The sequence below is a fragment of the Massilia sp. CCM 8734 genome, from assembly GCF_011682155.1.
Lineage (GTDB): Bacteria > Pseudomonadota > Gammaproteobacteria > Burkholderiales > Burkholderiaceae_D > Telluria_A > Telluria_A rubra.
Window position 1 is genome coordinate 1 of the sequence record NZ_WHJI01000025.1, and the last position, 110,418, is coordinate 110,418.

Sequence of the window (110,418 nt, forward strand, 5' to 3'; positions counted from 1 at the left end):
CGTCGCCGCCGGCCACCGCCGCCAGCAGCGGGCTGATGCCGGCGTGGCAGATGTTGGGGTCGTCGCCCGCATTGAGCAGTTTTTTCAGCAAGGCGTGGCGGTCCTTGCCCAAGGCCATGAAAATGCGCGGGGCGGCGCCGGGCCGGAAGTTGCGCGCGGTATCCTGGAAAGCGTCGCCGCTGGTCGGCGCGTCCGTGCAGCGCATGGCGGCGCTGGCTGGCTGGCGTACCGGGGCCTTGGCCTGGGCTGGGGCGATGGTGACGAGCATGGCGAGCAAGGCTGCTGCGGCCATCGGGCGCATCACCGCGCGCCTCCTTTGATGTAGTCGGCCTGTGCCTGGTTCAATAGGCGCTTGACCGAGTCGTACTTGGCCTGGCTGAGCAGATGCCGCGCCGTCTGCAGCTGGTCCAGCGACAGCACGCCGTTCGCGTACATCTTGTCCATTTCCGTGCGCAGCTTGATGATGGCGAACGAGGACATGACTTCCGGATTGAGCGCGGCGACCATCACATCAAGCACGGGGCCGACCGAGCGCACCACGGCGGTGCCTTTGGCGGCGCGCAACGCGGCCTGGCTGCCGGCCATGTCTTTGGCGGTCTTGGCCGATGCCGCGTCGACCAGGGCGCCTTCGGCCTGCATGTACTGGCCGAGCCGGGAGTTGGAGTAGGTCGGGGTCCTGGTGACCAGGGTGCTGGCCTTGTCGCCGAGCACGTCGGCGTACGGGCCGTAGCGGTCGCGCTTCATCAAGTCCTTGAGCGTGCTTTCCATCCACTTTTCCATGCTGCCGCCGAACTTGCCGTTGGCCATGCCGGCCGAGGCTCCCATGATGTTGGCGGCGGCTTTCAAGCCAATGCCGGTTTCGCGCAGCGGACGGAACTGGGCATGCTTTTGCAGCTTCATCCAGGCTTGCGGATCTTCTAGGCGCAGCTCGCTCATGACGCGGTCGAAGCGAACCGGGCTGTAGTGGCGCAGGTAGTCGATGTATTCGAGGTAGTCGTTCAGTTTCAGGCCGCGGATGCGCGCCTGTGCCAGCAGGAACTTGATGTGCCGGTTGTGCTCGTCGGCGGTACGCTCGCGCTCGCGCACCGTGGTGGTGGTGCCGTTGCGATTGACGGACGAGACTTTGCCCGCGCCTTGCGGCCTGTCGCTGTACTCAACGGTGCCATCGGGACGCTGTATTTTGTATACCGCCATGGACGTCCTTGACTGTCAGTTACAACATTAAAAGAATGCTATAAAAAAGCAATTGCTGTCATTTTAGCAAAATATTGCCCTCTCGAACTTACATTTGCAAAAATTTTAGGCAAATGCGCCACGGAATTGCCATTGTTCGTTGTATTTATGATATTAGCGTTTTGTGCTGTGGTGAATGACTTGTCGTTGCCGAGGAGGTGGGGCGGAGGGAGGGGCGGGCCGATGGAACATCTCCTGCGGCCGGCCGGGCGTAGCCGGTTTGCGCGCCCGCTTGCCGCCGGTAGAGGCGGCAAGCGGGCCTGTGCCGACGTTCAGCGTGCCTGGATGCCGCTATCAAGGCCGAGCGACAAGCCTTGCGGGCGTTTTGCCGGCGGCACTAAAACCAGGGGCCGTCATCGAACAGGCTATCGTCGACAAGGCGCAAGGTCTTCAACCAGCGTTTGAGCGCGGCGATGTCGGCGAGAGCGGCAATCTCGGCCTCGATTTGCCCGATCTGCGCGCGCATGGCGGCAATGTCGGCGTGCAGCGTCTTCAGCACCGTTTTGGGTGCAGGACGGCGGCTCGATTCCCAGCCGATATCGCGCGCCAGCGACATTTCCATGTCGAACAGTTCGCCGCTGACTTCATCCAACTGGCCGCTGAGGATACGGTTGTACTGTTTGATGCGCTCATCGCCCAGGTTGTCCAGGCCGGTCTGGTCGATCTGCTCGACTTCCAGTTGCAATTCCAGCAGGCCGAGCAGGTCGTTGGCCGCGTAGGCGCGGTTGGCGCGCTGCATCAATCCGGTCTTGCGCTCGCGCTCGGCCGGATCGGTTTCGCGGTCCGGATGCAGGGCGCTGGCGAGCTTGCGGAAAATATCGCGCACCGATTGCTTGAGTTTGTCCTGCTCGGCCTGGTGCTTTTCCTCGCGCTTGCTGAGCTTTGGCGGTTTGGCCGGCGCCGCTTGCTGGGCGTCGTGTTCGCGCTCGGCCATCTTTTCTTCGAGCGAGGCAAAGAACGCGTCGGGCGAATGGATGAAAGCGTCGGCATCGAGATCGAGGCCGGTGATGCTGCCGACCATCTTGAGCATGAGTGCTTTTTCCTCGTCCATTTCCTGATCGTAGTCGCGGCCGCTGTGCCTGTTGTAGATCTCTTTGATGAGTTCGTCGTCATCGGCTTCCATCAGTTCCCATGCCATCGGACAGATCAGGGCTTGCAGTTTATCCTTGTCCTTTTTGCCTATCGCTTTGTGGGTGTATGCCTGGTCGAATATCACCAGCAATTGTTTGCGACGAGCGTCGAATTGCGCCGCCAGGGGGCGATACTCGCGGTCAGCCAGGGCCTGAATTTTCGGCAATTCCTCGCGCCAGAGCGCCAGTTTGGCGCGTTCGGCTTCCAGCTTTTTGACGAGATTGTTGAATTGCTTGCGCGCGCGCGATGGCATTGCCGCGCTTGCGGGTGCGGCGATCCGAACCGGATAGGGGGAAGAACTGGTCATGGGACTTGGGTTAGCGACGATGGCGCAGGGGCTGTCATTGTAAGGGAAGCCCGATCGCCGGCATAGCGGGACACTGTTGGCCCGCATGGCCGGTGGGCGCGAGGCGCGCCTGGAATAACAAGGTGAAGGTGGGAGATGCCAGCGTGGGCAAGGCGCCCACGCGCTGTGGCGAACTAAGCGGACAGCTTGCTTACCACTTGAAAACCCGGGCCAGAGCCAGCCACCAGGTGATGAAAGTATCGATAAATCCGGTCAGGACCGGCACTGCCTGAATCATCATCTCGTCCATCGTCGCTCTCCACGGTACGTTGATGCGGCCCGGACGAGCCGCTCAGCGAGTGTAAGGGTGTTGATGTTTCGACATCTTGTGCGAGCCCAATACAGACCGGGTGTCGCACTCAAGCCGATCGTAAAAAAACCGGGCGTGCCCGTAATGGCGTTAACTTAGGCCCGTCATTCCTGCCACTGGCAGAAATGACTTCCCGCGCAGGCGGGAATCCAAGGCATCATAGCTGAGCGACGGTGCCTTGGGTTCCCGCCTGCGCGGGAATGACGACTTTTAGGTTAGTGGCCAAAAATCCGCTTAACTTAACGGCATTAGGGCACGCACCGGCTTTTTAGCGCAGCGCAACTCAGTGGAAGTGTTCCGTGCCCGCAGGCGCGTCTTCCGGCATTTCCGCATGCACCAGTTCGCCCGTTGGGTCGGCAAACAGCGGCGCGTCGCAGTCGTCGCAATACTCGGTTACAAAACGCTCGTTGTGGCGCTTCACGTGCGTCACGCCCGCTTCGTTCAGGTGCCCGATGATGTCGTCGAGCGGTGCTTTCGGCTCGAGGGCGCCGCCCAGGGCGGCCGCCGACAAGCCTTCGACCGGCGTGCCGTCTTCGTCTTCCTGCCCGTACAGCGGCCACACGATGCCGTAGATCACATCGGTGGTCTGGCGCATGGTAAAGCCCACGCGGTACTCGTCGATCTGCCCCTCAGCCGATTCGTCGCCGAAGCCGGCGATGACGGCGCGCAGGTCGGACGCTTCCACGCCCAGGGTATGGGTCAGGTAATGCACGGCGGCGCGCACCGATACCGGCCGGATCAGTTTGTCCGCTTCGCGGCACGCCACGTAATACGCTTCGGGCAGCAGCAGTTCGGTGCCGCAGCCCGGCAGCAGGCGCGAAATGCTCGGGCCGGCCTGCGCGCGCCACTGTTCCAGCGCGTTGGCGCGTTCGACCATGAAGCTCGACTGGAACTGCGATTCCTGCCAGCGGAACAGCGGCGCGCCCAGCGGCGCCACGATGGCGACCATCAGGTAGCGCGTATCGGCCAGGAACGGTGCGGTTTCGGCCGGCTTGGCCAGCGGCTTGACGCTCGTGCCCTTGTGCGCGGCCTGGGCCAGCTTGTGCGTGGCGGCATAGGTCTCGGCATGGGTGCGCGGCAACTGGTCGATCGAGAACAGGGTCGGCGCCATGGCCATCTGCACGCCGTCGGCCAGCAGGTGCGCCGAAAAATGGGCGGACAGGGTCTGCAGCAGCTCGGCCGGAATGGTGCCGGACGCGATCGAAAAACGCGTCCACGCAAGAATCGGCGCCGCCACCAGCAAGGCCTGGAAGGTCTTTTCGACCCCGTCGTGCTGCTCGACCATGGTCGACGATTCGCTGACCGCTTCCACGCCCTCCATCAGGGTGTCGTAGGCGTTCAGGTCTTCCTTGAACAGCACGTTGAGGGTGGTGTCGACGGTCTCCTGGTGGCCGGTCTTGAGCAGGCGCTGGAGGTGGGTGTCGAGCTGGCGCTCCCAGGCCCGTTCTTCAATGCGGCTGGCCGCCTGGACGATCGCCTGGCTGATGCTGACCAGGCGCTGGCTCTCGGCCGACAACTTATGGGATGGATCTTTGCTTGGACGACGCATGGGGATAAGAGTCTTTGTAAGTGAATGAACGGATCAATAATGTCGGAACAATGATCAACCCTTATCTGCCGTATTGTAGTTCATTCCCCCGCCCACCATGAAGACGGCGCAAGAAGCGTGCGGAAAAGTTGAAAGGAAGGGTGATAGTATGCGCTCACTTTGCCGCCGAGCCGCTCCTCGGGGCCAAAAAAAACGCCGGACGAATCCGGCGTTGGGCGATCGGCCCCGCGCTGGCGCGGGGCGTGGTCGTGAGGCTCTCTTGCTTTACGCGGCCAGCAGCTGGCGCAGCACGAATGGCAGAATGCCGCCATGCTTGTAGTAATCGACTTCGATCGGGGTGTCGATACGCAGCAGGACTTTGACTTCCTGTACGTCGCCGTTTTCGCGCGTGATGACCAGGGTTGCCAGTTGCTGCGGCTTGATCTCGCCTTCCAGGCCCTTCAGGTCGAACACTTCCTTGCCGGTGATGTTCAGGGTCTGCACGCTGTCGTCGCCGATGAATTGCAGCGGCAGCACGCCCATGCCCACCAGGTTCGAGCGGTGGATGCGCTCGAACGAACGGGTGATGACCGCTTTCACGCCCAGCAGCTGGGTGCCCTTGGCCGCCCAGTCGCGCGAGGAACCCGTGCCGTACTCTTCGCCGCCGAACACCATGGTCGGCACGTCGTCGGCCACGTACTTCATGGCCGCGTCGTAGATCGACAGCTGTTCGCCGCTCGGCTGGTGAATCGTGATGCCGCCTTCAACCGCGGAACCGTCGGCCTTGGCCGGAATCATGCGGTTCTTGATACGCACGTTGGCAAAGGTGCCGCGCATCATGATCTCGTGATTGCCGCGACGCGAGCCGTACGAGTTGAAGTCGGCCTTCATCACGCCGTTGGCCAGCAGCCATTTGCCCGCAGGGCCGCTTTCCTGGATCGAACCGGCCGGCGAAATGTGGTCGGTGGTGATCGAGTCGCCGAACACGCCCAGTGCGCGCGCGCCGGTGATGCCGGTCGCTGCCGCTTTCGGGATCATCTCGAAGCCGTCGAAGAACGGCGGCTCGGCGATGTAGGTCGACTTCGGCCAGTCGTAGACCTGGCCGGTGGTGGTGGTGACGTCTTCCCACAGCTTGCCCGGTGCGCCCTTGACGTCGGCGTAGTTGGCCTTGAAGACCTTGGAGTTCATCGCGAACTTCATCAGCTTGCCGATTTCTTTCGAGGTCGGCCAGATGTCGCCCAGGTACACGTCCTTGCCGTTGGTGCCCTTGCCGACCGGTTCGGTCATCAGGTCGCGCGTCATGTTGCCGGCGATGGCGTAGGCCACCACCAGCGGCGGCGAGGCCAGGAAGTTGGAACGGATGTTCGGGTGGATCCGCGCTTCGAAGTTGCGGTTGCCCGACAAGACGGCCGAGGCCACGATGTCGTTCTCGGCGATCGCCGCGTTCAGCTCAGGGGTCAGGTCGCCGGCGTTGCCGATGCAGGTGGTGCAGCCGTAGGCGGTCACGCCAAAGCCCAGTTGCTCCAGGTACGGCAGCAGGCCGGCGGCGGTCAGGTACTCGGTGACCACGCGCGAGCCGGGGGCCAGCGAGGTCTTGATGTGCGGCGCAACCGTCAGGCCCGCTTCAACGGCCTTCTTGGCCAGCAAGCCGGCGGCCAGCAGTACGCTCGGGTTCGAGGTGTTGGTGCACGAGGTAATCGCCGCGATCAGCACGTCGCCATTCTTGACGTGCACGCCGTTGGTGGTTTCGTAGTGGTTGGTCAGATCGGCCGGGTTCTTGTTGAAACCGTTTTCGGTAGTCGGCTTCGAGAACAGTTCGATGAAGTTGTTCTTGACGTTGCCGATTTCGATACGGTCCTGCGGACGCTTCGGGCCTGCCAGCGACGGGGTCACGGTGGCCAGGTCGAGCGAGACCACGCGGGTGTAGTCGATGTCGCCTTCCTGCGGCACGCCGTACAGGTTCTGGGCCTTGAAGTAGTTCTTGAACGCGGTGATTTCGTCGGTGGTGCGGCCGGTGCCTTCGAAGTATTCGATGGTGGCGTCGTCGACCGGGAAGAAGCCCATCGTCGCGCCGTATTCCGGGGCCATGTTGGCAATCGTCGCGCGGTCGGTCAGCGACAAGGTTTCGGTACCGGCGCCGAAGAATTCGACGAACTTGCCGACGACTTTTTCTTTACGCAGCATTTCGGTGATGGTCAGCACCAGGTCGGTCGCGGTGCAGCCTTCGCGCAGCGCGCCGGTCAGGTTCACGCCGATCACGTCAGGCGTGAGGAAGTAGACCGGCTGGCCCAGCATGCCCGCTTCGGCTTCGATCCCGCCCACGCCCCAGCCGACCACGCCGATGCCGTTGATCATGGTGGTGTGCGAGTCGGTGCCGACCAGGGTGTCGGGGTAGTAGGTGTCGCCAGCTTTATGCACGCCGCGCGCCAGGTACTCCAGGTTGACCTGGTGGACGATGCCGAAGCCCGGTGGCACCACGCCGAAGGTGTCGAACGCCTGCATGCCCCACTTCATGAACTGGTAGCGCTCGTTGTTGCGCGAGAATTCCAGCTTCATGTTCAGGTCGAGCGCGCCCTTTTCGCGGTAATGGTCGATGGTGACCGAGTGATCGACCACCAGGTCGACCGGTACCAGCGGCTCGATGTTTTTCGGGTTCATGCCCATCTTGTTGGCGACGTTGCGCATCGCGGCCAGGTCGGCCAGCAACGGCACGCCGGTGAAGTCTTGCAGCACGACGCGGGCCACGACGAAGGGAATCTCGTCGGTGCGTTCGCCGTTTGGCGCCCAGTTCGCCAATTGCTTGACGTGTTCTTCCGTGACCTTCTTGCCGTCGCAGTTACGCAGCACGGATTCGAGGACCAGGCGGATCGACACCGGCAGGCGCGAGACGTTCACCCCAAGGCTTTTCTGGAGCGCCGGCAGCGAGTAGAACTTGCCTTTCTTGCCGGCCGACAGTTTGAAATCCTTGAGCGTGTTCAGAGTGTTGCGGGACATGACCTCTCCTTCAGTGGGGTATTTTGTTAGGGAACGTCGATCAGCCTGTTGCGCGGCGCAATTGTCGCCCTGCGATGCTCACCGTACCTGCGTACGGCTGCGCTTCTCGGACGATACTTGCGCCGCTCGCTACAGCTGCCCGAAGTTCCCTTGTTTTTCGTTTTTCGATAAGCTTATTTTGCTGCAGGGGCGTCAAGCGCCGCCGGCGCCGCCACAGGCGGCACCGCTGGTACTGCAAGCTCGCCCGACGCCGGGGTCGCTGCCGGCATCGGCGGGGCGATCGGCTTCTCAACAACCGGCTTCATCTGCTCGGCGTTCTTGCATTCGTTGGCCAGCTGGCGGTTCAGGCGCGAATCGAGCAGCATGCCCTTGGCCGGAATACCGATCCAGACCAGGCCGAAGGTCGGGTTTTCGAAGCGCTTGGCGCCCGTGGTCGTGCCCACGCGGGTCAGGCGGTGCAGGCGCTTTTTCCAGCGCAGCGCGATGTGGCCGTCGTCGTTATCGTTGTGGTAGGTCGTGACCTTGTTGCCCAGCTCGCAGTCGAAGTCGGTGGTGGTAGTGTCGCTGATGTCCGGTTCCGGCTCGCTGGCGACGACGTCGACCGCTTTCGGGTGTGCGCGCGCTTTGGACTTGGCCGGCTTGGCCTTGGCCGCCGGTTTTGCTTCGGCCGCGTTGGCCGCCGGGGCCGCGCAAAGGGAGGCAGCCGCCATCGCCAGGGAGCAGGCGAGCAGGGTGTTCTTGATCAGGGTGGGCATCGGGACTTCCGTTCAGGTGGCTGGTTGTGGGTCGTTGACGAGGGCGGCGGCGGCGTCCGGCAGGGCCAGGCCCGCCAGTTTCGCGCGCTGCAGCACCGTCCAATAATAGCGATAGCTGGCGCGGTCGTGCAAGCGCCCGTTCTGCGAAATCGGTCCCCAGCTGGCGTTCTTGCCTTCGGTGAGGATGTTGGTCGCTTCGTTCACTTCCGACAGGCGCGGCGTGAAGGCCTTCAGGATCGGCTTGATCTGGTCGGGGTGGATGCTCCACATGCGCGTAAAGCCGAATTCGGCGGCGGCGCGCTGGGCATCGTTGGCGACCACGGCGCTGTCCTTGATGTCGGTGGTGACGTTGTGCGACGGCACCTTGCCGTGCGCGTGGCAGGCGGCCGCCATCTCGAGCTTGGCGCGCACCACCAGCGGGTGCGTGAACTGGCCCGGCGTGCGCATGGCCGCGCCCGGAATGGCGCCGTAGTGCGACGACACGAAGTCCATGATGCCGAACGACAGGCACTCGACCTGCGGCTGGGCGGCGATGGCGTCCGCTTCGCGCAGGGCGCCATGCGTTTCGACCAGCACGTGCACCGGCATCGGGGTGATCCGTCCACCCTTGGCGGCGTGCACGTTGATCGCTTCGATGGCGCGCGCGACGTCGTGCGCGCCATTCGCCTTGGGCAGCACCACATACGCCAGGCGCTGGGCCGCGCCGCCGACGATGACGGCCAGGTCGCCTTCGAAGAAGGGGCTGTCGACGTCGTGCACGCGCACGCCGATGCGGTTGTGGCGGTTGCCGTCGTCGCCCAGCAGACGCACGATCATTTGGGCGTGTTCGGGCTCGGCGCCGGCGGTGGCGCCGTCTTCACAGTCGAACGTGATGTCGAACAGGGGGCCAAGCTCTTGTTGCAGGGCCATCGACTTGAGCATCAGCTTTTCGGAGCCTGCATAGTGGTCGCAGGCGGGGAGCAGCAAAGGCTGGCGTTTGCCCTGGAATAAAACCTCGGAGGGATGCATGATCATTTTCTCAGGTACATCAGCGCCTGTGCCGCTCGGGGCGGCACAGGGCATGCGGCGAATCGGTGGTGTTACGGGGTCCACGAATCCGGCCGCGTTGAAACTCAGGCCAGCAGGTGGGCGACGCCTTCACGCTCTTCGGTCAGTTCCTTGAGCGTGAGGTTGATGCGTTCCTGCGAGAACTCGTCGATCGGCAAACCTTGCACGATCGTGTATTCGCCATTCTCGGTCGTGACCGGGAAGCCGAACATGGTGCCTTCAGGGATGCCGTACGAGCCATCCGAAGCAATGCCCATCGTGGTCCACTTGCCGTTGGTGCCGAGGTACCAGTCGTGCATGTGGTCGATGGCGGCGTTGGCGGCCGACGCGGCCGACGACAGGCCGCGCGCTTCGATGATCGCCGCGCCGCGCTTGCCGACGGTTGGCAGGAAGGTGTCGCGGTTCCAGGCGTCGTCGTTGATGGTTTCCTTGACCGAGGCGCCGTCGATTTGCGCGAAGCGGTAGTCGGCGTACATGGTTGGCGAGTGGTTGCCCCACACGCACAGTTTTTCGATCGACGCGACCGGCTTGCCGGTCTTGGAGGCGATCTGCGACAGGGCGCGGTTGTGGTCCAGGCGCAGCATGGCGGTGAAGTTCTTGGCCGGCAGCGACGGCGCCGATTTCATGGCGATGTAGGCGTTGGTGTTGGCCGGGTTGCCGACCACCAGTACTTTGACGTTGCGCGAAGCGACGGCGTCGAGCGCCTTGCCTTGCACCGTGAAGATCTGGGCATTCGCTTCGAGCAGGTCTTTACGCTCCATGCCGGGGCCGCGCGGACGGGCGCCGACCAGCAGGGCGAAATCGGCATCCTTGAAGGCGGTCATCGGGTCGGCGTGGGCGGTCATGCCGGCCAGCAGCGGAAATGCGCAGTCGTCGATTTCCATCATGACGCCCTTGAGCGCTTTCTGGGCTTTCTCGTCAGCGATTTCCAGCAATTGCAGGATGACTGGCTGGTCTTTGCCGAGCATGTCACCGTTCGCGATGCGGAACAGCAGGGAATAGCCGATCTGGCCGGCAGCGCCGGTGACAGCAACGCGCAGTGGGGTTTTAGCCATGATGAATCTCCAAAGTGGGAAAGAAAACGGTCGAAGCAACGGTCGAAGCTGAGGATACGCTTGTCCGGGAAAACCGTAATGATACCAAAATCGGATACCGACCTCGGACACCACCACCGGAACTTCCCGTCCCCGTCAAAAAAAGCGCGGGGCGATACGCGCGTATGCCGGATCGAACGCGAGTGTAGGCGCAGGTCGGCAATCTGTCAATTCGTATCATATATCTTATATAAGACACCTTATATAAAACACCTGCCTGCGGCGATTGCACTGGACTGGCAGGCCCGTTTGTGTTGAAATCCGGGTCTATGAATTCCCTTCCGACCCCTCCGATCCCGCATGGACCAGCTGCCAGCGGGAGCGGCGCTTCCGCCAGCACCCCGGGCGCCTCACCCACCTTCAGCCCCCTGTACCAGCAGATCAAGGCCCTGATCACCCAGGGCTTGCAGGCGGGCGAATGGAAACCCGGCGAGATGATTCCCAGCGAGGTCGAACTGGCCGGCCGCTTTAAAGTCAGCCAGGGCACGGTGCGCAAGGCGATCGACGAACTGGCCGCCGAAAACCTGCTGCTGCGGCGCCAGGGCAAGGGCACCTTTGTCGCCACCCACCACGAGGCGCGCGCGCATTTCCGCTTTTTGCGGCTGATGCCCGACGAAGGCGTGCCGCATCAGCCCGACAACAAGATCATCGAAGTCAAGCGCATGCGCGCGCCGGCCGAAGTGGCGCGCCTGCTGGACTTGAAATCGGGCGACTCCGTAGTGTATATCAAGCGCGTGATGTCGTTCGACGGCACGCCGACAATTCTTGAAGAAATGTGGCTTCCCGGCCTCCTGTTCAAAGGACTGACCGCGGAACGCCTGGTCGAGTACAAGGGGCCGATGTACGGCTTGTTCGAGTCTGAGTTCGGCACCCGCATGATCCGCGCCAGCGAAAAAATCCGCGCGCTCGGGGCCGACGCCGGCGCCGCCCAGTTCCTCGGGGTGGAGCAGGGCACGCCGCTGCTGTGCGCCGAGCGCGTTTCGTTCACCTACGGCGACAAGGCGGTCGAGCTGCGCCGCGGGCTGTACCTGACCTCGCATCATCATTACCAGAATGACTTGTCATAGCGGCCAGAATGACTTGTCGTAGTTTCAAGACCAGTGTTGCCGAACCGCGCTTGACCCTCGATTAAGGCGGGCGCAGTGTGACGGTGCAGTGCACAAAACGGCCGTTCCGTTTAAAATGCATTGATCATAAGAAAGTAGCGAGCGTCGTTCCATATTGTTGCCGAACTTGCAAAGCGCAAGAGGAATATTGGTGCATTTCGGCAAAATGGGCGAAAATTGCGGGTTATTTACAATTTAGTTAGTCAAAGGGGAGGTACTGCCATGTCCGAAGCCGTGAAGGAAGTTCCAAAAAAAGAACGGCCCGAGATCCGTAACATCCATGTTACCGATTTAATGAACTACATAATGACGCCAGGCGCCTGGGTCTCGATTCTGCACCGCGTCAGCGGCGCGGCGATCTTCCTGATGCTGCCGTTCCTGCTGTACCTGTTCCAGCATAGCGTGCAGTCGGAAATGTCGTTCGACTATTTCAAGGGCATCCTCGCGCATCCCCTGGCCAAGCTGGTCCTGCTGGGCCTGATCTGGGCCTATATGCACCATTTCTGCGCCGGCTTTCGCCACCTGTTCATGGATATGCACATTGGCATCGAGAAAGATTCCTCGCGCAATAGCGCTGTCAGCGTGCTCGTTGTCAGCCTGATCCTGACCGCACTGGCTGGTCTCAAACTGTTTGGAGTGTTTTGATGGCAAAGAATAACGTCGGACCCAAGCGCCTCGTCGTCGGCGCCCACTACGGCCTGCGGGATTGGATGGCCCAGCGCCTGACCGCGGTGGTGATGGCGGTGTACACCTTCACGCTGCTGATCTCTTTTTTGACCGGCAATAACTTCACCTACGAAGGCTGGTCCCACCTGTTCTCGCAACAGTGGTTCAAGTTGTTCAGCCTGGTGACCTTCGCCGGCCTGTACTACCACGCCTGGGTCGGCATGCGCGACATCTGGATGGATTACATCAAACCGGTCGGCGTGCGCCTGACCCTGCAAGCGCTCACCATCCTGTGGCTGATCGGCTGCGCAGCCTGGACCGTACAAATTCTCTGGAGCGTTTAATCGTGGCAGCAATCAAAAAAGCACTTCCTACCCGTCGCTTCGACGCGGTCATCGTTGGCGCGGGCGGTTCCGGCATGCGCGCTTCCCTGCAACTGGCTGAAGCCGGCCTGAACGTGGCCGTGCTGTCGAAAGTCTTCCCGACCCGCTCGCACACCGTGGCGGCCCAGGGCGGCATCGGCGCGTCCCTCGGCAATATGTCGGAAGACGACTGGTACTGGCATATGTTCGACACCGTCAAGGGTGGCGACTACCTGGGCGACCAGGATGCGATCGAATTCATGTGCCGCGAAGCACCGAAGGTCGTCTACGAGCTGGAACACTTCGGCATGCCGTTCGACCGTAATCCGGATGGCACGATTTACCAGCGTCCCTTCGGCGGCCACACCGCCAACTTCGGCGAAAAGCCGGTCCAGCGCGCTTGCGCCGCGGCCGACCGTACCGGCCACGCACTGCTGCACACCTTGTACCAGCGCAACGTCCGCGCGCGCACCCACTTTTTCGTCGAATGGATGGCGATCGACATCATCCGTGACGCCGACGGCGACTGCGTCGGCGTGGTGGCGCTCGAAATGGAAACCGGCGAATGCATGATCCTGGAAGCGAAGACCACCATCTTCGCCACCGGCGGGGCAGGGCGCATCTTCGCCGCCTCGACCAACGCCTTCATTAACACCGGCGACGGCATGGGCATGGCGGCGCGCGCCGGCCTGCCGCTGCAAGACATGGAATTCTGGCAGTTCCACCCGACCGGCGTGTCCGGCGCGGGCGTGCTGATCACCGAAGGCGTGCGCGGCGAAGGCGGCATCCTGATCAACAGCAATGGCGAACGCTTCATGGAGCGCTATGCGCCAACCCTGAAAGACCTGGCGCCGCGCGACTTCGTGTCGCGCTCGATGGACCAGGAAATCAAGGAAGGCCGCGGCTGCGGTCCGAACAAGGACCACGTGCTGCTCGACCTGCGCCACATCGGCGCCGACACCATCGCCAAGCGCCTGCCGTCGATTCTCGAAATCGGCCACAAGTTCGCCAACGTCGACGCCACCAAGGAACCGATCCCGGTGGTGCCGACCATTCACTACCAGATGGGCGGCATTCCGACCAACATCCACGGCCAGGTGGTCGCGCCAAAAGACGGCAATCCGGTGGCGGTGGTGGGCGGCCTGTACGCGATCGGCGAATGCGCCTGCGTCTCGGTGCACGGCGCCAACCGCCTTGGCACCAATTCGCTGCTCGACTTGCTGGTGTTCGGCCGCGCGGCCGGCAACCACGTGGTGGCATCGAACCTGAAGCAAAAGGAAAACAAGCCACTGCCGAAAGACGCGGCCGACTTCGCGCTCGAGCGCATGAACCGCCTGGAAACCTCGACCGGTTCCGAGCGTGTGCAGGGCGTGGCCAACGACATCCGTTCGACCATGCAGAAATACTGCGGCGTGTTCCGCACCGACGAGCTGCTCACCCAGGGCTACAAGGAAATCATGGTGCTCGACGAGCGTCGCAAGCATGTTTCGTTCAAAGACAAGTCGATGGTGTTCAACACCGCCCGGGTCGAAGCGCTGGAACTCGATAACCTCATTGAAACGGCCAAGGCGACCATCACATCGGCAGTGGCACGCAAGGAATCGCGCGGCGCGCACGCCCACAGCGACTACCCGGCGCGCGACGACGAGGTCTGGATGAAGCACACCTTGTTCTATTCCGAAGGCAACCGCCTCGACTACAAGCCTGTGATCACCAAGCCGCTGACGGTCGACACCTTCAAGCCGAAACCACGTACTTTCTAAGGTCAGAACATGACACGCACCGTAAAACTGAAAATCTACCGCTACGATCCCGACCAGGACGCCAAGCCGTACATGCAAGATGTGACAGTCGAACTGCAAGACACCGACAAGATGCTGCTCGACGCCCTGCAGCGCATCAAGTCCGATGTGGACGATACCCTGAGCCTTCGCCGCTCCTGCCGTGAAGGCGTGTGCGGTTCGGACGCGATGAACATCAACGGCAAGAACGGCCTGGCGTGCACCACCAACCTGAACGAGCTGACCCAGCCGATCGTGCTGCGTCCGCTGGCCGGCCTGCCCGTCATCCGCGACCTGATCGTCGACATGACGCAATTTTTCAAGCAGTACGATTCGATCAAGCCGTACCTGGTCAACGACTCGATCCCGCCTGAAAAAGAGCGCCTGCAGACGCCGACCGAACGCGAAGAACTCGACGGCCTGTACGAGTGCATCCTGTGCGCTTGCTGCTCGACCTCGTGCCCCTCGTTCTGGTGGAATCCGGACAAGTTCGTCGGTCCCGCCGGCCTGCTGCAAGCCTACCGCTTCATCGCCGACAGCCGCGACGAAGACACCGGCGCGCGCCTGGACAACCTGGAAGACCCGTACCGCCTGTTCCGTTGCCACTCGATCATGAACTGCGTCGACGTCTGCCCTAAAGGCTTGAACCCGAACAAGGCGATCGGCAAGATCAAGGAATTGATGGTTCGCCGCGCTGTGTAAACAGCGTTGCGGGAACAGCATGGCGGGCGCGGCGCGGGTAGGTTTTCCGGCGTCGCGCCCGCTTGCCATCGGGCATGCCTTGCATGCTGCCCGGTATGGTGGCGGTAAGTTAGCAATACAGTAAAAGTACCGTACTGCCGAAACCTGGCATGCGGAGTATAGTGTTGACCCAACGACGGACTCTAGAGTGAATACGCACCAATCCGACCCGGCCAACCGCTCGCGACTGCGCTGGCGCAGCCGCCGGGGTTTGCTCGAAAACGACCTGATCCTCACGCGCTTCCTTGACGCGCATGAAGACGGGTTGACCGATGAAGAAGTCGACGCGCTGACCCGGCTGCTCGATCTGGCGGACAATCCGCTGATGGACCTGATCCTGGGGCGCAAAGAGCCCGAAGGTGAAGTCGACTTGCCGCATGTGCGCGCCTTGCTGGAGCGCCTGCGACAAGCCTGAACGTGGCGACAGCCCGACGAGTTTAGTCATTTTATTTTGTAGACCTCACCTCCCAAGAAGGAAGTGCCATGAACATCTCTGATACCAAAGCCACCCTGTCGTTTTCCGATGGCAGTACTCCCATCGACATGCCGATTTACAAGGGCACCGTCGGCCCGGACGTCATCGACATCCGCAAGCTGTACGCCCAGACCGGCAAATTCACGTACGACCCGGGCTTCATGTCGACCGCCGCCTGCAACTCGAGCATCACCTACATCGATGGCGACAAGGGCGAACTGCTGTACCGCGGTTACCCGATCGAGCAACTGGCCGTCAATTGCGACTTCCTGGAAACCTGCTACCTGCTGCTGAACGGCGAACTGCCGAACAAAGAACAAAACCAGATCTTCAGCGACACCGTCACCAAGCACACCATGGTGCACGAGCAGATGCAATTCTTCTTCCGCGGCTTCCGCCGTGACGCGCACCCGATGTCGGTGCTGGTGGGGACTGTCGGCGCGCTGGCCTCGTTCTACCACGACTCGCTCGACATCAACGATCCGCATCACCGCGAAGTGTCGGCCATCCGCCTGATCGCCAAGATGCCGACCCTGGTCGCGATGTCGTACAAATACTCGATCGGCCAGCCGTTCGTGTACCCGCGCAACGACCTGTCGTACAGCGCCAACTTCATGCGCATGATGTTCGGCAATCCGTGCGAAGAGTACGTCGTCAACGAAGTGCTGGTGCGCGCGCTCGACCGCATCTTGATCCTGCACGCGGATCACGAGCAGAACGCGTCGACCTCGACCGTTCGCCTGGCCGGTTCCTCGGGCGCCAACCCGTTCGCCTGTATCGCCGCCGGCATTGCCTGCCTGTGGGGTCCTGCGCACGGTGGTGCGAACGAAGCCGCCCTGAACATGCTGAAAGAAATCGGCAGCGTCGAGAACATTCCTGCTTTCATCGAAAAAGTGAAAGACAAGAACTCCGGCGTCAAGCTGATGGGCTTTGGTCACCGCGTGTACAAGAACTTCGACCCGCGCGCCAAGCTGATGCGTGAAACCTGCCACGAAGTGCTGCAAGAACTCGGCCTGCAGGACGATCCGCTGTTCAAGCTGGCCATGGCGCTGGAAAAAATTGCGCTGGAAGACGAATACTTCGTATCGCGCAAGCTGTACCCGAACGTCGACTTCTACTCGGGCATCGTGCAATCGGCGCTGGGCATTCCGGTATCGCTGTTCACGGGTATTTTCGCGATGGCGCGCACGATCGGCTGGATCGCCCAGTGGAACGAGATGATTTCCGATCCAGAACAGAAGATCGGCCGTCCACGCCAGCTGTTCGTCGGCTCGCCGACCCGCGACGTGCAGGCAATCGACAAGCGCTGATCAACGCGTTTCTCCATTGAAAAAGCGAGCCTCGGGCTCGCTTTTTTATTGCCCTTCGGGGTGCATGCCCCCACCGGTCCCGCCGGTGTCCCGCCGGTGTCAGCACCGCCGGTGTCAGGTCTGACAAACGGACACGACCTCGACAGGCTGGTGCAACTGTCACCGCCGGTGTCAGGTCTGACAAACGGACACGACCTCGACAGGCTGGTGCAACAGATGATTGATCTGCCCGTGTCCGAATGTCAGGCCTGACACCCGGCCGGATGCATGATTGATCTGCTCGTGTCCGAATGTCAGACCTGACACCCGGCCGGATGGATGATTGATCTGCTCGTGTCCGAATGTCAGACCTGACACCCGGCCGGACGATTGCCCTTCGGGCTTCAACTGTCCGCCGGGGTCGCTGCCGACGCCCGGCGCAGTGCGATTACTCGCCCGCCGGCAGTTCGATCAGGCGCGCTTTCAGGCTCGCTGGTCCTCCCACCGGCTTTTTGGCGGTGAAGTAGGCCTTGGCCTGGTCGGGCCACACCACGGCCTGGCTCTGGCCATTGCCCAGCTGCGCAGTCTCGGTCTTCACGGTGCCCACTTGCATCGTCATGCTCATGGTGGTGCCGCCGGTCGATTCCACATACAGCTTGTAGCGCTTCGGCGCTTTCGGGAACTTGTTCGCGACCCGGCCCAGGCCCCAGTTCGAGTAGTTGATCTGGGTCATCGGCCGCGTGGTCGTCGTGCCCCACACCAGCGACTGGCTGAAGGTGTCGTACACGCCTTGCGAGCCGACCCCATCGATCAGGGTCCAGGCGCCCCGCAGCGACAGCAGGTTGACGCGCGTTTCCGGTACGCGCGGCTGGCCGTTGCCGTCGATGTGGCCGGACTGACCGAGCACCCTGCGCAGCGACTTGCGGACCAGGTTGAGCTGGTCCGGCGGCGAATTGCTCCACGGCGCGCCAATTTCCACATAGATCACGAACGGCGTATTGTCGTTACGGTCGACCACATACGCGCCGTATTTCATCAACGTCCTGGCAACCTTCAACAGGCGGGCGTCGGTGATCTTGCTCAGGTCGAAATTGGGCGGCAACATGACGCGCGCGCCCTCGGGGATGCGGCCGGTGTTCGGCTTGGTCGCAATCGGCGTGTCGGCCGCCGTGGCCGGATAGGTATAGCGATCTTCCCCGGCAAGCAATCCGGTGAAATCGAGCGACATCGACAGGGCGTGTTCGAACAGGGGCTTGCCGTCGTTGGCTTCGGCGATGCGGATCATGCCGCCGGTCGGCGCAGGGCCGGCCGCGCGCGCACCTTGGTAGTAGTGGGCCGGATCGCCCCAGCCGCTGCCGGTGAGCGGTGTCCACGAGACCCGCGTCGCGGTCCACTTGCCCTCGGCGTTTTTCTTCAGGTTGGAAAACGAATAGATCCGGTTCAGGCTCGCATCGATGATATCGGCATGGCCATCGCCTCCGGTCGCGGGCACGGTGGCAGGCGGCCAGTGTGGAATCGTGTAGGTCGGCGTGCGCATTTCGGTATCGGTATCGACCACGCCGGTCGCGCCAGCCACAGGGTAGATCAGCATCGGCCCGTCAGTGGCTTTCGCTTCGAAAATGCCGGACGAAAAAGCGCCACCCTGGATGGCCGGATTCCAGGTGGTGGCCGGGATTTCCCAGGTGTCGAATACCGGATTGACCGGATAGGAATTCCACAGCGAATCGGCGGCAAAAGGTTTTTGGTAGGTACCAAACGCCGGCGCCGGCGTGGTTTGTGCCTGGGCCTGCGACAGGGAAGCCAGCGCCAGTGTTCCAACAGCTAAAAGTTGTTTCATCTGCAAAGTCCTTGAATGGATACTGCCCTGTGTGCGGGCGGCAAATGGAGCGTTGATACTACAAAAGAAAGTCGTCGCTTGTGGCTGATATTGATATCAGCTGATAAACAGTACCACAGTATGTCGATTATGAAATCGATTGCACGGTCAGTTTTCATAAAAATAGAAAATATTCAAAATCTATCCAATATTCATATGGGCTATTAATCTATTGATTCTCTTTTGCTGACAGCGTAAGAAAATCTAATACAGATAGCGAACTCGCAATTTATAATGTTTCTGGTTAATAATAGATGTTATCCCGCCAAGCGACGAGGTGGGAACCCGGGTGGGGACCGGCCTGTGCCATCGCGGTCGCCGGCGTTGTGGTGGACGTGTACAATTGCATATCGTCCCGTCCACCATGTCCATGGAAAGTCAGAATGAAGAAAACCCTGCTGGCCTGCTTCTTGTTCATCGTCAGCCTGGGTGCGTGCGCGCAAGCGTCCGACCCGGCGGCGCCTTATACGAAGCAAATCAACGCCTTCATCGATGAATGGCACGACGATGCGGCGCACGCGCGGCCGGCCTATTTCGACAAGATGGCGAAACATGGCGTGTATATCGGGACGGACAAGACCGAACTGTGGAACCGCGACCAGTTCAAGGCGTGGGCCAGGCGTTTCTTCGACAAGGGCTCGGCCTGGTCGTTCAAGGCGACCAGGCGCAATGTGTATATGTCGGCGGACAAGAAGTTTATCTGGTTCGACGAACTGCTCGATACCCAGATGGGTGTCTGCCAGGCCAGCGGCGTGATGCACAAGACGGACAAGGGATTCGAGATCGCGCATTATCAGTTGTCGATCGCCGTTCCCAATCCGGTGGCCGGCCAGGTGACCAAAACGATCAAGGAGTTTGAAGCCGCTCCGGCTGCGAAATAAACGACTGCGAGCGAGAAACGCACGTGCCGAACCGAAGCAATTACATTGGCCGATTCGCGCCATCGCCGAGCGGGCCGCTGCACCAGGGATCGCTGGTGGCGGCCATGGCGAGCTACCTGGACGCCAGGGCGCATCACGGTAGCTGGCTGGTGCGCATCGAGGATGTGGACGAAGGCCGCAGCGTGCCGGGCGCTGCGGAGGGCATCCTGGCCTTGCTGCGCTCCCTGGGCATGGATTGGGATGGCGAGGTGGTCTGGCAAAGCCGGCGCAAGCAGTTGTACCAGGCCGCCGCCGAGCAACTCGGCGCGCATGTCTACCCCTGCGGCTGCAACCGCCGCGAAATCGCCGATTCCCGCCTCGGCACCGCGCCCGACGGCTCGGCCATCTATCCCGGCACCTGCCGGCACGGCCTCGCACCCGGCAAGACCATGCGCAGCCTGCGCGTGCGCGTGCCCGATCCCGCCGGCCACGCCGACCTGATCGCCTTTACCGACCGCGCCGCCGGCCCCGTGGCGCAACATCTGGCCAGCGAGTCGGGCGACTTCGTGCTCAAGCGCGCCGATGGCTTCTGGGCCTACCAGCTTGCGGTGGTGGTCGACGATGCGCAGCAGGGCGTCACCGACATCGTGCGCGGCGCCGACCTGATCGATTCAACCCCGCGCCAGATCTATCTGCAACACCTGCTGGACTTGCCTGTCCCGCGTTACCTGCATGTGCCGGTGGTGCGCAACGCGGATGGCGAAAAACTGTCCAAGCAGACCGGCGCGCTGGCGGTCGCCCCCGAGGACGAACGCCAGGCGCTCGGCGCCCTGCAGGCCAGCGCCGCCTTCCTGCAATTGCCACTGGCGCCGGCAAGTTCGGTCAGCGCCTTCTGGCAAGCCGCCATCCCCGCCTGGGGGAACCGGGTCAAGCCGCCTTTCGCCGCTGCCTGAGTTCGCGCGCGACGCGAATCACGCCCGGCACCGGCGGCAAGGAATCTACTTTCTCTGGATGGTGATCTGGCCGTCGGCTTCCAGGAAAGCGCAGCGCATGTCCTTGAGGTCGCAATCGGAGCAGCGCAGGGCCTGGTCGACCTCTTCGCGTGAAATGCGGCAGCGCTTCATCACCTTGTCGTACAGCTCGCCGTCGCGCCCGAGCAGCACTGCGCTGCCGTCGAGGATGTCCGACATTTTTTTGCTGTGCGACGACAGGAACGACATCGTCATGTTCAGCCCGACCAGCACCGCCGCCACGATGAAGCCGCCAAACAGCGATTGATCGCCGCCCGTGAGCGAGTTCGATACCGCTTCGCTGAGCAACATCACCACCAGCAGGTCGAACGGCGTGAACTGGCCGACCGTGCGCCGTCCCGACACGCGCACCATGAGCAGCAGGATCAGATACACGGCCGCCCCGCGCACGACGAATTCCCACCATGGATGGTCCATCTCGAACATGTGCAATTCCTTTCAGGATGAGCGTGGCGGATTGTGGATTGATCATATTGTAAAGAAACGGCGCCTGGCGTGGGTTGCGTCGTCGTGCGGGGCATGGCGCCCTGCGCTGGCGCCCCCGCCTCGGCTGGCGCATAATATGGCATGTTCACATTGACCTTTTTAGGCACGTCCTCGGGCGTCCCCACCAAAAACCGCAACGTCACTGCGCTGGCGCTGCAAACCACCCTGAACCGCGACTGGTGGCTGGTCGATTGCGGCGAGGGCACCCAGCACCGCCTGCAGCACATCGCGCTGAGCGTGCACGACCTGGCTGGCATTTGCATCACCCACATTCATGGCGACCACAGCTACGGCTTGCCGGGATTCCTGGCCAGCGCCGCCATGAACGGACGCAAGCGGGCGCTGATCCTGATCGCGCCGCTGGCCGTCAAGGCCTGGCTGGACGCGACCATGCTGCACACCGAGCTGTTCCTGCCGTTTCCGCTGATCCATGTGGATGTCGCCGGCGAACAACTGGTGCACCAGGAGGGCGGCTTGCGCATCGAGCGCCACCACCTGTCGCACCGCGCCCCGAGCGTGGGTTTTCGCTTCGCCATGGAAAGCTGTAAATGGAAGCTCGACAGCGCGGCCCTGCGCGCGCGCGGCGTGCCTTCCGGTCCGCTGTGGGGCAAATTGCAGTCCGGCGTCGACGTCGTGCTGGACGATGGCGGGGTGCTGGCCGCTGCCGATTTCCGCGTGGCCGATGTGCAACGCGCGGTGGCCGTGATTGGCGGCGACAACGATACCCCGGCGCTGCTCAGCGAGGCCTGCGCCGAGGCGCAGGTACTGGTGCACGAGGCCACCTACACCGAGGCCATCTTGCAAAAAGTCGGGCCGGGGCCGACCCACAGTTCGGTGCAGCGCGTGGCGCAGTTCGCCACGGAGCGAGGCTTGCCGAACCTGATCCTGACCCACTTCAGCGCGCGTTACGACAATCCGGAAGGCATGGCCGAACTCGACGCCGAGGCGCGCCTGCATTACGCGGGCAATCTGTTCCTGGCAGAGGACTTCGCCAGCTACGAGCTCGATGCGGCCGGGGTGGTGCGCAAGCTGCAGGCGGCATGAGCTGACATTCGATCAGGCATTCCCGCCCCATCCACGCGCGCTGTCGCGGATACCTCGCGCGTTGATGTGCTTCCAGTCTGCATTCGTGACATCCTGGGCGTCTTAACAGAATATGAGTCAACTCTAAAAAATGATAGGAGGGCGGGAAATGGATAATTTCGATGCTTCCGCTTACAGCATTTCAATTGTTCACCGTTCGGTAGACGGTCATCTCTATTTTGTTGGCACAGTCAGGGAGTTTCCTCATATTAAAGTGTACGAGGACAGCTGGGCCGCTTCCTATCAGGCTTCGCAGGCAATTATCGAAGACCTGTACGCCGAGTCGAGTGAACTCGGTGAGGCGTTTCCGGCTCCGTTCAGTGAGGATGCGAGCCATAGCGGCCGGGTGACGATCCAGTTGCCGAAGTGGTTACATGCACGATTGGACTCCCAGGCAAAAATCGAGGAGGTGAGTTTGAATTCTCACATTGTTACCCTTCTCACTATCGCATCGACAAATCGTGCTTATGCACTGCCCCCGCTGGATGCCCCGCTATCGGAAGCGGAGGCGTAAGCTGTGGACGCGGATCGCAACCGGCATGCACGCAACACCTCGTGCGTGACTCGTATCGCCGTGTGCCTCATTCGCCTGACGCACCAGCGCGATATTCTCCGATGACCTCAATCAGCCCGACGATCCGGTCGTTGAGCTCTTCAAGTTCCTCCGCCGGAACCCACCATTCGGTGTGAATATCGCCGCCGACTTGTTGAACCGGGTAGCTCTCCATGAACGACGCAAGCACGTGAAAGCGCGTCACGTAGCCAACGCCGCTGGCGCCGATGTTCCACTCGACGGCAATCTGTTTGGCATAGGCTTCATTGGTCACCGGATAAAAGATTGGCTGCTCCGGCAAGCGTGGCGGCCAGCGCTTGAAACCGCTCTGGCGCACCAGTTCAAGTTCTTCCGGTCCGGTAGGGCGGTAGAGGACAACTGTTTTATCTGTCATGTCTGGCTTTCAGTGGATTCGTCTGCGGCGGGCAAACGTGATTCGGCGCGGCGGTACATCACGTCGGTCCGCAGCACGTATTTGAGGCCGTCGATGACTTCCGTTCCCTGGTGCGGCAGCTTGTGCGGGAATACCAGCGCCGCGCCTTGCTGCGGTTTGATCAATTCGGTCTTGAATTCCGTATCGCCGCCCTCGAAGTCGCCGTTCAGGTAAATCATGAAGGTCAGGCGACTCGCTTCATCCGGCGACCTGGCATACACGCCGTCCGTATGCCACTTGAAATACTCCTTCGGGCCATACCGGTAAAAACGGAACCGTTCGTTAAAGCCGCTCAAGGCCCAGTCGCCGATGGTGGCGGGCAGCAGGGCGCGCGCCTGTTCGAACAGCGAAACGGCCAGCGCGGCATCGTCGAAAATGACGCGGTCGTTATTGCGGATCTCTTCCGCCCGCCGCGAGCCGTCACTGAAGTTCACTTCCGACGGTACGTAGCCGGCTTCTTCGCCGAGCGCGATGTAATGCTGGCACATGGCTGGGGTGAGGAAGTGTTCGATGACGAATGCTCCCGAATTTTTCTCGACGACGCGCATGCTGGTGTTCATATGGGTTCATTTTCTCTTGGAATGAACACATCATAATTGACTTAGTGTTTGCGAACAACTAACTTAGTATAAATTTCTCACTAAGATGGTTGGCAGCCGCTATCAGGCAATCGCCACGATCAGGCTTGCCCCCGCGCGCTTGGCTTCCTGGAGCGAAACGAGTACCCACAAGACGCCTGCCTGGTCGTCTTGCATTGCATCGAGTTCGCTCTCGAAGGGCTCCAGTTCGGCCAGCAATGCCACTACCTGGGCCGGCAAGAGCCAGGAGAGATGAAAGACGTCGTCTTGCGATTGGTAGACATGCCCGTCGCATTCGACCAGCGAACAGCCGCGAAACAGTGCGCGATAATAGTCGCAGGCGATGGCCGAGGCAGCCGGCAAGACATCGGATAGCTCGCTGGCGTAGCGATACCACTTGTGCATGGACGGCGTGATATCGATCGCCGGATGACGGTGGCTGTCGAAGCTGAAGTTCCAGTAGTATTCATCGACAATCAGGTCGATCAGCCTGGCTTCCTCGCGCGAGGCGGTAAGCAATGCGGCGTTGCCACGCCGCATGAAGTCGAGGATCTTTTCTCGCATGCCCGCAGGGAACTCATCGGGATACTCTGCAATGCGCGGGTCCAGCCACGCGAGAAAGACGCCGAGATCTGCAAGGAACGCGGTCTTGACACCATCGTCGTCGCCGAGCGAATAGTGCACGTAGGTGCCCATCGCATACTCCAGTTGGTTGATGAAGGGCGGTTTGCGCGCCCGAGGCATGAAGAGGGACTACTTTTGTTCCTGGTCCAGGATCGCCTGGATTTCCGCCCGTTCGCGCGCGCTCACGTGCCCGCGCAGGGCGGCGAGCACCAGTTCCTTGCCCGAGCCCGAAAACGCCTTGTGGATCAATTCTTTGATCAGGCTGGTCTGCAGCGAGTCCTGCGGCTGCGCCGGCGCGTACACATGCGCGCGGGCGCTTTCGTCACGCGTGAGCAAACCCTTGGTGTGCATTAACTGAAGCAGGCGTAGCACGGTCGCGTACGCCATGTCGGGACGGCTGGCCACGGCCGCCTGGTGCACCTGTTTGGCGCTGGCCGGCCCGAGTTGCCACAGCAGGCGCAGCATTTCCAGTTCCGCTGCGGTGGGCTTGGGGATGGCGGTCGGCTCTGGCATGGGGAGGGTAGCGGTGGGAATGCACCTAGAATAAATTATCTAGATGGAAAAGTCCAGTTCAGATCTCCGACCACATGCGCAGCAGGTTGTGATAATGCCCGGTCAGGCTGACGGTTTCCTCGCTGTCGCCCAGTTGGGCGCGCAGGCGCACGATAGTCTGGTCGAGTTCGAGCAGCATGGCGCGGCGGGCATCGTCGCGCACCATGCTCTGGACCCAGAAGAAAGAGCAGACGCGGCTGCCGCGCGTGACCGCTTCGACCTTGTGCACGCTCGACGAGGGATAGACGATCATGTCGCCCGCCGGCAGCTTGACTTCATGCACGCCGTAGGTGTCGTTGACGATCAGTTCGCCGCCGTCGTAGTCCTCGGGTTCGCACAGGAACAGGGTGCAGGAGACATCGGTACGCAGCGGCAAGGCGCTACCAGGCACGTTACGCACGGCACCGTCCACATGCGCGCCGTAGTGTCCGCCGCCGGTGTAGCGGTTGAACAGCGGCGGCACGGTGCGCAGGGGCAGGGCGGCGGCGAAGTAGAGCGGATTGGCGGCCAGGGCCGCGAGGATAATGCGGCCCAGTTCGGCGGCGAGGGGGCCGTCGGTGGGCAGTTGCTCGTTGTGCTTGACCTGGGCGCCTTGGGCGCCGACCGTGGCGCGGCCGTCGGTCCAGTCGGCCGCGTCGAGCGAGCGGCGCATGGCGGCGACCTGGTCGGGGGTGAGGACTTGGGGGATGTGGAGCATCATGGGGAAACCGTGGCTGAATGTAATGCGCCGTCGTTCCCGCGCAGGCGGGAACCCAATTCTGTCGAGCCGCCCATGGCTTTGGTTCGAACTTGGGTTCCCGCCTGCGCGGGAACGACGGGTCAAAAGCGATCGACTTAGAAGCGGAAGTTCGCGGTCAGGCTGGCCGAGCGTGGCGCGCCCGGCGTGTAGCGATAACCGCTCTTGTTAATCTGCGCAATGTATTCCTTGTCCGCCAGATTGTACAAGTTCAGCTGTACATCGACGTTCTTGCTCACGCTGTACGACGCCATCGCGTCGACCACCCAGTACGCATCGGCAAACGCCGGCGTGCCCACCGCGCCATCGGTGCCGCGCAGCAGCTTGCCGACATAGCGTGCGCCGCCGCCCACTTTCAGGCCCATCGGCAGGGTGTACGAGGTCCACGAGGTGAACGCATCCTTCGGCGTGTAGTTCAGGTTGTTGATCCCGCTGGCGGTGACGACCTTGCCATTGTTCACTTTCGTATCCATGCGGGCATACCCGGCACTGACCAGCCAGTTGCGCGCCACCTCACCCGTCACGCCCAGCTCGATCCCTTTGACCTGCTTGCGCCCGGTCTGGTAGTACAGCAAGTCCACCGGGTCCTGCTCCAGCTCGTTCTTGACGGTGGTCTTGTACACAGCCGCCGTCAGCGACAGCTTTTGCTTGAGGAAATCCCACTTGGTGCCGATTTCGGTGGTGGTCGATTGCTGCGGATCATATTTCGGGTTTGAGGCGCTGTTGGCGGACGTCGACAGCGAGAAATTGGTGCCCGGCGGCTGCTTGGACGTGGCGACCAGGGCGTACACGCTGCTGTCCTTGGTCGGCTTGTACAGGGCCGACACCTTGCCGTTGCCGACCGTGTCGCTCAGCTTCAGCTTGGTCGGCACCAGGGTACCCACCGGCAAGGTCGGATTGGCGGTCGCGGTCGACAGGCTGGTGGCGTTGTAGTTCACGTTGAAGTGGTCCATGCGGCCACCCACGTTGAAAATCCACTTCTCGCCCAGTTTGATCGTATCGAACAGGTACACGCTCTGGGTATCAACCTTGGCATTGGTGCCCACGCCGTTGCGCACCAGGTTCAGGCCGGCGATCGGCGAGGTCGGGTTCGGCGCGTACAGCGAGTCGACCGCCATCGTGCCGGCGCCCGTGTAGCTGTAATTGGTTTGCTCTTCGCTGGTCAGTTCCAGGCCGCCCACGAAAGTATGCTTCAGGCCGCCCAGGTCCAGGTTCACCGTGGCCACGCTCTGGTTGGTCAAAATGGTGTTGGACTGGTCCTTGACGGTGCGGTTGCCGCGCGTGATGGTCCAGGTCGACGGGTCGTTGACGTTCGGCGTTTTCAGGTTGGCGCTGTTGCCCATGAAGGCGGTCAACAGGTAATCCTGCGAGGTCTTGCCGTAGCGGGTGGTGTTTTGCAGCTTGACGGTCGGCGAAAAATCATGCTCGACCTTGACGGTGAACATGTCGGCCTTGACCTTGTCGTAGTCGCTGGCCGAACCGTAGAAATTCTCCGGGTTGACCGGCGCCGCCGTGCTCAGGAAGGTGCGCGCATCCGGGCTCTTGTAGCCGGGCAGGCCGATGGTCGGCACGCCGCCGCTCGGCACATTGTCCTGGTCCACGTGCAGGTAGTTCAGGTAAACACGGGTCGGGCTGTTCAGGCCGAAGGCGAGCGACGGCGCCAGCGCCCAGCGCTTGTTGTTGACCACATCGCGCCCCGGCGTGCCGCTGTCCTGCGCCAGCGCGTTGAGGCGAAAGGCGACGCCTTTTTCGGCGCTCATGACGCTCGCGTAGTCGAGCGTGGCGCGCTTTTGCTTGCCGCTGCCGGCCACCACCGTGCCGGTCGTGCCGGACTCCATCACCGCCTGCTTGGTCACCATGTTGACCGAGCCGGTCGGCGACGAGCGCCCGGTGTCGGTGCCGGCCGGGCCTTTGAGCACGTCGAGCTGTTCGACGTTGAAGACGTCGCGCGAAACCGAGCCGATGTCGCGCACGCCATCGACAAAAATGCTGGTCGACGAATCGAAGCCGCGCATGTAGATGGTGTCGCCAGTGGTCGTGTTGCCGTTCTCGCCGAGGAAGAAGGTGCCCACGCCGGGCGTGTTGCGCAGGGCCTCGGTCAGGGTCACCGCGCCTTGCTGCATGATCAGTTCTTTCTTGATGACGGTCACCGTTTGCGCGGTGTTGAGCAGGATTTCGGTGTATTTGGGCGAGGCGGCGCGTTCGGCCTTGAAGTCGTTGCCGGCTTCCTCGCCGGTTTTGCTGATGACCTGGACTTCCGGCAAGGTTTTGGCCTGCGGCGCGTCGGCGGCGGCATGCGCGGCCACCGGGACCAGCAGCGCGGCAAGCGCGGCGCTCATGTGTTGATTGAAACGGGATTGCGCGTGCTTGCGGCTTTTGATCGGGGCCATCTGTTTCTCTTCTTCGACGTGGGGTGGGTCGGACATACATTGCCAACAACCTAGTCATTGTAGGAGAAATGGTAAACCATGTAAATGAGAATCGTTATCAATACAATTCTCATTCGTATTTGGTAAAACGGGCAAGATTATGCTTTATGCATATTTTTTGATATCAATACACGTCGCGCCGGTAGCGGCCGCTCTCGTCGAGCATGGCGAGGGTGTCTCCGCCAAGCACGCTTTCCAGGGTTTCATGCACGGCGCCGGCCATGCCGTGCAGGCTGCCGCAGACATAAATCGCCGCGCCCTCGGCCACCCAAGTGCGCAGCTGCGCGGACTGCGCCGCCAGCGCGTGCTGCACATAGCGTTCGGCGGCGCCGTCGCGCGAAAACAACAGGCTGAGCGTGTCGATCATGCCGGCCTTGCGCCATGCCGCGATGTCGCCGGCGCAGAAGTGGTCGTGCGCTGCATTGCGCTCGCCGAATACCAGCCAGTTGCGCGCCTGGCCCGCGTCGGCGCGGCTTTTCAGGTGCGCGCGCAGGCCGGCGATGCCGGTGCCGTTGCCGATCAAAATCAAGGGCCTGCCGGCGTTCCCGCCAATCCGGAAGCGGCTGTGCTGGCGCACGCGCAGCAGCACCGGCGCGCTTTCCTGCGCCTCGCGGCACAGCCAGCCCGATGCCAGTCCGACGCTGCCATCGTCGCGCGTGTGCAGGCGCACCAGCAGCGACAGGCGGCCTTCGGACATGGTCGAGGCAATCGAATACTCGCGCGGATAATCCGGGTCGCCCGGCGCGCTCACTTGCACCAGGTCGCCCGCTTCCCACGCCGGCAGTTCGCCCTCGGCCGGCAGCAGGTCGATGCGGTACACCGGCGCGCCGGCGCTGCCGGGATTGAGCAGGCGGCGCGCCGCGATGTGCCAGTGGCCATAGCCTGGCGCGCTCCAGTCGGGGGCGTCGCTGGTGCCGGCCAAGTGGCTCAGGTGATGCTGCCAGGCCTCGATGGCGGCACTGCGGCCACGGTCCACCTCGACCCGCGCGAACAGCGCCTGGGCGCCGCGCGCTTGCAGGGCGGCGTCCAGGCGCCGCCCGAAGCCGCAGTAATTGGCGTAACTGCTGTCTCCCAGCGCCAGCAGCGCGTAATGCAGCTGGCCCAGTGCCATTTCCGGCTGGTCGAGCAGGCGCGCCAGGCGCGCCGCGCTGTCGGGCGCATCGCCCTCGCCGTAGGTACTGGCGATGAACAGGATGCGCGCCGCGCCGCGCAAGGTGGCTTCGTCAAGTTGCTCGACGCTGAGCGCGCGCGCCGACAGGCCGCCGGTGCGCAGGGTCGCCACGGTATGCTCGGCCAGCGCTTCGCCGGTGCCGGTCTGGCTGGCGTAGGCCACCAGCCAGTCGGCATGCGCGCCGCCGCTGTCCTGGTGCACTGCGCGGCGCGCACGCAGCAGGGCCAGGCACATGAGCGCGTAGGCCGCCATGGCGGCGGCCGCGCCACCCCAGCGGACCGGATCGACAGTCATCATTGCAGTAATTCCTGGTAGGCGCTGGAGACGACTTCACGCAGGCCGCCGTCATGGCGCAGCAAAAAGCGCGCGGCCAGCTTGCGGCGCTCGGCCAGCGCCAGTCCCTCCTCGGGACCCATCACCGACAGCGCCGTCGAGAGGGCGTCGGCCGCCATGCATTCGGCATGCAGCACGGTGACCGACGCCACGTCGTTGCGGATCGGCGCGCCGGTGCGCGGATCGAGCGTGTGCGAAGCGCGCCGGCCGCCGTGTTCGAAGTAGCGCCGGTAGTCGCCCGAGGTGGCGATCGCCAGTCCGTGCAGCGCCACCATGGTCGGCCCGGCGCCCTCGCCGGCGCCGGGCACGCCTTCGAGCGCGACCCACCACGGCTGGCCATCGGCCTTGGTGCCGGCGCCGCGCAGCTCGCCGCCGATTTCCACCAGATAGTGAAACAGCCCGTGCGCCTCAAGGCAGCGCGCCAGCAGGTCCACCGCGTAGCCCTTGGCCACCGACGACAGGTCGATCTGCACGCCGCCCGCTTGCAGCGCGCGCCGGCTGGCGCGGTCCAGTTGCAGGCGCTGGCGGTCGGCGCGCGCCACGATGGCTTGGGTAGCCGCCGGCAGCGGTGCGTAGAAATTGGCTTCGTTGTAGCGCTGGCGCGCGCCGAAACCCCAGGCGTTGACCAGGGCGCCGGCGCACGGGTCGTAGGCGCCGCCGCTGTCCTCTGCCACCTCGAGCGCGTAACTGAGCACCGTGAAAAATGCATCCGGCAGGCGGTGCCAGTTGCCGGCCGGGGCGCTGTTGAAACGGCTCAGGTTCGAGTCGCGTTCCCAGTGGCTCATTTGCGCCACCACCAGGTCGAGCTGGCGCTGCAAGGCTTCCAGCATGGCTGGCCTTGTGTCGGGCGGGGCCATCACCCGCGCCGACCAGGTGGTGCCCATGGTGGCGCCGCCCAGCTCATGGAGCATGCTGGTGCGCGGCGGCAGGGCCGGCGCGATGGCCAGCGGAACGAGAACGCGGCGTCGCATTGACTCTGGCTTACTCGGGCAGTACTTCGAGCGTGGCGGCGTAGCTGTAGCGACGCGTCACGGCCGGGGCGTCGGCGGCCGCCGGGCCTTTCGGCTGGGCTGCCGGAAAGCCGGCGTTGAGCCAGTACATGCCGGGCGCCGGCAAGGTCACCGCCACCTCGCCTTTAGCGTCGGTCTCCAGGCGCACTTCACCGAGCACGCCGCGATAGCGCACGCCGCCCGGAATCAGGCTGAAGGCGAACTTCGGCAGCGGCTTGCCATCGAGCTGGAAGCGCCACCTGGCCGTTTCGCCGGCGCGCAGGTCGGTCGGATTTGTCAGCGCGATCATCTCCAGCCCCACGCCGCTCGGTTTCAAGGCGCCGTCGCTGGTCTTGTTGGCGCTGACAAAAGTCTCGAGGCGCTGGTGGGCGTAGGTGGTTTTCAGTTCGGGCGCATCGGCCGGGACTTCCTTGGCGAAGGCCTCTTCGCTGCCACGGAAACGCTTGGTCTCGCCAGCCTTGTCCTTGTAGCTGGCTAACACGCTGCGGTTGACGATGCTGATCTTGTAGGTGCCGTTCTTGGCCATCTTCAGGTCGAAGGTGCTGCGCTGCTTGCCCATGTGGCCGGCCGGCGCCGGCGTGACCACGCCATCCGGATCGGTGACGGTGGCCGCGTCGAGCTTGAGGGCGACGTGGTCGACATCGAACAGGCCTTCCGAAATGGCGCCGTCGATGGTCACCCACGGCTCTTTTGACTCGACCATGGTCGACTGCGGATACAGCCAGCCACGGTGGGCGGAGGCGCTCAGGGAGACGGCGGCCAGGGTCAGCGCGAGCAGGGTCTTTTTCATCATGGTGTTGGTCATTGTCTTCACTTAAGGGGTGATCTGGAGGGAAACCGCGCCGAGTTCTTCCTTGCCGCGCGCGCTGAAGGTTTGCTTGCCCTTGAGCGGCAAGGTGAAGGGAACGCGCACCAGTTCGCGCCCGCCCGATTCGCGCGCCGCTTCGATCACCAGCTTGTAGTCGCCGGCCGGCAGCTTGTCGATGCCTGTCCTGGCCGGGCCGAAGCTGATGGTCTGCTCGCCGGCCGAGCGCGTGGCGCCGCTCACGCCGTCCATCGGCAATTCCACATCGCGCCCGGCCTTGCGCCACCAGGTGCGCAGGTCCTTGACCCACTTGGTGCCGGCGTTGTCTTTCTTCTTGACGTCGTACAGCACCGACAGGTTGGCCGCCACGCTCTGGTCGGCGCGCTCGAGCCACATGGCCACGTACGGGCGGTGGTATTCGGCCACGTTCAGTTGCGGGATCTCGAACTTGACGGCGAGATCGGCGCCGACGGCCCAGCTGCTCAGCATGGGGAGGGTAAGGGCAAGCGTGTGCTGTAGTTTCATGGGTGGCAGACGTAGTGGGTAGTTGGTAAGTGGATTAGTGGGTAAACAAAAGGGCCAGCAAGAGCGGCAGCAGGATGCCGGCGCCGATCACCGGCCAGGTGGACGGGCGGTTGGCGGCATGCAGTTTCATGATCAAAAAACCGGTCAGCGAAAACACCACGCAGGCCAGCGCGAAAATATCGATGAACCAGCCCCACACCGGACCGGCGTTGCGGCCCTTGTGCAGGTCGTTGAGCCAGGAAACCATGCCGCGATCGGTTTTTTCGAATTCGGCGGCGCCATCGACGGCGATGCGCAGCCAGGCGTCGCCGCCTGGTCGCGGCAGGGCCACATACGCGTCTTCCTCGGTCCATTCGGCGTCATTGGCGCCGAGGTCCAGGCCGAACTCGCGCTCGGCCCAACCGGCCACGCGCGGGGGCAGGGGGGCACGGGCGTCGGCGTGCCGGCTGGCCGCTTGCTCCAGGTCGCGCCGCAGCGGCGCCGGCAGGGTCGCCTTGCGCTTGCTGATGGCCGGCTTGGCTTCGATCTGGGTGGCGTGGTTGAGCGTGATGCCGGTGATGCTGAATAACAGCATGCCCATCAGGCACAAGGCCGAGCTGATCCAGTGCCAGCGGTGCAGGTTCTTGAGCCAGGCGGCGCGGCTGGCGCTGGGGAGCGTGGCGGGGGTGGACATCGGGTGCTTCCGTCAACTAAACGCAAATGATAACTATTATCATTTGCGGGGTCAATGACCACAATGGACATTTACAATACGCAACAATCGCTTGTTTTCAATCATATCGGACCGATATAGTCCCTGAGCTGGCGCAAGAAAGCGCGCGCTTAACGATCCATAAACTTGTGCAATGTCACTAATTTGCGACATTGCGGTGGTTTTGTTATCGCCCAAGACAAAAAGATGATTGGCAACTTTTTTCGCAAGGTGGAATGTTAGGCTACAATACGCGTGCTATTCTTCCGACGTCGTAAGAATGCTGCGAGCTTTACAAGTCCTTCCCCACAACTTGATGTGCAATCCGCTAACCGGTCAGGCCGTGTCGCGGAAGGTTAGATTAACCCGCCAAACTCGCGAAGCGCGAAGAAAGGTGAGCAAGATGATGCAAGACCAAACCGCGAACTCCTATTTGTTCGGTGGTAACGCGCCGTACGTTGAAGAGCTGTACGAGGCTTATCTCGACAACCCAGGCTCGGTGCCAGACAACTGGCGCGCCTATTTCGACTCCATGCAGAACGTCCCTGCGGTCGACGGCTCCAACAAACCCGACGTAGCCCACGCTTCCGTCATCGCCTCGTTCGCCGAGCGCGCCAAGGCAGGCCCGATCCGTGTCGTGACCGCGTCCACCGACGCCGAAATGGGGCGCAAGCGCGTCGCCGTCACCCAGCTGATCGCCGCTTACCGCTATCTCGGCTCGCAGTGGGCCAACCTGGACCCGCTGCAGCGCCAGGAACGCCCGACGATTCCGGAACTCGAGCCAAGCTTCTACGGTTTCACCGATGCCGACATGGACATCGTCTTCAACATCAGCAATACCTACTTCGGCCCTGAGACCGCATCCCTGCGCGACCTGCTGAACTTCCTGCGCGATACCTACTGCCGTTCGATCGGCGCCGAATTCATGTATATCGGCGATCCGGCGGAAAAACGCTGGCTGCAGGAGAAACTCGAAGCGATCCGCTCGACCCCGAACTTCACGGCCGAGAAAAAAGCCCACATCCTCGAACGCCTCACCGCCGCCGAAGGCCTGGAGCGCTACCTGCACACCAAGTACGTCGGCGCCAAGCGCTTCTCGCTGGAAGGCTCCGAGTCCTTCATCGCCTCGATCGACGAAACCATCCAGCGCGCCGGTGAAAAAGGCGTGCAGGAGATCGTCATCGGCATGGCCCACCGCGGCCGCCTGAACGTCCTGGTCAATACCCTGGGCAAGTCGCCGCAGGAACTGTTCGAAGAATTCGAAGGCAAGCACGGCGACGACCTGCCGTCGGGCGACGTCAAGTACCACCAGGGTTTTTCGAGCGATATCTCGACCGCCGGCGGTCCTGTCCACCTGTCGCTGGCCTTTAACCCGTCGCACCTGGAGATCGTCAACCCGGTCGTCGAAGGCTCGGTCAAGGCGCGCATGGAGCGTCGCGGCGACAAGGATGGCGCGCAAGTGCTGCCGATCCTGGTCCACGGCGACGCCGCGTTCGCCGGCCAGGGCGTGGTCATGGAAACGCTGAACCTTGCGCAAACCCGCGGCTACGGCACGGGCGGCACGGTGCACATCGTGATCAACAACCAGATCGGTTTCACCACGTCCGACCCGCGCGATGCGCGTTCGACCCTGTACTGCTCGGACGTGGTCAAGATGATCGAAGCGCCGGTCCTGCACGTGAACGGCGACGACCCTGAAGCGGTCGTGCTGGCGACGCAAATCGCGCTCGACTACCGCGTCCAGTTCAAGAAAGACGTCGTTGTCGACATCATCTGCTACCGTAAGCTCGGTCACAACGAACAAGACACCCCGGCGCTGACCCAGCCGCTGATGTACAAGAAAATCGGCCAGCATCCGGGCACCCGCAAGCTGTACGCGGACAAGCTGATCGCCCAGGGCACCCTGGCGGCCGACGGCGGCGACAAAATGGTCTCCGCTTACCGCGACGCCATGGACGCCGGCAAGCACACGATCGATCCGGTCATCTCGAACTTCAAGAACAAGTACGCAGTCGACTGGCTGCCGTTCCTGAACCGTAAATGGACCGACAGCGCCGACACCGCCGTGCCGATGACGGAACTCAAACGCCTGGCGACCCGCATCACCACCCTGCCAGAAAACTTCAAGGTCCACTCGCTGGTCGAAAAAGTGCTGGCCGACCGCGCCTCCATGGGCCGTGGCGAACTGAACCTGGACTGGGGCATGGGCGAGCATCTCGCGTACGCTTCGCTGGTTTCGTCCGGCTACGCCATCCGCCTGTCGGGCCAGGATGCCGGGCGCGGTACCTTTACCCACCGTCACGCCGTGCTGCACGACCAGAACCGCGAGCGTTGGGATGCGGGCACCTATGTCCCACTGTGCAATGTGTCGGAAGGCCAGGCGCCGTTCGTCGTCATCGACTCGGTGCTGTCGGAAGAAGCCGTTCTCGCCTTCGAATACGGTTACTCGACCGCAGAACCGAACACCCTGACCATCTGGGAAGCCCAGTTCGGCGACTTCGCCAACGGCGCCCAGGTCGTGATCGACCAGTTTATCGCCTCGGGTGAAGTCAAATGGGGCCGCGCGTCGGGCCTGGTGATGATGCTGCCGCACGGTTACGAAGGCCAGGGTCCGGAGCACTCGTCGGCGCGTCCTGAACGCTTCCTGCAACTGTGCGCGGACAACAATATGCAAGTCGTGCAGCCAACCACCGGCTCGCAGATTTTCCACCTGCTGCGTCGCCAGATGGTGCGCCAGTTCCGCAAACCGCTGGTCATCCTGACGCCGAAGTCGCTGCTGCGTAACAAGGACGCCAGCTCGCCGCTGACCGAATTGGCCAAGGGCGTCTTCCACACCGTGATCGGTGAAGTCGACGAGAAAATCGACGCCAAGAAGGTCAAGCGCGTGATCGCCTGCTCGGGCAAGGTCTACTACGACCTGGTCAACAGCCGCAAAACGCGCAACCAGCTCGATACCGCCATCATCCGTGTCGAACAGTTGTATCCGTTCCCGCACAAGTCGTTCGCGGCCGAACTCAAAAAGTTCCCGAACGCGACCGAAGTGGTGTGGACCCAGGATGAGCCGCAGAATCAGGGACCATGGTTCCAGATCCAGCACAACATTTTCGAAAGCCTCGAATCGGGCCAGCGCCTTGCGTACGCAGGTCGTCCGGCTTCGGCGTCGCCTGCCGTCGGTTATGGCGACAAGCACAATGCGCAGCAGAAGGAATTGCTGGAAACGGCATTCTCGAAGCTCAAGGGTTTCATCCTGACCAAATAACCACCACGCCCCGCCGCTTCGATCACCCCCCGGCGGGGCGCTGCTAAAAACAATACACGGAGTTTTACATGGCACAAATTGAAGTCAAAGTCCCAGTTCTGTCGGAATCGGTAGCGGAAGCGACCCTGCTGTCGTGGCACAAAAAAGTCGGCGAGCCAGTCGCGCGCGACGAAAACATGATCGATATCGAGACCGACAAGGTCGTCCTCGAGCTGCCTGCGCCGAACGCCGGCATCATCACCCAGATTCTCAAGGCCGACGGCGCGACCGTCGTCGCCGGCGAAATCATCGCCATCATCGACACCGAAGCGCCGGCCCAGGTAAGCCCGCTGCAAATCTCCAGCGCGCCGGTGCAGCTTGCCCAAGCCGCCGCCGATCCGGTGGCCGCTGCGATCAGCGCAATCGCGTCGAAATCGAACGTGGCCATGCCGGCCGCCGCCAAGCTGCTGGCCGATAACAAGCTGACCACCTCCGACGTTGCCGGCAGCGGCCGCGATGGCCGTGTCACCAAGGGCGACGTCCTTGGCGCGGTAGCTGGCGGCGTCAAGCCCGCTGCGCCAGCGCCGCTGGCCGCGCCAAGCGTGCCGCTCAAGGCCCCGCTGCAGCAGATCGCAGCGCCTGCCGCCGCCAACCTGGGCGAGCGTCCGGAAGAGCGCGTGCCGATGAGCCGCCTGCGCGCCCGTATCGCCGAGCGCCTGGTGATGTCGCAGTCGACCAACGCCATCCTGACCACGTTCAATGAAGTGAACATGCAGCCGGTGATCGACCTGCGCAACAAGTACAAGGACAAGTTCGAGAAAGAGCACGGCGTCAAGCTGGGCTTCATGTCCTTCTTCGTCAAGGCCGCTGTCGCCGCGCTGAAAAAGTACCCGATCATCAATGCCTCGGTCGACGGTAACGACATCGTCTACCACGGCTACTTCGACATCGGCATCGCGGTCGGTTCGCCACGCGGCCTGGTGGTGCCGATCCTGCGCAACGCCGACCAGATGTCGATCGCCGAAATCGAAAAGAAAATCGGTGAATTCGGCCAGAAAGCCAAGGAAGGCAAGCTGACCCTGGACGACCTGACCGGCGGTACCTTCTCGATCTCGAACGGCGGCACCTTCGGTTCGATGCTGTCGACCCCGATCATCAACCCGCCGCAGTCGGCCATCCTGGGCGTGCACGCGACCAAGGACCGCGCCGTCGTCGAAAACGGACTCGTTGTGGTGCGTCCGATGAACTACCTGGCGATGTCGTACGATCACCGCATCATCGACGGCCGCGAAGCCGTCCTGGGTCTGGTCACGATGAAGGAAACGCTGGAAGATCCGGCGCGTTTGCTGCTGGACCTGTAAGCACAAGGTGCATGCTGGCGCGCTGGTGGCAAGCGCGTGCATCGCCATTGTTTTGGATGGGTGGATAATTGAATATCTCCGACGAAATCAAGCGTTTGCACGAACTGCATCAAGCCGGCGCGCTTTCCGACGCCGAATTTTCACAGGCCAAGGCACGCCTGCTGGCCGAGCAAGAGCGGGCCAGCCTTGGCCCCGGTCCCGGCAACGGCGACCTCGCCAGCGAGTTCTCGCGCCTGCGCCGCACCCGCGGCGACCGCTGGATCTCGGGCGTGTGCGGCGGCCTGGCCAGGGTATCGGGCATGGATGCCTGGGTATGGCGGCTGGTGTTTACGGTCTTTACCCTGTACTTCCTGCTTGGCCTGCTGATCTACCTGCTGATGTGGGTATTCGTACCAGAAGAATAAATCAAGGGAATCAATAATGAGTGACGCAAAACAATTCGACGTGGTTGTCATCGGCGCCGGTCCTGGCGGCTACATCGCCGCCATCCGTGCCGCGCAACTGGGTTTCAAGGTGGCCTGTATCGATGAATGGTCCAACGCCAAGGGCGCTCCGGCGCCGGGCGGCACGTGCACCAACGTCGGCTGCATTCCATCGAAGGCGCTGCTGCAATCGTCCGAGCACTTCGAGCACGCCGGCCATGCTTTCGCCGAACACGGCATCGATGTCGCCGGCCTGTCGCTGAACCTGCCGCAAATGTTGAAGCGCAAGGACACCGTCGTCAAACAAAACAACGACGGCATCCTGTTCCTGTTCAAGAAAAACAAGATCGCCTTCTTCCACGGCCGCGGTGCGTTCTCCGGCGCCGCCGAAGGTGGCTACCAGGTCAGCGTCACCGGCGCGGCCGCCGACACGCTCGCGGCCAAGCATGTCATCATCGCCACGGGTTCGAACGCGCGTGAACTGCCGGGCGCGCCGTTCGACGAAAAACTGATTTTGTCGAACACCGGCGCACTGACCATCGACGCCGTGCCGGCCACCCTCGGCGTGATCGGCGCCGGCGTGATCGGCCTGGAAATGGGAAGCGTATGGCGCCGCCTGGGCGCCAAGGTCACCGTGCTGGAAGGCTTGCCTACGTTCCTGGGCGCGGTCGACGAGCAGATCGCCAAGGAAGCGCACAAGCTGTTCACCAAGCAGGGCCTGGCGATCAACCTGGGCGTCAAGATCAGCAAAGTCACCGCCGGCGCGAACAAGGTCACCGTGGACTATGCCAACGCCGCAGGCGAAGCGCAGAGCGCCGTGTTCGACAAGCTGATCATCTCGATCGGGCGCGTGCCGAACACCATCGGCCTGGGCGCGGACAGCGTCGGCCTGAAGCTCGATGAACGCGGCTTCATCGCCGTCGACGACGACTGCAAGACCAACCTGCCGAACGTGTGGGCGGTGGGCGACGTGGTGCGCGGCCCGATGCTGGCGCACAAAGCCGAAGAAGAAGGCGTTGCCGTGGCCGAGCGTATCGCCGGCCAGCATGGCCACACCAACTTCAACACGATTCCGTGGGTGATCTACACCTCGCCCGAAATCGCGTGGGTTGGCCAGACCGAGCAGCAGCTCAAAGCGGCCGGCGTGGCCTACAAGGCGGGCACCTTCCCGTTCATGGCCAACGGCCGTGCGCGCGCGCTGGGCGACACCTCGGGCATGGTCAAGTTTTTGGCCGATGCCACCACCGATGAAATCCTCGGCGTGCACATCGTCGGCCCGATGGCGTCCGAACTGATTTCGGAAGCGGTCGTCGCGATGGAATTCCGCGCATCGGCGGAAGACATTGCCCGCATCTGCCACGCCCACCCATCGCTGTCCGAAGCGACCAAGGAAGCCGCGCTCGCCGTCGACAAGCGTACCTTGAACTTCTAAATAAGTACCCCGCCGGGCGCGCCGAAGCATTGCATCGGCGCGCCCGGCATTCTGTATTGCCTCCCCAAATGAATGTCCAAGAGTTCTACCAGCACGCCTTATCCCAACGCGGCTTTACCTCGGACGAGGCGCAGCAACGCGCGGTCGACCGCCTGCAGCGCGCCTACGAGGAGTGGGTTCAATTTCGCTCGCAGCGCTCCTCCACCTTCAAGCGCCTGATCAACCGCCCGGACGTGCCGCGCGGGGTCTACCTGTGGGGTGGAGTAGGGCGCGGCAAGTCGTTTTTGATGGACAGTTTTTACTCGGTGGTGCCGGTGGTGCGCAAGACGCGCCTGCACTTCCACGAATTCATGCGCGGCGTGCACCGCGAGCTCGATGAGCTCAAGGGCGTGGCTGACCCGCTCGACGAAGTGGCGCGCCGCATCGCCAAGAAATACCGCCTGATCTGCTTCGACGAATTCCATGTCTCGGATATCGCCGACGCCATGATTTTGTATAATTTGCTGACCGCCTTGTTCAACAACGGCGTGTCCTTCATCATGACGTCGAACTACGATCCCGACCTGTTGTATCCGGACGGCCTGCATCGCGACCGCATGTTGCCGACCATCGCCCTGCTCAAGGACAAACTCGACGTCATGAACGTGGACGCCGGCATCGACTACCGCAAGCGCGCGCTCGAGCAGGTCGAGAGCTACTACACGCCCTTGAACGCCGCCTCCGACGCCGCCCTGCGCACGGCCTATGCGCGCATCGCCGAGACGGCCGACGAAGACCCGCGCATCCGCATCGAAGAGCGCGAAATCCGCGCCCTGCGCCACGCCGGCGGCATCATCTGGTTCGATTTTGCGACCCTGTGCGGCGGACCGCGCTCGCAGAACGATTATCTCGAAATCGCCAGCCGCTTCCACACCGTGGTGCTGTCGGGGATTCCGGCCATGTCGGCGGCGCAGTCGTCCGAGGCGCGCCGGTTTACGTGGCTGATCGATGTCTTCTACGACCACAAGGTTAAACTGCTGATGTCGGCCGCCGTGCCGCCGGAAGAGCTGTACACGCAAGGGACGCTGTCGAACGAGTTTCATCGCACCGTCTCGCGTATTATTGAAATGCAGTCGCGCGAATACATGGATGCGGAGCGCCGCGGCGCGGCCGACTCGCTTTCCTGACCCATTTCCTGACCCTTCGCCGACCCGCCCACAGGACACTGAACATGAACAACCGCCTTGCTTTCCCCCTGATCCGGCTTGCCGCGCTGGCGCTGGCCGCCGGCCTGGCCGCCTGCACGCCCGGCCTGCAGCCGACCAGCATGGCGCCCGAGGTGCCGCTGACCACGACCCTGGAACAGGCCGCGCTCAAGCTCGACCAGGTGCGCGCGCAGCGCGCCGCCACCGAAGCGCGCTACGCCAACAGCGAAGTGACTTGCTACGACAAGTTCTTCGTCAACGACTGCCTCGATGAGGCGCGCGAATACCGGCGCGTAACCCTGGCCTACCTGAACGCGGTGGAAGACGAAGCCAAGCATTTCCAGCGCAAGGCCTCGGCCGACGCGCGCGACGCGGCGGTGGCCGAATCGGTGCGCGTGGCAGAAGCGGAAGAAGCGCGCCTGGCGGCCAATCCGACCCCGGCGCCGGTGGCGGCGCCGCCGAAGGTGAAGGGGCCGTCGACGAAGCCGACCCTGGAAGCGCGCCAGGCGGCGCAAGCGGCCAAGCTGGCGCGCATCGCCGCGCAAGAAAGAGCGGCCGTGCCGGAACGCGCGGCAAACGCCGAAGCGTTCGAGCAGAAGCGCATCGATTCGGAGAAGCGCCAGCGCAAGGTCGAAGAGAAGAAGGCGGCCAGCGCCAGGAAGGCGCAGAAGGCGGCGAAAGACGCCGAGGCGGCGGCCAAGCCGAAGGAAGTGAAGATCTCCAAATAGTTTGATCGTTATCGTTCCAAAGCTAACCTCAGCACCGTCGTTCCCGCGCAGGCGGGAACGACGGGGTAGTGGCCGGGAACGACGAGTTAGAGGACGTAACGGGTATGGCGCGGCACGACAGCTTACACCGCCCGGCGCATCCCTCAGCACCGTCGTTCCCGCGCAGGCGGGAACCCAAGTTTGCTTAGCCGCCGCCTGCGCGGAAACGACGGGGTAGTGGCCGGGAACGACGAGTTAGAGGACGTAACGGGTATGGCGCGGCACGACAGCTTACACCGCCCGGCGCATCCGTTCCACCGTGTAGTTCGGCACTTCCTTGGGCGGCTTGACCAGCTTCACAATGGCCATGGTGCAGTTGCCGCCCTTGCCCTGGGCGCGCTCCACCGCCTTGTTGATCAGCAGTTCCGACGCCTGGCGTGGCGTGTTCTTGCTGGTCACCGCGCCAAGTTCGGCATCCGTAAAGAAGTGCCACAGCCCGTCCGACGCCAGCAGGAAGGTGTCGCCGGCGGCCAGGTTCTCGTGGTGGCCGACCGCGACGAACGGCTCCTTGCGGCTGTTGCCGAGCACATTGAACAGCAGCTTGGAGTGGCGGTGGTTCTTGGCCGCTTCCAGCGGCAGCTTGTCGGTGCCGACCAGGTGCTCGATGTAGGGCACGTCGCTGGTGCGCACCACGCACTCGGCCCGCACGAAGCGGTACAGGCGCGAATCGCCCACGTGCGCCCACACCGCCGTGCCCTTGGGCGTGATGACCAGCCCCACGAAGGTCGCATGCGGCTCGCTCGTGCTGGTCATGGCGGTGAGCTTGAGCACGGCGTGCGTTTCGAGCACGATGTCGCGCAGCAGCGCCTGCAGGCGCTCGATGCTCGGATCGTCGCCCGGCTTGAACAGGTCAAATTGTTGCTTGGCCGTCAGCAGGGCCTGGTCCGACGCCGCCGAACCGCCGGAAACGCCGTCGGCCAGCACCGCCATCATGTAGCCGGGCGCGCGCGCGCCGGTGAACAGGGCGGTGCGATTGGTCTGTTCCGGCCGGTTACCGATGTGTTGCGCGGTACCGGCTTCAATCTTGTATGCGTTCATATGCTTGGGGTAATGTCCTGGCTGCGTTACCATACGGCTCTCGTGGCTGCCGTATTCTATATTGTTGGCTGCAACGACGCCGTAGATTAAACTATGCACTGAGTATGCTGCTTGTTGCAAGCAGTGACTATTTTCTGCGCGACAAAAATTGTTTCAGATTGTATGCGTTTTTTGCTGCAGTTGATGAAATTTTTGAAATGAACTTGTCTGGAATGCCACACATGAACGATGACCAAACTATCCAGCGCCGCCTGATCGAACTCGATGTGGAACATCGCGACCTGGATGCTGTCATAGACATGTTGACCCTGGACGGTCACCACGACCAGTTGCAGCTGCGCCGCCTCAAAAAGCGCAAGTTGCAACTGAAAGACCATATTACCCTGTTGAAAATGCAATTAGTGCCTGATGTTCCGGCCTGATCCGTCTTCGCTTCACTGAAATGCCACCTTGACCGACCCTCTCATTGAGCCCGGCGCGCTACGCGACGCGCCAGGCGACGCGCCTCCTCCTGACGCCCACGGCGAATCCTCCGCGCCGGCGCAGCCGGAAGGCAAACACGATGCCGAAGTCGACCGCCTGTTCAGCGCGGGCGGCCCGCTCGCGCCTTCCGTCGGCAGCTTCAGCCCGCGCCGCTCGCAGACCGAGATGGCCAAGTCGATCGCCCAGGCCATCGCCGACCAGAGCACCCTGATCGCCGAGGCCGGCACCGGCACCGGCAAGACCTTCGCCTACCTGGTCCCGGCGCTGCTGTGGGGCGGCAAGACCATCATCTCGACCGGCACCAAGAACTTGCAGGACCAGTTGTTCCTGCGCGACATCCCGACCGTGCGCGCCGCCCTCAAGGCGCCGGTCTCGGTGGCCTTGCTCAAGGGCCGTTCGAACTACGTCTGCCACTACCATCTGGAACGCACCCTGCAGAACGGGCGCATGACCTCGCGCGACGATGTCGGCAACCTGCGCGAAATTTCGCGCTTCATCAAGATGACCAGTTCGGGCGACAAGGCCGAACTGGCCAAGGTGCCCGAAAACGCGCAGATCTGGAACCTGGTCACCTCGACCCGCGATACCTGCATGGGCGCCGAGTGCCAGTATTACCAGGATTGCTTCGTGATGAAGGCGCGCCGCGAAGCGCAGCAGGCCGATGTGGTGGTGGTCAACCATCACCTGTTCTTCGCCGACGTGGCCTTGAAAGACACAGGCGTGGCCGAACTGCTGCCGTCGGCGAACACCATCATTTTCGACGAAGCGCACCAGTTGCCCGACACGGCAACCTTGTTCTTCGGCCAGACGGTGTCGACCTCGCAGATCCTGGAACTGTGCCGTGACGTGCTGGCCGAGGGCCTGGCGCATGCGCGCGGCGGCCCGGACTGGGCCAAGGTGGTGATGGTGGTCGAAAAGGCCGCGCGCGACCTGCGCCTGACCTTCCCGCAAGACATCATGCGCCTGTCCTTGGCGCAGATCATGCCGTCGTCCGAGTTCTTTCCTGCGCTCAACACGCTCAAGGAAAAACTGGCCGAGATGATCGACGTGCTCGAAGACCAGGCCGCGCGCGCCGAGACCATCGAGCAGGTGAGGGTGCGCGCGGTCGAGCTGGCCGCCGCGATCGATGGCTGGAAGCAGGACGGCATCCGGCGCGACGCGCCGGCCAGTAAAGTGGTCGAAGGCGACCAGGCCGTGCTGTGGGTAGAGGCTTTTTCGTCGTCCCTGCAACTGCACAAGACGCCGCTGTCGATCGCGCCGATCTTCAACAACCAGCGCGAAGGCACGCCGCGCAGCTGGATCTTTACCTCGGCCACCCTGGCGGTCAAGAACGACTTCAAGCATTTCTCGAACCAGATGGGCTTGACGGGCGAGCCGGCCAAGACCTGGCCGAGCCCGTTCAACTATGAACAGCAGGGCTTGCTGTACGTGCCGAACGGCTTGCCGGAACCGAATTCCTTCGGCTACACCGACGCCGTGATCGATAGCGCGCTGCCGGTGATCGAGGCGGCCGGCGGGCGCACCTTTTTCTTGTGCACCACGATCCGCGCGGTCAAGCAGGTGTCCGAACGCTTGCGCGACGAGTTCGCCAAGCGCGGGCTCGACTTTCCGCTGTTCGTCCAGGGCGAGCGCGGCCGCACCGAATTGCTCGACTCTTTCCGCAACGCCGGCAACGGCGTGCTGGTCGGCTCCCAGAGTTTCTGGGAGGGCGTGGACGTGCGCGGCGATGCGCTCTCGCTGGTCATCATCGACAAGCTGCCCTTCGCCCCGCCCGACGACCCGGTGCTGGCCGCGCGCATCGACGTGATGGAAAAGCAGGGCTTGAACGGCTTCATGCACCACACCTTGCCCGAGGCGATCATCAACCTCAAGCAGGGGGCGGGGCGCCTGATCCGCGACGAGACCGACCGCGGCGTGCTGATGATCTGCGATCCGCGCCTGATTTCCAAGTCGTACGGCAAGCGCGTGTGGCAGAGCCTGCCGTCGTTCAAGCGCACCCGCCTGCAAGAAGACGTGATCGCCTTTTTCAAACCACCTCAAGAACCCCAGGACTAAGCCATGACCGTGCTGCGCTCGCTGTTACTTTCCGCCTTGCTGGGCACGACCGCAGCCGCTGGCGCGGTCGACCAGGCCGTTGCCAACGCCCCCGCCCCGGTCCCTGCGCCGCCGCCGCTGGCGGCCGAGGCGGCAGCGGCCAACAATCCGGCCAAAAATCCGGCCGCGCAACTGTCGCGGCTGGCCGAGCGCTATTACGAAGAGCAGGCGCGCTATGAACCGATCAACGCCACTTTTTCGGGCGACAACCGTTTCGACGACCTGCTGCCGATGACCCTCGTGCCGTCGGTGCGGGCGCGCCAGTTCGCCATGCTGCACGAGGTGCGCGACGAGCTGGCCCGGATCGACCGCAGCAAGCTCGCGCCGCTCGACCTGACCACCTACGACATCCTCGGTTTCGAAGTCAACAACCTGTTGCGCTTCGAGCCGCTCAAGGATTACCTGCTGCCGATGAACCACATGGACAGCCTGCCGGTGCTGCTGGCCAATTTTGGCGCCGGCGACGGTTCGCAGCCGCTGGCCACCGTGGCCCATTACCAGGCATACCTGAAACGCATCACGGCGCTGCCGCAGTGGACCGACGCGGCGATCGCCAATATGCGCAGCGGCATCAAGCATGGCGTGGTGCTGCCGAAGGCGCTGGTGCAGTCGCTGCTGCCGCAGATCAAGGCGCTGGCCGCCGCAACGGTCGAGACCAGCGCCTTTTCGGCGCCGGCGCGCGCGCTGCCGGCCGGCTTTTCCAAGGGCGAGAAGGCGCGCATGACGGGCGCCTACCGCGAAACGGTGCGGGTGCAGGTGCTGCCCTCGCTACGCAAGCTGGCCAGTTTCCTGGAAACCGAATACCTGCCGGCCGCGCGCGAGAGCGCCGGCTGGGGCAGCCTGCCTGACGGCGGCAACTGGTATCGCGCCTGGGTGGCGTCGCAAACGACCAGTACGCTCGCTCCGGAAGAAATCCACCGTATCGGGCTGGCCGAGATGGCGCGCATCAATGCCGAATTCACCAAGCTGGCGCCGAAGCTCGGCTACACCGGGGCGCCGGCCGGCTTGCCGCGCTGGCTGGCGCAGCAAGCGAAGTATCGTCCGTTCAAGACCGAGGAAGAGGTGCTGCAAGCCTACCGGGCGCTGAACGCGCGCATCCTGCCGATGCTGCCGCGCCTGTTTGCAAGCTTGCCCAAGGCGCCGCTGGAGATCCGGGCCGAGCCGCCGCTGTCGCGCGATACCGCCTCCGACCATTACACCGCCGCCGCCGCGGACGGCTCGCGTCCGGGCATCTTCTGGGCCGTGATTCCCGATCCGGCCAAGTACGCCAGCACGCGCATGACCTCGCTGTTCCTGCACGAAGGCCATCCGGGCCACCATTTCCAGTTGTCCAAGCAGCAGGAGCTGCCGATTCCCAAGTTCCGCAAGTTCGGCGGCAACAATGCGTATGTCGAAGGCTGGGCGCTGTACGCCGAATCGCTGGGCAAGGAAATGGGCCTGTACGAGGACCCGAACGCCTACGCCGGCCACCTGATGCTCGACATGATGCGGGCGGCGCGGCTGGTGGTCGATACCGGCTTGCACGCCAAGGGCTGGACGCGCGAGCAGACCATCCGTTTCCTGGTCGACGAGGCCGGCAATACGGAAGAAGACGCGCGCAACGCGACCGAGCGCTACATGGCGTGGCCGGCCCAGGCGCTCGGCTACAAGGTGGGCGCACTGAAAATCATGGAACTGCGCCAGCGCGCCCAGACGACGCTGGGAGACAAATTCAGCCTGGCCAAATTCCATGACGCGGTGCTGTCCGACGGCACCTTGCCGCTGGCATTGCTCGAGACCAAGATGAATGCCTGGATCGCGCAGCAAGCCCGCTGAAAGATTGTTGGCATACGTCAATAAGTTGAGCAATAGAGCAATTTATTGATAGATTGATACGATAGGGTGTGATACTTTGTATAGTAATGCACATAAGAAATATTTTCTTGTGTATTTACTATCAAAGGAGTGCCACTCATGTTCGACCGTTTCAAGCGCAGTTTCGATCTCGTCAAGGCCAGCGCCGCCGTCCTGCGCCAGGACAGCCACCTGCTGATGTTCCCCTTGATTTCGGGAGCGGCCTCGCTGGCCGTGGTGTTGTGTTTCATGTTGCCGGCCTTCGGCCTCAGTTCGCTCGACGGCTTGAGCGAGAGCAACGGCGCCTGGTATTCGCTGGCGTTCTTGTTTTATATCAGCCAGTACTTCGTGATGTTTTACTTTAACGCCGCGCTGGTGGGCGCCACCATGATCCGCATGGATGGCGGCGCCCCCACCCTGGGCGACGGCCTGCGCATCGCCAACAGCCGCTTCGGCACCATTCTCGGCTACGCGGTCATTGCCGCGACCGTGGGGGTGATCCTGCGCGCCATCCAGGAACGGCTCGGCTTCGTCGGCCGCTTCATCGTCGGCCTGATCGGCGTGGGCTGGACCGTGGCCACCTTCCTGGTGGTGCCGGTGCTGGTCGCGCGCAATACCGGCCCGATCGAATCGATCAAGGCCAGCGCCACCCTGCTCAAGCAAACCTGGGGTGAAAACGTGGTCGGCCAGTCCGGCATGAGCCTGTTCTTCGGGGCGTTGATGATGCTGGTGGTGGCGGTCACCCTGGCCGGCGTGGGCCTGGGCGTGAATGTCGGCAGTTCCGGCCTGGCCATCGCCTTCGTCGTGCTCGGCGTGCTGGCCTCGCTGGTCATCTTGCTGATCCATAACGCGTTGTCCGGCATCTACGCGACCACCTTGTACCGCTACGCCGCCAACGGCAACGCCGGCAACGGTTTCGACCAGTCCGTGCTCAACAGCGCCTTCGCACCGAAGGCCTGATTTTCCGGTACGACAGTGGCCGGTGGCGGCGCGCGCGTCGCCACCGGCCGCCGCGCGTTATCGCCTGCTACGTCCGCTATGCCTGCGGCAATATCACGACCTTGCCGGTGACCTTGCGCGCGGCCATGTCGTTCAAGGCTTGCGCGCTCTGTTCCAGGGTGTAACGAGCCGAGATGCGCGGGCGGATCTTGCCTTCGGCCAGCCATCCCATCAGTTCGCGCATGGCCGCCAGGCTGGCCTTCGGTTCGCGCTTGGCGAACTCACCCCAGAATACCCCATCAGCGAGGCGCCCTTGAGCAAGGTCAGGTTCAGCGGCAGCTTGGGAATCTCGCCATTCGCAAAGCCCACCACCAGGTAGCGTCCGCGCCAGCCGATCGAGCGGAACGCCGGTTCGGCATACACGCCGCCGACCGGGTCGTAGATCACATCCGGACCCTTGCCATCGGTGGCGGCCTTGATCGCTTCGCGCAAGTCCTCGGTCGCGTAGTTGATGGTGGCGTCGGCCCCGTGCTCGCGGCACACCGCCAGCTTCTCGTCGCTCGAGGCCGCCGCAATCACGCGCGCGCCCAGCGCCTTGCCGATTTCGATGGCGGCCAGCCCGACCCCGCCGGCCGCGCCCAGCACCAGCATGGTTTCGCCGGCCTTGAGCGCGGCGCGGTCGACCACCGCGTGGTGCGAGGTGCCGTAGGTGAGGGTGATGGCGGCGGCGGTGTCGAAATCCATGCCGGGCGGCATCGGCATGACGGCCTGGGCCGGCACCACGATCTGCTGGGCAAACGCGCCCTGGGCGGAAAACGCGATCACCCGGTCGCCCACCTTGACGTTGGTGACGCCCTCGCCCAGCGCCGCGACCACGCCCGACAGTTCGCTGCCCGGGGTGAAGGGCAACTCCGGCTTGAACTGGTACTTGCCCTGGATGATCAGCACGTCGGGGAAATTGACCCCGGCCGCCCGCACCTCGACCAGCACCTGGCCCGCTCCCGCCACCGGGGCGGCCACTTGTTCCACTACCAGGCTGTCGGGCAGCCCCCACGCTTTGCAAACCACGGCTTTCATTGGTGTCTCCGATGAGTGTTATTCAAAAATAGTACGACCGTATGATTTTTGATTATGCCTCAATTTTCCGCGCGCGGGGCCGGGCGGCCCGGCCATTTGCGCGGGCGCAAGGTCGTGTCCGTCGCGCTTGTTAAAGTCGACAGCGCGAGCGCGCTGGTGGGACCACAGAACAGGGAGGCTGACATGGCAATCCGTTACGGCTGTTTCTTTAGTTACGCCCACGGCCGCTACGAGCTGATGAACCGGTTCAAGGCTTCCCTGTCCGATGCCATCCGCTGCTATCTGGAACCCTATTTTGACAATGAAGACGAGTTGTTCATTGACACCGAGCAACTTGGCGGCGGCGACGACCTGGACCGCCGCATCGCGCGCGCGCTGTGCGAGAGCGTCACCATGATCCTGATCTACACCCCCAAATACGAGGCGCATGGCTATACGCGGCGCGAGTACGCGGCGATGCAGGCCATCGAGGCCGAGCGCAGCCAGTGGTATGCCATGCCCAGCCATCTGATCATTCCGGTGATCATGACCATGCACCCGGTGCGCCTGCCGCCGCAGATCGCGGCATCGAGTTTCTACGTGGATTTTTCGCGTTTCTCGTTGGCCACGGGCGACCTGAAAGCGCATCCGGATTTTCTGCCGGACATCAAAAAGATCGTGGACCGGATTGTCATCCATTATCAGTATCAAAAAAAGTACACGCCCGTCGGCCATGACTGCAACCAATTCGTGCTTCCCGATGTCCCACCCGAGTGGCGCGATCTGCCGGATTTGTCTTTTCCGAAAAAATAAGAGGAGCAACATGGAAATCCAACGCCTTACCCTGCCGCCGCGTTCCGGTCCTGGCGACGTGACCACCTTTTACTCCTTCGAGAGCGCCAGCGCGCGCAGCGTGGCCCTGGCGACCATGGCGCTGCTGCTGGCCGGGCGCCAGGGCGCCACCGTGCCGGTGCTGATGATCGATTTCGACACCGAGTCGCCCGGCCTGCACCATTATTTCGAGCGCCGTGGCGAGCGGCCCGGCGTGCTCGAATATTTCCAGGCTTGCCGCGAGCAGTTGCGCGTGCTCGGGCGCGGCCATCCGGCGCGCACCCCGCGCGGCGCCGCCGATGGCGTTGACGCCGGCGTTGACGATACGGCGCTGGCGCGCCAGGTGCTCGAAGCGGTCGACTGGGAACCGTTCGTCGAGCGGGTCGATCACAGCCGGCCGCTGTACCTGATGCGCGCCGGTAACTTCGACGACAGCTACGGCGAGCGTGCCGACCAGTTCGACTGGGATGGCTTGTTCCAGCTCTGTCCGGCCCTGTTCCGCTGTTTCGGCGAGTTCATGGCGCAGCGCTTCGCCCACGTGCTGGTGGACGCGCGCAGCGGGCGCTCGGCCGCGGTCAGCATCTGCACCACATTGCTGCCGCGCCGGCTGGTGACGGTGTTTACGCCGACCCAGCGCAGCCTGGACGGCCTGGCCGGCGTGGTCACGCGCGCCATCGAGTACCGCTGCAGCCACGAGCAGGAGCAGCGCCCGCTGCTGGTGTACCCGCTGCCGGCCGCGATCGACAGCGCCGACAGCGCGCGCCGCCTGCTGTGGCGGCGCGGCGATCCGCACAAGGCGGTGGCCGGCTACCAGAGCACGATCGAACAGTTGCTGCGCCAGTGCTACGGGGTGTCGCGGGTCTCGCTCGACAGCTATTTCGACGAAGTCCAGCTGCCCCAGCTGCACCCCATGGCCGGCGCCGAGCAACTGGCCCACGGCGGCGAACGCGACGCCGACCGCTTTTCGCTCACGCGCACTTTCGACACCTTGCTCGACTGGTTTCTCGGCAACTATTTCCCCTGGCAATCGCTGGCCGAAGTGCGCCTGGCCAGCGCCATCGGCGCGGCGCGCGAGCGGCTCGGTGGCGGCGTCAACCTGGCGCTGTCGCTGCCGCTGGCGCGCGACCTGCACCAGTTGGGCGTGCTGTACCGCAACGCCGGGCATGCCGCGCAAGCCATCGCCTGCTTCGAAGAGAGCATCAGCCTGCGCCAGCGCCTGCTCGGCGACGAGCACGCCGACACCCGCGCCGGGCGCGCCCAGCTGGCCGTCCTGCTGCGCCACGACGGGCGCCTGGCCGAGGCCCAGTTCCTGCACGAACTGCTGCTCGACGATTGCGCGCGCCTGCTCGGCCCCGAACATCCCGATACGCTCAGCGCGCGCGCCGCGCTGGCCGCCACCGTGGCCCGGCGCGGCGATGCCGGACGGGCGCTGGCGCTGCACGAGCAAGTCATCGACGCCAGCGAGCGCCTGTACGGCGCGGGCCACCTGCACACCCTCGACTGCCTGGCCGAACAGGCGGGCACCCTGGCCCGCCACGGCGAGTACAGCCGCGCGCGCATGGTCTACGAGCGCGTGCTGGACGGGCGCGAACGCCTGCTCGGCAGCGAACACGACGCCACACTGCGCTGCGCCCAGGACTTGTCGACCCTGCTGCGCGAGCTGGGCGACCTGGGCAACGCGCGCAAGCTGCAGGAAGGCGTGGTGGCGGCGCGCGAGCGCCATGCCGGCCCCGACCATCCGGCGACGCTGCAGGCGCGCGAATTGCTGGCCGAAATCATGGCCGCCCAGAGCGACCTGGCCGGCGTGCGCGCGATGCTCGAATTGCTGGCGCGCAGCCGCGAGCGCAGCCTGGGCGCGGCCCATCCCGACACCCTCAGCAGCCAGTTGCGGCTGGCCTCGACCCTGAGCCAGCAGGGCGAGCTCGACGCGGCGCGGCGCCTGCGGCAAAAGCTGGCCGGCGCCGATCCCGACACGGCGCAGGGCAAGGGCGCGCCGGCTGCGGCCTTGTCGCATCCGGGGCAGGGCGGCGCCCGCCCCGGCGCGGCGCGCCTGGACGGCGGCGCGCGCCCGACCAGCATCCTCGACGCGCCGCCCGACAGCAGCGGCGCCGACACCCTCAGCCACAAGCTGGCGCAGCTGCAGGAACTGATCGACACGGGCAGCGAGCGCGAGGCGCGCGCGCTGGCCGACAGCCTGCGCCAACCGGTGCTGCGCCGTCACGTGCCGCCGCCGCTGCGCAGGCGCGGCATGGCCCTGATCCGCCAGGTCTATTTGCGCCACAACGACAAGGATGCCTTGCTCGCCTTCGCGCAGGACGAGGTCTCGTTTTTGCAGGAAGCGCTCAACGACGCCGTCGGCGGGCGCCCGGTGAGCACGCAGTAAGTGTTTCTGGCGCGCACTGCGCATAAAATGTTGGTGCGGGGCCAGCGTGAGGCTCATTGCTTCAGGTAAAATCTGGGGATGAGAATTCTTATCAGCAATGACGACGGCTACCTCGCCCCCGGGATCGAAGCGCTGGCCAACGCGCTCGCGTCGGTGGCCGAGATTGTCGTCGTGGCGCCCGACAGCAACCGTTCCGGCGCCTCCAATTCGCTGTCGCTGGACCGTCCGCTGTCGGTGCAAAAGGCCGCCAACGGCTTTTACTTCGTCAACGGCACGCCGACCGACTGCGTGCACGTGGCCCTGACCGGCATGCTCGACTACCGGCCCGACCTGGTCGTCTCCGGCATCAACAATGGCCAGAACATGGGCGACGACACCTTGTATTCGGGTACCGTGGCGGCGGCCACCGAAGGCTATCTGTTCGGCATTCCGGCGATCGCCTTTTCGCAGGTGGCGCACGGCTGGGAGCACATCGATTCGGCGGCCCGGCTGGCGCGCGACATCGTGCTGCGCCGCTTCGACGCCTTGCCGGCGCCCTACCTGCTCAACGTAAATATCCCCAACCTGCCGTACGAAGCGCTGCGCACGGTGCGCGCCACGCGGCTGGGCAAGCGGCACCAGGCCGAACCGGTGATCCGCGCGCGCGACCCGCGCGGACGCGAAATTTTCTGGATCGGCCCGCCGGGCGCCACGCGCGACGCCGGCGAGGGCACCGATTTCCACGCCACCGCGCAAGGCGAGGTGTCGGTCACCCCGCTCCAGGTCGACCTGACCCACCGCGACCAGCTGGCGCTGCTGTCGCGTTCACTGGCATGAGTGACAAGCCCGACAAACGCAGCACGTTTCCGCTGCCGCTGTCGTCGGTGACCGGGGACAAGCGCGCCAGCGCGGCGTTTTCCCCCATCAAAGTGGCAACCCCGCAAACGGCCACCCGCAACGCCGCCGGCAGCGGCGCGCAGGGCGGCCAGGCCGGCGCCCACAATTACGTGGCGCGCGCGGGCGCGGCGCCGTCCAAGGCGCACAGCGAGGCCTACCAGCGCGCCCAGCCGCTGCCGGTGATCGCGCCGCGCCCCGACACGGGCGTGTCGGACGCGATCCGGCGCGCCATGGTGGCGCGCGTGGCCAAGCAGGGCGTGCAGGACGGGGTGGTGCTCAAAGCGCTGGAAAACGTGCAGCGCCACCGTTTCATCGAACCGGCGCTGTCGGCCCAGGCGTATGTCGACGCCTCGCTGCCGATCGGCCACCACCAGACCATTTCGCGCCCCTACATCGTGGCGCGCATGCTCGAAGTGCTGCGCAACGGCAAGCCACTGAGCCGCGTGCTCGAGATCGGCACCGGCTGCGGCTACCAGGCGGCGGTGCTCTCGCACATCGCCAAGGATGTGTTTTCGGTCGAACGGATTCGTCAATTGCACGAGCTGGCCAAGACCAATCTGCGCCACCTGCGCATCGTGAATCTGCGCTTGCACTACGGAGATGGTATGCTAGGCTTGCCCCAGGCCGCCCCGTTCGACGGTATCATTCTGGCTGCGGCCGGTCTGGAGGTGCCGCAGGCACTGCTGGAGCAGCTCAGCGTGGGTGGTCGCCTGGTCGCCCCGGTGGGCGCGCAGGTCCAGCACTTACAGCTGATCACCCGCACCGGCAAGGCCGAATGGATGAGCGAGACCCTGGAAGGCTGCCACTTCGTGCCGCTGCGCCCGGGCACCGTTTAAGCGTTCGCCTGCGTTCGCCCGCCTGCGCCTCGTGGCGCGCGCCTCCGCTTACAGAACACGACACACATAACATGAGAATGAAATACACAAGCCATCTTCCCCTGCTGCTCCTGACCCTGGGCTTGCTCAGCGCCTGTAACACCGCTCCCCGCCGCCCCGCACCCGTGATCGACCGCCTGCCGGCCGCCGACAGCCGCGTGCCGCGCTCCGCCGACGAATCGAAGGATGAACGCGGCATGTACACGGTGCGCAAGGGCGATACCCTGATCCGCATCGCGTTCGACCATGGCCAGAATTACCGCGACATTGTCGAATGGAACAAACTGTCGAACCCGAACGACATCAAGGTCGACCAGGTGCTGCGTGTGTTGCCTCCCGATAGCAAAAGCGACAGCGGCGGCGTGGTCACCAACAAGATCGACATGCCGCCGTCGTCCGAGCCGAAGGCGCCGCCGGCGCCCGTGGTGGTCAAGAAGAGCACGCCGCGCGCCGACAAGCGTGCGTATAGCGACAGCGTGCTGGCCGAGTTGCAAAGAGGCGAGGGCGGAGCCCCTGCCAAGGTGGAGCCGAAGGCGGCCGAGAAGCCCGATCTCCATCCGCCGGCCATCGCCGTGGCGCCGCCGGCGGCCACCGTCAGCAATCCGATGGCGGCCTCGGACGAGGAAAAACTGAGCTGGATGTGGCCGTCGGACGGCAGGATCGTCGCCACTTTTGACGAAGGCAAGAACAAGGGCATCGATATCGCCGGCAAGGCGGGCCAGCAAGTGATGGCGGCCGGCGCCGGAAAAGTCATGTATGCGGGCAGTGGCATCCGCGGTTATGGTAATCTGGTGATTGTGAAGCACAGCAACAGCCTGCTGTCCGCCTACGCCCACAACCGCAGCATCCTGGTCAAGGAAGGGCAGAGCGTCAGAAAAGGCGAAATGATTGCCGAAATGGGCGATTCGGATGCCGATTCGGTCAAGCTGCACTTCGAGATCCGCCAGCAGGGCAAGCCGGTCGATCCTTCGCGTTTCCTGCCTAACCGCTGAGAAATTGTCGCCCGCTGACGACCGACACCGGCACCGTGGATCTTTCATGACGCATTCGAGCTACCAGCAGGGCGATGATCCGGGTCCGGATGACTTTCCGGACGACCCCGACGAGGCCGCGCTCGAGGCCGATATCGATATCGACCCCGAGACCGATGCCGGTCCCGACGCCGACAGCGTGCCGGTGGCCGGCGCCGTGCTCGAAAGCGTCGATGAACTGAAAAAAGTGCTGGCGGCCGAGCTCTCGACCGATACCACCCAGCACTATCTGAACCAGATCGGCATGCGCGCGCTGCTGACCGCCCCGCAGGAAGTCCATTTCGCCACCCTGGCCAAGGCGGGCGACTTTTCGGCGCGCCAGACCATGATCGAGCACAACCTGCGGCTGGTGGTGTCGATCGCCAAGCATTACATCAACCGCGGCGTGGTGCTGCTCGACATGATCGAGGAAGGCAACATCGGCCTGATGCGCGCCATCGACAAGTTCGAGCCCGAGCGCGGTTTCCGTTTTTCGACCTACGCCACCTGGTGGATCCGCCAGAGCATCGAGCGCGCCATCATGAACCAGGCGCGCACGGTGCGCCTGCCGGTCCACATGGTGCGCGAGCTGAACCAGATCCTGCGCGCCAAGTACCACCTCGAAGCGCAACACCGCAACGGCAAGGATGCCAGCGCCGAAGACATCGCCCACCTGGTCGGGCGCCCGGTCGAGGAAGTGCAGGATATCCTGGCCCTGTCCGAGCACGCCACCTCGCTCGACGCCCCGCTCGACAACGATCCCCAGTCGAGCCTGATGGACATGCTGCCCGGCGACGCCGACGATGGCCCCGACAGCCGCGCCGAGCACCACGAAATGACGGTGCTGGTGCGCGACTGGCTCACCCGATTGCCGGACAAGCAGCGCATCGTGATCATGCGCCGTTTCGGGCTCGACAACGACGATCCGGCCACCCTGGAAACCCTGGCCGAAGAGATGGGCGTCACGCGCGAGCGGGTGCGCCAGATCCAGCAGGAAGCACTGGTCAAACTGAAACGGGCGATGGCCGCCCGTGGCGTGGTGCGCGATTCCTTGCTATGATGCGCGCGGGCTGCCCGCCGCCTCCTGTTCCCCTTAATCCTCTTTTTGCACACGCCCAGCGCGTGTATTTCGCCATGCAAGACACCATTCTCGACATCAAATCCCTGGACATGGACGCCCGCGGCGTCGGCCACCTCGCCAACGAGGACGGCTCGCCGGGCAAGGTCATCTTCGTCGAGGGCGCCTTGCCGGGCGAAAAAGTCAGCTTTTATACGTTCAAGAAGAAAAAGAACTGGGAAGCGGCGCGCATGACCGTGCTGCACAAGGCCTCGTCGATGCGGGTAACGCCCAAGTGCCCGCATTTCGACAACTGCGGCGGCTGCTCGATGCAGCACCTGGAGCCGTCGGCCCAGGTGGCGATGAAGCAGCGCGTGCTGGAAGATAACCTGTGGCACATCGGCAAGGTCAAGCCGGGCAATGTGATGCGCCCGATGTACGGCCCGACCTGGGGCTACCGCTACCGCGCGCGCCTGTCGGTGCGCCATGTTGCCAAAAAAGATACGGTGCTGGTGGGTTTTCACGAAAAGCGCTCGGCCTTCGTCGCCGACATGAGCGACTGCAAGATTTTGCCGCCGCACGTGGCCGCCATGTTGTTGCCGCTGCGCGCGCTGGTGGGCGCCTTGTCGATTTTCGACCAGATGCCGCAGATCGAAATCGCGGTCGGTGAAGAGACCACGGCGATGGTCTTGCGCATCATGGCGCCGCTCACTGGCGCCGATGAAACGGTGCTCAAAAGCTTTGCCGACCAGTGGAACATCCAGTGGTGGCTGCAAACCAAGGGGCCGGAAACGGCCGCGCCGTTCTATCCGCTGGACAAGGAACTGTATTACACCCTGCCCGAGTTCGGCGTGAAGATGCCGTTCAAGCCAGTCGATTTCACCCAGGTCAACCATCACATCAACCGGGTGCTGGTCGGAAAAGCGCTGAACCTGCTGGACGTGCAGCCGGACGAGCGCGTGGCCGACCTGTTCTGCGGCCTGGGCAACTTCACCTTGCCGCTGGCCACCCAGGCCAGGGAAGTGGTTGGCATCGAAGGCAGTACCACCCTGACCGAACGGGCGCTGTCGAATGCGCGCGCGAATGGCTTGTCGGAAAAGACCAGTTTTTCGACGCGCAACCTGTTCGAGGTCACGGCCGAAGACCTGGTCGCGCTCGGCAAGTTCGACCGCATGCTGGTCGACCCGCCGCGCGACGGCGCGATGGCGCTGGTGCAAGCCCTGGCCGCCTTGCGCCTCAGTCACCCGGAGATGCTGCCCAAGCGTATCGTGTATGTCTCGTGCAGCCCGTCCACCCTGGCGCGCGACGCCGGCATCCTGACCCACGAAGCCGGCTATGAACTAAGCAAGGCCGGCGTGGTCAATATGTTCCCGCACACCTCGCACGTGGAATCGATGGCCGTGTTCAACCTGGTGTAAACACCGGGCGGGGAAGGGTGGCGCGCTGTTTGGTATAATAAGAATCATTCTCATTTCCGGCCGCGCGCCGCCGTGCGGCCTGTCAGGGGCAGTGCCGATACGCAGCGCGGGTCGGAGCGACCATTTTCCAGCCGCCCGCCATCGTGTTCGAACGCTATCACCTCGAATTGCTCAACTTCTTGCACCGCCTGCTGGGCGACCGCCACGCCGCCGCCGACCTGGCGCAGGAAAGCTTCGTGCGTGTGCTGGTGCACCAGCAATCGGGGCACGCTATCGCCAATGCCCGCGCGCTGCTGTACCGCACGGCGCGCAACCTGGTCATCGACACCCACCGGCGCGCCGGCGTGCGTGGCCACGATGAACTCGACGCCATCGCCGGCCATGCCGGCCCGCCCCACCTCCAGCCCGATGAAGCACTCGCTTCCGAACAGGCGGTGCAAGCCTATCTGCGGGCGATCGAAGACTTGCCGCCGCGCTGTCGCGAAGCCTTCATCCTGCACGTCTTCGACGGCATGAGCCACAAACAGATTGCCTCCCGCATGGGGATTTCGACCAGCATGGTGGAAAAGCACATCGTGCGCGGCATGCTGGCCTGCCGCGCCTGCGAACGGAGCGAGGCGGCATGACGGGCGCCGAGCAGCGCATCGCGCAGGAAGCGGCCGCCTGGGCGCTGCGCACCGGGGACAGCGCCGCACTGGCGGCCTGGCTGGCGGCCGATCCGCGCCACCGCCCCGCGTTCGACGCCATGCGTACCACCCTGCGCGGCGTGCGCGCCTTGCCGCCATCGGCCGTGGCCGGCTTGCGCGCGGCCATCCCGGCACAGGAGAGCGCGCCGCGCCGCCGCCTCGCGCTGCAAGCCTGCTGCGCCATGCTGAGCGTCTCCGTGGCCGGCGGCGCCTGGCTGGCCTGGGAGCACCGGCAGCGCCAGCCAACCTTCAGCGCCGCGTACGCGACCGCGCGCGGACAGCAGCTGACCCAGGCGCTGCCCGACGGCAGCGTGATCACGCTCGATACCGCCACCCGCATCGAGGTACGCCTGTACCGAGACCGGCGCGACGTCGTCCTGCACGAGGGCCAGGCGCTGTTCGCCGTGCGCAGCGAGCGCGCGCGGCCGTTCCGGGTCAGCGCCGGCGCGGCCCGCGTCACGGTGCTCGGCACCCGCTTCGCGGTACGCCACACGCGCAGCGGCCTGGAATCGCACCTGACCGCCGTTTCCGTGGAAGAGGGGCGGGTGCGGGTGCGCGCCGGGGCCGGCGAAGAAACCGAGCTGGGCGCCGGCCAGGCCATCAACGCCGCCGCCGACGGGCGCCTGGGGACGGTGGCCAGGGTGGCGCCGGGAGCGGTGGCACCCTGGCGCGACGGCCGCATCAGTTTCAGCAATACGCCGCTGGCGCTGGTCCTCGCCGAATTCGAGCGCTACGGCCAGACCGGGCTGGTGCTGCGCGATCCAGCCGTGGGCGCGCTGCGCGTGGGCGGCAGCTACACGGTGCGGCAATTGCCGGCCTTCGCCGCCGCGCTGCCAGCCATGCTGCCGGTACGGCTGGTGGAGCGTGCCGGCCAGACCGAGATCGTGGCGCTAAAAAAATGAGAATAATTCTCATTCCGACCTGAGGATTTGGCGCGCCGCTGCGTCTTCCTCCACAGAACCTCTTTTTTCAACATCTGTCTGTGGAGTTTGCCTCATGCGCAAAGCGCGTTTCATCCCCCTTCCGTTCGCCTTCGCGAGCTTGTTGTCGGCCGCCGCCGTGGCCGCGCCAGTCCAGCCGCCGGCCCCCGCGCCCGTGCTGCGCCTCGACCTGGCCAGCCGCCCGCTCGGCGACGCCCTCAACGAACTGGCGCGCCAGGCCAATTTGCAGCTCGGTTTTGCGCCGGCCCTGGTCAGCGGCAAGAGCGCGCCCGCCGTGGCCGGCAACTACACGGCGCAGCAGGCGCTCGAACGCTTGCTCCAGGGTAGCGGCCTGGTCGGCAAGGTGGAGCAGGGCGCGGTGCTGGTCCGGCCGGCGCCGGGCGCCCCGGAGCAGGTGCTGATGAAGGAAGTGACGCTCACCGCCGCGCCGCTGGCCGAGCCGGCCCAGGCGCGCGAGCAGGGCTACCGGGTGCGCCGTTCCTCCGCCTCGGGTTTTCGCGAGCAGGCCGTGCTCGACACCCCGTTTTCGGTGAGCGCGTTTTCGGCCGAACTGATCCAGGACCAGCAAGCCAAGTCGCTGGCCGACGTGGTCAAGAACGACCCGTCGGTCACCCTGGCGTCGGACCCAATGTGGTTCGACCGGGTCATGGTGCGCGGTTTTTACCTGGGCGTGGACGCGGTCAAGCGCGACGGCCTGACCATCAACGACCAGGGCTCGATCGCGCTCCAGAACAAGGCCTCGGTCGAGGTCGCCAAGGGCTTGTCGGCGCTGCGCCACGGCCTGACCTCGCCCGGCGGCGTGGTCAATTACATCGTCAAGCGTCCGGGCGCGGACAGCCTGTCGCGCCTGACCATCTCGGCCAATGACGATGGCGCGCTGGGCGCCCACGCCGACCTGGGGCGGCGCTTCGGCCACGACCGGCAGTTCGGGGTGCGCCTCAATGCCGCCGCCGACAAGTTGCGCAACCACGTGCCCGGCTACAAGGGCGACAAGCAGTTGGTCAGCGGCGCCTTCGAATGGCAGGCCAGCGACGCGCTGCTGCTCGAAGCCGATATCGAACGCCAGCGCTCCGAGAAGCAGGGTCCCGGCTCGCCCAACATCCTGTGGTGGAACACCCTGGCCGAGGCGCGCGCCGCCTTTTCCCGCCTCGACGCGAAGAGCTATGCGGCGCAGGATTGGGCGGTCGAGCCGAACCGGCAAACCTACCTCGGCGCGCGCGCCACCTATCAGTTGGGCGAGCAATGGAAGCTGGGGCTGGCCGGCCACCGCGCCAGGCTCGCGCGCGACCAGCGCTCGATCAATCCGCGCGCCATGCGGCCCAACGGCGACTACGACGCCAGCCTGTATTTCAGTCCCGACCAGGAGCGCAACAACACCAGCGTGCAACTGGTGCTCGAGGGTGACGTGCGCAGCGGAGCGCTGGCGCATGCGCTGGCCGTCGGGGTCGACTCGGTGCGGCGCGACATGCTCTACGGCGACGGTTTTTCGGGTCCGATCGGGCAGGGCAAGCTGTTCGCGCCGCGCCCCATCGCCGATCCCGCTCCGGTGGTGGGTGCGGCCTACCTGGCCAACCGGGCCGACCAGCGCGCGCTGTTCGCCACCGACACCATCAGCCTGGGCGCGCAGTGGCAGGTATTCGGCGGCCTGCGCCATACCCGCATCGCCATCCACAGCGGCAGCCCGACCGGCGCGCTGCGCAAGACCTACGACAAGGCCGCGACCACGCCGGCGCTGGGATTGCTGTTCAAGCCGGCCCCCGGCATGTCGCTGTACGCCAGCTACGCCGAGGGCCTGGAGCAGGGCGGCGCCGCGCCGCTCGGCAGCAGCAACCAGAACCAGGTGATGAATCCGCTCGAGAGCCGCCAGCTTGAACTGGGCGCCAAGGCCGAGCTCGGGGGCGCCTTGCTCACCGGCGCGCTGTTCCAGATCGACAAGGGGCTCGAGTACACCAATGCCGACAAGCTGTACGTGCAAGATGGCAGCCAGCTGCACCAGGGTGTGGAAGTGACCCTCGGCGGGCCGCCCACGCGTAACTTGCGCCTGCTGGCGGGCGCGGCCTGGCTGAAGGCGCGGGTCGATGAAACGGCCAACCTGAGCCTGATTGGCAAGCGGCCGCAAGGTGTGCCGGCCTGGCAGGCCAATCTGTTCGCCGACTACGCGCTGGGGGCGCTGGCGCCGGGACTGTCGCTCAATGGGGGTGTGTATTACGGCGGCAAGAAGGCGGTCGACCTGCACAATACCTGGATGGCCAGCGGCTACCTGCGGTTTGACGCCGGGGTGCGCTACGAACAGGCGCTGGCCTCGGGCCGGCGCGCGGTGCTGCGTCTGACGCTGGAAAACCTGGCCGACCGGCGCTACCTGGCCAATACCAACGGCGGCGCGCTCACCTTCGGCGCGCCGCGCAGCGCGCGGGCATCGCTGGCCATGGATTTCTGAGCCGCGCACGGCTGCGGGGCGGCTGTGCGGACGTAAAAAAACCGGCCCGCAGGCCGGTTTTTTGTTGCCGGTTGGCTAACGCTTATTCGCGTTCGCCGCCCAGGCCCAGCAGCGAGAGCAGGTACTGGAAAATCATGTAGACGTTCAGGTACAGGCTCAGGGTGGCGCTGATGTAGTTGGTCTCACCGCCGTTGACGATGCGCTGCACGTCGTACAGGATGTAGGCCGAGAAGATCGCGATACCGATCACCGAGATGGCCAGCCACAGGGCGGGCATCTGCAGGAAGTAGTTGGCCAGGGTGGCGAGGATCAGCACGATCACGCCGGCGAACAGCCACTTGCCCATCATCGAGAAATCGCGCTTGCTCACGGTGGCGATACTTGCCAGGACGGCAAATACGCTGGCCGTGCCGCCGAACGCCATCATGATCAGGGTGCCGCCGTTGGAAAAGCCCAGGGTGCGGGTCAGCAGCGGGGTCAGCCAGATACCCATGAAGAAGGTAAAGCCCAGCAGCACCACGACGCCCATGGCCGTTTGCTTGGTTTTTTCGATGCCCCAGATAAAGCCGTATGACATCGCCAGGAACAGCACGAAACCGAGGATGCCGCGTGGTACGGGTAGATGGAACATCACCCCGATGGCCGCGCCCAGCACGGTCGGGATCATCGACAGGGCCAGCAGCCAGTAAGTGTTGCGCAGTACGCGGTGACGTACCGCCTGGCTGGAACCCGCCAGGTCGTAGTCTTGCAAGCTAATTGACATAGTGCCTCCGATTGATAAAAAAGTAATGCTCGCTAAAAGAATAGCACGGCGCGGGAAAAACGCGCAAAATCGCGCATGCGCCCGCGTCTATTTGAAGACGTCACTCTAACACTTCTGCGGACGGCCGTGCAATATCCCTCAAAAAGGGGTGTTGTATGGTAAAATCGAAGGTTGATTGGGTCCCGTTACCCAACATTAAACCTTTCTTTTTATTGGAGTTTTTACACATGGCAATCGAACGCACCCTGTCGATCATCAAACCTGACGCAGTTGCAAAAAACGTCATCGGGCAAATCTACAGCCGCTTTGAAGGCGCTGGCCTGAAAATCGTCGCAGCCCGCATGATGCACCTGTCGCGCGCCGAAGCAGAAGGCTTCTACGCTGTGCACGCTGCACGTCCATTCTTCAAGGACCTGGTCGAATTCATGATTTCGGGTCCTGTCATGGTGCAAGCGCTCGAAGGCGAAAACGCCATCGCTACCCATCGTGACCTGATGGGCGCGACCGATCCGAAGAAGGCAGAAAAAGGCACCATCCGCGCCGATTTCGCCGATTCGATCGATGCCAACGCCGTGCACGGCTCCGACGCCGCTGAAACCGCTGCTGTGGAAATCGCGTACTACTTCCCAGCACTGAACGTGTACTCGCGTTAATTGGCGTTAGTCAATCAGTCACTGGTGACTGATTGACCTGTATCACACCGCTTGCCCGGTTCGCCGGGCGGGCGGGATATTTTTCCCTGATTTTGCCCTGACTGATTAAAGAATACTATGACGACTCTCACCAATCTGCTGGACTTCGATCCCGCGCAACTCGTCGCTTACTGCGCCGACTTGGGTGAGAAGCCGTTCCGTGCCAAACAGCTGCAGCGCTGGATCCACCAGTTCGGCGCCAGCGAGTTCGATACCATGACCGACCTGGCCAAGTCGCTGCGCGACAAGCTGGCCACGCGCGCCGAAATCCGCGCGCCCGCCGTCATCAGCGACCACACCTCGCTTGATGGCACGCGCAAGTGGCTGGTCGACGTCGGCAATGGCAATGCGGTCGAAACCGTGTTCATCCCGGAAGAAAACCGCGGCACCCTGTGCATTTCCACCCAGGCCGGCTGCGCCGTGAACTGCCGTTTCTGCTCGACCGGCAAGCAAGGCTTCAACCGCAACCTGACGGTGGCCGAAATCATCGGCCAGCTGTGGATGGCCGAATTCGAACTGCGCCGCACCAAGGGCGTCGAACCCGGTCCGAAGGGCGAGCGCCAGATCACCAACGTGGTGATGATGGGCATGGGCGAGCCCCTGCTCAATTTCGAACCGACCGTCACCGCCCTCAAGCTCATGCTCGACGATAACGCCTACGGCCTGTCGCGCCGCCGCGTGACCCTCTCGACCTCGGGCGTGGTGCCGATGATGGACAAGCTGTCGCAGGAAGTGCCGGTGGCGCTGGCCGTGTCGCTGCACGCGTCGAACGACGCCCTGCGCGACGGCCTGATTCCGCTGAACAAAAAATACCCGCTGCGCGAGCTGATGGCCGCTTGCCGCCGCTACCTCGAATTCGCCCCGCGCGACTTCATCACCTTCGAATACTGCATGCTCGACGGCGTCAACGACAGCGACGAGCACGCGCGCGAGCTGGTCGCCCTGGTCAACGACCCGGTCGTCGGCGTGTCGTGCAAATTCAACCTGATTCCGTTCAATCCTTTCCCTGAGTCCGGCTTGTTGCGCTCGAAAAATCCGCGCATCAAGGCCTTCGCCCAGGTGCTGATGGATGGCGGCCTGGTGACCACGATTCGGAAAACCCGCGGCGACGATATCGACGCCGCCTGCGGCCAACTGGCCGGCGAAGTGCAAGACCGTACCCGCGTACAGGAGCGCATGGAAAAAATGGCTGAATACCAGAAGAAGTTCGGCGCCGACTTCGGGCGCATCGTGGAGATCGCTTCTTGAACGCGCGCGTGACGCCGGGCGCGCACCCGCGCCGCCTGCTGGCGCTGGCCCTGGTGGCCGGCTTTGCTGCGGCGCTGGGCGCCTGCACCACCACCACCGTCACCCGCAACGCCTCGGCCGAGGAGGCCGGCCTGCAGGGCAGCACCACGGAACTGAAGACCGCCTCCGACCAGACCAACAAGGACAAGCGCGCCGCCATCCGCATGCAACTGGCCATCGGCTACTACCAGGAAGGCAACTACGGGGTCGCCCTCGACGAGATCAAGCAAGCCATCGCCATCGATCCCGAGATGGCCGACGCCTACAGCGTGCGCGCCCTGATCTACACCAGCATGGGCGAGAACATCCTGGCCGAAGAAAACTACCAGCGCGCGATGCGCCTGGCGCCGCGCAATCCCGAGCTCAACAACAACTACGGCTCCTTCCTGTGCCAGACCGAGCGCTTCGCGCCGGCCATCGCCCAGTTCGAGATCGCCCTGAAAAACCCCATGTACCAGTCGCCGGTCAAGGCCCTGGTCAATGCGGGCGGATGCAGCATCAAGCAAAAGAATTACGACGCCGCCGAGCGCTACCTGCTGCAGGCGTTGCGTATCGAAGCCGACCTGCTCCCGGTGCAAGCCGGCCTGGCGCGGGTCTATTACGAGCGGCGCGACTACGTGCGCGCCGGAGTTTATATCAACCGTGTGAAAGCGGTCGCGAAACTGGATAGCTTGCCCGCCGATGTGCTGTGGCTGGCGATCCGCGTCGAACGCAAGCTGGGCGAGAAGGAATCGGAGACGAGCCTGGCGACGCAACTGCGTCGGCGCCATCCCGGTTCGCCCGAGTTCGCAGCCTTCCAGCGCGGTGCATTTGATGAGTGAGACAGGATCGACAATGAGTTCAGAGTGGGCAGAACAAGCAGCAGCGGGCGGCAACGCGAACGCGGCCAACCACGGTTTGCCGGGCAAGACCCTGGCCGCCCAGCGTGAAGCAATGGGATGGACGGTCGAGCAAGTCGCCGATCAATTGAAAATGGCCGTGCGCCAGGTCGCCGCGCTGGAAGCGGGCGACTACGCCAACCTGCCGGGACCGGCCGTGGTGCGCGGTTTCGTGCGCGCCTACGCCAAGGTCGTCAAGCTCGACGCGGCCCCGCTGGTGGCCATGATTTCGCTCGATACCCCGGAGCTGACCGAGCCCGGCAGCCGCAGCGTGCGGCGCGACAAGCCGGCCACGTTTTCCGAAGTGCGCTTCCCGACCAACGGCAAGCGCTCGCGCCTGCCGCTGGGCCTGATCGGCGCGGCCGTGTTGCTGGTCGCCGCCGCGGCTGGCGCCTGGCAATTCGGCCTGGTGCCGTCCGCGCTGCTGGGCGGCGCCAGCCACGCGACGCCGGCCGCCGCTTCCGGTTCGCAAGCGAGTGTCACGGTGCTGCCGGCGCCGCTGGTGGGCGACAAGCCGGCCGGCACGCCTGCGCCGCTGGAAACGACCCTGGTCAAGCCGGACGAGCGCAAGAGCGTGATCGCGCCCGCGCCGCCGCTGGTGTCGGTGCTGCCGCCGGCCGGCGTGGCGCCGTCGCCGACGGTGGCGACCCCGGTGGCCGGCGCCGCCGCCACGCTTCCCGCCGCGGCCATGGCAGTCCCCGCCGCCCCGGCCAGCAACCCGCTGGTGATCAACGTGCGCGAAGATTCCTGGGTCGAAGTGCGGCGCGCCAGAGGCTCGCCTTTGCTGTCGCGCCTGGTCAAGGCCGGCACCGTCGAAACGCTCGATATCACCGAGCCGGTCACCCTGGTGGTCGGCAAGCCGGGCGGCGTGTCCGCCACCCTGCGCGGCGAAGCGGTCAGTTTGCCGGACAACGGCCGCACCGCCAAAGTCAAACTCAAGTAAAAGTCAAATTAGGTCTTCGTTCATGTCTTCTTCGAATCTGGCGATTCCCTCCGGTCCCCTCGCGCGGCGCTCAAGCCGGCGCGTGCTGGTCGCGCACGGCGAACGCAAAATCTGGGTCGGCGGCGACGCGCCCGTGGTGGTGCAGTCGATGACCAACACCGACACGGCCGACGTGATCGGCACCGCGATCCAGGTCAAGGAACTGGCGCGCGCCGGCTCCGAGATGGTGCGCATCACGGTCGACAAGCCCGAAGCGGCGGCCGCCGTGCCGCTGATCCGCGCGCAGCTCGACAAGATGGAAATCGACGTGCCGCTGGTGGGCGACTTCCATTACAACGGCCACACCTTGCTGCGCGACTTCCCCGAATGCGCGCGCGCACTGTCGAAATACCGCATCAATCCGGGCAACGTGGGGCAGGGCGCCAAGCGCGACAGCCAGTTCGCCCAGATGATCGAAGCGGCCATCATGTACAACAAGCCGGTGCGCATCGGCGTGAACTGGGGCAGCCTGGACCAGGCGCTGCTGGCGCGCATCATGGATGAAAACGCCCAGCGTGCGCAGCCGTGGAGCGCGCAGGCGGTGATGTACGAAGCCCTGATCACCTCGGCCATCGACAACGCCGTGCGCGCCGAAGAAATCGGCCTCGGGCGCGACCAGATCATCCTCTCGTGCAAAGTGTCGGGCGTGCAAGACCTGATCGCCGTGTACCGCGAACTGGCGCGCCGCTGCGACTATCCGCTGCACCTGGGCCTGACCGAAGCGGGCATGGGCAGCAAGGGCATCGTCGCCTCGAGCGCCGCGCTGTCGGTGCTGCTGCAAGAGGGCATTGGCGACACGATCCGGATTTCGCTCACGCCGGAACCGGGGGGCGACCGCACGCGCGAAGTCGTGGTCGCGCAAGAGATTTTGCAAACCATGGGTCTGCGCAAGTTCGCGCCGATGGTGATCGCCTGTCCGGGTTGCGGACGCACCACCTCGACCACGTTCCAGGAACTGGCCGACAACATCCAGACCTATCTGCGCGAGCAGATGCCTGAATGGAAAAAGGCCTACCCGGGCGTGGAAGGCATGAACGTGGCCGTGATGGGCTGCATCGTCAACGGTCCGGGCGAATCGAAACACGCCAATATCGGCATCAGCCTGCCGGGCACGGGCGAGTCGCCGGCCGCGCCGGTCTTTGTCGATGGCAAGAAAACAGTGACGCTGCGGGGCGACAGGATCGTCGAGGAATTCCAGGCAATCGTCCTGAATTACGTACAAACTACTTACGGTAAGTTAGAAGAAAATGTCTGAGAATAAAAAAGAAAAAGCCACAAAGATCACCGCCGTCAAGGGCATGAACGATATCCTGCCGGCCGACGCGCCGCTGTGGGAGCTGTTCGAAAACACCGCGCACTCGGTCCTGAAAAGCTACGGCTATCAAAAGATCGTGACCCCGATCGTCGAAGACACGGCGCTGTTCAAGCGCGCCATCGGCGCGGTGACCGACATCGTCGAAAAAGAAATGTACTCGTTCAAGGATTCGATGAACGACGACGAACTGACCCTGCGCCCCGAAGGCACGGCCGGCGTGGTGCGCGCCGTCATCGAACACAACCTGGTCTACGACGGCCCGCGCCGCGTCTGGTACTCGGGACCGATGTTCCGCCACGAGCGTCCGCAGCGCGGCCGCTATCGCCAGTTCTTCCAGGTCGGCGCCGAAGCGGTCGGCTTTGCCGGTCCGGATATCGACGCCGAGCTGATCATGCTGTGCCGCCGCCTGTGGGACGACCTGGGCCTGGAAAACATCCGCCTCGAAATCAACTCGATCGGCGACGCTAGCGAGCGCCAGCGCCACCGTGCCGACCTGATCACGTATTTCGAAGCCAACGCCGAACTGCTCGACGAGGAAGCCAAGCGCCGCCTGCATGCCAATCCGCTGCGCATCCTCGACACCAAGAACCCTGCCATGCAAGACCTGGTGAACAAGGCGCCGAAGCTGCTCGACTACCTCGAAGGCGAGTCGGTGGTGCACTTCGAAGGCCTCAAGCGCATTTTGGATCACAACAATATCCAGTACACCGTCAATCCGCGCCTGGTGCGCGGGCTCGACTACTACAACCGCAGCGTGTTCGAGTGGGTCACCGACAAGCTCGGCTCGCAAGGCACCGTGTGCGCGGGCGGGCGTTACGATCCGCTCATCGAAAGCTTCGGCGGTAAACCAACCCCGGCGGTCGGTTTCGCCATGGGCATCGAGCGCCTGGTCGAGCTGATGAAAGAAGCGGGCGAACCGAACGATCCGTCCGAATGCGATGTCTATATGGTGCACCAGGGCGAGCAAGCGCGCATGCAGGCATTCGTGCTGGCCGAGCGTATCCGCGATGCCGGCCTGGATGTTGTGTTACATTGCGCCGCTGCGAGCGGTCCCGGCAGCTTCAAGAGCCAGATGAAAAAAGCCGACGGCAGCGGCGCGGCGTTTGCCGTGATCCTGGGCGACGATGAAATCGCCAAGCGCACGGCGGCGGTCAAGTCGATGCGCGGGGCCGAAGGCGAGCAGCAGGCCAGCGTGCCGTTCGACGATGTCGTCGACTACCTGGTCAACCAGATCGTCGGCGCCCACGAGCATGAACACGACCACGAGCACGTGCATTACCATCACTAAGCAGCAGGCTTGCGCCGTACCCCGATTAACCTGACCTAATACTGTTGAGAAACACATGGCATACGATCTCGAAGAACAAGAACAACTGGCCGCGATGCAGGCCTTCTGGAACAAGTACGGCAACATGCTGATGGTGGTGCTGATCATCGCCGCCGGTTCCTATGCCGGCTACACCTGGTGGCAGCGCGCCGAGCGCGTCAACGCGGCCGAAGCGTCGGCCTTGTACACGCAGATCCAGACGGCGGCCACCGCCAAGGACAACGCCAAGGTGCAGCGCATCGCCGCCGACGTGCGCACCAAGTACGCCAAAAGCGCCTACGCCGCCATGACCTCGCTCACGGCCGCCAAGAGCGCTTTCGAGGCCAACGACCTCAAGTCGGCCAAGGCCCATCTGCAATGGGTGCTCGACAATGGCAACGACGAGTACAAGTCGATCGCCAAGCTGCGCCTGGCTGGCGTATTGCTCGACGAGAAAGCCTACGATGAAGGCTTGAAACTGCTGGCGACGCCATTCCTGCCGCAGTTCGCCGGCGCCGTGGCCGACCGCAAGGGTGACATCCTGGTAGCGCAGAACAAGATCGCCGAAGCGCGCAGCGCCTACCTGGCCGCCTTGGCCGCGATGGACGCCAAGCATCCGGGTCGCGCGCTGGTGCAGATCAAGCTCGAAGCCATCGGCGGCACCATGCCCGACACCAAAGCGGCCGCCTGAGCGGCCCAGTGGTCTGTAACGAGTTACCCAGAACAAGGTCATGACTATGCGTATTACCCAGAAACTTATCGGTGTGAGTGTGCTGGCCCTGATGGCCGGCTGCTCCACCCTGAGTTCGCTTAATCCTTTCGCCTCCAAATCCAAGGGCAACGTGCCCGCGCCGCTGGTCGAGCTCAAAGGCTCGATGGCCGTGCGCACCGCCTGGAAGCTCGATATCGGCAAGGCCCAGGATTACGTCTTCACCCCGGTGCTGGTGAACCAGTCGCTGGTCGTGGCCGGCGCCGACGGCGCCATTGCGCGCGTCGACGCCGCCAGCGGCAAGCAGCTGTGGCGCATCAAGGCGCCAACCGGCCTGACCGCCGGCGTCGGCACCGACGGCAACATGCTCGTCTTCGGCGGCGCCAAGGGCGGCGTGCTGGCCTACGACCTCGAAGGCAAACTGCTGTGGACGACGCAAGCGTCGAGCGAAGTGCTGTCGAGCCCCGTGGTGGGCGACGGCATCGTGGTGGTGCGCTCGGTCGACAACCGCATCGTCGGCCTGGACGCCAAGACCGGCGAGAAAAAATGGACCGTGCAGCGCGTCTCGCCGCCATTGACCTTGCGCAATGCGCCGGGCATGGTGGTGGTCGGCAAAGAAGTCATCGTCGCCCAGCCGGGCGGCAAACTCTTGTCGCTGAACATGGCCACCGGCGCGGCGCGCTGGGAAGTGGCGGTCGGCGAATCGCGCGGCGCGACCGAACTCGAACGCGTCACCGACATCGGCGGCACCCCGGTCGTGATCGACCAGGAAGTGTGCGCCGTGTCCTACCAGGGCCGCGTGGGCTGCTTCGACATCAACACGGGCGCCGCGCGCTGGACCAAGGAACTCTCGTCCGACGTCGGTGTGTCGGTCGACCAGCGCTTCGTGTTCGCCGTCGACGACAAGGGCGCGGTGTCGGCCTTTAACCGCGAAGGCGGCGTGAGCGCCTGGAAAAACGACAAATTAAGTTATCGCCGCCTGTCCACCCCGGTGTCCTACGGACGCACCGTGGCCGTTGGCGACTATCAAGGTTTCATCCACTTCCTGTCACGGGAAGATGGTTCCTTTCTGGCGCGCGCCGCCACCGACGGGAGCGCCATTACGTCGGCTCCCCTGGTGGCAGGTTCAAACCTGATCTTTCAAACACAATCTGGGACAGTGACCGCTATCGCGGTCGAATAAAAACACCATGAAGCCGGTAATCGCATTAGTTGGTCGCCCCAACGTCGGGAAATCGACACTCTTCAATCGCCTCACCCGCTCGCGCGACGCGCTCGTGGCCGACTTGCCTGGCCTGACGCGCGATCGTCACTACGGCGAAGGCCGGGTCGGTGAACGCCCCTTCCTCGTCATCGACACGGGCGGCTTCGAGCCGGTCGCCAAGGAAGGCATCATGTTCCAGATGGCCCTGCAGACCAAGCAGGCCGTCGCCGAAGCGGACGTGGTTGTCTTCATCGTCGACGGCCGCCAGGGCTTGACGCCGCACGACAAGACCATCACCGACTTCCTGCGCAAGTCGGGCCGCAAGGTCATGCTGGTCGTCAACAAGGGCGAGGGCATGAAGTACAGCTCCGTCGTGGCCGACTTCTATGAACTCGGCATGGGCGATCCGTACGTCATTTCCGCCGCCCACGGCGACGGCGTGACCGACCTGGTCGAAGAAGCCTTGAACGAAGCCTTCGCCGGCCGTCCGGACGACCAGGAAGAACTCGAGCCAGCCGCGCGCGGCGTCAAGATCGCCATCGTCGGCCGTCCCAACGTGGGCAAGTCGACCTTGGTCAACACCCTGATCGGCGAAGAACGCGTGATCGCCTTCGACATGCCGGGCACCACGCGCGACTCGATCGAAGTGCCGTTCGAACGTGATGGCAAAAATTACACGCTGATCGACACGGCCGGTATCCGCCGTCGCGGCAAGGTGTTCGAAGCGATCGAGAAGTTTTCGGTCGTCAAAACCCTGCAGTCGATTTCGGAAGCCCACGTGGTCATCCTCTTGCTCGACGCCCAGCAAGACATTTCGGAGCAGGATGCGCACATCGCCGGCTTCATTCTGGAGTCGGGCCGGGCGCTGGTGGTGGCCGTGAACAAGTGGGACGGCTTGCGCACCGATGAGCGCGACGAAATCAAGATCGACATCGACCGCAAGCTCGATTTCCTCTCGTTCGCCAAGACCCACTTCATTTCGGCCCTGAAGGCGCAAGGCATCGCGCCGATGATGAAGTCGGTCGACGCGGCGTACGCCGCCGCCACCGCCGACCTGTCCACGCCGCGCCTGACGCGCGCGCTGATCGAAGCGGTCGAGAAGCAGGAACCACGCCGCAAGGGCTCGATCCGTCCTAAAATGCGCTATGCGCACCAGGGCGGGCAGAATCCGCCGATCATCGTTATCCACGGCAATTCGCTCGACGCCATTGGCGAGCCGTACAAGCGCTACCTCGAGAAGCATTTCCGCGACACCTTCAATCTGGTAGGTACGCCGCTGCGGATCGAGCTGCGCGTGGGCAAGAACCCGTTCGCGCGGACGTCCAAGTAATTGCGGACGTCACGGCGGGCGCGCAAACCGTAGCGAGCGGCGCAAATTTCGTCCGAGAAGCGCAGCCGTACGCAAGTACGGTGAGCATCGCCGGGCGAAAGTTGCGCCGCGCAGTAGGTTTGCGCGCCCGCCGTCCGACAGACAATTGCAAAACAGGTTACAGTAACTCAGGGACATCATTCGCCTCACAACAATGATGGTCCCGGCACTTGAAAAACCAGCGAGTCGCCTCCAATTCTTTACTACAACAACATCACGGAGCTGTTATGAGCAACAAAGGGCAACTGTTACAAGACCCATTCCTCAATGCCTTGCGCAAAGAGCATGTTCCCGTCTCGATCTACCTGGTCAACGGGATCAAACTGCAGGGCCATATCGAGTCCTTCGACCAATACGTCGTCCTGCTGCGTAACACGGTGACCCAGATGGTCTACAAGCATGCAATCTCCACCGTTGTGCCGGCACGCGCGGTAAATCTCAACCTTGATTCCGAAGCTGAGTAAGGCCATGGGCGTCGCCACCCCGGGTCGCCTGGCCCCGCAGGGAGGCCTATGCGCGCAGCACTAGTCGGCATCGATTTCGGGGCCGGCGACTTCAACGCGAGTGTTGAAGAGCTGGCCTTGCTCGCCCGCTCGGCAGGCGCCGAGCCGATCACCACCATCACCGCCAAGCGTTCCAGTCCTGACGCTGCCTACTTTGTCGGCAGCGGCAAGGCCGACGAAATCGGCCTGGCCTGCGTGGACCAGAACATCGAGATCGTGATTTTCAATCACGCCTTGTCTCCGGCCCAGCAGCGCAACCTGGAAAAGCGCCTGAATATCCGCGTGCTCGACCGTACCAGCCTGATCCTCGATATCTTCGCGCAGCGCGCCAAGAGCCACGAGGGCAAGTTGCAGGTCGAACTGGCGCAGTTGCAGCATCTGGCCACGCGCCTGATCCGCGGCTGGACTCACCTCGAACGGCAAAAGGGCGGTATCGGCCTGCGCGGTCCGGGTGAAACCCAGCTCGAGACTGACCGCCGCCTGATCGGCGAGCGCGTCAAGGCCCTGCGCGCGCGCCTGGCCAAGCTGCGCAAGCAGCATGAAACCCAGCGCCGTTCGCGCGGCCGCAGCCATACCTTTTCGGTGTCGCTGGTCGGCTACACCAATGCCGGCAAGTCGACCCTGTTCAATGCCCTGACCAAGGCTGGCGTGTATGTCGCCAACCAGCTGTTCGCCACCTTGGATACGACCTCGCGCCGCGTCTACCTGGGCGAAGAGGCCGGCAACGTGGTCATGTCCGACACGGTCGGCTTCGTGCGCGAGCTGCCCCACCAGCTGGTGGCGGCGTTCCGCGCCACCCTGGAAGAAACCATCCACGCCGACCTGCTGCTGCACGTCGTCGATGGCGCCAGCCCGGTGCGCATGGAACAGATCGAACAGGTCAACCTGGTGCTCAAGGAAATCGGCGCCGATCACATTCCGCAGATTCTGGTGTGGAACAAGATCGACGCCGCCGGTCTGGAACCGGCGATCGAGCGCGATGAAGCGGGCAATATTGCGCGCGTGTTCATCAGCGCCCACACCGGCGCCGGGATCGACATGCTGCGCGAAGCCGTGGTCGAAGCAGCCAGGGCCGCGCCGGCGCGCAGCCACCTTTTTGAAGAGCAGGACGATGCCGAACCGGTTGACGACGCCGAGGCCGAGTACGCAGACGATGCGCACGAGGCCGATGCCGACGACGCAGACGACGCGCACGAGCAAGACGCGCAACCGGCCGAAATTCCAACCTCCACCAACGTCGGACCTCGATAGCATGCTTGCTTCATTACTCAAACGCGTCGGCATCCGGCCGCCGCCTACTGTCCTGCTGCAGGACAGCAAACGTCCCGGTGACGGCCCGCCCGATCTCGACCAGATGTGGCGCGACTTCAACCAGCGCCTCAATCGCCTGTTCGGCAACAAGGGACCAGGCGGCGACGCCGGCGGCGGCGGTCCGTACCGTCCCGACATGAAGGGCGCCGGCGTCACGGTCGGCGCGGCGGTGGCGGTGGTCGGCTTCATCTGGCTCGCCAGCGGCGTGTTCAGCGTGCGCGAAGGCCAGGCCGGGATCGTCTCGACCTTCGGCAAATACAGCCACAGCACCGGTTCGGGCCTGAACTGGCGCATGCCGTATCCGTTCCAGACCCACGAAAAGGTCAACGTCAACGAAGTGCGGACCATGGAAATCGGCTACAGCGGCAATGTGCGCTCGAAGAACCTGAAAGAGTCGCTGATGCTGACCGACGATGAAAACATCATCGACATCCAGTTCGCGGTGCAGTACACGCTCAAGGACCCGAAAGCCTGGCTGTTCAACAACCTGGAGACGGATGAAACCGTGCGCCAGGTGGCTGAAACCGCCATCCGCGAAGTGGTCGGCAAGAGCAAGATGGACTACGTTCTCTACGTCGGCCGCGAAAAAGTCGCGCTCGACACGCAGTTGCTGATGCAGCAGATCCTCGACCGCTACGCCCTGGGCGCGCAGATCAGCAATGTGACCATGCAGGGCGTGCAACCGCCCGAGCAGGTGCAGGGCGCTTTTGATGACGCCAACAAGGCCGGTCAGGACAACGAACGCGCCAAGAGCGAGGGCGAAGCCTACGCCAACGACGTGGTGCCGCGCGCGGCCGGTAACGCCGTGCGCCTGCTGGAAGAAGCCCGGGCCTACCGCTCGATGGTGACCGAAAACGCCACCGGTAACGCGGCCCGCTTCACGCAAGTGATGACCGAGTACCAGAAGGCGCCCGGCGTCACGCGCGACCGCATGTACCTCGACACCATGCAGCAGATTTTCAGCAGCGCCAGCAAGGTCATGGTCGACGTCAAGTCCGGCAGCAATTTGCTGTACCTGCCGCTCGACAAACTGATCGCGCAGACCGCCGCCAACGACGCCGCCATCGGCGCCAAATCCGGCCCCGTGGTCCCGATGACGCCGGCGCAGGTCGCGCCGTCGCAGGCGCTGCCGGCCGACGTGCTGCAGCCGCTCGAACAAGTGCGCCAGCGCGATAACCGCAGCCGCGAATCCTCACGTGATCGGGAGACCCGTTAATGAACCGCTTAGTTACCCTATTTGTTGCGGGCTTCATCGCGCTGATGCTCCTGTCCTCGACCGTGTTCGTGGTCGACCAGCGCAAGTTCGCGGTGGTGTTCGCGTTCGGCGAGATGAAGGAAGTGATCAGCGAGCCAGGCTTGCATTTCAAGCTGCCGCCGCCGTTCCAGAACAAGATCGAGCTCGACAAGCGCATCCTCACGCTCGATACGCCCGACGCCGACCGTTTCATGACGTCCGAAAAGAAGAACGTCATGGTCGACGCCTTCGTCAAATGGCGCATCATCGATCCGCGCCTGTACTACATCAGCTTTAACGGCAACGAGGCCAGCGCCCGTGGCCGCATGGGCCAGATCGTCAAGGCGGCGCTGAACGAAGAAATCACCAAGCGCACGGTGCGCGAAGTGATCTCGGGCGAGCGCGGCAAGGTGATGGCGGCGATCCAGCTCAAGGTGGTGGCCGAGGCCAAGCAGATCGGCGTGCAGATCGTCGACGTGCGCCTCAAGCGCGTCGATTACGACGAGAAGATCAACGCCTCGGTGTACGACCGCATGCGCGCCGAGCGCCTGAAGGTGGCCAACGAGCTGCGTTCGACCGGTTCGGCCGAGTCGGAAAAGCTGCGCGCCGCCGCCGACCGCAAACGCACCGAAACGCTGGCCGCCGCCTACCGCGAGGCCGAGCAGATCAAGGGCGAGGGCGATGCCGCCGCCTCGGCGATCTACGCCGAAGCGTTTGGCAAGAGCCCGGAGTTCTACAAGTTCTACCGCTCGCTGGAAGCCTACCGCGCGAGCTTCAAGACCCACGGCGACGTGCTGGTGCTCGATTCGAACTCGGAGTTCTTCAAGTATTTCCGTGCTCCGGGCGGGGCGTCGGCGCCTGCCGCCGCGCCGAAGAAGTAAGCGGACGGTTGGATGACACGATGGGCGGGCCTGCATTGCAGGCCCGCCCATTTGCATTGGACGCTCGTTCACGCCAGCACCGTCGTTCCCGCGAAGGCGGGAACCCAAGTACATGCTGCGGCGGCAGGCGTGTCGAGCGACTTGGGTTCCCGCCTGCGCGGGAACGACGAGTTCGTGGCGGAACGATGGTTTGACGGTTTTTCAGCAAACGCACGCAGCACCCGTAACAAGCTCACAACTGCCTGCTGCACATTTGTTGGCGCTCTTAAACCATTTTCCTGTAAAATCGCTGATTCGGCGCTACATTTAGCACGACCGTGCGCGCCATATTGTCCGATTTTTAACTATCTCCCGTTGCCCATGCCGAACTGGCTCCTGCCTGAAAATATCGCCGACGTCCTGCCGTCCGAAGCGCGCAAGACCGAAGAGCTGCGCCGCCTGATGCTCGATAACTTCCGTTCCTACGGTTACGAGCTGGTCATGCCGCCCTTGCTCGAATATGTCGAGTCGCTGCTGGCCGGCGCCGGCCAGGACACCGAACTGCGCAGCTTCAAGCTGGTCGACCCGATGTCGGGCCGCATGCTCGGCCTGCGCGCCGACATGACCACCCAGGTCGCGCGCATCGATGCCCACCTGCTCAACCGCGACTCGGTGACCCGCCTGTGCTACGCCGGCAGCGTGCTGCACACCCGCCCGAGCGGCTTGCACGCCACCCGCGAACCCTTGCAGATCGGCGCCGAAATCTATGGCCACGCCGGCCTCGAAGCGGACGCCGAAGTGCAGGAACTGGCGCTCGCCTCGCTGGCCCTGGCCGGCTTCGGCTTTGATCAGGTGCGCCTGGACCTGTCGCACGCGGGCCTGCTGCGCGCGCTGCTGGCCGACGACGCCGTCGCCAGGAAAGATGAAGCGGCCCTGTACACGCTGCTGCGCGCCAAGGACAGCCCGGGGTTAGAGGCGATCAGCGCGGCCTACGCGCCGGCCACGCGCACCGCCCTGAAAGCCTTGCCCGGCCTGTACGGCGATATCGACGTGCTGGCCAGGGCGCGCGAAGTGCTGCCGGCGCTGCCGGGCATCACGCGCGCGCTGGCCGAACTGGCGGCGCTGGCCGGATCGGCCCTGGGCCGCGCCGACGTGGCGATCGACCTGGCCGACCTGCGCGGCTACCAATACGAAAGCGGCGCGATGTTCGCGCTGTACGTGCCCGGCCTGCCGAATGCGGTGGTGCGGGGCGGGCGTTACGACCATGTGGGCGAAGCATTCGGCCGGGCCAGGCCCGCGACCGGCTTTTCGCTCGACTTGCGCGAACTGGCGCGGCTCTTGCCGACCGCCGAGCGCAAACACGCGATTCGTGCTCCATGGGGCAATGCCCCCGAGCTGCGTGAAAAAATCGCTCAACTGCGCAAAGCAGGCGAGGTTGTGATCCAGAGTTTGCCGGGTCACGACAATGAGCAGGACGAGTTCGAGTGCGATCGCGTACTCGTCCTCGAAAACAGTAACTGGATTCTCAAAAACTTAGGCTAAGTGTGATGTCAAAGAAAAACGTGGCAAAGAACGTCGTTGTCATCGGCACCCAGTGGGGCGATGAAGGCAAGGGCAAGATCGTCGATTGGCTGACCGATAACGCGCAGGGCGTGGTTCGCTTCCAGGGTGGCCATAATGCCGGCCATACCCTGGTCATCAAAGGTCAGAAGACCGCCTTGCAGCTGATCCCCTCGGGCATCATGCGCGAAGGCGTGGCCTGCTACATCGGCAATGGCGTGGTCGTGTCGGTTCCCGACGTGATGCGCGAAATCGACAAGCTCCAGGCCATCGGCGTGGAAGTGGTGTCGCGCCTGAAGATCTCCGAGGCTTGCCCGGCGATCCTGCCGTACCACGTCGCCATCGACGTGGCCCGTGAAGTGGCGCGCGGCGTCAACAAGATCGGCACCACCGGCAAGGGCATCGGCCCGGCCTACGAAGACAAAGTGGCACGCCGCGCGATCCGTATCGCCGACATGCTCAACGAAGAGCGCTTCGCCGAAAAACTGCGCGAAAACCTCGACTACCATAACTTCGTGCTGACCAACTACCTGAAAGCCGACGCGGTCGACTTCCAGAAAACCTTCGACGACGCGATGGCCCTGGTGCCGCGCCTCAAACCGATGGTGGGCGATGTGTCCTCGCAGCTGTACGCGGCGCACAAGGCCGGCGGCAACCTGCTGTTCGAAGGCGCGCAAGGCTCGCTGCTCGACGTCGATCACGGCACCTATCCGTACGTGACCTCGTCGAACTGCGTGGCCGGCAACGCCGCCGCCGGCGCCGGCGTCGGCCCGAACATGCTGCACTACATCCTGGGCATCACCAAGGCGTACACGACGCGCGTCGGCTCCGGCCCGTTCCCGTCGGAACTGCCGACCGATGCCGGCGTTGGCCATCACCTGTCGTCGGTCGGCCATGAATTCGGCACCGTCACCGGCCGTGCGCGCCGCTGCGGCTGGTTCGATGCCGCACTGCTGCGCCGCTCGGTCCAGATCAATGGCGTCTCGGGCATGTGCCTGACCAAGCTCGACGTGCTGGACGGCCTGGAAACGCTGCAACTGTGCACCGGCTACAAGATCGACGGCCGCGATGTCGACATCTTCCCGGTCGGCGCGGAAGACGCGGCGCGCTGCGTGCCTGTGTACGAAACCATGCCGGGCTGGAAAGAAAGCACCGTCGGCGCGAAATCGCTGGCCGAGCTGCCGGCCACCGCGCGCGCCTACATCAAGCGCATCGAAGAACTGGTCGGCGTGCCGGTCGATATGGTTTCCACCGGTCCCGACCGCGTTGAAACCATCGTCCTGCGCCATCCGTTCGAATAATCAGAATAAGAGCAAGGAATCATCATGACCACCCCTCCATCGACCGAGAACGACCTCTGGGTGTCTTGGGACGAGTACAACCGCCTGATCGAGCGCCTGGCGCTCAAGGTCTACGAATCGGGCTGGAAGTTCGACCAGGTGCTGTGCCTGGCGCGCGGCGGCGTGCGCCCGGGCGACGTGTTCTCGCGCATTTTCGACGTGCCGCTGGCGATTTTGTCGACCAGCTCCTACCGCGAAGAAGCGGGCACGGTGCGCGGTGACCTGGACATCGCCAAGTACATGACGATGACCAAGGGTCCGCTGGCCGGCAAGATCCTGCTGGTGGACGACCTGGCCGATTCGGGCGTCACGCTCGACAAGGTCACGCGTCACCTGAGCGAGAATTTCGCCGGCGTGACCGAGGTCAAATCGGCGGTGATCTGGGTCAAGGGCACGTCCTCGATCCGTCCGGATTACTTCCTGGAAGACTTGCCGCACAACCCGTGGATTCACCAGCCGTTCGAGGATTACGACGGCCTGCGTCCGCACCAGTTGTCGGCGTGGATGAAGAAGTTCGACAAGCCGGCATAAGACTGTCGCTGACGCTTGCCAACGGCGGGAGGATCACATGATCCTTCCGCCGTTTTTCGTTGCGGCCACACTTCTCGCCGGAAATCTTGCGTCTGGTCCTTTTAAGCGTCCGGATTGATCGCCCATTCGCGCGCGCGCATGATGGGACACAAGCGGCGGCGACTTCCTGGTAGGCATGCGGGCTGAACATCCCTACAGTGGAAGTGCATGCCCCCCTTCACAAACAGGAGCCGACCATGACCACCCTGACCGGAACGCTGGACCTTGGCCGGATCCCGGACGAGCAGTTCGATCCGCATTTTCACTTGCGCGTTGCCGTCGTGTTCTACGACCAGGTGCTGGGGTCGGTCGTCTTGAAACCCGTCAGCCGCGCGGCGCCACTCGCGTTTTCGGTTCCGTTCAGTCCGGCGCAGTTCGGCTTTCGGCGCTTGCCGGCGGCGCTGACCGTGGTGATCGGCGCCGCCGCCGCCGCTATCGATCTGCTCGCTACCGATACCTTGCGGCACGAGGTATCGCTGGCGGGCTTGCTCCATGCGCCCATGGAGGCCTTGGCGATTCCGGTGGGTACGCTCAGGCCGGGCATTGCGCAGTATGGCCGCTGGCTGGTCGGCAGCGGATTGTTCCCGCTTGCGGGCGGCATGGCCTGCACGCCGCCTGCCGAGGGCGAGCTGGACGCCGAGATCGCCGAACTCGGCAGCGAGGACGCCAGGCGCAACGACTACACCATCGAAACCGAAGACGACAACCCGGGCCGCTTGGTCGGAACGGCGCTGTCCGCTGACGAGGAACGCGCCCTCGACGTGATGCAGATCAACACCGACGCCGCCGACGATCGCGGCGCCAGGCAGATGCGGGTGGCGGGCAATTGCAGCAGCCGGCCCTGGCATGTCGCGCCTTGCCTGGTGCGCTTGCGGGCCGAGATCAACCTGCGCTGGCCGGATCGGGACAAGCGCTCCGACGGCACCATTGGCGACCAGAGCCACTGCGAGCGCCCCAGCGACCACAATCCCAACGAGCGCAGCTCGGTCAATGCCTTCGATGTCGACAAGGACGGCATCGCGCCGATGGAGGTGGTGCGCGCGGCGCTGCTGCATCCATCGACCAATTACGTCATTTTCAACAAGACCATCTGGTCGCGCGCATATGGCTTCCGCGCACGCCAGTACACCGGCGCCAATCCGCACACGGCGCACCTGCACGTCAGCATCCTTCCGAGCGCGGCTGCCGAGCAGGATGATCGTGGATGGCGCATCTGGCCGGTCGTGGCGGCGTCGTCCGTGGAGGGACTGCGCACCGATGTCGCGCCGGCTTTCGATGTCGGGCGGACGTATGAGGTCATGCTGACGCTGGACGGCAAGCAGTTCGAGGTGGCGCTCACGGTGCTGCGCGCGCATTGAGGCGGCACCGGCGGGTGCGCCGTGGAAGAGGAGATGGAGCGCCAGGCGCAGGGGCGTGCCCGGCGTCTGGCGCATCGTGTCGCTGTCCGGGGCCGGTTGGCGGCCCCAACTATCAGCGCGGCACGATCGCGAACTGCGGCCGCTGGCCGTAATCCGGCTTGATCGTCCGCTTCGCGAACACGTCCCACGCCGCGCGCGCGTTCGGGATGCCGGTGCTGGCCGCCATCGCTACCGCCGGCTGCATATTGGCCGGGAAGCCTTCTTGCGAGCTTGCATAACCCGTCATCTCACCCGCCAGCCATGGCGTGCGGCCCGATCGCTTGTCGATTTCGAGCTGGGTGCGCCAGTTGGCCTGCAACTGGCTGGCGCAGGGCTGGTCCACATAACGTTGGCCGGTGCTGTTGACCAGGTCGGTGTTGTCCGCCGCGCGGAAAGTCGCCTGCCAGGCCTGGGCGAAGGTCGTGAAGTAGGGCGACGCTTCGGTGGCGCGCACCGACAGGGCATACACCGCACCATCGACCCAGCAATAGCCCGGCGCCGTCAGGCGGCCGACCGGGAAGCGTGCTTTCCAGTCGAGCAGGGTCTTGGACTTGGTGAAGCCGAGCTCGTGCGCCTGGCCGATGCTGGACGTGAAGAAATCATCCTGCCATGGCGACATGCCGGTCTTCGGGCCGCCCGGGCCGGTGTAGGCCACCGCCGCAAAGCCGCTGTTGTCGATGAAGCCCAACTGGTTGGTATTGCCGGCCACGAAGGTCGTGTTGTACCAGTCGAGGTTATTGTCGACAATCTTGTTGAAGTACGCCTTCAGCGGGTGATCGTCCGGCGCAATGTAAGCGGCCTGCGTCAGCGAGCGCAAGGACCACGCTTGTCCACGTACCTGGTGGCTCTTGACCAGGCCGGTGGCATGCTTGCGGTAGCCCGGGTTCTGGTTGATCAGGTTCCAGTTGGCCCAGAAGTGCAGCTCGTCCAGGTGATAGGTGTCGCCGGTGACCAGGTAAGGCAGGTACGAGAACGATGGGTGGTGCGAGGTCTCGGGCGTGTAGGGCGTCTTGCACTCGATGGCGGGAGTGCACTGCGGCAAGTCTTCCCAGCGGTTGAGCGCCCGGTTGAAGCTGTCCACGCTGATCTTGATGTCGCGCACGAACGGGTAGTCGACGATGGATACCGGCTGGCCGGTGACGCGGTCGCGGTAGTGCATCGGCCAGCTGCCGCTCAGGTCGCTCAAGCCCACGGTGACTTCCTTGGCGCGCTCATCCATGCTGAGCAGGTACATCGCACCCCATGCATGGTTCAAGCCGATATCCGGGCGGCCGCCCGTGGCCGGCATGTATTTGTCGACCATGGCCATGCCCATCGGGCCCGGCTTGGCCGCATCCCAGGTGGTTTTCATGGTGGTCAGCGCGGTCGGCGAAATGGTCAGGCCCTGGTCGTAGTTCGGCACCGCCTTCGATGCGATCAGGTAGGCCGTGTCGTGCTTGATGTGGACTGCCGGCTCCAGTTCGGGCCAGAACACCTTGCGCCAGCGCGCGTGGTGATAGTGCTTCAGGGCCGCGATGTTGTAGATGCTCTTGCGGTTGATGAGCACTTCCGCATCGTAGGTGAAGGTTTTCGGGGCGGGTTCGTAGGCCCAGTTGTTTTCGACCGTGACGTCGACCCGGGTCTTGCCGTACACGCCGTTGCCGCTCTTGTAGGAGCGGATGGCGAAGCGCGCGCTCAGGTGCGGATGGTTCACGCCGGCGGCCGACTTGAACGGCGCCGACACCTGCCACTCGTTGACCATCGGGCCGGACAGCCAGGTCTGGTACGCCGTGTTCTGCAACAGTTCAGCCGCCGAGGCCGTGTACGGCTGGCCATCCACGGTCAGCTTGACGGTGGCGTCGAAGCCGCTCGCCAGCAAGGAACCGGGGCCGGTTTGCGGGCTCTGGGCCGGCGCCGCTGCGGCAGTCAGGGCCAAGGTGCCGTTCTGGCCGGCGGCCATCTGCGGCAGGACCGCGGTGATGATCGCGTGGCGCACCGATCCGTCCGGATGCCTGGCTTTGATGTTGACCTGCAAGGGCAGGGCGGCGCCGGCATACACCCCGGCCAGGCCGCCTGTGGCGGGAAATGCGCCCGGTGCAAACACCTGGCCGAAGGTGAGCGGGACGTTGTATTGCAGGAAGCTCGCTTTGTTGATCAGTTGCAAAGTCGTCAGCGTGGTCCCGATCGCTGCCGGCAGCCCCAGCGGCGGGGCCGGCGTCAGCGGATTGGCGGGCGTCAGCGAGAGCAGGGCGCTGCTGTGCGCTTCGGTGACGACGGTGTCGGCCGGGGCGGCCGGCGCTGCCTGGACCGGGGCGTCCGGCGCCGGCGCCGGCGTCGCTGCCCGCTCCGGTGCGCCCCCGCCGCCGCAGGCGACCAGGAATGCCGCGCCGAGGCTGGCCAGGCCCCGCGATGTGCAGGCACGATAGTGAATAATCGACAAGATGAATCTCCTTAAAGTATTTGATTTTTAGCAACACTAGGCTGCTGTGTTACAAATGTCAATACGAAAGGCGATGCGCGCGGCGCGCGCGGGGGGCGATGTTAGCGCGCACATTGCCGCATTGTCATGGGAAGCTTGTTCAAGATCGCGGCATGCTTGCACGAAAGGATGACTGTCTGATTTTCGCCACGCATACAGCATGCTGGTGCATGTGCTGTGCGGCAAGTTATCATGTGGGATGACGCAAAATTTCATTCAAACCTTCATCCTGCTGTTCCTGGTCACCGACCCGTTTGGCAACGTTCCGCTGTTCGTCAGCGCCATGGCCCAGGTGCCGAAACAGCGGCGCTGGAAGATCGTGGTGCGCGAATGCGCGATCGCCTTCTTCGTGCTGCTGCTGTTCATGTTCTTCGGGCGCCACCTGCTGGCGGCCATGCAGCTGTCGCAAATTTCGCTGCGCATCGGCGGCAGCGTGATTTTGTTCCTGATCGCCATGCGCATGGTCTTCCCCCAGCCGGGCGGCATGTTCGGCGACAACGGCAAGGGCGGCGAGCCATTCATCGTGCCGCTCGCCATTCCCGCCATCGCGGGACCGTCGGCGCTGGCCACCGTGTTGCTGTTTTCGTCGAATACGACCACCGAAATCGTGATCCACGTCGGCGCGCTGGTGGCGGTGGCGCTGGTCTGGCTGGCGGTGTTCCTGCCGGCCGAGCGCCTGCAGGAAAAACTCGGCCCGCAGGTGATGGCCGCCTTCGAGCGCTTGATGGGACTGATCCTGAGCGCGATGGCGGTCGAGATGTTCCTGGCCGGTATACGCGAATTTATCAAGTCGCTGTAAGCGCTACGCATCTTCCGGACCGAAAACCATGAGCCAAGACGAATTGCTTCCGTTGTTTATGCCCGCGCTGTGCGCATTGCTGGTAAGCGCAGAGAACAAAAAGACAAGCCCCTTGAACGAAGCCGAGGTGCTCAATATCAGGGACGCTGCCGCCGTCATCATGGTGAGCCGCGATCGCTTCAGTGCGATGGCGCAGTCGCGCGGCTACGCTGATATCGATCCCCAAAACTGTTGGTATGACTGGCAAATGCTACGGCGTCACCTGGGAAGGAAGCCGGACCTGGATGCCGGAGCGAAGCTGCTATTCGTTAGCAAGGAGAATAGCGACTTCAATGCCAGCGTCGCAGCCGCGCAGGAGACATTGGGCGTGTTCCGCAGCATGCTGAACGATTCGTCGGCGCCGCAGCGCTTCCCGCTGGTGAAAGTGCTGTTGTCGGAGCCCGGCTATCAGGCCTACATCTGGCTGTTGGCCGTGGCGCACGATGACGGCGGTTTTGTAGGGCGGATATTTGAATTACCAGGGGCTTTCACGCAGTATGCCAAGGATATGCAAGTAGCTGTGCCGGAGCGCGATGTACAGGACTGGATGATCAATGATCAAGGCACGCTGTATGGGGGCTATTCGCTGCGCTACAGCCGCGCCGACATGAGCGACGCGGAGAAACTCGCATTCGACCAGCATGTTGGGGTGAGCATCTACGCGTGACCCGGCACGGCAAGGGCGGCGCGTCTGCGCCGCCCGTCTGATTACTTGCCCAGGATGGACGCCACGTTGTCCGTCCCCGGCGCCCCGAAGGCCTGCTGCTTGAGGACATGCAGCTGGTCGCGCACCTGCGCCGCCTTCTCGAATTCGAGATTCTTCGCGTGGTCGACCATCAGTTTTTCCAGTCGCTTGATCTCCTTGCCGATCTGTTTCTCGCTCATCGACTCGACCTTGGCGGTTTCCTTGGCCGATTCGAGCTGCTCGCGCGCCTGCTGCGGGCTGTAGACGCCGTCGATCAATTCCTTGATCTGCTTCTTGATGCCCACCGCCGTGATGCCATGCTCGATGTTGTAGGCGATCTGCTTGGCGCGCCGGCGCTCGGTCTCGCCGATCGCTTTTTCCATCGAGTCGGTAATCCGGTCGGCGTACAAAATCGCCACGCCGTTCAGGTTACGCGCGGCGCGTCCGATGGTCTGGATCAGGCTGCGCTCTGAGCGCAAAAAGCCTTCCTTGTCGGCGTCCAGGATCGCCACCAGCGACACTTCCGGCAAGTCGAGACCCTCGCGCAGCAGGTTGATCCCGACCAGCACGTCGAAGGTCCCCAGGCGCAGGTCGCGCAAGATCTCCACCCGTTCCACCGTTTCGATATCGCTGTGCAGGTAGCGCACCTTGATGCCATGGTCGCTCAGGTACTCGGTGAGCTGCTCCGACATGCGCTTGGTCAGCGTGGTCACCAGCACCCGCTCGTCTTTCTTGACGCGGTCGATGATTTCGGACATCAGGTCGTCGACCTGCGACAGCGCCGGCTTGACGATCACCAGCGGGTCGACCAGGCCGGTCGGGCGCACCACCTGTTCGACCACATTGTCGGAATGCGTTTTCTCGTAGTCGGCCGGAGTGGCCGACACGAACACCGTCTGGCGCAGCTTGCCCTCGAATTCTTCGAACTTGAGCGGGCGGTTGTCGAGCGCCGACGGCAAGCGAAAACCATAGTCGACCAGGTTGGTCTTGCGCGAACGGTCGCCGTTGAACATGGCGTTGAGCTGCCCGACCAGCACGTGCGACTCGTCGAGGAACATCAGCGCGTCCTTCGGCAGGTAGTCGACCAGGGTGGGCGGCGGGTCGCCCGGCATGGCGCCCGACAGATGGCGCGAGTAGTTCTCGATGCCCTTGGTGAAGCCGATTTCGGCCATCATCTCGAGGTCGAACCGGGTGCGCTGTTCGAGGCGCTGCTCTTCGATCAGCTTGTTCTCCTTGCGGAAGTACTCCAGGCGCTCGCGCAGTTCGAGCTTGATGGTTTCGATCGCGCGCAGCACGGTCGAGCGCGGGGTGACGTAATGCGAACCCGGATAGACGGTAAACCGCGGGATTTTCTGGCGAATGCGCCCGGTCAGCGGGTCGAACAACTGCAGGGACTCGATTTCGTCGTCGAACATTTCGACCCGGATCGCCAGTTCGGCATGCTCGGCGGGGAAGATGTCGATGGTGTCGCCGCGCACGCGGAAGGTGCCGCGCCCGAAGTCGATTTCGTTGCGCGTGTACTGCATCTGGATCAGGCGCGCGATGACGTCGCGCTGGGCGAGCTTGTCCTTGGCGCGCAAGGTCAGGATCATCTGGTGGTATTCGCTCGGGTTGCCGATACCGTAAATGGCCGACACGGTGGCCACGATGACCACGTCGCGCCGCTCCATCAGCGACTTGGTGCACGACAGGCGCATCTGCTCGATATGCTCGTTGATCGACGAGTCCTTTTCGATGAACAGGTCGCGCTGCGGCACGTAGGCTTCCGGCTGGTAGTAATCGTAGTAACTGACAAAATACTCGACCGCGTTTTGCGGAAAGAATTCGCGGAACTCCGAATACAGCTGCGCGGCCAGGGTTTTGTTCGGCGCGAAGATGATCGCCGGACGCCCGCAGCGCGCAATCACGTTGGCCATGGTGTAGGTTTTGCCGGAGCCGGTCACGCCGAGCAGGGTCTGGAACGAGAGCCCGTCGTTGATGCCTTCGACCAGTCCGGCGATCGCGGTCGGCTGGTCGCCGGCCGGCTCGAACGGCTGGTGCAGCTTGAACGGGGAATCGGGGAAAGTGACGACCGTCGGCGACGGGTCGTGTGCAACGGATAATTCAGCCATACGATCAGACCTTTGTTAGAATGGTGTCCCGCTTGCGGCCCAGGAAACACCCAATCAGTAATCAGTATATGGGTCGCTGTCTATACAACCCAGCCGACACTCAATCTTACCACGATGACTTCAACAGCTTCCGCCACCATCTTCAGCGCCATCGACATGGCCCCGCGTGACCCGATCCTGGGCATCACCGAGGCGTTCAATGCGGACACCAACCCCGCCAAAATCAACCTCGGCGTGGGCGTCTATTATGACGACAATGGCAAAGTGCCGCTGCTCGCTTGCGTACGCAAAGCCGAGGAACTGCTGATGGAGCAACCGGCGCCGCGCACCTACCTGCCGATCGAAGGCCTGGCCGCGTACGACGCCGCTGTGCAAGAGCTGGTATTTGGTGCCGGCAGCGCGATTATTCAAGACAAGCGTGCGGTCACCGTGCAAGCCATCGGCGGCACCGGCGCACTCAAGATCGGCGCCGACTTCCTGCAGCGCTTCGCGCCCGGATCAAGTGTGTACATCAGCGATCCAAGCTGGGAAAACCACCGCGCCCTGTTCGAAAGCGCCGGCTTCACGGTCCACACCTACCGTTACTACGATGCGGCCACGCGCGGCGTCGATTTTGCCGGCATGCTGGCCGACCTGAAAGCCATGCCGAAGGGCGCCATCGTGCTGCTGCACGCGTGCTGCCACAACCCGACCGGCGCCGACATCACCTCGGCCCAGTGGGATGAAGTGATCGCGGCCATCGGCGCGGGCGGTTTGATTCCATTCCTCGACATGGCTTACCAGGGTTTCGGGACCGGCATCGCCGAAGACGGCGCGGTGGTGGGTAAGTTCGCCGCCGCCGGCGGCCCGCTGCTGATTTCGAATTCGTTCTCGAAGTCGTTCTCGCTGTACGGCGAGCGCGTGGGAGCCTTGTCGGTGGTCGGCGCCAGCGCCGAAGAAGCGGCGCGCCTGCTTTCGCAGCTCAAGCGCGTGGTGCGCACCAACTACTCGAACCCGCCGGTCCACGGCGGCAAGGTGGTCGCCCTTGCGCTGACCACGCCGGAACTGCGCAAGCTGTGGGAAGACGAACTGGCCGGCATGCGCGTGCGCATCAAGGAGATGCGCAACACCTTCGTGCAAAAGCTCAAGGAAAAAGCGCCGGCGCACGATTTCGAATTCGTGCGCGAGCAGGTCGGCATGTTCTCGTACTCGGGCCTGACCAAGCAGCAGGTCGAGCGCCTGCGCCTTGAACATTCGATCTACGCCGTGGACACGGGACGCATCTGCGTGGCGGCCCTGAATTCGAAAAATATCGACCGCGTCATTGACGCCATCGCCAAAGTCCTTTAAGATCTTGCTTCTTCGAATTGATCGCAAGATGGATTCGAAGAAGAGCATGGTGCTGCAGCGATTACTGCCAACAACTTGATGGTCTGATCATTACAGCATATAATGTTTCTTTTATTCCCTGATAGCTCAGTTGGTAGAGCGACGGACTGTTAATCCGCAGGTCCCTGGTTCGAGTCCAGGTCGGGGAGCCAGAATTGAGAAAAAAGCCACGCGTTTGCGTGGCTTTTTTCGTTGTGGGCGCGCACTTCAGGAAGTGCTGTCGTGCATTAGCGTGGCGGGAAGATCGTCCTGGCAATGAAGTCCACGTTCAACTGTTGCGGCTGTCCCGGGGTGAGCATGATGGGATCGAGCATATTGTGTTCGCGCCAAAACCCCGGGGCCCCCGATGGGGCGCTGGCGAAGAAATTGGGCAGCGAGGTCAGCAGGACCTGTACCGGTCGGCCGAAGGGCACGCCCTGGATCACGTAATCGGCGCTGTAGGTTCCGTCAGTCAGGATTGGCTGATCAAGGATGCCGGTGGCAACCACAACCCAGGTGGAGGTGCCGAACAGGGATCCCGGGCTGGCGGGTGTCGTGATCCAGTAGCCGGCGACGACTGCCAGTGCGGGCCACCCGTGGGCCGCGAAATCGCTGGCCCGCCAGCGCACGGTGCCCGCGATGAGCGGCGCCTGAATGTCCACCAGCACGTGGGCGGTGTACGAAATGCGGTCGATATACACGCATGTGGCGCCGTCGAGAAAGCCCATGGATTCGCCGGTCGCCGCCAGTTCGACCACGAGCAGGAGTTCGCCCGTGGCGGGATCGAGCCGCACCTCGCTGGCGTCGACCGCGACTTGCCATTCGCCCTCATCGCTGTTGATGCTGGCCAGCGCCGCAGTGGAGGAGTGCTGCAAGATGCGCGTGGCGGTCCGGTTCAGATGCAGGGTCAGCGTCATGCGGCTGGTGTCCTCGTCGCAGTTTCCCAGAATTTGACCTTTGCTGTTTGTTGCGATGCCCGCGAACAGCAACAGTTGGGATGGCGGGTTGGTGATACCGACCACCACCGGCGCTGCGGTAGCGCGCAGGCTGACCTGAAAGGTGCCACTCATGATGCTCTCCTGTTCCTTGATGTCCAGAAAATCGGGCGGGGAGTCGCTGCTGCCCTATTGATCTGCCCGCGGAAATGCCAGCTTACGTGAGTCATTCTGCTGCCGGCTTGCGCGGTGTCGAAGTCATCTCTTCATCGTGGCCGACCAAGATCCTTCGCACCTCGCGCGGTTCGAATTCGTCGCGCTGCTCCCCAATGCGCGGATTGCTCAGCGCTACCGGCGCGTTGGGCGTTGCTGGCGCACATGGCTGGCAACAAGTTGCACGCGAGGCTGGACAAGTCAATTTTCGCCCGATATAATGCGGCCTCTTTTCCCTGATAGCTCAGTTGGTAGAGCGACGGACTGTTAATCCGCAGGTCCCTGGTTCGAGTCCAGGTCGGGGAGCCAGAATGCGAGAGGCCACGTTGAATCAACGTGGCCTTTTTTGCTTTCTGGCCTGATTTGCACTATTTGTTACCTACAAACAACGACGAACAGTCATCTCTCTTGCATGTTTGCAATTGTGGGTCGTATCATGTTGCCTGGTAAATACGCAGCATTCCGCGCGGTACCATGAACCTACTTACAAAAACACCATGAAAAAACTTGCATTCGTAATCGCTGTGGCGATCGCTTCCCTGGGCTCGGCCCAGGCACAAACCCAGGCGCCTGCCGCCAACCCGTTGCGCTTCGTCGTTGGCGCCGGCCTGACCGCCGGTGGCGACAAGCTGGCCACCGCTGAATATGCGAACGGCGGCTCGATCGACGTGCGCGCCGGCGGCATGATTGCGTTCCTCGCTGGCGTTGACTACCGCGTCAATCAACAGTTCTCGTTCCAGGGCACGGTCGGCTTCCACGTCGACCAGGCCAGCGCCAAGAACGGCGACGTGACCTTCAAGCGTTTCCCGATCGAAGTGCTGGGCTACTTCCACCCGAGCGACAAGATGCGCATCGGCGGCGGCGTGCGTTATGTGTCGAGCCCTAAGCTCAATGGCGACGGCTTCGGCGCCGGCGTGTACCAGGAGTTCGACAACACCGTCGGCGCCGTGCTTGAAGGCGAATACTTCTTCAGCCCGAACGTGGGCCTGAAGCTGCGTTACGTCAAAGAAGAGTACGAGTCCAACTACGCGATCCGCGGCCGGACCTACACTGAAAAGACCAAAGGCGACCACGTCGGCATTTTTGGTAATTTTTACTTCTAAAATTCGTTCGGGGCCTATATAATATGGCCTCTTTTCCCTGATAGCTCAGTTGGTAGAGCGACGGACTGTTAATCCGCAGGTCCCTGGTTCGAGTCCAGGTCGGGGAGCCAGAATTTGAGAGGGCCCGCAAGCAATTGCGGGCCCTTTCTCGTTAACGTCACGTTGTTGCACGCGAGCGTTCCGGTTCAGCCGGGTTTGCGCCTTGCCGAGCGGCATGGCCCGCCGCCGCCCCCGCTGTTGGATTTATTCCTGACTGTCCGCCTTGCCATTGTCGAAATGGATGTGTGGCTGGGCCGACGACGAGAATTTTTGAATGAAGGCAGCGGACTTTTCCCTCTCATTCTTGACCCGAAATTGATCATTCCCGATGGCCCAATCGTAGACCGGGATGCCTACCGGGTACTGCGTCAGCACGCCGGTCAAGGAATTGCTCGCTATCCACTTTTCAGCATCGGCGCGCTGCTCGAATATGGCAGACGGAAACCGTCCCCCGGCACCGTTGAAGACCCACACTTGTTTCATGATCCGTCCTGAAGCAGCTTGCTCGTTATTCGAATCCTGCATTCGATATGATGTATCTCAGAATGTGGCAGGCGGTTGCCGGGATCAGGCAGGATGGACCATGCGATCAAGGCAGAAAGGACATACCCGCTGCAGCTCTTTCCTGATTCTCATGATAAGTAAGCGGTCGTTAAGTTGTTTCATCTGCTCGTCCCTGTCTTTCAGTACAACCACGGCATCGTTTGCAGGAATGCCCAGGTTGACGAGATAAGCAGCATCGACGACACGGTCAGAATCGCGTCCGGCGTAATTCCAGTGAAGATGGCGGATTTCTTCGTGTGGCACCGGCCGACTGTTGGCAATTGCTTCAGCCAAGCGGGGCGATGTCCATACAAAAAGATGCTCGCCATGCTTTTCACAATATTTTTTCATGAATTGCATGCGCAGATTTCCTTTTTAACTTGTGAGTGCCTCATCAAGGCAGAAGCGACATACGCCTATCGTTTCACGGCAAATTCTCACGATAAGCACCCTGTCGTTAAGCTTCTTGGATGACTTGTCTCGGTTGTTCAGCAGCACGACGGACTGGTCCGTACGGAATCCGCACTGTTCAAAAAAGGCGACGTCCACCGCATATTGATAACTCCCGTCCTGCGAGTTAATTTGAATGCGTCGAATGTCATCTTGACTGATCGATTCGTTGTTCTTGACTGCCGCGAAAAACTTTGGTGACGTTGGAATGCGATAGTGAGAGTGGTGTTTCTTGCAACTTACCCATCCTGACATGCTGATACTGTCCTTTCTTCTGCGCGTCGCTGATGTGCATACGGCGTTGATGTCCCATCACCCTTGCAACGGTTGTAACGGCCGCATCAATCCGCCAAGCGCGACTCTACCGGAGTCGATCGCTACCATGGCAAGGTCACGTCCGCATGAGTAACCTTGCGGTTGCGATACAGGGTACCCCATTGCAAATTCTTGCACCACTTAAATCTTAAATCGAATTATTCAAATCTAAGCTTTTTTGGCGCGGTTCCGCGTGCCGCCTTATGCACACTTCAATAGCTAAGCGATGAAATATCGTTAAGTGTAAAACGAGGAACGAATTCATTGGAATCATTTCCAACCCAACCGCCGTAGCGTTCAAGCATAAGCTTTAGCGCATTCTTCAATTCATCAAGAGTATAGCTGTGATAACTAATGCAAAATGCTGCCTTTGCATTCGTTTTTAGTATTGCCTCAACGGACTCCGGATCCTCAAAATCTCGCAAAATATCCATTTGAAAAAGATCCCACCTTGCCGTCCCGCCACTTATTTCAATTTGCATAGCGTGCTGTTTTTTATTTGAGGACAGACTATTTGGTATGCTAGCTGCTAAAACTTGGTGCCTTCCCACAAGGCGCCGAGAATGCTGCTGAAGTCGAGGCCGGCGACCCTCTTGACCAGCATCTCGGCCATCCGGCGGTTCGATGCTTGCAGCGCCTGGTGGACCGCGTAGGCGCAGCGGGTGGCTTGCGTGTGCTGGGCGATATCGCGCAAGCTGGGCAGCGAACGGTCGCGCGAGACCCGTTGCACGCGTTTTTCGACGTCCTGCAGCGCGGCGGCGCCCGCCGCCCTGTATTGCGTCTCCATCCGGCGCAAGGCGCCGCTGATGTCACTAAAACTGGCAAGGGCATTCGTGGTGGTCATGCGGTGTACTTCCTATGGTCAACAGTCACCGCTTGCTTGATATCATATCCACAGCGTCTTTTTACGGTATAGAGTAACATTATAACAACATTCAGATAGTTTAACGAGTTTCACTATTGCTTGCTGGTGATGCAAGATCGATGCGCGCATGCATAGGCGTTGCCTTTTTGCACGCCACCCTCCTTGATTAGCCAGGCTCAAGCTTTGCGCCTGCGGGGCGGCGCATAATCGGCCCTTCGAACCGTTTCCCGGAGTCTGTTTATGGATGTCGCGCGCAATCGTCATAGTGACGAGCTGGTCGAAGCTGAAGAATTATGGGAGTTGGACGTGGTCGACAAGGAAGCCTGGATCTGCCGGGGCTGTCCGACCCAGGTCTATCCGGCCTCGTACGACGCGGCCGTCAACAAGCGCCGACCGTATTTCACGCTCGGCCGGGTCAACCGGCACGCGGCGGATTGCGCGGTCGATGCCGAACACAGCATCGTCAGCCGCGGGCAGAAAGAACGGGTCGGCAGCAGCGACGGCTTTCCGATGCCCTTTCCCAGCAAGCTGATCCTGGACAGTGACACCGCCGGCGCCGCCGCCGGCCCGCTCAAGGCCTCGTTCGCCTCCAGCACCCTGGCCGCCGTCCACGCCGCCGCCCGGGCATCGGTGCATGCGCGCCATCACGGCCACACCATCAAGACCATCCGCCCCGCCTGCCGCACCTACATCAATTTCCCCAACGACCGCGAATTCCTGCCGCTGGAGATTCCCGGCGTCTGGGGCAAGACCTACGCCCAGCTGTTCTGGTTCATTCCCAACAAAAAGCCGGCCTTCTTTAGCAATCCACGCCACCTGTTCTATGCGCCGATCCGCTGGAAGGAAGAACCGGCGACCAGCGAGTCGCACTGCGAACTGATCCTCAACGCCGGCGAATGGGACAGCGCCGCGCGCCGCCACGTCTCCCTGTGCCGCTTGCGGGTGGACTGGTCCGGCTGGAGCCCGGCGCGCCGCAACACCTTGCTGCACGAAATCAACGCGGCGCGCGCGGAAGCCGTGGAGCAAGCCCGGCAAGACAGCCAGATCAAGGGCTGGATGTTCTTCGTCGGCACCCAGGACCGGCTCGACCCGGCCTTGTTCCACGTCGACGACGAGCGCTTCATTTGCGCGCTGGCCGCCCGCATGAGCTGGCCGGAACGCCAACTCGCGCGCGCCTGAGCTGCATCATCCCCGCGCGCCGCCACGCGGCTAGCCTGAACCTTTGATCGACAGGGAGGAGGGCGGCATGAACCTGATTACATGGAATATCCAGCGCGGACGCACACCCAGCGGCGAGTGCGACATCGCGCACACGGCGGCAAGCCTGCGCCAGGTGGCCGATGCCGATGTGCTGTGCCTGCAAGAAGTATCGTCCGGCTATACCGACATGCCCGGCTGCGACGGCGCCAACCAGTTTGCGCTACTGGCGCACCATTTTCCGGGCTACGTGCCGGTGGTCGGCCTGGCGTGCGACACGGCGGGAGAAGGCGACGGCCCGCGCCGCCTGTTCGGCAACATGATCCTGTCGCGCCATCCGGTGCTGCAAGTGCTGCGCCACGCCTTGCCCTGGCCGCCTGACCCGGCGGTGATGAGCATGCAGCGCATCGCCCTGGAAGCCACGCTCGACACGCCGCTCGGCCTGATCCGCGTGACCACCACCCACCTCGAGTATTTTTCGCGGCCGCAGCGCAGCGCCCAGGTGCAGCGCCTGCGCGAGTTGCAGCGCGAAGCGGTGGCGCATGCCTCCAACCCCCGTGCCGGCGCGCCCGGCGGCCCGTTCGCCGCCATCGCGCGCGCGCGTGCGGCCATCCTGGCGGGCGATTGCAACTTCCTGCCCGGCTCCTGGGAGTACCATTGCCTGCAAGCACCGTTCGACGATGGCACGCCGGCCTATGCCGACGCCTGGCCCCTGCGCCATCCGGGCCAGGCGCACGCGCCCACGGTCTGCCTGCACGACCATCCGGGCCGGCCGGCCGATCCGTTTACCTGCGACTTTATCTTTGTGGGCGCCGACCTGGCGCCGCGCGTGGCCGAGCTGCGGGTTGCCTGCGACAATGCCGGCCCGGACCACTAGCCGCTGCTCATGCGCCTGGAATAAGCGGCGCCCGGACGGGCCCGCACGGTTGATATTCTGTTGCATTCAAAACAGCTTGCGCTCATGTAAAATAGAACGAAATTTATGTTTTAGCAATATACATGATCGACGACAAATCCTATCCCTGTTCGGTGCTGCTGATCGACGATGAGCCCTTCGCCCAGGACTTCATCGCGCATTGCCTCGAAGCTTGTACCGACGTGGCCCTGCGCTATGCCTCGCAGTCCGAACGCGTCGTCGAGCTGGCGCTGGAGGTCGATGCGACCGTGGTGCTGGTCGACCTGCGCATGCCGGGGGCCGATGGTTTCGACGTGATCCGCCTGCTGCGCCAGCACCGCGATACCGAGCATCTGCCGGTGATCTTGCTGTCGTCCGAAGAAGACGCCGAGATCAAGGCCAGGGCTTTTGCCACCGGCGCCAACGACTACATGGTCAAGTGGCCGGACGGGCGCGAACTGGCCGCGCGCGTGCGCTACCACAGCGCCGCCTACATCGCCCGCAAGCAGCGCGACGAAGCGTTCGTGTCGCTGCGGCGCAGCCAGGAAGAACTGGCCGCCAGCCAGTCGGCCCTGCACCAGGCGCAAAAAATGGAAGCGATCGGCCAGTTGACCGGCGGCGTCGCGCACGACTTCAATAATGTGTTGCAGATCATCGGCGGCAATTTGCAGTTGCTCAAGCTGCTCGGGGGCGTGAGCGAGAGCGCGCGCACCCGGATCGATATCGCGCTGGCCGGCGTGGAGCGCGGCGCCAAGCTGTCGGCCCACCTGCTGGCCTTCGCGCGGCGCCAGCCGCTGCAGGCGGTGGTGGTCAATCCCGGCGCGGTGCTGCGCGACATGGATGAAATGATGCGGCGCGTGCTCGGCCCGCGCGCCGTCATCAATACCGACATCGAAGAGAAGCTGTGGAGCACCACGGTCGATCCGAGCCAGTTGAACAATGTGATCCTGAACCTGGCCATCAACGCGCGCGACGCCATGGCCGATGGCGGCACCTTGACCATCCGCGCGGCCAACGTGCCGCTCGGTTCGCGCATGCTGTCGGAACTGGCCTCGGGCGACTATGTGATGGTGGAAGTGGCCGATACCGGCTGCGGCATGCCGGAAGCGGTGTTGCAGCGCGCCTTCGAGCCGTTTTTCACGACCAAGCCGACCGGGCAGGGAACCGGGCTGGGCTTGTCGATGGCGTATGGCTTCGTGAAGCAGTCGGGCGGTGAAATCGAGCTCAAAAGCGAACCGGGCGCCGGCACCAGCGTCAAGATTTTCCTGCAACGCAGCACCAGCGAGCCGGAGGACGCCGAGGAACATGTGCCGGCGCCCTTGTTCGGCGGCTTGGAAACGATCCTGGTGGTCGAAGATGAGCAAGACGTGCGTACCAGCACCGTCGAATTGCTCTCGGCGCTCGGTTACCAGGTGTTCGAGGCGCAAGACGCGGCGCATGCCGTGGAACTGATCGACTCGGGGGCCAAGATCGACCTGGTGTTTTCGGATGTGATCATGCCGGGCAAGTTGAGCAGCCGGGAGTTGAGCGAAGTGGTGCGCACCAGGCTGCCATCGGCCCAGTTGCTGTTCACGTCGGGGTATGCCGAGGGTGTGCTGGCGCATGAGGGCAAGCTCGACGCCAAGGTCAATCTGCTGCAAAAGCCGTATAGCGCCGATGTGCTCAGCGCGCGCATCCGGCATCTGCTGCGGCGGTCCAAGCCGGCCGGGGTGGCGTCGCACTGAGTGTGCGCGAACGCCCGGCCGCGCACGAGCCGCGTTCAGTACGGCTTGACGTAGCGGTGCGAGCCCGGTGGCGGTTCATTTAGCACCGCCCAGAAAATCCCCAGGTCGGCAATCGCCCGCACGAACTCCTCGAAGTCGACCGGCTTGACCACATACGCATTGACGCCCAGTTCATAACTGCGCAGCAGGTCCTGTTCTTCCTTCGACGAGGTGAGCATCACCACCGGAATGCTTTTCAGGTGCGCCGTGCTGCGGATCTCCCTGAGCACTTCCAGGCCGTCGACTTTCGGCAGTTTCAGGTCGAGCAGCACCACGGTCGGGTTGCCGGCCTGGCGCGCCGCATGCTCGCCCCGGCACATCAGGTAATCGAGCGCCTCGGCGCCGTCGCGCGCGATGATGACTTCATTGGCCAGTTGGCTCTTTTCCAGCGCGATCAGCGTCAGTTCCAGGTCGTGCGGATTATCTTCGACCAGAAGGATGGGCTTTAACATGTCTTACGTACCTTAAGTATTGAGTTCTTTGGGAATGCTGAAATAAAACGTGGCGCCTTCGCCCGGCACGCCGCTGGCCCACACCCGCCCGCCGTGACGTTCGATGATGCGGCGCACATTGGCCAGGCCAATGCCGGTGCCCTGGAAGTCTTCCATCCGGTGCAGGCGCTGGAAGACGCCGAACAGCTTGTGTACGTACTCCATGTGAAAACCGGCGCCGTTGTCGGCGATCGACATGACCCACTCGGCGCCTTCATCGCTGGCGCGGACGGTGATGATGGCGCGCTCTTTCTGGCTGGTGAACTTGACCGCGTTCGACAGCAGGTTGAACAGCGCCAGCTGCAAGAAGGTGGGGTCGGCGCGCATCGCCGGCAGCGCACCGATATCCCAGTCGATGCGGCGCTGGCCGATGTCGAGCGCCAGCTTGTCGATACAGGAGCGCACCAGCTCGCCCATCTGGACCAGGGTCGGGCGCAGCGCGGCGCGGCCCATCTGCGAAAAACTGAGCAGGTCGTCGACCAGCTTGCCGGCCAGGCGCGCCGAATCCTTGATGTTGCGCAGGAAGCGCTGGCGCTTTTCCAGGTTCTCGCTGGCGGCCGGCTCCAGCAGCAGGTCGGAAAAGCCGACGATGTGGCGCAGCGGCGCGCGCAGGTCGTGCGAGACCGAATACGAAAACGCTTCGAGCTCCTTGTTGGCGCGGCCCAGTTCCTCGGCCAGTTCGGCCATCTGCTCGGCGCGTTCGAGCGCGATCCCCAGCAGCGCGGTGCGGAACTCGAGCGCCAGTTCGATCTCGCCGCCGTGCCAGGGCGCGCTGGTGCCGGTGATGGTTTCGCGCCAGGTGGCGAAGCTGGTGCGCGGCGACAGTTGCGTCACTGGCGCCGCGCCCCCCGCGCCTTGCCCGTCTTTCTGGTGCGGGTTGCCGGCCCATTCCACGGTGCGCACCACCTCGGGCCGGAACCACAGCAGGTAGTGCTTGTGGATGCGCGAGACCGGCATGGCCAGCAGGCCAGAACAGTTGCCGGCCAGGGCCGCCGCTGCTGGATACTGCGCCGCCAGGCGGTCGGTATGGAACACGTCGTCGTGGTTGTTCGCATCGAGCCAGACGACCAGCTCGCGGATCGCTTCTTCATCGGGCGTGTCGCCGTAGGTCAGCAGGCGCTCCTCGAACACGATGGCGGCGCCGCCGGCGCGCGCGAACTGCAGCAGGGCCGGGAACACGCTGGCGAGGTTGTCGATGAAGTCCGAGCCCTGGGTCAGGCCGGCCAGCATCGACACCATGACGCGGCGTACGTCCAGCCGGAATTGCAGTTCGTTGGCGTCCGCGCGCGACTCAATGCACATGGCCAGGATCTGGCCCAGTTGCTCGCAGGCGGTGCGCTTGTCGAAAGCGACCGGGCAGGGCGTCGCATGGTGGCACGAAATCAGTCCCCACAGCTTGCCCTTGACCATGAGCGACACCGACATCGACGCCAGCGTGCCCATGTTGCGCATGTATTGCAGGTGGATCGGCGAGACGCTGCGCAGGGCCGCGAACGAGAGGTCGTTGGCGGCGCCGGTCATCGGGTTCAAGGCCGGCACCAGGCGCGCCGGCGTGTAGTTGGCGTCCTGGATCAGGCGGATGCGGTTGAGCATGTACAGCTCGCGCGCCTGGCGCGGAATGTCGGACGCCGGGAACCGCTGCCCCAGGTAGGACGGATAATCGTCGGCGCGGCATTCGGCCAGCACGTGGCCGTGGCCGTCCTCGTCGAACTGGTACACCATGACCCGGCCGAAACCGGTGATGCGGCCGATTTCCTGGGCCGCCAGCGCGCTCATGGCCTGCGTGTCGGCGCTGTCGCCCACCTTCAGCAGGAACTCGCCGACCTGGCGGTGCAGGTGGCGAAAGTCGGCGGCCGAGGCGCGCTCCACCGATTCGAATTCGAGGACCAGCAGCGCATCGTAGTAATGCGCCAGCACGTCGAAGTGCCGCATTGGGCCGATGCCGAGGGTGCACAGGTAGAGCGGGCGCTGGCCGATGTCGGCGGCGTCGATCTCGGGCCCAAGCTGCAGGCTGGCCTGCTCGCCGATCACCGCTTCCAGGGCCTGGCCGACGGCGCGTTCGCAATCGACCCCGATCATCGCGTCGAGGTTGTCGCTGGCCTGGATCACTTGCAAGGTGGGCGACAGCGCCAGCAAAAAGCCATGCGGCTGGATGCTGCCGGGGAAGCGGATCGGTTCCTGGTCGCAGCTGGACAAGTCGAGATCGGGACTGTGGGGGATTGCCTGGCTCATAAAAGCTTCCTGGGCACGGGGTCGGGCGCCGCATTTCAAAAGCAATATTTTACTTTAATCACTGTTAATTGCCTCGCACGCCAGCGCCGCTCACCGGCGTTTTCCTTTGTGTCGTTTGGCAACAGCAAGCGGGCGAACGCGTCACCACGCATGCGACAATTGTGCATGACCCGACAACCTGATTACCAGGCGCTGTTTCGCGCCTCGCCGTATCCGTATCTGCTGATGGATCTGGCGCTGAACATCATCGGCGCCAACGATGCCTACCTGCACGCGACCGGGCGCCGCGCCGAGGAGCTGCTGGGGCGCTATGTATTCGATGCCTTTCCGGAAAATCCCGACGATCCCGGTTCGACCAACATCGCCGAGGTGCGCTCCTCGCTCGAACGGGCCATTGCCAGCGGCAAGCCCGATAGCACGGCCTTCCTGCGCTATTCGGTGCCGGCCGCCGGCGGCGGCTTCGAGGAGCGCTTCTGGAGCACCGTGCACACGCCGGTCAACGGGGCCGACGGCGAGGTGGCCTTCGTGGCGCAAAACGCCATCGATGTGACCGAGTTGTACCGCTTCGACCGCCAGTCGCACCTGGCCTCGGTCGACCCGGATACGCGGCCGGTGGTAGCCGAGGACCACTTCAACCAGGCCCGGATGCACCAGGCGATGAACCGCATCCTGATGGTCGAGCGCGGCCACCTGCGCGACCTGTTCAACCAGGCGCCCGGTTTCATCGCCGTGCTGGCCGGCGAGCAGCATGTATTCGAGATGGTCAACGAAGCTTACTACCAGCTCGTTGGGCACCGTGAGCTGGTCGGCAAGCCGGTGTGGGAAGCGCTGCCCGATGTGCGCGGGCAGGGATACGAACAGTTGCTCGACCAAGTGTACCGCAGCGGCAAGCCGTTCGTCGGACGCAATCTGCGCGTGGCGGTGCAGCGCCTGGCGCACGGGCCGGTCACGCACAGCCATGTCGACCTGCTGTACCAGCCGCTGTTCGACAAGGACGGCCGGGTCAGCGGCATCTTCGTGCAGGGCCACGACGTGAGCGAAGCGCACGCCGCGCAACTGGCCAGCGCCGACAGCGCCGAGCGCCTCTCCGAAGGCATGAACGCGGCGCGCATGGTGGTCTGGGACTGGCATATCGACACCCGCGAGATGGTGTTTTCCGAGAATGCGGAGCTGGTGCTGGGCAAGCGCGAAGCGGACATCGACACCCTGACCGGATCGATCCATCCGGACGACGCCCAGCGCATGCATGCGGCGCGTGTGCGCGCCATCGCCGACCGCAGCGGCTACCAGGAGATCGTGCGCTTTCGCCGGCCCGACGACGGCCGCATGTTGTGGCTCGATATCCGCGGCAAGGTGCGCTGCGACGCCGACGGCAAGCCGTTCGCGGTGCGCGGCGTCACGCTCGACATCAGCGAACGCATGCGCGCCGAAGAAGACCTGCGCGACGCCCACCGGCGCAAGGATGAATTCCTGGCGATGCTCTCGCACGAGCTGCGCAATCCGCTCGCGCCGATCAGCTCGGCGGCGCAGTTGCTCAAGCACGTGCGCCTGGACGACGCGCGCCTGCGCGCGACGAGCGACATCATCATCCGCCAGACGGCCCACATCACCGGCCTGGTGGACGACCTGATCGACGTTTCGCGCGTCACGCGTGGCTTGATTTCGACCGACCGCCAGCCGCACGACATGAAGCGCATGATCGGCGACGCGGTCGAGCAGGTGCGCCCGCTGATCGAGGCGCGCCGCCACCGCCTGGCGGTCATGCAGCCGGCGCAGCCGGCATACGTGATGGGCGACCATAAGCGGCTGGTGCAGGTGCTCACCAACCTGCTCAATAACGCCGCCAAGTACACGCCCGACGGCGGCAACATCGTCCTGACGCTGGCGCTGGCCGGCGCGCACGTCGAGATCTCGGTGCGCGACGACGGCATCGGCATGGGCGCGGACCTGCTGCCGCGCGTGTTCGAGCTGTTCACCCAGGGCGAGCGCAGCGCCGACCGCGCCCAGGGCGGCCTGGGCGTGGGGCTGGCGGTGGTGCGCAGCCTGGTCGAACTGCATGGCGGCCAGGTCGATGCCGCCAGCGCCGGTGCTGGCAAGGGGAGCGAGCTGACCGTGCGCCTGCCGCTGCTGGCCGGCCACGCGCCGCCGGACGCCCCGCTCGCCGCGCGCGCCGGCCTGCCGCAGCGGCCCCTGCGCGTGCTGGTGGTGGACGATAATCCGGATGCCGCGCTGATGCTCTCGATGCTGCTCGAAGCGTCGGGCTACGACGTGCTCACCGAGAACGGCTCGCACGCGGGTCTGGCCAGCGCCGCGCGCCACCAGCCCGACGTGTGCATCCTCGATATCGGCTTGCCCGAGATGGATGGCTACCAGCTGGCGCGCGCGATCCGCGCGCTCGACGGCCTGCGCGGCGCGACCCTGATCGCGGTCACCGGCTACGGGCAGGAGCAGGACCGGCGCCTGGCCTTGGCGGCGGGCTTCGACCATCACCTGGTCAAGCCGGTCGATTCGGCCGAGCTGGCGGCGCTGCTGCTGGCCCGCGCGGCGCGTCCGGGCGCATGATAAACTCGGGTCCTCTTACCGGACCCGCTTGAGCCCCACTTGCCATCCATGCCGCCATCGACGACGACGCTGCGCCTGATCCTGGGCGACCAGCTCAACCCCCTGCACAGCTGGTTTGCCGAGGGGTGCGCCGACGTGCTCTACGTGCTCATGGAAGTGCGCCAGGAGACCGACTACGTGCGGCACCACGCGCAGAAGATCATCGCCATCTTTGCCGGCATGCGCGCCATGGCGCAGCAGCTCGGGCAAGCCGGCCACCGCGTGCATTACCGGCGCATCGACGACGCCGCCAACCTGCAATCGATCCCGGCCAACATCGACGCGCTGCTGGCCCGCTACGGCGCCAGCGGCTTTGAATACCAGGAGCCGGACGAATACCGGCTCGACGCGCAACTGGCCGACTACGCGGCGCAGCTGACGGTGCCCGGCGCGATGGTCGGCAGCGAGCATTTCTTGAGCGCGCGCGACGAGGCGGGCCGCATCTTCGCCAACCGCGCGCAGTGGCTGATGGAGTATTTCTACCGCCAGATGCGGCTGGTGCACGGGGTGCTGGTGGACGCGGGCGGCAAGCCGGCCGGCGGCCAGTGGAACTTCGATCACGACAACCGCAAGCCGTGGCGCGGCACGCCACCCGAGCCGCTCGATACGCGCGCAGCACGATCATGCGGCGCTGTGGGCCAGCATCGAGGCCGCCGGCGTGGCCAGCTTCGGGCGTCCCGATTGCGTGCGCATCGTCCGGCCGCTCTTCGGCCACTACCAGGATGCGATGCACACGGGCGCCACGCGCCTGTTTCATTCGATGCTTTCGTTCGCCCTCAACACCAAGATGCTGCACCCGCGCGAAGTGATCGCCGAAGCCGAAGACGCCTGGCGCGCCGGCCACGCGCCGCTGCACGCGGTGGAAGGCTTCATCCGCCAGATCCTCGGCTGGCGCGAGTACGTGCGCGGCGTATACTGGGCCAACATGCCGGGGTACGAGCGGCACAAAGTGTTCGGGCACGACACGCCGCTGCCATCGTGGTTCTGGGACGGCAAGACGAACATGCGCTGCCTGCGCCACGCCCTCGGCCAGTCGCTCGGCGCTGCGCATGCCCGCCACATCCAGCGCCTGATGATCACCGGGAATTTCTCCCTGCTGGCCGGACTCGATCCGCACGCGCTGCACCAGTGGTACCTTGGCGTGTATATCGACGCTGTCGAATGGGTGGAAATGCCGAACACGATCGGCATGAGCCAGTTTGCCGATGGCGGCCTGCTGGCGACCAAGCCGTACGTCTCGAGCGCCGCCTACATCGACCGCATGAGCGACTACTGCAAGGGCTGCCACTACGATAAAAAGGCGCGCCTGGGCGAGACGGCCTGTCCGTTCAATGCGCTGTACTGGGATTTTTTCGAGCGCAATGCCAACCGCCTGTCGGGCAACCAGCGCCTCGGCATGGTGTACCGTACGCTGTTCCAGATGGATGAGACGGCGCGCGCGGCCTGTGGCGAACAGGCGGCGTCAGTGCGGGCGCGGCTGGAACAACTTTAACGCCGGTATTTGACGCCGATATACAACTTCACGGAACCTTGAATCAACCATGACTCTACATATCGAAACACCGCTGCTCGCCTCGTCGGCCATGGGCGGCAAGAACGGCCAGACGGTCTGGCTGAAGATGGAAGCGCTGCAGCCGAACGGCTCGTTCAAGCTGCGCGGCATCGGCCACGCCTGCGAAGAGTACGCGCGGCGCGGAGCGAAACGCTTCATCTCTTCGTCGGGCGGCAATGCGGGCCTGGCCGCGGCCTACGCCGGGCGCCAGCTGGGCGTGCCGGTGGTGGTGGTGGCGCCCGAAACGACCAGCGAGCGCGCGCGCGAACTGATGCGGCGCGAGCAGGCCGAGGTGATCGTGCACGGCGCCTCGTTTTCCGAAGCGAACGCGCTGGCGCTGTCGATGGTGGGCGAGCACGACGCCTTCATCCACGCCTTCGACGATCCGCTGTTGTGGACCGGGCACGCCACCATGATCGATGAAGTGGCGCATGCCGGCGTGATTCCCGACGCGGTGGTGCTGTCGGTCGGCGGAGGCGGCCTGATGTGCGGCGTGATCGAAGGCCTGCGCCGCAATGGCTGGGACACGGTGCCGGTGTTCGCCGTCGAGACCGACGGCGCCGATTCGCTGGCGCAGTCGATCGAGGCCGACCGCCGCATCGAACTGCCGCGCATCGCCAGCATCGCCACCTCGCTCGGCGCGCGCCAGGTGTCGCAGGCGGCGTTCGACTGGACCCACGTGCATCCGATGAGCAGCATGGTGGTGACCGATCAGGCGGCGGTGGCGGCCTGCATCCGCTTCATGGACGACCACCGGCTGGTGGTGGAACCGGCCTGCGGCGCCTCGCTGGCGGTAGTCTACGCCGGCCGCCCCGAACTGGCCGGTTTCAAGAACCTGCTGGTGATCGTGTGCGGCGGCGTGACCGCCACCGTGGCGCAGTTGCAGGCGTGGGAAAGCACGCTGGCGGCCTCATAGTCCGTACAAGATGGCCGCCACCGCATCGTAGATCGGATACACGCGCGGCCCCGACTTGGGCCAGCCGACCATGTCGAAGTGGTCGTAGCCTTTGTAGTTTTGCAGGAAGTTCCAGCTGCCGCGCACCGGCGTGCCGTTATAGTCGCGCACCGGATGCCCGGACGGGGCGCGCATGCTGACCGTGTTGACCACGCCATCGTTGGCGAACCAGCTGGCGTCGACCGGCACCCGCCCGAATCCGGCCATCGTGTACGAGCCCATGCCGCGCCGCCCGGCCGAGGGAATCACCCACTCGCCGGCATACGGGCGCGTGAGCGAGGCCATGTCGGCGCGCGGATACTGGAAGGCCGGGTTCTGGAGCGGGAACAGCAGGCGGTCGGTGTTGTTGCAGCACGGGCTGCCGGCTTCGGTCGCCTGGTTGCTCATCGAGAAGTAATACACCGAGGGCGAGGTCTTGGCCCAGGCATTGAAGGTGCGCGCGCCGTCGGGCGTCATTTCGGCCTGGGCCGAATCGAAGTTGTCCTGGTCCCAGAAGGGCGCGGCCATCACGCGCTGGCGGTAGGCCGCCGACGGCTCAGCCGCGCCGCTGCGCAGGCCGAACTGTTCCAGCCCGAGGTCGGCCGCCGGTTGCGTGACATCGCCGCCGTTGGCGATGGTGGCGATGCCGGCGGCCAGTTGGGTGAGCGCCGCGCCGGTTTCGCCCATGGCGTCGCGCAGACTGGTGCCGTCGTTGGGCGAGGCGATGGTGGTGGCGCTGACGACCCAGCCGCGCTTGCCGCCCTGGTACAGTTCGGCGCCGCCTTCGTCCCCATTCGGCGAACCATTCTCCAGCAGTTCGATCAGGGCGCGGATGGTTTGCCCACCCTGGCTGTGGCCGACCAGGTGGATCGGGTGGCGCGCGTCCCAGGCCGGATACAGCGCGGCCGGATAGCCGTTGGGATTATCTGCCGGATTGGCGGCCCAGCATTTGCCGGCGGGCTGGCGCAGCGCGCCGAACCTGGCCGCATTGCCTGTGTGGGTGGTGCCGTAATCGACGCAACCCCCTTTGATCTGATAGTACAGTTCGGCCGCGCGGTCCCAGTTGGAACTGATCGCGCCGACCGAGGCGGCCCAGACCTGGTGCTGGCCTTGGTGGGCGCGCATGTGGCCGACAATATCGTCGAAGCCGCCCCAGTATTTGAAACCGGTGCGCGTGTACTGCTCCGGGCCGAAACCGAGAAAGCCGTGGACCAGTACGATCGGATAGTTGTTTGCGGCTGAGGCCGCTTGGAAGGCGCAGGACAGGAACAGGGCGGGGGCGAGGACGGCGCGTAGGGTGCGTAAGGTGCGTGGCAACATAAGAATTTCTCCTGGCGAGAAACAGTGTCGGCACATTGTATAGGCATTTTATGCGCGCGCGCGCCCGCTTTTTTGCGGTGTTGCCAAGACGTTAAATCAGAGGCTGCCGGTCCCTGCGCCGCCAGTGGCGGTGCCGGCGCTGGCGGCCAGCTTGTCTTGCCACACCACGTAATCATCGACCGAATACAACTGGCATGGCTGGCCGCTGCTGCGCGCGCAGGCGGCCAGTGCGCGCGCGTGCGGGTCTTCGCCTTCCTCGGCCCAGCACCAGGCGCCGCTGGGCGAGACGGCAAACGCGCGCGGCGTGAGCTTGTGCAGATACTCGCGGTAAGCGGCGCGCCCGTTCTCGCCCAGGTAGGGGACGGCGTCGATGTCGTCGACGCGGGCGAAGTCGGTGCGCGGCACGCTGGGGGCGTCGGCCACGGCCACGGTTTCGCGGGTCGGCATGCCGATTTGCTCAAGAAAACGTGCGGTCTCGCGCCACCAGATGCGGGCGCCGTCGCGGCTGGCGACCATGCCGTGCGCGTCGCGCTTGAAGGCGCCGAATTCGACCAGGCGCGCGCTGCCGCCGGCGCGCTCGAAAGCGGCGTGCATGCGCGCCACCAGGTCCGGTCCGAACAGCGAATCGTTCACGCCGTACATCCACAGGCTGGGAATCTTGTTGGCCGCGCCGTAGTTGGCAAACGCTTGCACCAGTTGCGCGCGCCAGTCGCAGCGCTCGCCATCGTCGCGCAGCCCGCCGGCGAAGTTGATCAGGCCGCGCACGCCGGGAACGGCGCGCGTGCCGAGGGCGATCGTGGCCAGGCCGCCATACGATTGGCCGGCCACCACGATGCGCTCGGGATCGGCCCAGCGCTGCCGGCGCGCGAATTCGATGGTGTCCTGCACGTCGCTGGCCTGGGCGTAGCCGTTGGCCGTCATGTTGCAGCCGTGGTCGGCGTAGGCGCCGCTGGAGTCGGCAAACCCGCGCCGCATCGGCACCAGCACCGCGTAGCCGCGCTTGACAAACGCGGTGGCCATGAAAATGAAGCGCTCGCGCGGCTGCTTGCGCGGGTCGCCCGATTCCTTGCCATGGTTGATGATCAGCAGGGGAAACGGGCCGGCGCCGTTCGGCCGGAACAGCGTGGCCTGCAGCACCGACTGCTTGCCGGGACCGGCGGGAATGGCGATCACGGTTTCATTGAGGCGAAAGTCGACCGGCAATTCTTGCTCGACCGCTATCGAGGGGAGCAGGCTCAGGCCGGTCACCAGGGCGGCGAACAGCATCCGGCATGCGCGCCGGACTGGCGGAAAAACGGTAGCGATGATGGGCTCCCGATGAATGGAATTGCCGAAAGGAATGATTCGATTCTATGCAGGGAGTTTTTCAGGAGCAATACCGGAATGTCAATTCAGCGCAGTACGCGTGAAAAAAAGCTACTGGATGCACGCTTCCTTGCCTCCTTGCTCATGTCGATCGTGCAAACGGGGTCTTTGTCGCAAGGGAATGTGGCGTTTCAGCGACGCTGCAGGCTGGCGCTCGCATGGTAGCTGACAGAGAAATATTTCCTATGGGAAAATTGTTCTCGCAATACCAGATCGCCGGTGTTAGCATTAGCACGCCGTCAAATCCAGGCCCCGCGCCCTTCGCCCTCATGAAAAATCTCAGTATCGGAACCCGCCTGACGCTCGGTTTCGCCCTCGTTCTGTTGTTCCTGGTGGCCCTGACCGGCATCGGGGTATGGCGCATGCAGCAGGCCAGCGTGATGACCGACAACATGGTGAAAGACACCGTGCGCAACGAGCGCCTGATCGACGGGTGGGCCAAGGTGATTGAAGTGAACGCCGCGCGCACCCTGGCGCAACGTTCGGCGGCGGCCGCGAAAGAGATCAAGCAATTGATCAGCGACTCGGTCAGCAAGGTCGACAACGGCACGCGTTTGGTGGACCAGGCCGGCAAGACGATGGGCGAAGTGCTTACCAGCATCAACCGCGTGACGCGCATCATGAACGACATTACCAGCGCCAGCGACGAGCAGCGCGACGGCATTGAACAGCTCAACCTGGCGGTGACCCAGATGGACCAGGTGACCCAGCAAAACGCGGCGCTGGTCGAGCAGGCCGCGGCGGCGGCGGCGATGCAGGACCAGGCGGCGCAACTGTCGCAGGTGGTCGGCGTGTTCAAGCTCGGCCAGCTGACGGGCGGGCGGCGCGCGCTGGCGCTGGTGGTCCGGTGAGCGTCGGTTCGCGACGACGCGGCGCCGCTGGCCCGATGGCCGCGCCGGTGCCTGCGCAGGGGCAGGCCGCACATGTGCTTCAGCCGGGGCAAGCCGGGTCCATGACTGTGCACGGGCCAGCCGCACACGCGGCACAGCCGGCGCAAGCCGCGCCCATGACTGCGCAGGGGCAAGCCGCACCGGCACGGCGTAGCGTGTGCGCCCTATGCGCGCGACCGGCGGCGGCGTGCATCTGCCGCTGGATTCGTCCGGTCGCCAGCGATGTGCGCTTGCTGATCCTGCAGCACCCGCTGGAAGTGAGCAACGCCAAGGGCAGTGCGCGCCTGCTGCACCTGAGCGTGGCCGGCAGCACGCTGGTCGCTGGCGAGGTATTCGACCCGGCGCAACTGTCCGCGCTGCTGGACGTGGAAGGCCGGCAGGCTGTATTGCTCTATCCCGACACGCCGGACGACCGCTCGCTGGGCATGCCAACGCCGCCGCTTGGGCTGTTGGGCGCGCCTGGCAAACTGCTGCTCGTCGTGCTCGACGGCACCTGGCGCAAAAGCCGCAAGATGCTGTACCTTAATCCCCTGCTGCATGCCTTGCCACGCCTGCCGCTGAGCGACATGCCGCCCTCGCATTACCGCATTCGCAAGGCGCACGCGCCTGACCAGCTCTCGACCCTGGAAGCGACTTGTCACGCATTGGGTGAGATCGACGGCGACCACGATAAGTTCCTGCCGCTGAGCCGCGCTTTCGATGACTTGATCGACACGTTTGTGCTGCATCAAGGCCGGCTTTGAACGCTGCTTGAAAGCGCGGCATCACCCGCGTAGAATACTGTATGTTTATACAGTTAAATGGGTGCTGCGGTGACCGATCGCGACAAAGACTTTGAAGAAAGCGTCATGCTCCCGCCGCGCCCGCTGGCGGCGCAAAAGGGGCGCGGCGCCGTCACCAACCTGCAGGGCCGCTACGAGGTCAATGCGCGCGAGCGGTTTGACGACGGCTGGGTGCATGCCGACGACGAGGACGACGCGCCGGCGCCGTTCCGCACCCAGGTCACCGACGAATTCGCCAAGACCATCCTGAGCCGCAATACCTCGCCCGATATTCCCTTCAATGTGTCGCTCAATCCCTATCGCGGGTGCGAGCACGGCTGCATTTACTGCTTTGCGCGGCCGACCCACAGCTACCTTGGCCTGTCGCCGGGGCTGGACTTCGAAAGCCGCCTGTTCGCCAAGGTCAACGCGCCCGAGTTGCTGCGGCGCGAGCTGGCCAGGCCGTCCTACGTGCCGGAGCCGATCGCGCTCGGCGTCAACACCGACGCCTACCAGCCGTGCGAGCGTGGGCTGGGCATCACCCGCCGCGTGCTGGAAGTGCTGCACGACTGCGAGCATCCGGTCGCGCTGATCAGCAAGTCCTCGCTGATCGAGCGCGACATCGACCTGATCGGGGCCATGGCGGCCAGGAACCAGGCGATTGCGGCGGTCACGATCACCACGCTCGACCCTGCCATCTCGCGCACGCTCGAGCCGCGCGCGGCGGCGCCGGCGCGGCGTTTGCGCACGATCCGGCGCCTGACCGACGCTGGTATCCCGGTGCGGGTCAGCGTGGCGCCGGTGATTCCCTTCGTCACCGAGCCCGAGCTCGAACGGGTGCTGGAGGCGGCGCGCGACGCCGGGGCCGTGAGCGCGCACTACGTCGTGCTGCGGCTGCCATTGGAAGTCAATCCCCTGTTCCAGGAATGGCTGCAGGCACACTTTCCCGAGCGGGCGCAGCGGGTGATGAACCGGGTGCGCGAGATGCGCGGCGGCAAAGACTACGACAGCGACTTCAGCAAGCGCATGCACGGGGAGGGCGTCTGGGCCGATCTGATACGCCAGCGTTTCGTCAAGGCGGTGGAGCGGCTGGGCATGAACCTGACCAGCGGGCGGTTTGGCGAGCTGGACACGTCACGCTTCAAGAAGCCGTTCGTCGTTCCCCCGGCCAAGCCCAAACAATGCGGCAACGCCACCGGCCAGCTGGATTTGTTTTCCTAAGCTGCGCTATCAGCAGCACAACAACACCAACAGGCGTGCAGGGCGTAAAAGGCCAACGGCCGCATTGCGCCATGCGTGCGTCAACCTGGCGCGTGCAGGGCAACACGGCACACGCGTGGCGCAATGCGCCCGGCGCCGCCATCATCGCCTGTCGCAGAGAATATCGAATTCGGTGCAGGTTGATTTTTCCACCGGCCCGAGCAAAGCCAGGGACGGAAGGTGCACCATTAGTGACCTTGGCTGCAAGGGCCAATCCCTGCTCCCTGGCCACGGCGAGATTGTTGCGGAAGCCGGGGTTTGCGGTGTCGTAAGTGCCAGGGTGATTTTCCAATGTGATGCGATATGCGGCTTCAATATCGTCGATGGCGGTACGCTGCCACTGGGCGGCGCTGCGTGCGGCGGCAGGCGTATCAATTGCCTGGGAAAGTGTATCACCGGTAGCGAACGTGCCGATCATGGCCAGCAAGGGCATGGCTTTGGCAAGGCGGGGAAGGCGAGCGAACTCCCGCGTCCACGAGCAAGTGCTAAGAGCCTATTCTTATTGGTAAGCGGCACGCCAGCAAATGATGCCCAAGGCAAAGTGCAACATGGCTAGATAAGTTTCCCGCTTCTTTTCCCAGCGGACGAGCAGCCGTCGAAATCGATTCATCCAGCTATGTGTGCGTTCGACTACCCAGCGGCGCGCTTTTGCGCCGCTATGATGCTTGCCGGCGGCCTCTTGTCCGCGCGACTTGATATGAGCGACAAATCCTGATCGCGCGATCAAATCCCGCATGCTGTCATAGTCATACCCTTTATCCATGCACAAGTGCTGAGGCCTGTCAGCTGAAGGTTCGGGACGTTCAACCATGAGCTGATCGAGTGTCTGCTCCACCAACTTCATGTCATGCCGCCCCCTGTGTCAAACTGTTGTGAGACAACTTCATCAGTCTAATTAAGGAAGTTGGCACACATATGGAATTGAACATGACAGCAGCATCACATCCGTCCGACGTTTCGGAAGCGGCAGCAAGTACTGA

The 110,418-nt window shown here is 63.8% G+C and carries 94 protein-coding genes, 3 tRNA genes and 5 pseudogenes; 64 read left to right on the top strand and 38 right to left on the bottom strand.

Going from position 1 to position 110,418, the window contains the following annotated elements; all coding sequences use genetic code 11:
* The 8 genes and pseudogenes from F2P46_RS21470 to F2P46_RS21505 form a co-directional block, all read right to left on the bottom strand.
* A pseudogene (locus F2P46_RS21470) lies at positions 1–304 on the bottom strand (hypothetical protein); the annotation flags it as partial.
* Positions 301–1,194: a DUF4124 domain-containing protein gene (locus F2P46_RS21475; protein WP_166893965.1), complete on the bottom strand. Its 894-nt coding sequence runs from the start codon at positions 1,192–1,194 to the stop codon at positions 301–303. The pseudogene F2P46_RS21470 and the gene F2P46_RS21475, both read right to left, overlap by 4 nt.
* A 376-nt stretch (positions 1,195–1,570) precedes the next feature.
* Entirely contained in the window at positions 1,571–2,671 is a 1,101-nt protein-coding gene (locus F2P46_RS21480; protein ID WP_166893967.1) for a hypothetical protein, read from the bottom strand.
* Positions 2,672–3,303: 632 nt separating this feature from the next.
* Positions 3,304–4,569 carry a DUF2863 family protein gene (locus F2P46_RS21485; protein ID WP_166893969.1) on the bottom strand — a complete coding sequence of 422 codons (1,266 nt, stop codon included), beginning with the start codon at positions 4,567–4,569 and terminating at the stop codon, positions 3,304–3,306.
* Between the two features lie 264 nt (positions 4,570–4,833).
* Entirely contained in the window at positions 4,834–7,542 is a 2,709-nt protein-coding gene (acnA, locus tag F2P46_RS21490) for an aconitate hydratase AcnA (protein ID WP_166893971.1), read from the bottom strand.
* A gap of 173 nt (positions 7,543–7,715) precedes the next feature.
* On the bottom strand, positions 7,716–8,297 hold the full coding sequence (locus F2P46_RS21495) for a hypothetical protein (RefSeq protein ID WP_229509389.1): 582 nt from the start codon (positions 8,295–8,297) through the stop codon (positions 7,716–7,718).
* A 12-nt stretch (positions 8,298–8,309) separates the two neighbouring features.
* Positions 8,310–9,305 (bottom strand): CoA ester lyase, encoded by a 996-nt coding sequence (locus tag F2P46_RS21500; RefSeq protein ID WP_166893973.1) that lies wholly within the window; start codon positions 9,303–9,305, stop codon positions 8,310–8,312.
* A gap of 104 nt (positions 9,306–9,409) precedes the next feature.
* A complete protein-coding gene (locus tag F2P46_RS21505) occupies positions 9,410–10,399 on the bottom strand; it encodes a malate dehydrogenase (protein WP_166893975.1) in 990 nt (329 codons plus the stop codon).
* A 308-nt stretch (positions 10,400–10,707) separates the two neighbouring features.
* Here F2P46_RS21505 and F2P46_RS21510 point away from each other — a divergent pair, with 308 nt between their 5' ends.
* The 7 genes from F2P46_RS21510 to F2P46_RS21540 all read left to right on the top strand — a co-directional run bounded on the left by F2P46_RS21510 (position 10,708) and on the right by F2P46_RS21540 (position 16,879).
* Positions 10,708–11,505 carry a GntR family transcriptional regulator gene (locus tag F2P46_RS21510; RefSeq protein ID WP_166893977.1) on the top strand — a complete coding sequence of 266 codons (798 nt, stop codon included), beginning with the start codon at positions 10,708–10,710 and terminating at the stop codon, positions 11,503–11,505.
* Between the two features lie 261 nt (positions 11,506–11,766).
* Positions 11,767–12,189 carry a succinate dehydrogenase, cytochrome b556 subunit gene (gene sdhC / locus F2P46_RS21515; RefSeq protein WP_166893979.1) on the top strand — a complete coding sequence of 141 codons (423 nt, stop codon included), beginning with the start codon at positions 11,767–11,769 and terminating at the stop codon, positions 12,187–12,189.
* The gene (gene sdhD / locus F2P46_RS21520) at positions 12,189–12,554 is read left to right on the top strand and encodes a succinate dehydrogenase, hydrophobic membrane anchor protein (RefSeq protein ID WP_166893980.1); all 366 of its coding nucleotides are present in this window, start codon (positions 12,189–12,191) and stop codon (positions 12,552–12,554) included. The genes sdhC and sdhD overlap by 1 nt, the downstream gene beginning before the upstream one ends.
* A gap of 2 nt (positions 12,555–12,556) precedes the next feature.
* Complete coding sequence (gene sdhA, locus F2P46_RS21525; RefSeq protein WP_166893982.1) at positions 12,557–14,335, top strand: succinate dehydrogenase flavoprotein subunit; 1,779 nt, start codon at positions 12,557–12,559, stop codon at positions 14,333–14,335.
* A 9-nt stretch (positions 14,336–14,344) separates the two neighbouring features.
* On the top strand, positions 14,345–15,055 hold the full coding sequence (locus F2P46_RS21530; protein WP_054263811.1) for a succinate dehydrogenase iron-sulfur subunit: 711 nt from the start codon (positions 14,345–14,347) through the stop codon (positions 15,053–15,055).
* A 187-nt stretch (positions 15,056–15,242) separates the two neighbouring features.
* A complete protein-coding gene (locus tag F2P46_RS21535) occupies positions 15,243–15,509 on the top strand; it encodes a succinate dehydrogenase assembly factor 2 (protein ID WP_166893984.1) in 267 nt (88 codons plus the stop codon).
* A gap of 68 nt (positions 15,510–15,577) precedes the next feature.
* Positions 15,578–16,879 (top strand): citrate synthase, encoded by a 1,302-nt coding sequence (locus F2P46_RS21540; protein ID WP_166893993.1) that lies wholly within the window; start codon positions 15,578–15,580, stop codon positions 16,877–16,879.
* Positions 16,880–17,306: 427 nt separating this feature from the next.
* Here F2P46_RS21540 and F2P46_RS21545 read toward each other — a convergent pair whose 3' ends face one another.
* On the bottom strand, positions 17,307–18,695 hold the full coding sequence (locus tag F2P46_RS21545) for an Atrophin-1 multi-domain protein (protein WP_166893995.1): 1,389 nt from the start codon (positions 18,693–18,695) through the stop codon (positions 17,307–17,309).
* 422 nt (positions 18,696–19,117) lie between these two features.
* Between F2P46_RS21545 and F2P46_RS21550 the strand changes: the two genes are divergently transcribed.
* Together F2P46_RS21550 and gluQRS are read left to right on the top strand one after the other, a co-directional pair.
* A complete protein-coding gene (locus F2P46_RS21550) occupies positions 19,118–19,615 on the top strand; it encodes a nuclear transport factor 2 family protein (RefSeq protein ID WP_166893997.1) in 498 nt (165 codons plus the stop codon).
* A 23-nt stretch (positions 19,616–19,638) separates the two neighbouring features.
* A complete protein-coding gene (gene gluQRS / locus F2P46_RS21555) occupies positions 19,639–20,547 on the top strand; it encodes a tRNA glutamyl-Q(34) synthetase GluQRS (RefSeq protein WP_166893999.1) in 909 nt (302 codons plus the stop codon).
* 45 nt (positions 20,548–20,592) lie between these two features.
* On the opposite strand, the gene F2P46_RS21560 is transcribed toward gluQRS, so the two are convergent.
* Entirely contained in the window at positions 20,593–21,051 is a 459-nt protein-coding gene (locus tag F2P46_RS21560; RefSeq protein ID WP_166894001.1) for a YetF domain-containing protein, read from the bottom strand.
* A gap of 141 nt (positions 21,052–21,192) precedes the next feature.
* Between F2P46_RS21560 and F2P46_RS21565 the strand changes: the two genes are divergently transcribed.
* Together F2P46_RS21565 and F2P46_RS21570 are read left to right on the top strand one after the other, a co-directional pair.
* The gene (locus F2P46_RS21565; RefSeq protein ID WP_166894003.1) at positions 21,193–22,155 is read left to right on the top strand and encodes a ribonuclease Z; all 963 of its coding nucleotides are present in this window, start codon (positions 21,193–21,195) and stop codon (positions 22,153–22,155) included.
* 148 nt (positions 22,156–22,303) lie between these two features.
* Entirely contained in the window at positions 22,304–22,708 is a 405-nt protein-coding gene (locus F2P46_RS21570) for a toxin-antitoxin system HicB family antitoxin (protein ID WP_166894005.1), read from the top strand.
* A 67-nt stretch (positions 22,709–22,775) separates the two neighbouring features.
* Here F2P46_RS21570 and F2P46_RS21575 read toward each other — a convergent pair whose 3' ends face one another.
* The 11 genes from F2P46_RS21575 to F2P46_RS21625 all read right to left on the bottom strand — a co-directional run bounded on the left by F2P46_RS21575 (position 22,776) and on the right by F2P46_RS21625 (position 32,616).
* The gene (locus F2P46_RS21575; RefSeq protein ID WP_166894007.1) at positions 22,776–23,141 is read right to left on the bottom strand and encodes a hypothetical protein; all 366 of its coding nucleotides are present in this window, start codon (positions 23,139–23,141) and stop codon (positions 22,776–22,778) included.
* Positions 23,138–23,740, bottom strand: a complete 603-nt coding sequence (locus F2P46_RS21580) for a 2OG-Fe(II) oxygenase (RefSeq protein ID WP_208296721.1) — start codon at positions 23,738–23,740, stop codon at positions 23,138–23,140. The genes F2P46_RS21575 and F2P46_RS21580 overlap by 4 nt, the downstream gene beginning before the upstream one ends.
* A 102-nt stretch (positions 23,741–23,842) precedes the next feature.
* Positions 23,843–24,454: a hypothetical protein gene (locus F2P46_RS21585; protein ID WP_166894009.1), complete on the bottom strand. Its 612-nt coding sequence runs from the start codon at positions 24,452–24,454 to the stop codon at positions 23,843–23,845.
* 57 nt (positions 24,455–24,511) lie between these two features.
* Positions 24,512–24,895 carry a BlaI/MecI/CopY family transcriptional regulator gene (locus tag F2P46_RS21590; protein ID WP_166894011.1) on the bottom strand — a complete coding sequence of 128 codons (384 nt, stop codon included), beginning with the start codon at positions 24,893–24,895 and terminating at the stop codon, positions 24,512–24,514.
* Positions 24,896–24,953: 58 nt separating this feature from the next.
* On the bottom strand, positions 24,954–25,634 hold the full coding sequence (locus F2P46_RS21595; RefSeq protein WP_166894013.1) for a Fe2+-dependent dioxygenase: 681 nt from the start codon (positions 25,632–25,634) through the stop codon (positions 24,954–24,956).
* A gap of 134 nt (positions 25,635–25,768) precedes the next feature.
* The gene (locus tag F2P46_RS21600) at positions 25,769–28,060 is read right to left on the bottom strand and encodes a catecholate siderophore receptor Fiu (protein WP_166894126.1); all 2,292 of its coding nucleotides are present in this window, start codon (positions 28,058–28,060) and stop codon (positions 25,769–25,771) included.
* A gap of 163 nt (positions 28,061–28,223) precedes the next feature.
* Positions 28,224–29,567, bottom strand: coding sequence for a sulfite reductase subunit alpha (locus tag F2P46_RS21605; RefSeq protein ID WP_166894015.1), 1,344 nt, complete (start codon positions 29,565–29,567; stop codon positions 28,224–28,226).
* The gene (locus F2P46_RS21610) at positions 29,564–30,574 is read right to left on the bottom strand and encodes an FAD:protein FMN transferase (protein WP_166894017.1); all 1,011 of its coding nucleotides are present in this window, start codon (positions 30,572–30,574) and stop codon (positions 29,564–29,566) included. Before F2P46_RS21610 ends, F2P46_RS21605 begins: the two co-directional genes overlap by 4 nt.
* A gap of 10 nt (positions 30,575–30,584) precedes the next feature.
* Positions 30,585–31,418, bottom strand: coding sequence for a DUF4198 domain-containing protein (locus tag F2P46_RS21615; protein ID WP_229509390.1), 834 nt, complete (start codon positions 31,416–31,418; stop codon positions 30,585–30,587).
* Between the two features lie 9 nt (positions 31,419–31,427).
* Positions 31,428–31,943 carry a DUF2271 domain-containing protein gene (locus F2P46_RS21620; RefSeq protein ID WP_166894019.1) on the bottom strand — a complete coding sequence of 172 codons (516 nt, stop codon included), beginning with the start codon at positions 31,941–31,943 and terminating at the stop codon, positions 31,428–31,430.
* 34 nt (positions 31,944–31,977) lie between these two features.
* Positions 31,978–32,616, bottom strand: coding sequence for a PepSY-associated TM helix domain-containing protein (locus F2P46_RS21625; protein WP_166894021.1), 639 nt, complete (start codon positions 32,614–32,616; stop codon positions 31,978–31,980).
* Positions 32,617–33,037: 421 nt separating this feature from the next.
* On the opposite strand from F2P46_RS21625, the gene F2P46_RS21630 reads away from it, so the two are divergent.
* The 6 genes from F2P46_RS21630 to F2P46_RS21655 all read left to right on the top strand — a co-directional run bounded on the left by F2P46_RS21630 (position 33,038) and on the right by F2P46_RS21655 (position 40,999).
* On the top strand, positions 33,038–35,893 hold the full coding sequence (locus F2P46_RS21630) for a 2-oxoglutarate dehydrogenase E1 component (protein ID WP_166894023.1): 2,856 nt from the start codon (positions 33,038–33,040) through the stop codon (positions 35,891–35,893).
* A gap of 68 nt (positions 35,894–35,961) precedes the next feature.
* On the top strand, positions 35,962–37,233 hold the full coding sequence (gene odhB, locus F2P46_RS21635) for a 2-oxoglutarate dehydrogenase complex dihydrolipoyllysine-residue succinyltransferase (RefSeq protein ID WP_166894025.1): 1,272 nt from the start codon (positions 35,962–35,964) through the stop codon (positions 37,231–37,233).
* A 68-nt stretch (positions 37,234–37,301) separates the two neighbouring features.
* Entirely contained in the window at positions 37,302–37,637 is a 336-nt protein-coding gene (locus tag F2P46_RS21640; RefSeq protein WP_166881087.1) for a PspC domain-containing protein, read from the top strand.
* Between the two features lie 16 nt (positions 37,638–37,653).
* Positions 37,654–39,087: a dihydrolipoyl dehydrogenase gene (gene lpdA, locus F2P46_RS21645; RefSeq protein WP_166894026.1), complete on the top strand. Its 1,434-nt coding sequence runs from the start codon at positions 37,654–37,656 to the stop codon at positions 39,085–39,087.
* Positions 39,088–39,155: 68 nt separating this feature from the next.
* Positions 39,156–40,253: a cell division protein ZapE gene (gene zapE, locus F2P46_RS21650; protein WP_166894028.1), complete on the top strand. Its 1,098-nt coding sequence runs from the start codon at positions 39,156–39,158 to the stop codon at positions 40,251–40,253.
* 44 nt (positions 40,254–40,297) lie between these two features.
* Positions 40,298–40,999 carry a hypothetical protein gene (locus F2P46_RS21655; protein ID WP_166894031.1) on the top strand — a complete coding sequence of 234 codons (702 nt, stop codon included), beginning with the start codon at positions 40,298–40,300 and terminating at the stop codon, positions 40,997–40,999.
* 270 nt (positions 41,000–41,269) lie between these two features.
* Here the strand turns inward: F2P46_RS21655 and F2P46_RS21660 are convergent, their stop codons facing one another.
* Positions 41,270–42,076, bottom strand: a complete 807-nt coding sequence (locus F2P46_RS21660) for a serine/threonine-protein phosphatase (protein ID WP_166894033.1) — start codon at positions 42,074–42,076, stop codon at positions 41,270–41,272.
* Between the two features lie 221 nt (positions 42,077–42,297).
* Between F2P46_RS21660 and F2P46_RS21665 the strand changes: the two genes are divergently transcribed.
* The 4 genes from F2P46_RS21665 (at position 42,298) to F2P46_RS21680 (ending at position 47,446) form a co-directional block, all read left to right on the top strand.
* Positions 42,298–42,498 carry a YdcH family protein gene (locus tag F2P46_RS21665; protein WP_166881122.1) on the top strand — a complete coding sequence of 67 codons (201 nt, stop codon included), beginning with the start codon at positions 42,298–42,300 and terminating at the stop codon, positions 42,496–42,498.
* 43 nt (positions 42,499–42,541) lie between these two features.
* Positions 42,542–44,614, top strand: coding sequence for an ATP-dependent DNA helicase (locus F2P46_RS21670; protein ID WP_166894130.1), 2,073 nt, complete (start codon positions 42,542–42,544; stop codon positions 44,612–44,614).
* Between the two features lie 3 nt (positions 44,615–44,617).
* Positions 44,618–46,468, top strand: coding sequence for a DUF885 domain-containing protein (locus tag F2P46_RS21675; protein ID WP_166894035.1), 1,851 nt, complete (start codon positions 44,618–44,620; stop codon positions 46,466–46,468).
* Between the two features lie 138 nt (positions 46,469–46,606).
* A complete protein-coding gene (locus tag F2P46_RS21680; RefSeq protein ID WP_166894037.1) occupies positions 46,607–47,446 on the top strand; it encodes a DUF6159 family protein in 840 nt (279 codons plus the stop codon).
* Positions 47,447–47,522: 76 nt separating this feature from the next.
* On the opposite strand, the gene F2P46_RS37810 is transcribed toward F2P46_RS21680, so the two are convergent.
* Both F2P46_RS37810 and F2P46_RS21685 read right to left on the bottom strand, forming a co-directional pair.
* Positions 47,523–47,816: a zinc-binding dehydrogenase gene (locus F2P46_RS37810; RefSeq protein WP_229509395.1), complete on the bottom strand. Its 294-nt coding sequence runs from the start codon at positions 47,814–47,816 to the stop codon at positions 47,523–47,525.
* Positions 47,765–48,502 (bottom strand): annotated as a pseudogene (locus F2P46_RS21685) (NADPH:quinone oxidoreductase family protein); the annotation flags it as partial. The gene F2P46_RS37810 and the pseudogene F2P46_RS21685, both read right to left, overlap by 52 nt.
* A 54-nt stretch (positions 48,503–48,556) precedes the next feature.
* Here F2P46_RS21685 and F2P46_RS21690 point away from each other — a divergent pair.
* The 10 genes from F2P46_RS21690 to F2P46_RS21735 all read left to right on the top strand — a co-directional run bounded on the left by F2P46_RS21690 (position 48,557) and on the right by F2P46_RS21735 (position 60,995).
* A complete protein-coding gene (locus tag F2P46_RS21690; RefSeq protein WP_229509391.1) occupies positions 48,557–49,294 on the top strand; it encodes a toll/interleukin-1 receptor domain-containing protein in 738 nt (245 codons plus the stop codon).
* A gap of 10 nt (positions 49,295–49,304) precedes the next feature.
* Positions 49,305–51,695: a tetratricopeptide repeat protein gene (locus tag F2P46_RS21695; RefSeq protein WP_166894039.1), complete on the top strand. Its 2,391-nt coding sequence runs from the start codon at positions 49,305–49,307 to the stop codon at positions 51,693–51,695.
* 78 nt (positions 51,696–51,773) lie between these two features.
* Positions 51,774–52,511, top strand: coding sequence for a 5'/3'-nucleotidase SurE (gene surE, locus F2P46_RS21700; protein WP_166894041.1), 738 nt, complete (start codon positions 51,774–51,776; stop codon positions 52,509–52,511).
* Positions 52,508–53,407: a protein-L-isoaspartate(D-aspartate) O-methyltransferase gene (locus F2P46_RS21705; RefSeq protein ID WP_166894043.1), complete on the top strand. Its 900-nt coding sequence runs from the start codon at positions 52,508–52,510 to the stop codon at positions 53,405–53,407. The genes surE and F2P46_RS21705 overlap by 4 nt, the downstream gene beginning before the upstream one ends.
* Positions 53,408–53,484: 77 nt before the next feature.
* Positions 53,485–54,438, top strand: coding sequence for a peptidoglycan DD-metalloendopeptidase family protein (locus F2P46_RS21710; protein WP_166894045.1), 954 nt, complete (start codon positions 53,485–53,487; stop codon positions 54,436–54,438).
* A gap of 46 nt (positions 54,439–54,484) precedes the next feature.
* Positions 54,485–55,516 carry an RNA polymerase sigma factor RpoS gene (gene rpoS, locus F2P46_RS21715; protein ID WP_166894047.1) on the top strand — a complete coding sequence of 344 codons (1,032 nt, stop codon included), beginning with the start codon at positions 54,485–54,487 and terminating at the stop codon, positions 55,514–55,516.
* Positions 55,516–56,931 carry a 23S rRNA (uracil(1939)-C(5))-methyltransferase RlmD gene (gene rlmD, locus F2P46_RS21720; RefSeq protein ID WP_267875874.1) on the top strand — a complete coding sequence of 472 codons (1,416 nt, stop codon included), beginning with the start codon at positions 55,516–55,518 and terminating at the stop codon, positions 56,929–56,931. Before rpoS ends, rlmD begins: the two co-directional genes overlap by 1 nt.
* A gap of 143 nt (positions 56,932–57,074) precedes the next feature.
* Complete coding sequence (locus F2P46_RS21725) at positions 57,075–57,557, top strand: sigma-70 family RNA polymerase sigma factor (RefSeq protein ID WP_166894051.1); 483 nt, start codon at positions 57,075–57,077, stop codon at positions 57,555–57,557.
* Positions 57,554–58,519: a FecR domain-containing protein gene (locus F2P46_RS21730; protein ID WP_229509392.1), complete on the top strand. Its 966-nt coding sequence runs from the start codon at positions 57,554–57,556 to the stop codon at positions 58,517–58,519. Before F2P46_RS21725 ends, F2P46_RS21730 begins: the two co-directional genes overlap by 4 nt.
* A 94-nt stretch (positions 58,520–58,613) precedes the next feature.
* Positions 58,614–60,995: a TonB-dependent receptor gene (locus tag F2P46_RS21735; protein WP_166894053.1), complete on the top strand. Its 2,382-nt coding sequence runs from the start codon at positions 58,614–58,616 to the stop codon at positions 60,993–60,995.
* Between the two features lie 82 nt (positions 60,996–61,077).
* Here the strand turns inward: F2P46_RS21735 and F2P46_RS21740 are convergent, their stop codons facing one another.
* Positions 61,078–61,758, bottom strand: a complete 681-nt coding sequence (locus tag F2P46_RS21740) for a Bax inhibitor-1/YccA family protein (protein ID WP_166881102.1) — start codon at positions 61,756–61,758, stop codon at positions 61,078–61,080.
* Between the two features lie 227 nt (positions 61,759–61,985).
* Between F2P46_RS21740 and ndk the strand changes: the two genes are divergently transcribed.
* From ndk to F2P46_RS21825, 17 genes are all read left to right on the top strand, one after another.
* Positions 61,986–62,411 (top strand): nucleoside-diphosphate kinase, encoded by a 426-nt coding sequence (gene ndk, locus F2P46_RS21745; RefSeq protein WP_166881127.1) that lies wholly within the window; start codon positions 61,986–61,988, stop codon positions 62,409–62,411.
* A gap of 117 nt (positions 62,412–62,528) precedes the next feature.
* The gene (gene rlmN / locus F2P46_RS21750; RefSeq protein ID WP_166894055.1) at positions 62,529–63,698 is read left to right on the top strand and encodes a 23S rRNA (adenine(2503)-C(2))-methyltransferase RlmN; all 1,170 of its coding nucleotides are present in this window, start codon (positions 62,529–62,531) and stop codon (positions 63,696–63,698) included.
* Entirely contained in the window at positions 63,695–64,558 is an 864-nt protein-coding gene (gene pilW, locus F2P46_RS21755) for a type IV pilus biogenesis/stability protein PilW (protein WP_208296723.1), read from the top strand. The genes rlmN and pilW overlap by 4 nt, the downstream gene beginning before the upstream one ends.
* A gap of 13 nt (positions 64,559–64,571) precedes the next feature.
* Positions 64,572–65,558 (top strand): helix-turn-helix domain-containing protein, encoded by a 987-nt coding sequence (locus F2P46_RS21760; RefSeq protein ID WP_166894056.1) that lies wholly within the window; start codon positions 64,572–64,574, stop codon positions 65,556–65,558.
* Positions 65,559–65,580: 22 nt separating this feature from the next.
* Positions 65,581–66,852 (top strand): flavodoxin-dependent (E)-4-hydroxy-3-methylbut-2-enyl-diphosphate synthase, encoded by a 1,272-nt coding sequence (gene ispG, locus F2P46_RS21765; protein ID WP_166894058.1) that lies wholly within the window; start codon positions 65,581–65,583, stop codon positions 66,850–66,852.
* Entirely contained in the window at positions 66,845–68,200 is a 1,356-nt protein-coding gene (gene hisS / locus F2P46_RS21770) for a histidine--tRNA ligase (protein WP_166894060.1), read from the top strand. The genes ispG and hisS overlap by 8 nt, the downstream gene beginning before the upstream one ends.
* Before the next feature lie 55 nt (positions 68,201–68,255).
* Entirely contained in the window at positions 68,256–68,909 is a 654-nt protein-coding gene (locus tag F2P46_RS21775) for a tetratricopeptide repeat protein (protein ID WP_166894062.1), read from the top strand.
* Positions 68,910–68,955: 46 nt separating this feature from the next.
* The gene (gene bamB, locus F2P46_RS21780) at positions 68,956–70,110 is read left to right on the top strand and encodes an outer membrane protein assembly factor BamB (RefSeq protein WP_166894138.1); all 1,155 of its coding nucleotides are present in this window, start codon (positions 68,956–68,958) and stop codon (positions 70,108–70,110) included.
* 7 nt (positions 70,111–70,117) lie between these two features.
* Positions 70,118–71,461, top strand: a complete 1,344-nt coding sequence (gene der, locus F2P46_RS21785) for a ribosome biogenesis GTPase Der (RefSeq protein ID WP_166894064.1) — start codon at positions 70,118–70,120, stop codon at positions 71,459–71,461.
* Between the two features lie 266 nt (positions 71,462–71,727).
* Entirely contained in the window at positions 71,728–71,964 is a 237-nt protein-coding gene (gene hfq / locus F2P46_RS21790) for an RNA chaperone Hfq (protein ID WP_026354376.1), read from the top strand.
* Positions 71,965–72,012: 48 nt separating this feature from the next.
* A complete protein-coding gene (hflX, locus tag F2P46_RS21795) occupies positions 72,013–73,254 on the top strand; it encodes a GTPase HflX (protein ID WP_166894066.1) in 1,242 nt (413 codons plus the stop codon).
* Position 73,255: 1 nt separating this feature from the next.
* Positions 73,256–74,530, top strand: a complete 1,275-nt coding sequence (gene hflK / locus F2P46_RS21800; protein ID WP_166894068.1) for an FtsH protease activity modulator HflK — start codon at positions 73,256–73,258, stop codon at positions 74,528–74,530.
* Positions 74,530–75,429: a protease modulator HflC gene (gene hflC, locus F2P46_RS21805; protein ID WP_166894070.1), complete on the top strand. Its 900-nt coding sequence runs from the start codon at positions 74,530–74,532 to the stop codon at positions 75,427–75,429. Before hflK ends, hflC begins: the two co-directional genes overlap by 1 nt.
* Before the next feature lie 360 nt (positions 75,430–75,789).
* A complete protein-coding gene (locus F2P46_RS21810) occupies positions 75,790–76,950 on the top strand; it encodes an ATP phosphoribosyltransferase regulatory subunit (protein WP_166894072.1) in 1,161 nt (386 codons plus the stop codon).
* Positions 76,951–76,955: 5 nt separating this feature from the next.
* Complete coding sequence (locus F2P46_RS21815; protein ID WP_166894074.1) at positions 76,956–78,269, top strand: adenylosuccinate synthase; 1,314 nt, start codon at positions 76,956–76,958, stop codon at positions 78,267–78,269.
* A gap of 24 nt (positions 78,270–78,293) precedes the next feature.
* Positions 78,294–78,839 (top strand): phosphoribosyltransferase, encoded by a 546-nt coding sequence (locus tag F2P46_RS21820; protein WP_166881114.1) that lies wholly within the window; start codon positions 78,294–78,296, stop codon positions 78,837–78,839.
* Between the two features lie 236 nt (positions 78,840–79,075).
* A complete protein-coding gene (locus F2P46_RS21825) occupies positions 79,076–80,236 on the top strand; it encodes a hypothetical protein (RefSeq protein WP_166894076.1) in 1,161 nt (386 codons plus the stop codon).
* A gap of 112 nt (positions 80,237–80,348) precedes the next feature.
* On the opposite strand, the gene F2P46_RS21830 is transcribed toward F2P46_RS21825, so the two are convergent.
* Complete coding sequence (locus F2P46_RS21830) at positions 80,349–82,694, bottom strand: hypothetical protein (protein ID WP_229509393.1); 2,346 nt, start codon at positions 82,692–82,694, stop codon at positions 80,349–80,351.
* Positions 82,695–82,932: 238 nt separating this feature from the next.
* Here F2P46_RS21830 and F2P46_RS21835 point away from each other — a divergent pair, with 238 nt between their 5' ends.
* Positions 82,933–83,532: a MarC family protein gene (locus F2P46_RS21835; RefSeq protein WP_166894078.1), complete on the top strand. Its 600-nt coding sequence runs from the start codon at positions 82,933–82,935 to the stop codon at positions 83,530–83,532.
* A gap of 28 nt (positions 83,533–83,560) precedes the next feature.
* Positions 83,561–84,238, top strand: a complete 678-nt coding sequence (locus tag F2P46_RS21840) for a DUF2314 domain-containing protein (RefSeq protein ID WP_166894080.1) — start codon at positions 83,561–83,563, stop codon at positions 84,236–84,238.
* 41 nt (positions 84,239–84,279) lie between these two features.
* On the opposite strand, the gene uvrB is transcribed toward F2P46_RS21840, so the two are convergent.
* A complete protein-coding gene (uvrB, locus tag F2P46_RS21845) occupies positions 84,280–86,367 on the bottom strand; it encodes an excinuclease ABC subunit UvrB (protein ID WP_166894082.1) in 2,088 nt (695 codons plus the stop codon).
* 114 nt (positions 86,368–86,481) lie between these two features.
* On the opposite strand from uvrB, the gene F2P46_RS21850 reads away from it, so the two are divergent.
* On the top strand, positions 86,482–87,696 hold the full coding sequence (locus tag F2P46_RS21850; RefSeq protein ID WP_166894084.1) for an amino acid aminotransferase: 1,215 nt from the start codon (positions 86,482–86,484) through the stop codon (positions 87,694–87,696).
* A gap of 115 nt (positions 87,697–87,811) precedes the next feature.
* Positions 87,812–87,887 (top strand) — tRNA-Asn (locus F2P46_RS21855).
* Between the two features lie 75 nt (positions 87,888–87,962).
* On the opposite strand, the gene F2P46_RS21860 is transcribed toward F2P46_RS21855, so the two are convergent.
* Positions 87,963–88,784, bottom strand: a complete 822-nt coding sequence (locus F2P46_RS21860) for a hypothetical protein (protein WP_166894086.1) — start codon at positions 88,782–88,784, stop codon at positions 87,963–87,965.
* A 311-nt stretch (positions 88,785–89,095) separates the two neighbouring features.
* Here F2P46_RS21860 and F2P46_RS21865 point away from each other — a divergent pair.
* The 3 genes from F2P46_RS21865 (at position 89,096) to F2P46_RS21875 (ending at position 90,075) form a co-directional block, all read left to right on the top strand.
* A tRNA-Asn gene (locus tag F2P46_RS21865) sits at positions 89,096–89,171 on the top strand.
* Positions 89,172–89,359: 188 nt separating this feature from the next.
* Positions 89,360–89,965, top strand: a complete 606-nt coding sequence (locus tag F2P46_RS21870) for an outer membrane beta-barrel protein (protein WP_166894088.1) — start codon at positions 89,360–89,362, stop codon at positions 89,963–89,965.
* 34 nt (positions 89,966–89,999) lie between these two features.
* Positions 90,000–90,075, top strand: a tRNA-Asn gene (locus tag F2P46_RS21875).
* A 133-nt stretch (positions 90,076–90,208) separates the two neighbouring features.
* Here the strand turns inward: F2P46_RS21875 and F2P46_RS21880 are convergent.
* The 4 genes from F2P46_RS21880 to F2P46_RS21895 form a co-directional block, all read right to left on the bottom strand.
* A complete protein-coding gene (locus F2P46_RS21880) occupies positions 90,209–90,487 on the bottom strand; it encodes a hypothetical protein (protein WP_166894090.1) in 279 nt (92 codons plus the stop codon).
* 84 nt (positions 90,488–90,571) lie between these two features.
* A complete protein-coding gene (locus F2P46_RS21885) occupies positions 90,572–90,907 on the bottom strand; it encodes a hypothetical protein (RefSeq protein ID WP_166894092.1) in 336 nt (111 codons plus the stop codon).
* A gap of 617 nt (positions 90,908–91,524) precedes the next feature.
* The gene (locus F2P46_RS21890) at positions 91,525–91,794 is read right to left on the bottom strand and encodes a hypothetical protein (protein ID WP_166894094.1); all 270 of its coding nucleotides are present in this window, start codon (positions 91,792–91,794) and stop codon (positions 91,525–91,527) included.
* Positions 91,795–91,841: 47 nt separating this feature from the next.
* Positions 91,842–92,156 (bottom strand): hypothetical protein, encoded by a 315-nt coding sequence (locus F2P46_RS21895; protein WP_166894096.1) that lies wholly within the window; start codon positions 92,154–92,156, stop codon positions 91,842–91,844.
* A gap of 261 nt (positions 92,157–92,417) precedes the next feature.
* On the opposite strand from F2P46_RS21895, the gene F2P46_RS21900 reads away from it, so the two are divergent.
* From F2P46_RS21900 to F2P46_RS21910, 3 genes are all read left to right on the top strand, one after another.
* Positions 92,418–93,356 (top strand): hypothetical protein, encoded by a 939-nt coding sequence (locus F2P46_RS21900; RefSeq protein ID WP_166894098.1) that lies wholly within the window; start codon positions 92,418–92,420, stop codon positions 93,354–93,356.
* 67 nt (positions 93,357–93,423) lie between these two features.
* A complete protein-coding gene (locus tag F2P46_RS21905; protein ID WP_166894100.1) occupies positions 93,424–94,251 on the top strand; it encodes an endonuclease/exonuclease/phosphatase family protein in 828 nt (275 codons plus the stop codon).
* A 122-nt stretch (positions 94,252–94,373) separates the two neighbouring features.
* Positions 94,374–95,993, top strand: coding sequence for a response regulator (locus F2P46_RS21910; RefSeq protein ID WP_166894102.1), 1,620 nt, complete (start codon positions 94,374–94,376; stop codon positions 95,991–95,993).
* Positions 95,994–96,028: 35 nt separating this feature from the next.
* On the opposite strand, the gene F2P46_RS21915 is transcribed toward F2P46_RS21910, so the two are convergent.
* Positions 96,029–96,484, bottom strand: a complete 456-nt coding sequence (locus F2P46_RS21915; RefSeq protein ID WP_166894104.1) for a response regulator — start codon at positions 96,482–96,484, stop codon at positions 96,029–96,031.
* Between the two features lie 12 nt (positions 96,485–96,496).
* The gene (locus F2P46_RS21920) at positions 96,497–98,755 is read right to left on the bottom strand and encodes an ATP-binding protein (protein WP_166894106.1); all 2,259 of its coding nucleotides are present in this window, start codon (positions 98,753–98,755) and stop codon (positions 96,497–96,499) included.
* A 165-nt stretch (positions 98,756–98,920) separates the two neighbouring features.
* Here F2P46_RS21920 and F2P46_RS21925 point away from each other — a divergent pair, with 165 nt between their 5' ends.
* The 3 genes and pseudogenes from F2P46_RS21925 (at position 98,921) to F2P46_RS21935 (ending at position 103,824) form a co-directional block, all read left to right on the top strand.
* The gene (locus tag F2P46_RS21925; RefSeq protein WP_166894108.1) at positions 98,921–101,317 is read left to right on the top strand and encodes an ATP-binding protein; all 2,397 of its coding nucleotides are present in this window, start codon (positions 98,921–98,923) and stop codon (positions 101,315–101,317) included.
* Positions 101,318–101,365: 48 nt separating this feature from the next.
* Positions 101,366–102,848 (top strand): annotated as a pseudogene (locus F2P46_RS21930) (cryptochrome/photolyase family protein).
* A gap of 49 nt (positions 102,849–102,897) precedes the next feature.
* The gene (locus F2P46_RS21935) at positions 102,898–103,824 is read left to right on the top strand and encodes a pyridoxal-phosphate dependent enzyme (RefSeq protein WP_166894110.1); all 927 of its coding nucleotides are present in this window, start codon (positions 102,898–102,900) and stop codon (positions 103,822–103,824) included.
* On the opposite strand, the gene F2P46_RS21940 is transcribed toward F2P46_RS21935, so the two are convergent.
* Both F2P46_RS21940 and F2P46_RS21945 read right to left on the bottom strand, forming a co-directional pair.
* Positions 103,819–105,162 carry a hypothetical protein gene (locus F2P46_RS21940; protein ID WP_166894112.1) on the bottom strand — a complete coding sequence of 448 codons (1,344 nt, stop codon included), beginning with the start codon at positions 105,160–105,162 and terminating at the stop codon, positions 103,819–103,821. The two genes, F2P46_RS21935 and F2P46_RS21940, sit on opposite strands and share 6 nt — an antisense overlap.
* A 96-nt stretch (positions 105,163–105,258) precedes the next feature.
* Positions 105,259–106,428, bottom strand: coding sequence for a CocE/NonD family hydrolase (locus F2P46_RS21945; RefSeq protein WP_166894114.1), 1,170 nt, complete (start codon positions 106,426–106,428; stop codon positions 105,259–105,261).
* A 563-nt stretch (positions 106,429–106,991) separates the two neighbouring features.
* Here F2P46_RS21945 and F2P46_RS37815 point away from each other — a divergent pair.
* From F2P46_RS37815 to F2P46_RS21960, 3 genes and pseudogenes are all read left to right on the top strand, one after another.
* Positions 106,992–107,378, top strand: a pseudogene (locus F2P46_RS37815) (methyl-accepting chemotaxis protein); the annotation flags it as partial.
* A gap of 155 nt (positions 107,379–107,533) precedes the next feature.
* Positions 107,534–108,160 carry a tRNA-uridine aminocarboxypropyltransferase gene (locus F2P46_RS21955; RefSeq protein WP_166894118.1) on the top strand — a complete coding sequence of 209 codons (627 nt, stop codon included), beginning with the start codon at positions 107,534–107,536 and terminating at the stop codon, positions 108,158–108,160.
* 105 nt (positions 108,161–108,265) lie between these two features.
* The gene (locus F2P46_RS21960; protein ID WP_166894120.1) at positions 108,266–109,399 is read left to right on the top strand and encodes a PA0069 family radical SAM protein; all 1,134 of its coding nucleotides are present in this window, start codon (positions 108,266–108,268) and stop codon (positions 109,397–109,399) included.
* Here F2P46_RS21960 and F2P46_RS21965 read toward each other — a convergent pair.
* Both F2P46_RS21965 and F2P46_RS21970 read right to left on the bottom strand, forming a co-directional pair.
* A complete protein-coding gene (locus tag F2P46_RS21965) occupies positions 109,320–109,865 on the bottom strand; it encodes a hypothetical protein (RefSeq protein ID WP_166894122.1) in 546 nt (181 codons plus the stop codon). The two genes, F2P46_RS21960 and F2P46_RS21965, sit on opposite strands and share 80 nt — an antisense overlap.
* 72 nt (positions 109,866–109,937) lie before the next feature.
* Positions 109,938–110,291, bottom strand: a pseudogene (locus tag F2P46_RS21970) (IS5 family transposase); the annotation flags it as partial.
* Positions 110,292–110,418: the final 127 nt, after the last annotated feature.

What these genes read in the sequence shown, in the direction of transcription:
- F2P46_RS21475 (WP_166893965.1), bottom strand. Translation starts at nt 1,194, where the DNA reads ATGGCGGTATACAAAATACAGCGTCCCGATGGCACCGTTGAGTACAGC.
- F2P46_RS21480 (WP_166893967.1), bottom strand. Translation starts at nt 2,671, where the DNA reads ATGACCAGTTCTTCCCCCTATCCGGTTCGGATCGCCGCACCCGCAAGC.
- F2P46_RS21485 (WP_166893969.1), bottom strand. Translation starts at nt 4,569, where the DNA reads ATGCGTCGTCCAAGCAAAGATCCATCCCATAAGTTGTCGGCCGAGAGC.
- acnA (WP_166893971.1), bottom strand. Translation starts at nt 7,542, where the DNA reads ATGTCCCGCAACACTCTGAACACGCTCAAGGATTTCAAACTGTCGGCC.
- F2P46_RS21495 (WP_229509389.1), bottom strand. Translation starts at nt 8,297, where the DNA reads ATGCCCACCCTGATCAAGAACACCCTGCTCGCCTGCTCCCTGGCGATG.
- F2P46_RS21500 (WP_166893973.1), bottom strand. Translation starts at nt 9,305, where the DNA reads ATGCATCCCTCCGAGGTTTTATTCCAGGGCAAACGCCAGCCTTTGCTG.
- F2P46_RS21505 (WP_166893975.1), bottom strand. Translation starts at nt 10,399, where the DNA reads ATGGCTAAAACCCCACTGCGCGTTGCTGTCACCGGCGCTGCCGGCCAG.
- F2P46_RS21510 (WP_166893977.1), top strand. Translation starts at nt 10,708, where the DNA reads ATGAATTCCCTTCCGACCCCTCCGATCCCGCATGGACCAGCTGCCAGC.
- sdhC (WP_166893979.1), top strand. Translation starts at nt 11,767, where the DNA reads ATGTCCGAAGCCGTGAAGGAAGTTCCAAAAAAAGAACGGCCCGAGATC.
- sdhD (WP_166893980.1), top strand. Translation starts at nt 12,189, where the DNA reads ATGGCAAAGAATAACGTCGGACCCAAGCGCCTCGTCGTCGGCGCCCAC.
- F2P46_RS21530 (WP_054263811.1), top strand. Translation starts at nt 14,345, where the DNA reads ATGACACGCACCGTAAAACTGAAAATCTACCGCTACGATCCCGACCAG.
- F2P46_RS21540 (WP_166893993.1), top strand. Translation starts at nt 15,578, where the DNA reads ATGAACATCTCTGATACCAAAGCCACCCTGTCGTTTTCCGATGGCAGT.
- F2P46_RS21545 (WP_166893995.1), bottom strand. Translation starts at nt 18,695, where the DNA reads ATGAAACAACTTTTAGCTGTTGGAACACTGGCGCTGGCTTCCCTGTCG.
- F2P46_RS21550 (WP_166893997.1), top strand. Translation starts at nt 19,118, where the DNA reads ATGAAGAAAACCCTGCTGGCCTGCTTCTTGTTCATCGTCAGCCTGGGT.
- F2P46_RS21560 (WP_166894001.1), bottom strand. Translation starts at nt 21,051, where the DNA reads ATGTTCGAGATGGACCATCCATGGTGGGAATTCGTCGTGCGCGGGGCG.
- F2P46_RS21565 (WP_166894003.1), top strand. Translation starts at nt 21,193, where the DNA reads ATGTTCACATTGACCTTTTTAGGCACGTCCTCGGGCGTCCCCACCAAA.
- F2P46_RS21570 (WP_166894005.1), top strand. Translation starts at nt 22,304, where the DNA reads ATGGATAATTTCGATGCTTCCGCTTACAGCATTTCAATTGTTCACCGT.
- F2P46_RS21575 (WP_166894007.1), bottom strand. Translation starts at nt 23,141, where the DNA reads ATGACAGATAAAACAGTTGTCCTCTACCGCCCTACCGGACCGGAAGAA.
- F2P46_RS21580 (WP_208296721.1), bottom strand. Translation starts at nt 23,740, where the DNA reads ATGAACACCAGCATGCGCGTCGTCGAGAAAAATTCGGGAGCATTCGTC.
- F2P46_RS21585 (WP_166894009.1), bottom strand. Translation starts at nt 24,454, where the DNA reads ATGGGCACCTACGTGCACTATTCGCTCGGCGACGACGATGGTGTCAAG.
- F2P46_RS21590 (WP_166894011.1), bottom strand. Translation starts at nt 24,895, where the DNA reads ATGCCAGAGCCGACCGCCATCCCCAAGCCCACCGCAGCGGAACTGGAA.
- F2P46_RS21595 (WP_166894013.1), bottom strand. Translation starts at nt 25,634, where the DNA reads ATGATGCTCCACATCCCCCAAGTCCTCACCCCCGACCAGGTCGCCGCC.
- F2P46_RS21600 (WP_166894126.1), bottom strand. Translation starts at nt 28,060, where the DNA reads ATGGCCCCGATCAAAAGCCGCAAGCACGCGCAATCCCGTTTCAATCAA.
- F2P46_RS21605 (WP_166894015.1), bottom strand. Translation starts at nt 29,567, where the DNA reads ATGATGACTGTCGATCCGGTCCGCTGGGGTGGCGCGGCCGCCGCCATG.
- F2P46_RS21610 (WP_166894017.1), bottom strand. Translation starts at nt 30,574, where the DNA reads ATGCGACGCCGCGTTCTCGTTCCGCTGGCCATCGCGCCGGCCCTGCCG.
- F2P46_RS21615 (WP_229509390.1), bottom strand. Translation starts at nt 31,418, where the DNA reads ATGACCAACACCATGATGAAAAAGACCCTGCTCGCGCTGACCCTGGCC.
- F2P46_RS21620 (WP_166894019.1), bottom strand. Translation starts at nt 31,943, where the DNA reads ATGAAACTACAGCACACGCTTGCCCTTACCCTCCCCATGCTGAGCAGC.
- F2P46_RS21625 (WP_166894021.1), bottom strand. Translation starts at nt 32,616, where the DNA reads ATGTCCACCCCCGCCACGCTCCCCAGCGCCAGCCGCGCCGCCTGGCTC.
- F2P46_RS21630 (WP_166894023.1), top strand. Translation starts at nt 33,038, where the DNA reads ATGATGCAAGACCAAACCGCGAACTCCTATTTGTTCGGTGGTAACGCG.
- odhB (WP_166894025.1), top strand. Translation starts at nt 35,962, where the DNA reads ATGGCACAAATTGAAGTCAAAGTCCCAGTTCTGTCGGAATCGGTAGCG.
- lpdA (WP_166894026.1), top strand. Translation starts at nt 37,654, where the DNA reads ATGAGTGACGCAAAACAATTCGACGTGGTTGTCATCGGCGCCGGTCCT.
- zapE (WP_166894028.1), top strand. Translation starts at nt 39,156, where the DNA reads ATGAATGTCCAAGAGTTCTACCAGCACGCCTTATCCCAACGCGGCTTT.
- F2P46_RS21655 (WP_166894031.1), top strand. Translation starts at nt 40,298, where the DNA reads ATGAACAACCGCCTTGCTTTCCCCCTGATCCGGCTTGCCGCGCTGGCG.
- F2P46_RS21660 (WP_166894033.1), bottom strand. Translation starts at nt 42,076, where the DNA reads ATGAACGCATACAAGATTGAAGCCGGTACCGCGCAACACATCGGTAAC.
- F2P46_RS21665 (WP_166881122.1), top strand. Translation starts at nt 42,298, where the DNA reads ATGAACGATGACCAAACTATCCAGCGCCGCCTGATCGAACTCGATGTG.
- F2P46_RS21675 (WP_166894035.1), top strand. Translation starts at nt 44,618, where the DNA reads ATGACCGTGCTGCGCTCGCTGTTACTTTCCGCCTTGCTGGGCACGACC.
- F2P46_RS21680 (WP_166894037.1), top strand. Translation starts at nt 46,607, where the DNA reads ATGTTCGACCGTTTCAAGCGCAGTTTCGATCTCGTCAAGGCCAGCGCC.
- F2P46_RS21690 (WP_229509391.1), top strand. Translation starts at nt 48,557, where the DNA reads ATGCCTCAATTTTCCGCGCGCGGGGCCGGGCGGCCCGGCCATTTGCGC.
- F2P46_RS21695 (WP_166894039.1), top strand. Translation starts at nt 49,305, where the DNA reads ATGGAAATCCAACGCCTTACCCTGCCGCCGCGTTCCGGTCCTGGCGAC.
- surE (WP_166894041.1), top strand. Translation starts at nt 51,774, where the DNA reads ATGAGAATTCTTATCAGCAATGACGACGGCTACCTCGCCCCCGGGATC.
- F2P46_RS21705 (WP_166894043.1), top strand. Translation starts at nt 52,508, where the DNA reads ATGAGTGACAAGCCCGACAAACGCAGCACGTTTCCGCTGCCGCTGTCG.
- F2P46_RS21710 (WP_166894045.1), top strand. Translation starts at nt 53,485, where the DNA reads ATGAAATACACAAGCCATCTTCCCCTGCTGCTCCTGACCCTGGGCTTG.
- rpoS (WP_166894047.1), top strand. Translation starts at nt 54,485, where the DNA reads ATGACGCATTCGAGCTACCAGCAGGGCGATGATCCGGGTCCGGATGAC.
- rlmD (WP_267875874.1), top strand. Translation starts at nt 55,516, where the DNA reads ATGCGCGCGGGCTGCCCGCCGCCTCCTGTTCCCCTTAATCCTCTTTTT.
- F2P46_RS21730 (WP_229509392.1), top strand. Translation starts at nt 57,554, where the DNA reads ATGACGGGCGCCGAGCAGCGCATCGCGCAGGAAGCGGCCGCCTGGGCG.
- F2P46_RS21735 (WP_166894053.1), top strand. Translation starts at nt 58,614, where the DNA reads ATGCGCAAAGCGCGTTTCATCCCCCTTCCGTTCGCCTTCGCGAGCTTG.
- F2P46_RS21740 (WP_166881102.1), bottom strand. Translation starts at nt 61,758, where the DNA reads ATGTCAATTAGCTTGCAAGACTACGACCTGGCGGGTTCCAGCCAGGCG.
- ndk (WP_166881127.1), top strand. Translation starts at nt 61,986, where the DNA reads ATGGCAATCGAACGCACCCTGTCGATCATCAAACCTGACGCAGTTGCA.
- rlmN (WP_166894055.1), top strand. Translation starts at nt 62,529, where the DNA reads ATGACGACTCTCACCAATCTGCTGGACTTCGATCCCGCGCAACTCGTC.
- F2P46_RS21760 (WP_166894056.1), top strand. Translation starts at nt 64,572, where the DNA reads ATGAGTTCAGAGTGGGCAGAACAAGCAGCAGCGGGCGGCAACGCGAAC.
- ispG (WP_166894058.1), top strand. Translation starts at nt 65,581, where the DNA reads ATGTCTTCTTCGAATCTGGCGATTCCCTCCGGTCCCCTCGCGCGGCGC.
- hisS (WP_166894060.1), top strand. Translation starts at nt 66,845, where the DNA reads ATGTCTGAGAATAAAAAAGAAAAAGCCACAAAGATCACCGCCGTCAAG.
- F2P46_RS21775 (WP_166894062.1), top strand. Translation starts at nt 68,256, where the DNA reads ATGGCATACGATCTCGAAGAACAAGAACAACTGGCCGCGATGCAGGCC.
- bamB (WP_166894138.1), top strand. Translation starts at nt 68,956, where the DNA reads ATGCGTATTACCCAGAAACTTATCGGTGTGAGTGTGCTGGCCCTGATG.
- der (WP_166894064.1), top strand. Translation starts at nt 70,118, where the DNA reads ATGAAGCCGGTAATCGCATTAGTTGGTCGCCCCAACGTCGGGAAATCG.
- hfq (WP_026354376.1), top strand. Translation starts at nt 71,728, where the DNA reads ATGAGCAACAAAGGGCAACTGTTACAAGACCCATTCCTCAATGCCTTG.
- hflX (WP_166894066.1), top strand. Translation starts at nt 72,013, where the DNA reads ATGCGCGCAGCACTAGTCGGCATCGATTTCGGGGCCGGCGACTTCAAC.
- hflK (WP_166894068.1), top strand. Translation starts at nt 73,256, where the DNA reads ATGCTTGCTTCATTACTCAAACGCGTCGGCATCCGGCCGCCGCCTACT.
- hflC (WP_166894070.1), top strand. Translation starts at nt 74,530, where the DNA reads ATGAACCGCTTAGTTACCCTATTTGTTGCGGGCTTCATCGCGCTGATG.
- F2P46_RS21810 (WP_166894072.1), top strand. Translation starts at nt 75,790, where the DNA reads ATGCCGAACTGGCTCCTGCCTGAAAATATCGCCGACGTCCTGCCGTCC.
- F2P46_RS21815 (WP_166894074.1), top strand. Translation starts at nt 76,956, where the DNA reads ATGTCAAAGAAAAACGTGGCAAAGAACGTCGTTGTCATCGGCACCCAG.
- F2P46_RS21820 (WP_166881114.1), top strand. Translation starts at nt 78,294, where the DNA reads ATGACCACCCCTCCATCGACCGAGAACGACCTCTGGGTGTCTTGGGAC.
- F2P46_RS21825 (WP_166894076.1), top strand. Translation starts at nt 79,076, where the DNA reads ATGACCACCCTGACCGGAACGCTGGACCTTGGCCGGATCCCGGACGAG.
- F2P46_RS21835 (WP_166894078.1), top strand. Translation starts at nt 82,933, where the DNA reads ATGACGCAAAATTTCATTCAAACCTTCATCCTGCTGTTCCTGGTCACC.
- F2P46_RS21840 (WP_166894080.1), top strand. Translation starts at nt 83,561, where the DNA reads ATGAGCCAAGACGAATTGCTTCCGTTGTTTATGCCCGCGCTGTGCGCA.
- uvrB (WP_166894082.1), bottom strand. Translation starts at nt 86,367, where the DNA reads ATGGCTGAATTATCCGTTGCACACGACCCGTCGCCGACGGTCGTCACT.
- F2P46_RS21850 (WP_166894084.1), top strand. Translation starts at nt 86,482, where the DNA reads ATGACTTCAACAGCTTCCGCCACCATCTTCAGCGCCATCGACATGGCC.
- F2P46_RS21860 (WP_166894086.1), bottom strand. Translation starts at nt 88,784, where the DNA reads ATGAGTGGCACCTTTCAGGTCAGCCTGCGCGCTACCGCAGCGCCGGTG.
- F2P46_RS21870 (WP_166894088.1), top strand. Translation starts at nt 89,360, where the DNA reads ATGAAAAAACTTGCATTCGTAATCGCTGTGGCGATCGCTTCCCTGGGC.
- F2P46_RS21880 (WP_166894090.1), bottom strand. Translation starts at nt 90,487, where the DNA reads ATGAAACAAGTGTGGGTCTTCAACGGTGCCGGGGGACGGTTTCCGTCT.
- F2P46_RS21885 (WP_166894092.1), bottom strand. Translation starts at nt 90,907, where the DNA reads ATGCAATTCATGAAAAAATATTGTGAAAAGCATGGCGAGCATCTTTTT.
- F2P46_RS21890 (WP_166894094.1), bottom strand. Translation starts at nt 91,794, where the DNA reads ATGCAAATTGAAATAAGTGGCGGGACGGCAAGGTGGGATCTTTTTCAA.
- F2P46_RS21895 (WP_166894096.1), bottom strand. Translation starts at nt 92,156, where the DNA reads ATGACCACCACGAATGCCCTTGCCAGTTTTAGTGACATCAGCGGCGCC.
- F2P46_RS21900 (WP_166894098.1), top strand. Translation starts at nt 92,418, where the DNA reads ATGGATGTCGCGCGCAATCGTCATAGTGACGAGCTGGTCGAAGCTGAA.
- F2P46_RS21905 (WP_166894100.1), top strand. Translation starts at nt 93,424, where the DNA reads ATGAACCTGATTACATGGAATATCCAGCGCGGACGCACACCCAGCGGC.
- F2P46_RS21910 (WP_166894102.1), top strand. Translation starts at nt 94,374, where the DNA reads ATGATCGACGACAAATCCTATCCCTGTTCGGTGCTGCTGATCGACGAT.
- F2P46_RS21915 (WP_166894104.1), bottom strand. Translation starts at nt 96,484, where the DNA reads ATGTTAAAGCCCATCCTTCTGGTCGAAGATAATCCGCACGACCTGGAA.
- F2P46_RS21920 (WP_166894106.1), bottom strand. Translation starts at nt 98,755, where the DNA reads ATGAGCCAGGCAATCCCCCACAGTCCCGATCTCGACTTGTCCAGCTGC.
- F2P46_RS21925 (WP_166894108.1), top strand. Translation starts at nt 98,921, where the DNA reads ATGACCCGACAACCTGATTACCAGGCGCTGTTTCGCGCCTCGCCGTAT.
- F2P46_RS21935 (WP_166894110.1), top strand. Translation starts at nt 102,898, where the DNA reads ATGACTCTACATATCGAAACACCGCTGCTCGCCTCGTCGGCCATGGGC.
- F2P46_RS21940 (WP_166894112.1), bottom strand. Translation starts at nt 105,162, where the DNA reads ATGTTGCCACGCACCTTACGCACCCTACGCGCCGTCCTCGCCCCCGCC.
- F2P46_RS21945 (WP_166894114.1), bottom strand. Translation starts at nt 106,428, where the DNA reads ATGCTGTTCGCCGCCCTGGTGACCGGCCTGAGCCTGCTCCCCTCGATA.
- F2P46_RS21955 (WP_166894118.1), top strand. Translation starts at nt 107,534, where the DNA reads ATGACTGCGCAGGGGCAAGCCGCACCGGCACGGCGTAGCGTGTGCGCC.
- F2P46_RS21960 (WP_166894120.1), top strand. Translation starts at nt 108,266, where the DNA reads ATGCTCCCGCCGCGCCCGCTGGCGGCGCAAAAGGGGCGCGGCGCCGTC.